Source organism: Streptomyces sp. NPDC055955, from assembly GCF_042270245.1.
Classification (GTDB): domain Bacteria; phylum Actinomycetota; class Actinomycetes; order Streptomycetales; family Streptomycetaceae; genus Streptomyces.
In genome coordinates, this window is record NZ_JBHJYS010000015.1 from 1 (window position 1) to 115343 (window position 115343).

The 115343-nt window shown below is 71.4% G+C and carries 95 protein-coding genes, 1 rRNA gene and 3 pseudogenes (1 of these 99 running past the window's edge); 67 read left to right on the plus strand and 32 right to left on the minus strand.

Going from position 1 to position 115343, the window contains the following annotated elements:
* Positions 1 to 212 precede the first annotated feature (212 nt).
* From rrf to ACFC96_RS27545, 3 genes are all read left to right on the plus strand, one after another.
* Positions 213 to 329 (plus strand): 5S ribosomal RNA (gene rrf, locus ACFC96_RS27535).
* A 143-nt stretch (positions 330 to 472) separates the two neighbouring features.
* Positions 473 to 1744 (plus strand): hypothetical protein, encoded by a 1272-nt coding sequence (locus tag ACFC96_RS27540; protein WP_376614818.1) that lies wholly within the window; start codon positions 473 to 475, stop codon positions 1742 to 1744.
* Positions 1636 to 2463 (plus strand): hypothetical protein, encoded by an 828-nt coding sequence (locus ACFC96_RS27545; RefSeq protein WP_376614813.1) that lies wholly within the window; start codon positions 1636 to 1638, stop codon positions 2461 to 2463. The genes ACFC96_RS27540 and ACFC96_RS27545 overlap by 109 nt, the downstream gene beginning before the upstream one ends.
* Positions 2464 to 2573: 110 nt before the next feature.
* On the opposite strand, the gene ACFC96_RS27550 is transcribed toward ACFC96_RS27545, so the two are convergent.
* A complete protein-coding gene (locus ACFC96_RS27550; RefSeq protein WP_376614628.1) occupies positions 2574 to 3863 on the minus strand; it encodes a DUF1015 family protein in 1290 nt (429 codons plus the stop codon).
* Positions 3864 to 3935: 72 nt separating this feature from the next.
* On the opposite strand from ACFC96_RS27550, the gene ACFC96_RS27555 reads away from it, so the two are divergent.
* The 4 genes from ACFC96_RS27555 to ACFC96_RS27570 all read left to right on the plus strand — a co-directional run bounded on the left by ACFC96_RS27555 (position 3936) and on the right by ACFC96_RS27570 (position 8076).
* Positions 3936 to 4964 (plus strand): HAD hydrolase-like protein, encoded by a 1029-nt coding sequence (locus ACFC96_RS27555; protein WP_376614630.1) that lies wholly within the window; start codon positions 3936 to 3938, stop codon positions 4962 to 4964.
* A gap of 153 nt (positions 4965 to 5117) precedes the next feature.
* Positions 5118 to 6161 (plus strand): FecCD family ABC transporter permease, encoded by a 1044-nt coding sequence (locus ACFC96_RS27560; RefSeq protein WP_376256875.1) that lies wholly within the window; start codon positions 5118 to 5120, stop codon positions 6159 to 6161.
* A complete protein-coding gene (locus ACFC96_RS27565) occupies positions 6158 to 7186 on the plus strand; it encodes a FecCD family ABC transporter permease (protein WP_376614632.1) in 1029 nt (342 codons plus the stop codon). Before ACFC96_RS27560 ends, ACFC96_RS27565 begins: the two co-directional genes overlap by 4 nt.
* On the plus strand, positions 7183 to 8076 hold the full coding sequence (locus ACFC96_RS27570; protein WP_376256879.1) for an ABC transporter ATP-binding protein: 894 nt from the start codon (positions 7183 to 7185) through the stop codon (positions 8074 to 8076). Before ACFC96_RS27565 ends, ACFC96_RS27570 begins: the two co-directional genes overlap by 4 nt.
* Here ACFC96_RS27570 and ACFC96_RS27575 read toward each other — a convergent pair.
* Positions 8060 to 8407 (minus strand): SCP2 sterol-binding domain-containing protein, encoded by a 348-nt coding sequence (locus ACFC96_RS27575; protein ID WP_376256881.1) that lies wholly within the window; start codon positions 8405 to 8407, stop codon positions 8060 to 8062. The genes ACFC96_RS27570 and ACFC96_RS27575 overlap by 17 nt on opposite strands.
* Before the next feature lie 42 nt (positions 8408 to 8449).
* On the opposite strand from ACFC96_RS27575, the gene ACFC96_RS27580 reads away from it, so the two are divergent.
* The 3 genes from ACFC96_RS27580 to ACFC96_RS27590 are packed head-to-tail and all read left to right on the plus strand — an operon-like array spanning position 8450 to position 10468.
* Positions 8450 to 8743, plus strand: coding sequence for a hypothetical protein (locus tag ACFC96_RS27580; RefSeq protein WP_376224915.1), 294 nt, complete (start codon positions 8450 to 8452; stop codon positions 8741 to 8743).
* A 7-nt stretch (positions 8744 to 8750) separates the two neighbouring features.
* On the plus strand, positions 8751 to 9566 hold the full coding sequence (locus tag ACFC96_RS27585; RefSeq protein WP_376256883.1) for a TlyA family RNA methyltransferase: 816 nt from the start codon (positions 8751 to 8753) through the stop codon (positions 9564 to 9566).
* Positions 9563 to 10468 carry an NAD kinase gene (locus tag ACFC96_RS27590; protein WP_376256885.1) on the plus strand — a complete coding sequence of 302 codons (906 nt, stop codon included), beginning with the start codon at positions 9563 to 9565 and terminating at the stop codon, positions 10466 to 10468. Before ACFC96_RS27585 ends, ACFC96_RS27590 begins: the two co-directional genes overlap by 4 nt.
* 16 nt (positions 10469 to 10484) lie before the next feature.
* On the opposite strand, the gene ACFC96_RS27595 is transcribed toward ACFC96_RS27590, so the two are convergent.
* On the minus strand, positions 10485 to 10913 hold the full coding sequence (locus tag ACFC96_RS27595) for a hypothetical protein (RefSeq protein ID WP_376614634.1): 429 nt from the start codon (positions 10911 to 10913) through the stop codon (positions 10485 to 10487).
* A gap of 431 nt (positions 10914 to 11344) precedes the next feature.
* Here ACFC96_RS27595 and recN point away from each other — a divergent pair, with 431 nt between their 5' ends.
* The 3 genes from recN to ACFC96_RS27610 all read left to right on the plus strand — a co-directional run bounded on the left by recN (position 11345) and on the right by ACFC96_RS27610 (position 15184).
* Positions 11345 to 13063, plus strand: a complete 1719-nt coding sequence (recN, locus tag ACFC96_RS27600) for a DNA repair protein RecN (protein ID WP_376257595.1) — start codon at positions 11345 to 11347, stop codon at positions 13061 to 13063.
* A 21-nt stretch (positions 13064 to 13084) separates the two neighbouring features.
* A complete protein-coding gene (locus ACFC96_RS27605; protein ID WP_376614636.1) occupies positions 13085 to 13849 on the plus strand; it encodes a hypothetical protein in 765 nt (254 codons plus the stop codon).
* Positions 13850 to 14014: 165 nt separating this feature from the next.
* Complete coding sequence (locus tag ACFC96_RS27610) at positions 14015 to 15184, plus strand: glycosyltransferase family 4 protein (protein WP_376614638.1); 1170 nt, start codon at positions 14015 to 14017, stop codon at positions 15182 to 15184.
* 24 nt (positions 15185 to 15208) lie between these two features.
* On the opposite strand, the gene ACFC96_RS27615 is transcribed toward ACFC96_RS27610, so the two are convergent.
* On the minus strand, positions 15209 to 16879 hold the full coding sequence (locus ACFC96_RS27615) for a PucR family transcriptional regulator (RefSeq protein ID WP_376614639.1): 1671 nt from the start codon (positions 16877 to 16879) through the stop codon (positions 15209 to 15211).
* A gap of 127 nt (positions 16880 to 17006) precedes the next feature.
* Complete coding sequence (locus ACFC96_RS27620; protein WP_326716150.1) at positions 17007 to 18815, minus strand: glycoside hydrolase family 15 protein; 1809 nt, start codon at positions 18813 to 18815, stop codon at positions 17007 to 17009.
* A 458-nt stretch (positions 18816 to 19273) separates the two neighbouring features.
* On the opposite strand from ACFC96_RS27620, the gene ACFC96_RS27625 reads away from it, so the two are divergent.
* The 11 genes from ACFC96_RS27625 (at position 19274) to ACFC96_RS27675 (ending at position 32113) form a co-directional block, all read left to right on the plus strand.
* Positions 19274 to 20947, plus strand: coding sequence for a CTP synthase (locus ACFC96_RS27625; RefSeq protein ID WP_376256897.1), 1674 nt, complete (start codon positions 19274 to 19276; stop codon positions 20945 to 20947).
* Between the two features lie 95 nt (positions 20948 to 21042).
* Positions 21043 to 21672 (plus strand): NUDIX hydrolase, encoded by a 630-nt coding sequence (locus tag ACFC96_RS27630; protein ID WP_340460642.1) that lies wholly within the window; start codon positions 21043 to 21045, stop codon positions 21670 to 21672.
* A 180-nt stretch (positions 21673 to 21852) separates the two neighbouring features.
* Positions 21853 to 23892, plus strand: a complete 2040-nt coding sequence (locus ACFC96_RS27635; RefSeq protein WP_376256899.1) for a tetratricopeptide repeat protein — start codon at positions 21853 to 21855, stop codon at positions 23890 to 23892.
* A gap of 144 nt (positions 23893 to 24036) precedes the next feature.
* The gene (ald, locus tag ACFC96_RS27640) at positions 24037 to 25152 is read left to right on the plus strand and encodes an alanine dehydrogenase (protein WP_376256901.1); all 1116 of its coding nucleotides are present in this window, start codon (positions 24037 to 24039) and stop codon (positions 25150 to 25152) included.
* A gap of 346 nt (positions 25153 to 25498) precedes the next feature.
* On the plus strand, positions 25499 to 26668 hold the full coding sequence (locus ACFC96_RS27645) for a ParA family protein (RefSeq protein WP_116502892.1): 1170 nt from the start codon (positions 25499 to 25501) through the stop codon (positions 26666 to 26668).
* Complete coding sequence (locus ACFC96_RS27650) at positions 26653 to 27204, plus strand: hypothetical protein (protein WP_376256903.1); 552 nt, start codon at positions 26653 to 26655, stop codon at positions 27202 to 27204. Before ACFC96_RS27645 ends, ACFC96_RS27650 begins: the two co-directional genes overlap by 16 nt.
* 16 nt (positions 27205 to 27220) lie before the next feature.
* Positions 27221 to 28444: a segregation and condensation protein A gene (locus tag ACFC96_RS27655; RefSeq protein ID WP_376614641.1), complete on the plus strand. Its 1224-nt coding sequence runs from the start codon at positions 27221 to 27223 to the stop codon at positions 28442 to 28444.
* Positions 28441 to 29094, plus strand: coding sequence for an SMC-Scp complex subunit ScpB (scpB, locus tag ACFC96_RS27660; RefSeq protein ID WP_376256907.1), 654 nt, complete (start codon positions 28441 to 28443; stop codon positions 29092 to 29094). The genes ACFC96_RS27655 and scpB overlap by 4 nt, the downstream gene beginning before the upstream one ends.
* Positions 29095 to 29106: 12 nt before the next feature.
* Complete coding sequence (locus ACFC96_RS27665; protein WP_376614643.1) at positions 29107 to 30285, plus strand: pseudouridine synthase; 1179 nt, start codon at positions 29107 to 29109, stop codon at positions 30283 to 30285.
* 101 nt (positions 30286 to 30386) lie between these two features.
* Positions 30387 to 31112, plus strand: coding sequence for an NUDIX domain-containing protein (locus ACFC96_RS27670; protein ID WP_376256911.1), 726 nt, complete (start codon positions 30387 to 30389; stop codon positions 31110 to 31112).
* Entirely contained in the window at positions 31109 to 32113 is a 1005-nt protein-coding gene (locus tag ACFC96_RS27675; RefSeq protein ID WP_376614645.1) for an ADP-ribosylglycohydrolase family protein, read from the plus strand. Before ACFC96_RS27670 ends, ACFC96_RS27675 begins: the two co-directional genes overlap by 4 nt.
* Before the next feature lie 122 nt (positions 32114 to 32235).
* On the opposite strand, the gene ACFC96_RS27680 is transcribed toward ACFC96_RS27675, so the two are convergent.
* Positions 32236 to 32946 (minus strand): DNA polymerase beta superfamily protein, encoded by a 711-nt coding sequence (locus ACFC96_RS27680; RefSeq protein WP_376614647.1) that lies wholly within the window; start codon positions 32944 to 32946, stop codon positions 32236 to 32238.
* 245 nt (positions 32947 to 33191) lie between these two features.
* Between ACFC96_RS27680 and ACFC96_RS27685 the strand changes: the two genes are divergently transcribed.
* The 6 genes from ACFC96_RS27685 (at position 33192) to der (ending at position 38215) form a co-directional block, all read left to right on the plus strand.
* Complete coding sequence (locus ACFC96_RS27685) at positions 33192 to 33608, plus strand: YidB family protein (RefSeq protein ID WP_376256917.1); 417 nt, start codon at positions 33192 to 33194, stop codon at positions 33606 to 33608.
* 145 nt (positions 33609 to 33753) lie between these two features.
* On the plus strand, positions 33754 to 34116 hold the full coding sequence (aroH, locus tag ACFC96_RS27690; protein WP_116502899.1) for a chorismate mutase: 363 nt from the start codon (positions 33754 to 33756) through the stop codon (positions 34114 to 34116).
* Positions 34113 to 35198 carry a prephenate dehydrogenase gene (locus ACFC96_RS27695; protein ID WP_376256919.1) on the plus strand — a complete coding sequence of 362 codons (1086 nt, stop codon included), beginning with the start codon at positions 34113 to 34115 and terminating at the stop codon, positions 35196 to 35198. The genes aroH and ACFC96_RS27695 overlap by 4 nt, the downstream gene beginning before the upstream one ends.
* Before the next feature lie 112 nt (positions 35199 to 35310).
* Positions 35311 to 36015 carry a (d)CMP kinase gene (cmk, locus tag ACFC96_RS27700; RefSeq protein ID WP_376614649.1) on the plus strand — a complete coding sequence of 235 codons (705 nt, stop codon included), beginning with the start codon at positions 35311 to 35313 and terminating at the stop codon, positions 36013 to 36015.
* Between the two features lie 59 nt (positions 36016 to 36074).
* Complete coding sequence (locus ACFC96_RS27705) at positions 36075 to 36662, plus strand: lysophospholipid acyltransferase family protein (protein WP_376614815.1); 588 nt, start codon at positions 36075 to 36077, stop codon at positions 36660 to 36662.
* Between the two features lie 80 nt (positions 36663 to 36742).
* On the plus strand, positions 36743 to 38215 hold the full coding sequence (gene der, locus ACFC96_RS27710; RefSeq protein WP_376614651.1) for a ribosome biogenesis GTPase Der: 1473 nt from the start codon (positions 36743 to 36745) through the stop codon (positions 38213 to 38215).
* 87 nt (positions 38216 to 38302) lie between these two features.
* On the opposite strand, the gene ACFC96_RS27715 is transcribed toward der, so the two are convergent.
* Complete coding sequence (locus ACFC96_RS27715; protein ID WP_376614653.1) at positions 38303 to 38620, minus strand: hypothetical protein; 318 nt, start codon at positions 38618 to 38620, stop codon at positions 38303 to 38305.
* A 229-nt stretch (positions 38621 to 38849) separates the two neighbouring features.
* Entirely contained in the window at positions 38850 to 39683 is an 834-nt protein-coding gene (locus ACFC96_RS27720) for a hypothetical protein (RefSeq protein ID WP_376614655.1), read from the minus strand.
* 394 nt (positions 39684 to 40077) lie between these two features.
* Here ACFC96_RS27720 and ACFC96_RS27725 point away from each other — a divergent pair, with 394 nt between their 5' ends.
* The 4 genes and pseudogenes from ACFC96_RS27725 to ACFC96_RS27740 form a co-directional block, all read left to right on the plus strand.
* A complete protein-coding gene (locus ACFC96_RS27725) occupies positions 40078 to 40683 on the plus strand; it encodes a transglycosylase family protein (protein ID WP_376614657.1) in 606 nt (201 codons plus the stop codon).
* A gap of 408 nt (positions 40684 to 41091) precedes the next feature.
* The gene (locus ACFC96_RS27730; protein ID WP_376256931.1) at positions 41092 to 42360 is read left to right on the plus strand and encodes a glycosyltransferase family 4 protein; all 1269 of its coding nucleotides are present in this window, start codon (positions 41092 to 41094) and stop codon (positions 42358 to 42360) included.
* Complete coding sequence (locus ACFC96_RS27735) at positions 42357 to 43205, plus strand: hypothetical protein (protein ID WP_376256933.1); 849 nt, start codon at positions 42357 to 42359, stop codon at positions 43203 to 43205. Before ACFC96_RS27730 ends, ACFC96_RS27735 begins: the two co-directional genes overlap by 4 nt.
* Positions 43195 to 43551: pseudogene (locus ACFC96_RS27740) on the plus strand (DNA-binding transcriptional regulator); the annotation flags it as partial. The gene ACFC96_RS27735 and the pseudogene ACFC96_RS27740, both read left to right, overlap by 11 nt.
* On the opposite strand, the gene ctaD reads toward ACFC96_RS27740, so the two are convergent.
* Complete coding sequence (ctaD, locus tag ACFC96_RS27745) at positions 43433 to 45139, minus strand: cytochrome c oxidase subunit I (RefSeq protein WP_376256935.1); 1707 nt, start codon at positions 45137 to 45139, stop codon at positions 43433 to 43435. The pseudogene ACFC96_RS27740 and the gene ctaD sit on opposite strands and share 119 nt — an antisense overlap.
* 412 nt (positions 45140 to 45551) lie before the next feature.
* Here ctaD and ACFC96_RS27750 point away from each other — a divergent pair, with 412 nt between their 5' ends.
* Positions 45552 to 45767 carry an I78 family peptidase inhibitor gene (locus ACFC96_RS27750; protein ID WP_376256937.1) on the plus strand — a complete coding sequence of 72 codons (216 nt, stop codon included), beginning with the start codon at positions 45552 to 45554 and terminating at the stop codon, positions 45765 to 45767.
* Positions 45768 to 45879: 112 nt separating this feature from the next.
* Here the strand turns inward: ACFC96_RS27750 and ACFC96_RS27755 are convergent, their stop codons facing one another.
* The gene (locus ACFC96_RS27755) at positions 45880 to 46905 is read right to left on the minus strand and encodes a phosphatase PAP2 family protein (RefSeq protein WP_376614659.1); all 1026 of its coding nucleotides are present in this window, start codon (positions 46903 to 46905) and stop codon (positions 45880 to 45882) included.
* Positions 46906 to 47165: 260 nt separating this feature from the next.
* The gene (locus ACFC96_RS27760) at positions 47166 to 48323 is read right to left on the minus strand and encodes a hypothetical protein (protein WP_376614661.1); all 1158 of its coding nucleotides are present in this window, start codon (positions 48321 to 48323) and stop codon (positions 47166 to 47168) included.
* Positions 48324 to 48582: 259 nt separating this feature from the next.
* Between ACFC96_RS27760 and ACFC96_RS27765 the strand changes: the two genes are divergently transcribed.
* Entirely contained in the window at positions 48583 to 50214 is a 1632-nt protein-coding gene (locus ACFC96_RS27765) for an MFS transporter (protein ID WP_376256943.1), read from the plus strand.
* 56 nt (positions 50215 to 50270) lie between these two features.
* Here the strand turns inward: ACFC96_RS27765 and ACFC96_RS27770 are convergent, their stop codons facing one another.
* The gene (locus ACFC96_RS27770) at positions 50271 to 50714 is read right to left on the minus strand and encodes a cell division protein SepF (RefSeq protein ID WP_376256945.1); all 444 of its coding nucleotides are present in this window, start codon (positions 50712 to 50714) and stop codon (positions 50271 to 50273) included.
* Between the two features lie 290 nt (positions 50715 to 51004).
* Between ACFC96_RS27770 and ACFC96_RS27775 the strand changes: the two are divergent.
* Positions 51005 to 52344: pseudogene (locus tag ACFC96_RS27775) on the plus strand (DUF5685 family protein).
* Positions 52345 to 52587: 243 nt separating this feature from the next.
* On the opposite strand, the gene ACFC96_RS27780 reads toward ACFC96_RS27775, so the two are convergent.
* Positions 52588 to 53550: an ABC transporter substrate-binding protein gene (locus tag ACFC96_RS27780; RefSeq protein WP_376256949.1), complete on the minus strand. Its 963-nt coding sequence runs from the start codon at positions 53548 to 53550 to the stop codon at positions 52588 to 52590.
* A 521-nt stretch (positions 53551 to 54071) separates the two neighbouring features.
* Between ACFC96_RS27780 and ACFC96_RS27785 the strand changes: the two genes are divergently transcribed.
* The 11 genes from ACFC96_RS27785 to ACFC96_RS27835 all read left to right on the plus strand — a co-directional run bounded on the left by ACFC96_RS27785 (position 54072) and on the right by ACFC96_RS27835 (position 66255).
* Positions 54072 to 54938 (plus strand): amino acid ABC transporter permease, encoded by an 867-nt coding sequence (locus ACFC96_RS27785; protein ID WP_376614663.1) that lies wholly within the window; start codon positions 54072 to 54074, stop codon positions 54936 to 54938.
* Positions 54935 to 56692: an FAD/NAD(P)-binding protein gene (locus ACFC96_RS27790; protein WP_376614665.1), complete on the plus strand. Its 1758-nt coding sequence runs from the start codon at positions 54935 to 54937 to the stop codon at positions 56690 to 56692. The genes ACFC96_RS27785 and ACFC96_RS27790 overlap by 4 nt, the downstream gene beginning before the upstream one ends.
* 46 nt (positions 56693 to 56738) lie before the next feature.
* Positions 56739 to 57635, plus strand: a complete 897-nt coding sequence (locus ACFC96_RS27795) for an amino acid ABC transporter permease (protein WP_376614667.1) — start codon at positions 56739 to 56741, stop codon at positions 57633 to 57635.
* Positions 57632 to 58465 (plus strand): amino acid ABC transporter ATP-binding protein, encoded by an 834-nt coding sequence (locus ACFC96_RS27800; protein ID WP_376256956.1) that lies wholly within the window; start codon positions 57632 to 57634, stop codon positions 58463 to 58465. The genes ACFC96_RS27795 and ACFC96_RS27800 overlap by 4 nt, the downstream gene beginning before the upstream one ends.
* Before the next feature lie 58 nt (positions 58466 to 58523).
* Positions 58524 to 59495 carry an ABC transporter substrate-binding protein gene (locus ACFC96_RS27805; RefSeq protein WP_376256958.1) on the plus strand — a complete coding sequence of 324 codons (972 nt, stop codon included), beginning with the start codon at positions 58524 to 58526 and terminating at the stop codon, positions 59493 to 59495.
* A 44-nt stretch (positions 59496 to 59539) separates the two neighbouring features.
* The gene (locus ACFC96_RS27810) at positions 59540 to 60622 is read left to right on the plus strand and encodes an LLM class flavin-dependent oxidoreductase (RefSeq protein WP_376614669.1); all 1083 of its coding nucleotides are present in this window, start codon (positions 59540 to 59542) and stop codon (positions 60620 to 60622) included.
* A complete protein-coding gene (locus ACFC96_RS27815; protein WP_376614671.1) occupies positions 60619 to 61950 on the plus strand; it encodes an LLM class flavin-dependent oxidoreductase in 1332 nt (443 codons plus the stop codon). Before ACFC96_RS27810 ends, ACFC96_RS27815 begins: the two co-directional genes overlap by 4 nt.
* The gene (locus tag ACFC96_RS27820) at positions 61947 to 62735 is read left to right on the plus strand and encodes a DUF1684 domain-containing protein (RefSeq protein ID WP_376614673.1); all 789 of its coding nucleotides are present in this window, start codon (positions 61947 to 61949) and stop codon (positions 62733 to 62735) included. The genes ACFC96_RS27815 and ACFC96_RS27820 overlap by 4 nt, the downstream gene beginning before the upstream one ends.
* A gap of 256 nt (positions 62736 to 62991) precedes the next feature.
* On the plus strand, positions 62992 to 63897 hold the full coding sequence (locus tag ACFC96_RS27825; RefSeq protein ID WP_376256964.1) for a S1 family peptidase: 906 nt from the start codon (positions 62992 to 62994) through the stop codon (positions 63895 to 63897).
* 202 nt (positions 63898 to 64099) lie between these two features.
* The gene (locus ACFC96_RS27830) at positions 64100 to 64936 is read left to right on the plus strand and encodes a slipin family protein (RefSeq protein WP_340460483.1); all 837 of its coding nucleotides are present in this window, start codon (positions 64100 to 64102) and stop codon (positions 64934 to 64936) included.
* 236 nt (positions 64937 to 65172) lie between these two features.
* Positions 65173 to 66255, plus strand: coding sequence for a S1 family peptidase (locus ACFC96_RS27835; RefSeq protein WP_376256968.1), 1083 nt, complete (start codon positions 65173 to 65175; stop codon positions 66253 to 66255).
* A 68-nt stretch (positions 66256 to 66323) separates the two neighbouring features.
* Here the strand turns inward: ACFC96_RS27835 and ACFC96_RS27840 are convergent.
* Positions 66324 to 66856: pseudogene (locus ACFC96_RS27840) on the minus strand (DUF3533 domain-containing protein); the annotation flags it as partial.
* A gap of 294 nt (positions 66857 to 67150) precedes the next feature.
* Here ACFC96_RS27840 and ACFC96_RS27845 point away from each other — a divergent pair.
* Complete coding sequence (locus ACFC96_RS27845; RefSeq protein WP_376614675.1) at positions 67151 to 70684, plus strand: DNA polymerase III subunit alpha; 3534 nt, start codon at positions 67151 to 67153, stop codon at positions 70682 to 70684.
* Entirely contained in the window at positions 70681 to 71655 is a 975-nt protein-coding gene (locus ACFC96_RS27850) for a hypothetical protein (protein WP_376614677.1), read from the plus strand. Before ACFC96_RS27845 ends, ACFC96_RS27850 begins: the two co-directional genes overlap by 4 nt.
* A 4-nt stretch (positions 71656 to 71659) precedes the next feature.
* Here the strand turns inward: ACFC96_RS27850 and ACFC96_RS27855 are convergent, their stop codons facing one another.
* Positions 71660 to 72034 carry a cupin domain-containing protein gene (locus tag ACFC96_RS27855; RefSeq protein ID WP_376614679.1) on the minus strand — a complete coding sequence of 125 codons (375 nt, stop codon included), beginning with the start codon at positions 72032 to 72034 and terminating at the stop codon, positions 71660 to 71662.
* A 105-nt stretch (positions 72035 to 72139) separates the two neighbouring features.
* On the opposite strand from ACFC96_RS27855, the gene ACFC96_RS27860 reads away from it, so the two are divergent.
* On the plus strand, positions 72140 to 72586 hold the full coding sequence (locus ACFC96_RS27860) for a MarR family winged helix-turn-helix transcriptional regulator (protein WP_376256974.1): 447 nt from the start codon (positions 72140 to 72142) through the stop codon (positions 72584 to 72586).
* Positions 72587 to 72759: 173 nt separating this feature from the next.
* Positions 72760 to 73626, plus strand: coding sequence for an esterase/lipase family protein (locus ACFC96_RS27865; RefSeq protein WP_376614681.1), 867 nt, complete (start codon positions 72760 to 72762; stop codon positions 73624 to 73626).
* Between the two features lie 75 nt (positions 73627 to 73701).
* Here ACFC96_RS27865 and ACFC96_RS27870 read toward each other — a convergent pair whose 3' ends face one another.
* Positions 73702 to 74691: a lytic polysaccharide monooxygenase gene (locus ACFC96_RS27870; protein WP_376256978.1), complete on the minus strand. Its 990-nt coding sequence runs from the start codon at positions 74689 to 74691 to the stop codon at positions 73702 to 73704.
* 729 nt (positions 74692 to 75420) lie between these two features.
* Here ACFC96_RS27870 and ACFC96_RS27875 point away from each other — a divergent pair.
* The 3 genes from ACFC96_RS27875 (at position 75421) to ACFC96_RS27885 (ending at position 77486) form a co-directional block, all read left to right on the plus strand.
* Entirely contained in the window at positions 75421 to 75627 is a 207-nt protein-coding gene (locus tag ACFC96_RS27875; RefSeq protein WP_376256980.1) for a hypothetical protein, read from the plus strand.
* A gap of 368 nt (positions 75628 to 75995) precedes the next feature.
* Complete coding sequence (locus ACFC96_RS27880; protein ID WP_376614683.1) at positions 75996 to 76565, plus strand: hypothetical protein; 570 nt, start codon at positions 75996 to 75998, stop codon at positions 76563 to 76565.
* Between the two features lie 345 nt (positions 76566 to 76910).
* A complete protein-coding gene (locus ACFC96_RS27885) occupies positions 76911 to 77486 on the plus strand; it encodes a GNAT family N-acetyltransferase (RefSeq protein WP_376614685.1) in 576 nt (191 codons plus the stop codon).
* A gap of 87 nt (positions 77487 to 77573) precedes the next feature.
* Here the strand turns inward: ACFC96_RS27885 and ACFC96_RS27890 are convergent, their stop codons facing one another.
* Positions 77574 to 77714: a hypothetical protein gene (locus ACFC96_RS27890; RefSeq protein WP_326713761.1), complete on the minus strand. Its 141-nt coding sequence runs from the start codon at positions 77712 to 77714 to the stop codon at positions 77574 to 77576.
* A gap of 110 nt (positions 77715 to 77824) precedes the next feature.
* On the opposite strand from ACFC96_RS27890, the gene ACFC96_RS27895 reads away from it, so the two are divergent.
* Complete coding sequence (locus ACFC96_RS27895; RefSeq protein WP_376614687.1) at positions 77825 to 78460, plus strand: class I SAM-dependent methyltransferase; 636 nt, start codon at positions 77825 to 77827, stop codon at positions 78458 to 78460.
* Between the two features lie 157 nt (positions 78461 to 78617).
* Here ACFC96_RS27895 and ACFC96_RS27900 read toward each other — a convergent pair whose 3' ends face one another.
* Together ACFC96_RS27900 and ACFC96_RS27905 are read right to left on the minus strand one after the other, a co-directional pair.
* Positions 78618 to 79118, minus strand: coding sequence for a DUF402 domain-containing protein (locus ACFC96_RS27900; RefSeq protein WP_376256986.1), 501 nt, complete (start codon positions 79116 to 79118; stop codon positions 78618 to 78620).
* Complete coding sequence (locus ACFC96_RS27905) at positions 79099 to 80019, minus strand: GNAT family N-acetyltransferase (protein WP_376614689.1); 921 nt, start codon at positions 80017 to 80019, stop codon at positions 79099 to 79101. The genes ACFC96_RS27900 and ACFC96_RS27905 overlap by 20 nt, the downstream gene beginning before the upstream one ends.
* A 70-nt stretch (positions 80020 to 80089) precedes the next feature.
* On the opposite strand from ACFC96_RS27905, the gene ACFC96_RS27910 reads away from it, so the two are divergent.
* Entirely contained in the window at positions 80090 to 80470 is a 381-nt protein-coding gene (locus ACFC96_RS27910) for a GntR family transcriptional regulator (RefSeq protein WP_376256990.1), read from the plus strand.
* Between the two features lie 36 nt (positions 80471 to 80506).
* Here the strand turns inward: ACFC96_RS27910 and ACFC96_RS27915 are convergent, their stop codons facing one another.
* Positions 80507 to 81601, minus strand: a complete 1095-nt coding sequence (locus ACFC96_RS27915) for a DUF5925 domain-containing protein (protein WP_376614691.1) — start codon at positions 81599 to 81601, stop codon at positions 80507 to 80509.
* Positions 81602 to 82040: 439 nt separating this feature from the next.
* On the opposite strand from ACFC96_RS27915, the gene ACFC96_RS27920 reads away from it, so the two are divergent.
* Positions 82041 to 82850: an SGNH/GDSL hydrolase family protein gene (locus tag ACFC96_RS27920; RefSeq protein WP_376256993.1), complete on the plus strand. Its 810-nt coding sequence runs from the start codon at positions 82041 to 82043 to the stop codon at positions 82848 to 82850.
* 32 nt (positions 82851 to 82882) lie between these two features.
* On the opposite strand, the gene ACFC96_RS27925 is transcribed toward ACFC96_RS27920, so the two are convergent.
* Positions 82883 to 84478: a protein kinase gene (locus ACFC96_RS27925; RefSeq protein ID WP_376614693.1), complete on the minus strand. Its 1596-nt coding sequence runs from the start codon at positions 84476 to 84478 to the stop codon at positions 82883 to 82885.
* A gap of 293 nt (positions 84479 to 84771) precedes the next feature.
* Between ACFC96_RS27925 and ACFC96_RS27930 the strand changes: the two genes are divergently transcribed.
* Entirely contained in the window at positions 84772 to 85044 is a 273-nt protein-coding gene (locus ACFC96_RS27930) for a hypothetical protein (RefSeq protein WP_376256997.1), read from the plus strand.
* 569 nt (positions 85045 to 85613) lie between these two features.
* The gene (locus ACFC96_RS27935; RefSeq protein ID WP_376614695.1) at positions 85614 to 87365 is read left to right on the plus strand and encodes an amidohydrolase; all 1752 of its coding nucleotides are present in this window, start codon (positions 85614 to 85616) and stop codon (positions 87363 to 87365) included.
* A 16-nt stretch (positions 87366 to 87381) separates the two neighbouring features.
* Here the strand turns inward: ACFC96_RS27935 and ACFC96_RS27940 are convergent, their stop codons facing one another.
* Together ACFC96_RS27940 and ACFC96_RS27945 are read right to left on the minus strand one after the other, a co-directional pair.
* The gene (locus ACFC96_RS27940) at positions 87382 to 88167 is read right to left on the minus strand and encodes an ABC transporter permease (protein ID WP_376257000.1); all 786 of its coding nucleotides are present in this window, start codon (positions 88165 to 88167) and stop codon (positions 87382 to 87384) included.
* Positions 88168 to 88210: 43 nt separating this feature from the next.
* Complete coding sequence (locus ACFC96_RS27945) at positions 88211 to 89161, minus strand: ATP-binding cassette domain-containing protein (protein ID WP_376614697.1); 951 nt, start codon at positions 89159 to 89161, stop codon at positions 88211 to 88213.
* A 63-nt stretch (positions 89162 to 89224) separates the two neighbouring features.
* Between ACFC96_RS27945 and ACFC96_RS27950 the strand changes: the two genes are divergently transcribed.
* The gene (locus tag ACFC96_RS27950; RefSeq protein WP_376257004.1) at positions 89225 to 89935 is read left to right on the plus strand and encodes a TetR/AcrR family transcriptional regulator; all 711 of its coding nucleotides are present in this window, start codon (positions 89225 to 89227) and stop codon (positions 89933 to 89935) included.
* 43 nt (positions 89936 to 89978) lie between these two features.
* On the opposite strand, the gene ACFC96_RS27955 is transcribed toward ACFC96_RS27950, so the two are convergent.
* From ACFC96_RS27955 to hmgA, 3 genes are read right to left on the minus strand one after another with little or no spacing between them, the layout of a single operon-like run.
* Entirely contained in the window at positions 89979 to 91199 is a 1221-nt protein-coding gene (locus ACFC96_RS27955; RefSeq protein ID WP_376614699.1) for a type ISP restriction/modification enzyme, read from the minus strand.
* 12 nt (positions 91200 to 91211) lie between these two features.
* Positions 91212 to 91961, minus strand: a complete 750-nt coding sequence (locus tag ACFC96_RS27960) for a GntR family transcriptional regulator (RefSeq protein WP_340460845.1) — start codon at positions 91959 to 91961, stop codon at positions 91212 to 91214.
* Between the two features lie 53 nt (positions 91962 to 92014).
* Positions 92015 to 93331, minus strand: a complete 1317-nt coding sequence (gene hmgA / locus ACFC96_RS27965) for a homogentisate 1,2-dioxygenase (RefSeq protein WP_376614700.1) — start codon at positions 93329 to 93331, stop codon at positions 92015 to 92017.
* A 101-nt stretch (positions 93332 to 93432) separates the two neighbouring features.
* On the opposite strand from hmgA, the gene ACFC96_RS27970 reads away from it, so the two are divergent.
* From ACFC96_RS27970 to ACFC96_RS27980, 3 genes are all read left to right on the plus strand, one after another.
* The gene (locus ACFC96_RS27970) at positions 93433 to 94065 is read left to right on the plus strand and encodes a TetR family transcriptional regulator (RefSeq protein ID WP_376257010.1); all 633 of its coding nucleotides are present in this window, start codon (positions 93433 to 93435) and stop codon (positions 94063 to 94065) included.
* Between the two features lie 207 nt (positions 94066 to 94272).
* Positions 94273 to 95709: a CitMHS family transporter gene (locus tag ACFC96_RS27975; protein WP_376614702.1), complete on the plus strand. Its 1437-nt coding sequence runs from the start codon at positions 94273 to 94275 to the stop codon at positions 95707 to 95709.
* A gap of 5 nt (positions 95710 to 95714) precedes the next feature.
* Positions 95715 to 96962, plus strand: a complete 1248-nt coding sequence (locus ACFC96_RS27980) for an MFS transporter (RefSeq protein ID WP_376614704.1) — start codon at positions 95715 to 95717, stop codon at positions 96960 to 96962.
* Between the two features lie 8 nt (positions 96963 to 96970).
* Here ACFC96_RS27980 and ACFC96_RS27985 read toward each other — a convergent pair whose 3' ends face one another.
* The 6 genes from ACFC96_RS27985 to ACFC96_RS28010 all read right to left on the minus strand — a co-directional run bounded on the left by ACFC96_RS27985 (position 96971) and on the right by ACFC96_RS28010 (position 112152).
* Entirely contained in the window at positions 96971 to 100267 is a 3297-nt protein-coding gene (locus ACFC96_RS27985; protein ID WP_376614706.1) for an AAA family ATPase, read from the minus strand.
* Positions 100268 to 100378: 111 nt separating this feature from the next.
* Positions 100379 to 103318 carry an FG-GAP repeat domain-containing protein gene (locus ACFC96_RS27990; protein WP_376614708.1) on the minus strand — a complete coding sequence of 980 codons (2940 nt, stop codon included), beginning with the start codon at positions 103316 to 103318 and terminating at the stop codon, positions 100379 to 100381.
* A complete protein-coding gene (locus ACFC96_RS27995) occupies positions 103318 to 105924 on the minus strand; it encodes a S8 family serine peptidase (protein WP_376614710.1) in 2607 nt (868 codons plus the stop codon). Before ACFC96_RS27995 ends, ACFC96_RS27990 begins: the two co-directional genes overlap by 1 nt.
* Positions 105925 to 106088: 164 nt before the next feature.
* Entirely contained in the window at positions 106089 to 108974 is a 2886-nt protein-coding gene (locus ACFC96_RS28000) for an FG-GAP repeat domain-containing protein (protein ID WP_376614711.1), read from the minus strand.
* A gap of 11 nt (positions 108975 to 108985) precedes the next feature.
* Complete coding sequence (locus ACFC96_RS28005) at positions 108986 to 111574, minus strand: S8 family serine peptidase (protein WP_376614712.1); 2589 nt, start codon at positions 111572 to 111574, stop codon at positions 108986 to 108988.
* Positions 111575 to 111789: 215 nt separating this feature from the next.
* The gene (locus ACFC96_RS28010; protein WP_376228332.1) at positions 111790 to 112152 is read right to left on the minus strand and encodes a hypothetical protein; all 363 of its coding nucleotides are present in this window, start codon (positions 112150 to 112152) and stop codon (positions 111790 to 111792) included.
* 261 nt (positions 112153 to 112413) lie between these two features.
* Here ACFC96_RS28010 and ACFC96_RS28015 point away from each other — a divergent pair, with 261 nt between their 5' ends.
* The 3 genes from ACFC96_RS28015 to ACFC96_RS28025 all read left to right on the plus strand — a co-directional run.
* Positions 112414 to 113802 (plus strand): aldehyde dehydrogenase family protein, encoded by a 1389-nt coding sequence (locus tag ACFC96_RS28015; protein ID WP_376614713.1) that lies wholly within the window; start codon positions 112414 to 112416, stop codon positions 113800 to 113802.
* Positions 113803 to 113816: 14 nt separating this feature from the next.
* Positions 113817 to 114899 (plus strand): Zn-dependent alcohol dehydrogenase, encoded by a 1083-nt coding sequence (locus ACFC96_RS28020; RefSeq protein ID WP_376614715.1) that lies wholly within the window; start codon positions 113817 to 113819, stop codon positions 114897 to 114899.
* Between the two features lie 206 nt (positions 114900 to 115105).
* Positions 115106 to 115343: the beginning of an MFS transporter gene (locus ACFC96_RS28025; protein WP_376614717.1), read on the plus strand. 1091 nt of this gene lie beyond the right edge of the window; the window shows 238 of its 1329 coding nt (coding positions 1–238); the start codon lies at positions 115106 to 115108; its stop codon lies off the right edge, out of view.

Sequence of the window (115343 nt, forward strand, 5' to 3'; positions counted from 1 at the left end):
GTTGATAGGCCAGATCTGGAAGCCCGGTAACGGGTGGAGGTGACTGGTACTAATAGGCCGAGGGCTTGTCCTCAGTTGCTCGCGTCCACTGTGTTTGTTCTCAGATAACGAACAATTGTGTCGGCTGAACGGCTGCACTACTTAATTGAAGAGTGTGCTTGTTCGCTGCCTTGTTCGGGACCCGTTTCCTTGAAACGGGACACTGATAGGGTTTCGGTGGTCATAGCGTGAGGGAAACGCCCGGTTACATTCCGAACCCGGAAGCTAAGCCTCAAAGCGCCGATGGTACTGCAGGGGGGACCCTGTGGGAGAGTAGGACGCCGCCGAACAATTTTTAGAGGACCCTTGGTCCCAGCACACACGCTGGGACCAAGGGTCCTTTTTGTTTTGTCGAAGCGCGCCGGCTACCCGGCTGCGCGAGAATGACTGCGGTACCGAAGACAGGAGTCACCCATGTCCACCAACTCTCCCGATGAGCGACCGGATCGCGACCAGCGACGCCGGGACAGTGGTGACCGGGACCGGGGCGGGTACCGAGGCGGACCGCGACGCGACAACGACCGCGGTGGCCAGGCGCCTCGCCGGGACGACCGCGACCGTGGCGGCGACCGCGACCGTGGCCCCCGTCGCGACGGCGACCGCCCCGCCTTCCGTCGTGATGATCGCGGCGGCGACGACCGCCGTGGCGCCTTCCGCCGTGACGACCGGGGTGGCGACAGCCGTGGTGGTGGCGGTTACCGCCCCCGTGACGACCGTGACCGTGGTCCCCGTCGTGACGGCGACCGTCCTCCCTTCCGACGCGACGACCGCCGTGACGACAACCGGCGCGACGACCGTCGTGACAGCGACCGGGGTGGCTACCGTCCCCGCGACGACCGTCGTGATGACCGGCGGGACGACCGCCGCGATGACAACCGTGGCGGCGGCTTCCGGCGCGACGACAACCGCGGTGTGGACCACCGTGGCGGTGGTTTCCGCCGTGACGACCGTGGTGGCGACCGCCCGGCCTTCCGGCGTGACGACCGGGGTGGCGACAGCCGTGGTGGTGGCGGTTACCGTCCCCGTGACGACCGTGACCGTGGTCCCCGTCGTGACGGTGACCGTCCCGGGTTCCGTCGTGAGGGTGACCGTCCCCCGTTCCGGCGTGACGACCGTGGTGGCGACAGCCGTGGCGGTGGCTTCCGGCGCGACGACCGGGGTGGCGACAGCCGCGGTGGTGGCGGTTACCGTCCCCGTGACGACCGTGACCGTGGTCCCCGTCGTGACGGCGACCGTCCCGGTGGCGACCGCCCGGCCTTCCGCCGTGACGAGCGCCGCGACAGCGACCGCGGTGGTTACCGTCCCCGCGACGAGCGTCGTGATGACCGCCGTGACGAGCGCCGCGACAGCGACCGCGGTGGCTACCGTCCCCGCGACGACCGTCGTGACGACAGCCGCGGTGGTGGCTTCCGGCGCGACGACAGTCGTGGTGGTGGGTACCGGCCGCGTGACGACCGCGACCGTGGTCCGCGCCGCGACGACCGTGGTGGGCGGCCCGGCGGTTTCCGCGGGCGTGACGACCGTGGGCGCGACGACCGCCGTGGCGGAGGCCGCTACCGCGACGAGCGTGACCGCGACCGCGAGCCCATCCGCCGGCTGCCGATCCCCGAGGATGTCACCGGCGACGAGATCGACAAGGACGTACGGCAGGAGCTTCAGAGCCTGCCGAAGGGCCTGGCCGAGGACGTCGCCAAGAACCTGGTGATGGTCGCCAAGCTGATCGACGAGGACCCCGAGCAGGCCTACGAGTACTCGAAGATCGCGCTGCGGCTCGCCTCGCGGGTCGCCGCCGTGCGCGAGGCCGCCGGCTTCGCCGCGTACGCGAACCAGAAGTTCAGCGAGGCGCTGGCCGAGTTCCGCGCCGCCCGGCGCATGACCGGCAACGTCGAGCTGTGGCCCGTCATGGCGGACTGCGAGCGTGGTCTCGGGCGGCCCGAGAAGGCACTCGACATGGCCGGTGCGCCCGAGGTGGCCAAGCTGGACAAGGCCGGACAGGTCGAGATGCGGCTCGTGGCGGCCGGTGCCCGGCGTGACATGGACCAGCTCGACGCCGCCATCGTCACGCTGCAGGGCCCTGAGCTCGCCTCGAACTCCGTACAGCCGTGGACCGCGCGTCTGCGGTACGCGTACGCCGACGCGCTGCTTGCCGCCGGACGTGAGGGCGAGGCGCGCGAGTGGTTCGCGAAGGCCGTCGAGTCCGACCGGGACGGCAGCACCGACGCGTCCGACCGGCTCGCCGAGATGGACGGGGTCGAGTTCGTCGACGCCTTCGAGGGCGAGTCCGACGAGGCCCCCGGCGCTGTCGCGGGGCCGAAGGCCGCCGCGGGTGACGACGACGAGCCCTGGGTCGAGGACGACGAGGACGTCGAAGAGTTCTACGACGAGGACGACGAGGAGTTCGAGTCCGGGAACGACAAGGGCTGAGCCCAGCGGCTGCCTGCGGCCGCGCAGGACGAAGCACGACGAACGGGCGGGATCCCAGCGATGGGGTCCCGCCCGTTCGTCGTATGCGACCGAGCGCGCGTGGCGCGCGCTCAGTCGGCGAGCGTACGCAGCACCAGACCCGTCGCCGGCTTGGGGCCGAACGACGTCGATTTGCGGGGCATCGTCACCCCCTGCCGTGCTAGGTCGCGGACCACTTCCTCGCGGACCGGGTGCATGAGGACCGCCGTGCCGCCGTCACGTTCCGCCTTCGCGACCGTGGCGGCCGCGTCATGGATGTACGCGATGTGTTCCGGAGAGTCCTCGGGGATGCGCCAGACATGGTCGAGGAGCGTGGAGTGCAGGACCGTCGCGTCGAGGGTGCGCCAGGCCTCCGGGCGGCCGGCGGGGATCGTACGGGCCAGGAGGTCCGGGGACGGGGAGTCCGCGAGGTGGAAGGAGCCGGCGCCGGCGAGGAGGAACGCGTTGCCGTGGGCGGCCGCGTCGGCGAGGGCGTCCAGGGCGTGTGGCAGCGGGCCGGGGACGTTGCGCAGGCGGAAGGAGCCCTCCAGCGCGGCCAGGGCGTCCGGGACCGGGAGGCGGTGCAGGAGGCGATGGATGGCGCGCACGCGCAGCGGATAGCGGGCCGTGTCCACGAGGAGGACGAGTCCGAAGTCCCATGGGGTGGGGGACGGCTTCTCGGAGCGCAGGCGCAGATACGTCGCCCAGCGGTGGTGGCCGTCCGCGATCAGGGCCTGGTGGTGGGCGAGGTCCGCGCGGATCTCGGCCAGCTCGGCCGGGTCGGTGACCGACCACAGGCGGTGGGCGAAGCCGTCCTCCGTGGTCGTCGCGAGGAGCGGGGGACGCTCGACCGTGCGCTCGATGACCGAGGTCGTGCCCGTCGCGTTGCCCTCGCTGCGGTAGGTGAGGAGCAGGGGCTCGAGGTTGGCGGCCGTGGCGCGCATCAGGCCCGCGCGGTCGGCGACCACGTGCGGCATGACGTCCTCGTGGGGCAGGACGACCCCTTCGGACGGTTCGGACAGCCGCAGGGCACCGATGACGCCGCGCTGGAGGTGGTCGCCGCCGCGCTGCTCGTAGACGTACAGCGCGGGGCTCTCGTCGGGGGCCAGGATGCCCTCGGACAGCCAGCGGCGCAGGGTGTCGGCCGCGAGGGCGTTGCGGGTGTCCGGCGAGACGGCCTGCGGGAGGATCAGGCGGACGATGTTGTGCGGGTCCGCGGACTCCAGGTGGTGCAGACCGTCGGGGCGGACGACCACGTCGTACGGCGGTGACGTCACGGCGGCGAGGCTGCCCACGAGTTCGGGGACGTAACGCACACCCCTGAACGGGATCAGGTCGAGGCCGTCACTGTCCGTCGGACCTGGGGGACCTGCAGTGTTCATTGCTGCATCGTATGTGTGTCAGTGGCATGAGCGATGATCGGGGGAGTGGGACCGAACGAGGAGCGATGTGTAATGAGCCAGACCGTCAGGACGCGGCCCGAAGGCAGTCGGCGGGCGCTGAACGAGGCGTACGACACGGCGCTGCTCGACCTGGACGGGGTGGTGTACGCGGGCGGTGACGCCATCGCGCACGCCCCCGAGTCGCTCGCCGTGGCGCGCGGGGCGGGCATGGGGCTCGCCTACGTCACGAACAACGCGCTGCGTACGCCGGACGCCGTGGCCGAGCATCTGACGGAGCTGGGGATTCCGACGGACGCGCCGGACGTCATCACGTCGGCGCAGGCCGTGGCGCGTCTGATCAGTGAGCAAGTGCCGGACGGGTCGCGGGTGTTGGTGATCGGCGGGGAGGGGCTGCGGGTCGCGCTGAGAGAGCGCGGGCTCGAGCCGGTGGACTCCGCCGACGACGAACCGGTTGCGGTGGTGCAGGGGTACGGCGGGCCCGACCTGGCCTGGGGGCGGTTCGCGGAGGCCTGTTACGCGATCGCGCGCGGTGTGCCGTGGTTCGCCTCCAATACGGACCTGACCATTCCGAGCGCGCGCGGCATCGCTCCGGGCAACGGCGCGGCGGTCGAGGTCGTCCGAATCGCGACGGGTGCGCAGCCCCAGGTGGCCGGCAAGCCGCTGCCTCCGATGCACCGCGAGACGATCCTGCGCACCGGCGCGAAGCGGCCGTTGGTGATCGGTGACCGCCTCGACACGGACATCGAGGGCGCGTTCAACGGGGAGGTGGACTCGCTGCTCGTCCTGACCGGCGTCACCGACGGCGCGCAGTTGCTCGCCGCGCCGCCCCAGCACCGGCCCACGTATGTCGACGTCGACCTGCGGGGGCTGCTCACCGGGCAGCCGGAAGTCATGGCACGGGGGGACGGGTTCACGTGCGGGGGCTGGGTCGCGAGCGCGGGCGACGAGCGCCTTGAGCTGGAGGGGGACGGCGAGGCGATCGACGGACTGCGGGCGCTGTGCGCGGCGGCCTGGACGGCGGCCGGGGACGGGACCTGTGGGCTCGACGGTGCGAAGGCGCTGGCGCGGCTGGGGGTTTGAGGCGGCACGGGCGGGGAGGCGCGTACCGGCGCGTGGGGTTCCCCGCGCTTCCCCGCGCTCCTCGGTGCTTCCGTGTGTTCCCCGGAGGTTCCCCGCGCCTCTCTGCCGATAGCGACCTCGAAGACAGCAAGGAGGGTAGGCTAACCTAACCACGTGTTGGTCGACAGTCCCCCCGAACAGCGCGCGGACACAGCCGCCGCGCCCCCGAACCGCCGGGCGATACGTACGGTCGGGCTCCTCGGAGCCGTCGTCGTACTGGTCGCGCTCCTGGTCGTGAGCATCGCGATCGGGGCGAAACCCCTGTCTGTGGACCAGGTGTGGCACGGCCTGTTCGACGACACCGGGACGTTCAGCGACGTCGTGGTCGGCGAGCGGCTCGCGCGCACGCTGCTCGGGCTGCTCGCCGGTGTCGCGCTCGGGCTCTCCGGCGCGGTCCTCCAGGCGCTGACCCGTAACCCGCTGGCCGACCCCGGACTCCTCGGCATCAACATGGGCGCCTCGGCGGCCGTCGTCACCGCCGTCAGCTTCCTCGGCGTCACCTCGCTGACGGGCTATGTGTGGTTCGCCTTCCTCGGCGCCGCGGCCGTGGGCGTTCTCGTCTACGTCCTCGGCGGGACCCGGAGCGCGACGCCGGTGCGGCTCGCCCTCGCCGGGACCGCCGTCAGCGCCGCCCTCTACGGCTATCTCCAGGCCGTGATGATCATGGACAACGCGGCGCTCGGCAAAATGCGCTTCTGGACGGTGGGTTCGCTCGTCTCCGCCGACATGTCGACGATCCGGCAGGTGCTGCCGTTCATCGCCGTCGGTTCGGTGCTCGCCCTCGCGCTCGCGCGGCCGCTCAACGCCATGGCGATGGGCGACGACACGGCCCGCGCCCTCGGCGCGAACCTGAACAGGACGCGTGCGCTGTCCATGGCGGCTGCGACGCTGTTGTGCGGCGCCGCGACCGCCGCCTGCGGGCCCATCGTGTTCGTCGGTCTGATGGTGCCGCACGTCGTCCGCTCCTTCACGGGCCCGGACCTGCGCTGGATCCTGCCGTTCTCCGCCGTCCTGTCGCCCGTGCTGCTGCTCGGCGCGGACGTCGTCGGCCGGCTCGTGGCACGGCCCGCCGAGATCCAGGTCGGCATCGTCACCGCGATCATCGGCGGCCCGGTCTTCATCTACCTCGTGCGCCGGCGGAAGGTCACCCAGCTGTGAAGGCGATCCGTACCCGGGGCGGGATCTCGCTGCGCCTCGACATCCGCGCGCTCGTGATCGTCCTCGTGCTGCTGTGCGTCGCGCTCGCCGCGAGCGTCGCGCTGATCGGCACCGGCGACTTCCCCATCTCCGCCACCGACGTGATCCGCACGCTGCTCGGCAACGGTGACGCGGGGCAGGAGTTCATCGTCAACGAGCTGCGACTGCCCAGGGTCCTCGTGGGCCTCCTCGTGGGCGCGGCGCTCGCGCTCGGCGGCGCGCTCTTCCAGGCCATCTCCCGCAATCCGCTGGGCAGTCCGGACATCCTGGGCCTCGGCCAGGGCTCCACAGCCGGTGCTCTCGTCGTGATCGTGCTCTTCTCGGGGGGCGCCGCCCAGGTCGCGCTCGGGGCGCTCGTCGGCGGCCTGATGACCGGGTTCGCCATCTATCTGCTCGCCTGGAAGCGTGGCGTGCACGGATACCGGCTCGTCCTGGTCGGCATCGGAATGTCCGCCGTCATGACCGCGGTCAACGGCTATCTGCTGACCAAGGCGGACATCGTCGACGCCGCCCGCGCGACGGTCTGGATGACGGGATCGCTCGACGGCCGCGACTGGAACCAGGTCTGGCCCCTGCTCGCCCTGTGCGCCGTCCTCGTACCCGTCGTCCTCACGTACGCGCGGCCGCTGCGCATGCTGGAGATGGGCGACGACGTGGCGAACGCGCTCGGGGTGCGTGTCGAGCGGGCGCGGCTCGTCCTGCTCGTGGCCGCGGTCCTGCTCACCGCCGGCGCCACCGCCGCCGCGGGACCCGTCGGATTCGTCGCACTGACCGCCCCTCAACTGGCCCGGCGGCTGACCCGCTCGCCCGGTCCGAACATCGCGGCGTCCATGTGCATGGGCGCCGCCCTGCTCGTCACCGCCGACTGGATCTCGCAGCGCGCCTTCGGCGCCGACCAGCTGCCCGTCGGAGTGGTCACCGGAGTCGTCGGCGGTGTCTATCTGCTGTGGCTCCTGGTCTCCGAGCGGAAGGCCGGCCGGATATGAGCGACAGGAACCCCAGCCAGAGCAACAACCGGAGGAGCGCCACCGTGAACCGACTGTCCGCCGAGAACGTCACCCTGGGCTACGACCAGCGTGTGATCGCGTCGGAGCTCTCGGTAGAGATCCCCGACAACTCCTTCACGGTGATCGTCGGCCCGAACGCCTGCGGCAAGTCCACGCTGCTGCGCGCGCTGTCGCGGATGCTGAAGCCCTCGACGGGCCGGGTGCTTCTCGACGGGCAGGCCATCCAGTCGATGCCGGCCAAGAAGGTGGCGCGCACGCTCGGGCTCCTGCCCCAGTCGTCGATCGCGCCGGACGGCATCACCGTCGGCGACCTCGTCTCGCGCGGCCGCTACCCTCACCAGGGCCTGCTGCGCCAGTGGTCCGCCGACGACGAGCGGATCGTGCAGGAGTCGATGGCCGCCACCGGAGTGGCCGAACTCGCCGATCGCTTTGTCGACGAACTGTCCGGCGGCCAGCGCCAGCGTGTGTGGATCGCCATGGCGCTCGCCCAGCAGACCCCGTTGCTCCTGCTCGACGAGCCGACCACGTACCTCGACATCCAGCATCAGATCGACGTCCTGGACCTCTGCGCGGAGCTGCACGAGGAGCAGGGGCGCACGCTCGTCGCGGTCCTGCACGACCTCAACCACGCGGCCCGCTACGCCACCCACCTGATCGCCCTGCGCGGCGGTGAGGTCATCGCCGAGGGAGCGCCCGGCGACATCGTCACCGCGGACCTCGTCGAGCGGCTCTTCGGGATGAAGTGCCAGGTCATCGACGATCCGGAGACCGGTACTCCGCTGGTGGTGCCGGCCGCGCGCAAGGCCAGGAAGACGCCGTCCGGGGACGGTCGGGCGCCCGCGAAGACGGTGGCTAGAGCAGCGTCCTGAGCCGCAGCAGATCGCGGAAGCCGGCCTCCAGCCTGATCCTGCCGGAGGCCCAGGCCTTCGCGAAGTTCAGCTTGCCGTCGACCATCGCGACCAGGTCGTCGCCGGTCATCGCGAGCCGGATCTGCGCCCGGTCGGGCGGCGGCCCGTCGACCGTGTCGAGCACCTCGATCCGGCCGTTCTCGAGCCGGCCGGTGAACGTGATCCCGAGGTCCGTGACATGGCAGCTCAGCGAGCGGTCGAGCGCTGCCGCGCTGCGTACACCGCCGTCCGCGCCCGCCAGATTGTCCGAGAGTGTGTCGAGTGCGGCACGGCACTCCTGCGTCGTCGCCATCGCGGTCGACCGTACCCCAGTGCTACGCGGTAGCGTCGTGGCATGAACGACTCTCATCCGGACCCCGACCAGGTGCCGGACCAGGCGGCCGGGGCCCCGGAGGTCCGGGACGAACCGTCGTACGAGCCCGCGGCCCCGGCCCCCCTCGGCGTTCCGCGCACCCCCACCGGCAACGCGGACGTGGACGCCGGGCTCGACCGGCTCGCCGATGTCGACCACCTCACTGCCGACGGACACATCGAGGTGTACGAGGATGTACACCGAGGCCTGCGTGACGCGCTGACCGCGCTGGACGCACGCCCCGAGCCCTCACCCTCGAACCGACACAGGAGCTGAACCGAACGTGGCAGGAGTGGCACGACGCCGCCTCGACGCCGAGCTCGTCCGCCGGAAGCTCGCCCGCTCGCGCGAGCACGCGAGCCAGCTGATCGCCGCGGGGCGCGTCACGGTCGGCAGGACCACCGCGACCAAGCCCGCCACGCAGGTGGAGACCGCCGCCGCGATCGTGGTCACGCAGGACGACAGCGACCCCGACTACGTCTCGCGCGGCGGCCACAAGCTCGCCGGGGCCCTCGCGGCCTTCGTGCCGCAGGGGCTCGCCGTCGAGGGGCGCCGCGCGCTCGACGCGGGGGCCTCCACGGGTGGGTTCACCGACGTACTGCTGAGGGCCGGCGTCGCGCATGTGGTCGCCGTCGACGTCGGGTACGGGCAACTCGCCTGGTCACTGCAGAGCGATGAACGCGTCACCGTCAAGGATCGTACGAACGTACGCGAGTTGACGCTGGAGGCGATCGATGGAAAACCCGTGGACCTGGTCGTCGGAGACCTGTCTTTCATCCCGCTCGGCCTGGTGCTCCCCGCCCTCGCGCGGTGCGCGGCGCCCGACGCGGACCTGGTGCTCATGGTGAAGCCGCAGTTCGAGATCGGCAAGGACCGCCTCGGCAGCGGCGGCGTCGTGCGCAGCCCGGAACTGCGGGCCGAGACGGTGCGCACGGTGGCCCGGCAGGCGTGGGAACTCGGCCTCGGCGTACGGGGCGTGACGGCGAGCCCGCTGCCCGGGCCGTCCGGGAACGTCGAGTACTTTCTGTGGCTCCGCGCCGGTGCGCCCGAACTCGACCCGGCGGATGTTGACCGTGCAGTGGCGGAGGGGCCGCGTTGACACAGACTCGAGCTCGAACTGTTTTCCTGCTCGCGCACACCGGGCGGCCCGCCGCCATCCGGAGTGCCGAACTCGTCGTCCAGGGGCTGCTGCGCTCCGGCATCGGCGTACGGGTTCTGGAGTCGGAGGCGGCGGACCTGCCGCTCCCGGCGTCGGTGGAGCTCGTGAAGGAAGCGACTCCGGAGTGCCTCGACGCCTGTGAGCTGCTGGTCGTCCTCGGTGGTGACGGGACGCTGCTGCGCGGCGCCGAGTTCGCCCGCGCCTCCGGAGTCCCGATGCTCGGCGTGAACCTCGGCCGCGTCGGCTTCCTCGCGGAGGCCGAGCGCGACGACCTCGACAGGGTGGTCGACCGGGTCGTCACCAAGGCGTACGAGGTCGAGGAGCGCATGACGATCGATGTCGTCGTGCACAGCAACGGCGATGTGGTGCACCGCGACTGGGCGCTCAACGAGGCCGCCGTGCAGAAGATGTCGGCCGAGCGGATGCTCGAGGTCGTGCTCGAGATCGACGGGCGTCCCGTCACCGGGTTCGGCTGCGACGGCATCGTGTGCGCGACGCCCACCGGCTCCACGGCCTACGCGTTCTCGGCCGGCGGTCCCGTCGTGTGGCCCGAGGTCGAGGCGCTCCTCATGGTGCCGATCAGCGCGCACGCCCTGTTCGCCAAGCCGCTGGTCACCTCGCCGGACTCGGTGCTCGCCGTCGAGGTGCAGCAGCACACTCCGCACGGCGTGCTGTGGTGCGACGGACGGCGGACCGTGGAACTGCCCGCAGGCGCGCGCGTCGAGGTGCGGCGCGGGGCGGTGCCGGTGCGGCTCGCGCGGCTGCATCACGCCTCGTTCACCGATCGGCTCGTCGCCAAGTTCGCGCTGCCCGTCTCCGGCTGGCGCGGGAAGCCCCACTAGGACCTCCCGCGGGCGATCACGCCCGTACGACGGTGATCGCGCGGTGGCGCGTCACCGACCGCACCGGGACGCCGGTCGCGAGCAGCATCGGCAGAAGCGGGCTCGCGACCGTCCGGGGGCCGGGGGCCGGGGGCCACGGGACGTACGGCGGCGGCGGGCCGAACGCCGTGGCGAGGACCGGCGCGAGCGTGGCGAGCGCGATCAGGGCACCGAGCAGCAGCGCCGTACCGGCGGTGAGGACGGCCTCCCCGGCGGCCCTGGAGCGCACCTGGCCGAGCAGTCCGCTCGCCGGGAAGAATCCTGCGAGCACCGCGGGGACGGACGCGGCGAGGGCCTGTTGTGCCGCCGTGCGGCGCACCTGGCGGGGGCGGGCCCCGACGGCGCGTACGAGGGCGTGCTCGCGGTGCTGCCGCGTGATGGCCGCCCGTCGTCGAGGCGCCCACAAAAATCGATATGTAGACCGAACCGATGAGGGGGCGGCCGCGATGTCGCCGACGCCGTTCTCCGAGACGGGTGGCGGTCACCGGCCGGCAGTCCGTCGGTACCCGTGGCGAGCAGCACTGTCGTCGACGCGAACAGTGCCGCGATCGCCGTCCGGCCGACGCGGGCAGGTGCGCGCGCAGGGCCGCCCCGGCCGGTCCGGTACGCAGGGGATCAAACGTGCGGGCGCGGGGCGCGGGCACCGTGCGGCGGGCAGGCCGCCCCGGCCGGGAGCCGTCCCCACCCTCACGGGTGACAACCGGTGACGACGCGCGACGGGAGGGCCGGACAGAGCCACCCACGACCTGCGATTTCGGCACGCCGGGAGGGAAGCGGGGCAGGGCCCGTCGCACACAGGGCTCCGGACCTCGTAAGGTCGTGTCCGTGTTGGAGGAGATGCGGATACGGTCGCTCGGAGTCATCGACGACGCGGTGGTCGAGCTGTCGCCGGGATTCACCGCCGTGACCGGTGAGACCGGTGCGGGCAAGACGATGGTGGTCACCAGCCTCGGCCTGCTGCTCGGCGGGCGCGCGGACCCCGCCCTCGTACGGATCGGCGCGAAGGCGGCGGTCGTCGAGGGCCGGATCACCGTGCCCGAGGGCACCGCGGCCGTCGTGCGCGCCCAGGAGGCGGGTGCCGAACTCGACGACGGGGCGCTGCTCATCAGCCGGACCGTCTCGGCGGAGGGGCGCTCACGGGCGCATCTCGGCGGACGTTCGGTGCCGGTGGGCATGCTGACCGAGCTCGCCGACGAGCTCGTCGCCGTGCACGGCCAGACCGATCAGCAGGGGCTGCTCAAGCTGTCCCGGCAACGCGGTGCCCTCGACCGGTACGCGGGCGACGCGGTCGCCGTGCCGCTCACCAAGTACCAGGCCGCGTACCGCCGGCTGCGGGCCGTCAGCGCCGAGCTCGACACCATCGTCACGCGCGCGCGTGAACGCGCCCAGGAAGCAGATCTGCTGCGCTTCGGACTCGACGAGATCGCGGCCGTCGAGCCGCGCGCCGGCGAGGACGTCGAGCTGTCGGCGGAGGCCGAGCGGCTCGGTCACGCGGAGGCCCTCGCCTCGGCCGCCTCCGCCGCGCACGCCGCGCTCGCGGGCAACCCCGAGGACCCCGAGGGCGTCGACGCCACCACGCTCGTGGGCGGCGCGAACCGCGCACTCGACGCCGTGCGGTCGCACGACCCGGCCCTGTCCGCGCTCGCCGACCGGATCGGCGAGATCGGCATCCTCCTGTCCGACGTGGCGGGGGAGCTGGCCGGATACGCCGACGACCTGGACGCCGACCCGCTGCGGCTCGCGGCGGTCGAGGAGCGGCGGGCCGCGCTGACGCAGCTCACGCGCAAGTACGGGGAGTCCATCGACGAGGTGCTCGCCTGGGCCGAGCAGGGTTCGGCGCGGCTGCTCGAACTCGACGGAGACGACGACCGGATCGGTGAGCTGACCGCCGAGCGGGACGGCCTCCGCAGCGAACTGGGCGCCCTGGCACAGGCGTTGACGGACTCCCGCACGGAGGCCGCGTCACGCTTCGCGGAAGCCGTCACGCAGGAGCTGGCCTCGCTCGCCATGCCCCACGCGCGGGTGTCCTTCGACATCCGGCGCACCGACGATCCGGACGGCGTCGAGCTCGACGGGCGCACGGTCGCGTACGGCCCCTCCGGTGTGGACGAGGTCGAGCTGCTGCTCGCCCCGCACCCCGGTGCGCCGCCGCGGCCGATCGCCAAGGGGGCCTCGGGCGGTGAGCTGTCCCGCGTGATGCTCGCCGTGGAGGTCGTGTTCGCCGGGACCGATCCCGTGCCCACGTATCTGTTCGACGAGGTCGACGCGGGCGTCGGCGGCAAGGCGGCCGTGGAGATCGGCCGGCGCCTCGCCAAGCTCGCCAGGTCGGCGCAGGTCGTGGTCGTCACGCACCTTCCGCAGGTGGCGGCGTTCGCCGACCGGCAGCTCCTCGTGGAGAAGACGAACGACGGGACGGTCACCCGTTCCGGTGTCACCGTCCTCGAGGGCGAGGACCGGGTCCGCGAGCTGTCCCGGATGCTGGCGGGCCAGGAGGACTCCGAGACGGCGCGCGCGCACGCGGAGGAGCTGCTCGCCACCGCCCGCGCGGACGCGTAACGGCCCGTGGCGAAGCGTGGGGTGGGCCGTCTCGCTGCTCTCGCGGCGGGTGCCGTCGTGGCCCGGGCCGGGTATGCGGCGCTGCGGCGGGCCGAACCGGGTGGGTCTGCTGTGTGGGAGCGGACGAACTTCGCGGGCCGGGCGGTCGACCTGTACGCCGGGCCGGCCGTCGTGGCCGGGGCCGTCGCCGGTGCCGCCGCCGTCACCTCGGGGCCCGAGCGCCGGGCCGCCGTCCTGGCCGTGCTCGCCGCGGGGGCGTGCGGCGCGTACGACGACGTGGCGGGAGCAGGTGATCCGCGCAGCGGGTTCCGGGCCCATCTGTCGGCGCTGCGCGACGGAGAACTGACCAGCGGGGCCGTGAAGTTGATCGGTATCTCCGCCGCGGGGCTCGTCGCCGGCGCGCTGCTCGAGGAACGGGCCGTGGACAAGGCGCTCGCCGGAGTCGTGATCGCCGGCGCGGCGCACCTCGTGAACCTGGTGGACGTACGGCCCGGGCGGGCTGCCGCGGCCGTGCTCGCGCTCGGGGCGCCCGGACTGCTGGCGGGGGCCCTCGCCGCGGCCCCCATGGGCGCGGTGGCGGCGGTCCTGCCGGAGGATCTCGACGGGCGCACCATGATCGGCGACACCGGGGCGCACGCCCTGGGCGCGGCGCTCGGCGTCGCCGTCGTCGCGGGCAACGGGCGCGCCGGACTCCTCGTACACGCGGCCGGACTGGTCCTCGCCGCGGCATACGGGGACAAAGTGACCGCACTGGCCCGTGGGGTGAAGTCAGCCCGGCACGCCTGAATTCACGCGTGTGGGTGATCCCGTGCGACGTGTTGCCCACTCCGACACGGTCGGGGCTCCGGCTCGGTGCCGGAACGCCCGTACGGGCTGGCATCCTTGGCCCATACCGTTACGGCGCGACATCCCCGAGCGTCCCGCACCGACCGACCCAGGAGCCCCGGCCACGTGAGTCACGTGAGCAGCCAGCCAGCGCACGGCCAGTCGCCGCTGCGCACCGTGCAAGTGCTGGGAGGCGGCAGCGCCGGAAGCAGCACGCACGTGAGGTCGCTGGCCGCCGGGCTCGTCGCCAGGGGAGTACGCGTCACCGTCTGTGCCCCCACGGAGGTCGCGCACGTCTACGGCTTCGCGGACGTCGGCGCCCAGCACGTCGCCGTGCCCCGCAGCAGCGACCCCGGATCCGTCGCGGCGCTCCGGCTCGCCTGCGCGGACGCCGACCTCGTCCACGCGCACGGGCTGCACGCCGGGCTCCGCGCGTCCCTCGCGCTCAGCGGCAAGGCCACGCCCCTCGTCGTCACCTGGCACACCCGCTCCCACGCCGAGGGCGCCCGCGCCCACCTGCTGCGGCTGCTCGAACGGCGCGTGGCGAGGGCCGCGTCCGTGGTCCTCGGCACCTCCTCGGACCTCGTCGAGCGAGCGCGTGTCCGTGGCGCCCGTGACGCCCGGCTGGCCGCGGTCGCCTTCCCGGCGCCGCGCCGCCCCGACTCGTCGGAAGCCGCGCCGCTGCCCGGGCCCGAGGGACCCGAGGACCCGGAGCGCCTGCAGCACAAGGCGCGGGCCGAACTCGGTGCCGTGGAGAGGCCGTTGCTGATGGCCGTCGGCAGCCTCGTGAAGCACCGCGGCTACGGGACACTGCTGGACGCCGCGCGCACCTGGCGCCACCTCGATCCCGTGCCGCTTCTCGTCATCGCGGGCGAGGGGCCGGAGCGGGGCGCGCTCCAGCGCCGGATCGAGAGCGAGCAGCTGCCCGTACGGCTCGTGGGGCGCCGGGACGACGTCTCCGAGCTGCTCGCAGCCGCCGATGTGGCTCTGCTGGGCAGTAGTTGGGAGTCCCGCTCGGTCCTCGCGCAGGAGGCACTCCACGCGCGCGTACCGCTCGTCGCCACCGACGTCGGAGGCATCCCCGAACTCGTGGGCGACGCGGCGGAACTCGTCCCCTACGGCGACGCGCGCGCCCTCGCCGACACCGTCATCCGCCTCCTGTCCGACCCCGAGCGCCGCGACCAGCTCAAGGAGCGCGGCACGCTGCAGGCGGCGTCGTGGCCGACGGAGGACGAGACGGTGGCCCAAGTGCTCAGCGTCTACGACGAGTTGACGGGAGCCCGGCTGCCGGGCTGACCCGGCCGGGGCCTGGCGGCACGCTCACCCCACATGCCTGCGCGCCCGCAGCGCCAGACTCAACGCGAGTACCGTCTGCGGGTCGTCCAGGTCCGTGCCGAGCAACTCCCCTATGCGGGCGAGGCGGTTGTAGAGCGTCTGACGGTTCAGGTGGAGCTCTCGGGCCGTCTCCGCCTTGCGGCCCGCGTGCGCCAGGTACGTCTGGAGCGTGGGAAGGAGCGGGGGCTTGGCGCGGCGGTCGTGCGCCTGGAGAGGGCCGATCGCCCGCTCCACGAACGCCGCCAGGTCCGGATGGTCCCGCAGCCGCCACAGCAGCAGGTCGATGTCGAGGCGCCGCGCGTCGTACCAGGGCCGGTCCGACAGACCCTGCGCCGCCGTGGCCGTCTCGGCCGCGTGCCGCAGGCCGGCCGCGGCCGCGGCCCAGCCGCCCGCGCCGCCGACCACGACGACCGGCGGCTGCGTCCCGGCCCGCCGCATGCCCGCCCGCTCGACGCCCGCCCGCAGCGCCGCCGCCACCCGGTCCGCGACCGCCGTGCGCTCCGAGTCCGACCGCAGCCCGAGCAGCAGGGGGACGCGCCCCTCGACGGGCCGTACGCCGAGCAGGACCGGAACCCCGACCACGGCCAGCTCCTCGGCGACCGCCCGGGCGAGCACCGCCCAGCCGCCGCCGGGGGAGAGGCCCACCGCGCCCACCGAGGCCTCGGGCAGCCGCATCACGACCGGCAGCAGCGGCCCTTGGCCGCCCGGCCTGAACCCGAGGACGCGCGCCTGCGCCGGGGCGTCGTCGGGCGTGATCCGGCCCTCCGCGAGATCCGTGAGGAAGTCGCCACGGCCGCGCGCCGCCAGCTCCTCCTCCTGGCGGGCCTGCATCAGGACGACGGCGAGGCTGCTCGCCGCCCGTTCCGCCGCGATGCGGTGCACGGGCGCCGGCGGGGCCGCGACCGGCAGCAGGACGAGGCGCGCCCGCACGGACCCGGTGCCGGGCCCGCCGCCCGGCACGTCGACGAGTACGGCCCCGGCCGGCGGCTCGTCCCGGTCGGCGGGCTTGCCGCGCATCCCCTCCCACACCTGGAGCGGGTCGGCGACCTCGGGCTCGCCCCCGGCCGCGTACAGGAGCTGCCCGTCGGCCGTCTCCAGGAACACCGGGTTGCCGCTGAACTCCGCGAGAATGCGCAGGACTTGGGGCACTCCGCCGCCGCCGAGCAGAGCCTCGGTGCAGCGCCGGTGCACTTCCTCGGCGCGCTGGAGCAGCGCGTAGTGCCCGTTGACGATCTCGGTGTGGACCTCCTCGGTGACCGTCACGAACGGCACCTCACGGTGCAGCTGCACCAGCGGGAGGCCGGCCGCGCGCGCGGTCTCCACCAGCGCGGCGGGAAGGCGCGCGAAGCGCTGGCCCAGCTCGATGACGAGCGCGGAGATGCCGCGGTCGGCGAGCTTGCGGACGAAGGCCCGCTGCTCGGCGGGGCGCGTACCGATGCCGAACCCGGTGGTCAGGAGAAGTTCGCCGCCCTTGAGGAGCGAGGCGATGTTGGGCACCTCGCCCGCGTGCACCCAGCGCACGGTGCGCTGCAGCCGGTCCCCGCCCGCCACGACTTCCGGGAGTCCGCTGCGCAGACCTGGCAGTTCCAGGGCCCGCTGCACGGTGATGCCGCCCTGGGTGCCGGGCGTGCTGTTGTGGGGGGCCTGAGTGTCCATGGTGCGGACGCTACCTGCGCGCACGTTCCGGGAAAACCTCCGGCCGCCGGGCAGAACGTGGACCGACGTCGCCGGCGGCGCGTCCCGCAGGGGAACGCGCCGCCGGAAAGGTGATCAGGGAGCCGCTCTAGCCGCCGTACGCCCCCGAGGCCGTCAGCCGCAGGGCCGTGTCGATCAGCGGGACGTGACTGAACGCCTGCGGGAAGTTGCCGACCTGGCGCTGCAGACGCGAGTCCCACTCCTCCGCGAGCAGCCCAAGGTCGTTGCGCAGCGACAGGAGCTTCTCGAAGAGCGTGCGGGCCTCGTCCACGCGACCGATCATGGCGAGGTCGTCGGCCATCCAGAACGAGCAGGCGAGGAAAGCGCCCTCGTCGCCCTCCAGCCCGTCGACGCCCGCGTCCTCGCCCGTCGTCGGGTAACGCAGAATGAACCCGTCCGGCGTCGAGAGCTCCCGCTGGATCGCCTCGATCGTGCCGATGACGCGCTTGTCGTCGGGCGGCAGGAAGCCCATCTGCGGGATCAGGAGCAGCGAGGCGTCCAGCTCCTTCGAGCCGTACGACTGCGTGAAGGTGTTGCGTTCCTTGTCGTAGCCCCGCTCGCACACGTCCCGGTGGATGTCGTCGCGCAGTTCGCGCCACTTCTCCAGCGGCCCGTCCGCGTCGCCCGACTCGATGAGCTTGATGGTGCGGTCCACGGCGACCCACGCCATCACCTTCGAGTGAACGAAGTGCCGGCGCGGCCCGCGCACCTCCCAGATGCCCTCGTCCGGTTCGTCCCAGTGCTTCTCCAGGTAGCGGATCAGCTTGAGCTGGAGCAGGGACGCGTAGTCGTTGCGGGTCAGGCCCGTCATGTGCGCCAGGTGCAGCGCCTCGGTGACCTCGCCGTACACGTCGAGCTGGAGCTGGTGCGCCGCGCCGTTGCCGACCCGCACCGGGGCCGAGTTCTCGTAGCCGGGCAGCCAGTCGAGCTCCGCCTCGCCGAGCTCACGCTCGCCCGCGATCCCGTACATGATCTGCAGGTTCTCGGGGTCGCCGGCGACCGCGCGAAGCAGCCAGTCCCGCCAGGCACGGGCCTCCTCGCGGTAGCCGGTGCGCAGCATCGACGACAGGGTGATCGCCGCGTCGCGCAGCCAGGTGTAGCGGTAGTCCCAGTTGCGGACACCGCCGATCTCCTCGGGCAGCGACGTCGTCGGCGCGGCGACGATGCCGCCGGTCGGCGCGTACGTCAGGGCCTTGAGCGTGATCAGCGAACGGACCACGGCCTCGCGGTAGGGCCCGTGGTACGTACAGTGCTCGACCCACTCGCCCCAGAACTCCTCCGTCGCCTCCAAAGACCCCTCCGGGTCGGGAAGGGCCGGCGGCTTCAGGTGTGAGGGCTGCCACGAGAGGGTGAACGCGATCCGGTCGCCCGGCGCCACCGTGAAGTCCGAGTAGGTCGTCAGGTCCTTGCCGTACGTCTCCGCGGTCGAGTCGAGCCACACCGAGTCGGGGCCCGCGACCGCGACCGTACGGCTGTCGACCTTGTGCACCCACGGCACGATCCGGCCGTAGGAGAAACGCATGCGCAGCGCCGAGCGCATCGGGACGCGGCCGCTGATGCCCTCCACGATCCGGATCAGCTGCGGCGCGCCGTCACGCGGCGGCATGAAATCGGTCACGCGGACCGTGCCGCGGGGGGTGTCCCACTCGGATTCGAGGATCAGGGAATCGCCGCGGTACGTCCGGCGCGCCGCGGTCGGTGGCTCGGCCTCCGGCGCGTGCGCCGGTCCCAGCCGCCAGAAGCCGTGTTCCTCGGTGCCGAGCAGGCCGGCGAAAATGGCATGCGAGTCGAAGCGTGGGAGGCACAGCCAGTCGACTGTTCCGTCCCGGCAGACCAGGGCAGCGGTCTGCATGTCTCCGATGAGTGCGTAGTCCTCGATGCGCCCGGCCACGTGCATCTCCAGTCGAACGGCCACGTACGCCCCCGGAAGGGCGATCGCTCTGCGGTCTCTGCGGTCAAGGGTTCGTATTGGTGCGTCGTCATGAGAAACGAACTGACGAGCTCTTGTTCCGGGAGTAACGGGCGGGGGTAGTGCCGTTTGCCGGCCTGGCTCGGCAGCGAGTGTCCGAGCAGGATACGACGCAGCGCAGTGATCCGCGCGCCGCTCCCGGCAACGAAGGTGCGCCGAAAGAGTGAGCGGCGGGTGAGGTTTCGGTGATGCCGTGGTGAGGCATGTGCGGAGCGTGGCCGGAAGCAGCCTCGCCCACTCGCTGTTACCCTGGTAGCCCGTGGACCGGTGCGCTTCTGCAAGCAGTCGAAGCCCCCGAACCCGCAGCGACGGCACCCCCGGAAATCTCCGGACCAGGCAAGCCGGTACGCATTCCAGACCGCGACCACGGGAGCCCCCTCTTGGCCATGACGCCCAAATCCACGACGACCAAGCACATCTTCGTCACCGGGGGTGTCGCCTCCTCCCTCGGCAAGGGGCTGACGGCCTCCAGCCTGGGTGCGCTCCTCAAGGCGCGTGGTCTGCGGGTCACGATGCAGAAGCTCGACCCGTACCTGAACGTCGACCCCGGCACGATGAACCCGTTCCAGCACGGTGAGGTGTTCGTCACCAACGACGGCGCCGAGACCGACCTGGACATCGGCCACTACGAGCGCTTCCTCGACGTGGATCTGGACGGCACGGCCAACGTCACCACCGGCCAGGTCTACTCCCAGGTCATCGCCAAGGAGCGGCGCGGCGAGTACCTCGGCGACACCGTCCAGGTCATCCCGCACATCACGAACGAGATCAAGCACCGCATCCGCCGCATGGCCACGGACGACGTCGACGTCGTCATCACCGAGGTCGGCGGCACGGTCGGCGACATCGAGTCCCTGCCGTTCCTGGAGACCGTCCGCCAGGTCCGCCACGAGGTCGGCCGCGACAACGTCTTCGTCGTGCACATCTCGCTGCTGCCCTACATCGGCCCCTCCGGTGAGCTGAAGACCAAGCCGACCCAGCACTCGGTCGCCGCCCTGCGCAACATCGGTATCCAGCCGGACGCGATCGTCCTGCGCGCCGACCGCGAGGTGCCCACCGCGATCAAGCGCAAGATCTCCCTGATGTGCGACGTCGACGAGGCGGCCGTCGTCGCGGCCATCGACGCCCCGTCGATCTACGACATCCCGAAGGTCCTGCACACCGAGGGCCTGGACGCCTACGTGGTCCGCAAGCTGGACCTGCCGTTCCGTGACGTGGACTGGACGACCTGGGACGACCTGCTCGACCGCGTCCACAACCCCGACCACGAGATCGTCATGGCGCTCGTCGGCAAGTACATCGACCTGCCCGACGCCTACCTATCGGTGACCGAGGCGCTGCGCGCCGGCGGCTTCGCCAACAAGGCCCGCGTCAAGATCAAGTGGGTCACGTCCGACGACTGCAAGACCGCGGCGGGCGCCAAGAAGCAGCTCGGCGACGTGGACGCGATCTGCATTCCCGGCGGCTTCGGCGACCGCGGCGTGTCCGGCAAGGTCGGCGCGATCCAGTTCGCCCGCGAGAACAAGATCCCGCTGCTCGGCCTCTGCCTCGGCCTGCAGTGCATCGTGATCGAGGCCGCGCGGAACCTGGCCGACATCCCCGACGCGAACTCCACCGAGTTCGACGCCGCCACCGCGCACCCGGTCATCTCCACGATGGCCGAGCAGCTCGACATCGTCGCCGGTGAGGGCGACATGGGCGGCACCATGCGGCTGGGCATGTACCCGGCGAAGCTCGCCGAGGGCTCCATCGCGCGCGAGGTGTACGACGGCAAGGAGTACGTCGAGGAGCGCCACCGTCACCGCTACGAGGTGAACAACTCCTACCGCGCCGAGCTGGAGAAGAAGGCCGGTCTGCAGTTCTCCGGCACGTCGCCGGACGGCAAGCTCGTGGAGTACGTGGAGTACCCGCGCGACGTGCACCCTTACCTGGTCGCGACCCAGGCGCACCCCGAGCTCCGCTCCCGCCCGACCCGCCCGCACCCGCTCTTCGCGGGCCTGGTGAAGGCGGCCGTCGAGCGCAAGACCGGCGCCGCCGCGAACGGCAAGAAGGCCAAGTAAGCCGTGTAGGACATGGGTTGTACGGTTGCCGGGGTGCGTGCCTTTTGGGGTGCGTGCCCCGGTTTCTGTTTACGTGCGTAGGAGGACGTGTCGACATGACGACGATCAAGGACACCGCCGAGGAGTGGGAGGTCCGGGCGACCGAGACACCCTTCGTCGGGAACAAGACCTCTGTGCGCACCGATGATGTGGTCATGCCCGGCGGCTCGGTCGTCCGCCGCGACTACCAGGTCCATCCCGGCTCCGTCGCCGTCCTCGCCCTCGACGACCAGGGCCGCGTCCTGATCCTCAAGCAGTACCGCCACCCCGTGCGGCACAAGCTCTGGGAGATCCCGGCCGGACTCCTCGACATCCCCGGCGAGAACCCGCTGCACGCGGCCCAGCGCGAGCTCTACGAGGAGGCGCACGTCAAGGCGGAGGACTGGCGCGTCCTCACCGACGTCTACACGACGCCCGGCGGCTGCTCCGAGGCCGTCCGCATCTTCCTGGCCCGCGACCTGTCCGAGGCGGAGGGCGAGCGCTTCGAGGTGGAGGACGAGGAGGCCGACATGGAGCTGGCCCGCGTCCCCCTGGGGGAGCTCGTACGCGGTGTGCTGGCCGGCGAGCTGCACAACAACTGCCTGGTGGTGGGGGCGCTCGCGCTGACCGCCGTGCAGGCCGGCGACGGCGTGGAGTCGCTGCGGCCGGCCGAGGCGCCCTGGCCCGCCCGGCCGTTCGAGGCGTAGGCAGCGGCTGTGCGCCGGAGGGGTTGATCCCATCGGCCCTTCCGGTCACACCATCCGCTGATCCGATCGAGGGACACCGTCGCGCCGCCCGCCAGGGAACGCCGTTCCGCCTGAACTAGGCTCTCAAAGCGTCCCGCCCGAACCCCGGCGGGTTCGGCGCAGGTGGACGGAGCGTGGCCCGTGACGGATCAGGCGGTCGAACCGAAGGACGGACTGAAGGGCAGTCAGTTCCTCGGCCGCAGCCGTGAGTTGAAGGAACTTCGCGCCGACATCGAGCGCGCGGGACTCGACACGATCGCCGGGCGCAAGGCGCCACGCGCCCGCGTCCTGCTCATCGCGGGCCGCCCGGGATCCGGTCGCACCGCGCTCGCCGAGGAGCTCCTGGGCCAGGTCGCCGCCGATTACCCGGACGGCATCCTGCGGACCCGCCTCACCGCCCCGGACGGCACCCGCGTCCCCACCGAACGCACCGCACGCGAACTCCTCGACACCCTCGATCTGCCGGCGCCTCCCGGCGAAGGCGAGGACGACCTCGCCGAGCGGCTGCGCGAAGGGCTCTCCGTCCGCAGGGTCGTGCTGTTCCTCGACGACGCGGCGGACGCCGAACAGGTCGATCCGCTGCTCCCCGAAACCCCCGACTGTCTGGTCGTCGCCGTGTCCGAGGGGCCACTGACCGGAATCTCCGACGTGCGCCCCTGCACACTCGGCGGCCTCGACACGAAATCCGCCCTGGAGCTGCTCGGCCGGCACACCGGATCGGTCCGCATCACCGTCGACCCGCGCTCCGCGGAATCCCTCGTCGAGGAGTGCGGGGCACAGCCCGCGGCGCTGATGCTGGCCGGCGGCTGGCTCGCCGTACGCCCCAAGGAGGCCGTGGCGGACCTGGCCAAGCAGCTGCACGCCCAGGCGGACGAAGGGTCGGCGCTCGCCCGTGTCTTCCAGCACGCCTACGCGTCCCTGCCGGTGCCCGCCGCGCGGATACTGCGCTACCTGTCCCTCGCCCCCGAGGGTCATGTCGACCCGCACACCGCGTCCGCGCTGGCCGGCTGTTCCGTCTCCGCCGCGCAGACCACCCTCGACGACTTCACGGTGCTCGGCCTGGTCCGGCGGATCGACTCCGAGCTGCCGCAGTACGAGGTGCCCGGCTGCCTGATGCCGCTCCTGCGCGGCCTGACCGAGACCCACGACCGGCCGGGCGAGGTGCAGCTCGCCCGCGCCCGCATGCTGGAGCGCACGGTCCGGCTGCTCCAGTCCTGCCGTGCGGTCACCGAACCGGACGGCTCGCCCGCCCGCAAGAAGCTCGCGGGGCTGCCCCGCGCCCTGCGCTTCCCGAGCCCCGCGGCGGGCGCCGAGTGGCTGCGGGCCCGCCGCCCCGCGCTTCTGGCCGCCGCCCGCCTCGCCGTCGCCGACGGGGAGCTCGACACCCTGGCCAGGCGCCTGATGGCGGCCCTGGCGCGGGCCCTCGCCGCACATGTCGGCGCCGAGGCCGCCGCCCCCGACCTCTACGGCATCCACCGCCTCGTCCTCGACGTCGCCGAGCGCAGGAACCTCCCCCGTGAGAAGGCCGCGGCCCTCCTGAACCTCGCCGACCTCGACGCGCGGACCGGCCGCACCCAGGCGGCGCTCACCCGCTACCGGGCCGCTCTGGACGCCGGACGTGAGGCCAGGGACCCGTACGCGACCGGCCGCGCGATGGAATCCGTAGGCGGCACGTACCAGGAGCTGGGGGACTGGTACCGGGCCGCCGACTGGTACGGGCGCGCCCTCGCCCAGCGGCTCACCCGCGGCGAGCGCGCCGACGCCGCGCGGCTGCACGGCCGCATCGGCACGGTGAGCACCTACGCGGGCCGCTACGGCGACGCGCTGCGCAACTGGCGCTCGGCCGCCGCCGGGTACCGCAAGGAGGGTGATGTCGCGGCGCAGGCGCGGGCGTTGAGCGAGATGGCGCGTGTCCAGGAGTACGCGGGGCGGCCCGAGGAGTCGCTGCACACCTGCCAGGAAGCGGTCGAGTGGGCACGCCGGGCCAAGGACGTGCGACTGCAGGCCGCGCTGCAGCTCCGCCTGGCCGACACGCTCGACCGGCTCGGCGACCCCGCGGCCGCGAAGCTGCACCGTGGTGCGGCCGAGCGCATGCTGGGAGAGGAGCTGCCGGTCGAAGGAGAGACCCCAGAGCAGAGCGCTGAGACCTACGAAATCCGCAGTGCATCCGAAGAAGATTGATGCTTTGAAAGGCTAGACAGCTAGAAATCCTTCATTAGACTGGCTCCGCCGCGTACTTCCGTGGTGTCTCCCGGTGCGCCCCCTGACGCACAGGTATGTAGTGCATTGCCCGAGAAATCCCTGAGCCAAGGACCGTGATCGACGATGAAGGTCGGCATCCCCCGCGAGGTCAAGAACAACGAGTTCCGGGTGGCCATCACCCCCGCCGGTGTGCACGAGCTCGTGCGCAACGGCCACCAGGTCTTCGTCGAGCAGAACGCCGGTGTCGGCTCCTCGATCCCGGACGAGGAGTACGTCTCGGCCGGTGCGCAGATCCTCGGCACCGCCGACGAGGTCTGGGCCATCGCCGACCTGCTCCTGAAGGTCAAGGAGCCGATCGCGGAGGAGTACCACCGCCTCCGCAAGGACCAGACGCTCTTCACCTACCTGCACCTCGCCGCCTCCAGGGAGTGCACGGACGCGCTCCTGGAGTCCGGCACCACCGCCATCGCCTACGAGACGGTCGAGACCGCCAACCGCGCGCTCCCGCTGCTCGCCCCGATGTCCGAGGTCGCGGGCCGCCTGGCCCCGCAGGTCGGCGCCTACCAGCTGATGGCCGCCAACGGTGGCCGCGGTGTCCTGCCGGGCGGTGTCCCGGGCGTGCTCGCCGCCAGGGCCGTCGTCATCGGCGGTGGCGTCTCCGGCTGGAACGCCGCGCAGATCGCCATCGGCATGGGCTTCCACGTGACCCTGCTCGACCGCGACATCAACAAGCTCAAGGAAGCCGACAAGATCTTCGGTACGAAGATCCAGACCGTCGTCTCCAACGCCTTCGAGCTCGAGAAGGCGTGCCTCGAGGCCGACCTCGTCATCGGTGCCGTCCTCATCCCGGGCGCCAAGGCCCCGAAGCTGGTCACCAACGAGCTCGTCTCCCGCATGAAGCCGGGAAGTGTCCTTGTCGACATCGCGATCGACCAGGGCGGCTGCTTCGAGGACTCGCACCCGACCACGCACGCCGAGCCGACCTTCCCGGTCCACAACTCGGTCTTCTACTGCGTCGCCAACATGCCCGGCGCCGTGCCCAACACGTCGACGTACGCGCTGACGAACGCCACGCTGCCGTACATCGTCGAGCTGGCGAACCGCGGCTGGGTCGAGGCGCTGCGCCGTGACCCGGCGCTCGCCCTGGGCCTCAACACCCATGACGGCAAGGTCGTTTACCGCGAGGTCGCCGAGTCCCACGGCCTCGAGTACACCGAGCTGGAGTCCCTGCTCGGCTGACGCCGACGACTCTTCGACCACTTCCGTCAACGGGAGTCGTCAATCTCACGCCTGCGGCCGGACCTTGTGAGGGGTCCGGCCGTATGCGTATCACTTGGGCATCAATACGGACTTGGTCAACTCGCCTCGAACGTAACCCTTTAACCGATTCGCGCACCCGCGAAACGCTTCGAACCGACGCCGTGCACCCTTGACACAAGGGTGTTCCGTTGCCGACACATCGGGCCGGGTCCGGCGGATTGTGTTGCTGCGGAGTGGTGACACGCCATAGAGTCGCCAACCGTCGGCATGGTGCCACGCTGACCTATCTAGAAGTTTCCTGGTCACCAAGGAGGTAAGACGACTTGTGAATGAGTCGACATTTACTCCCGGGGGTGGTCAACCAGGAACGGTTGCGAGGGAGCAAGGTCCCGCGGGGCTCGAGGCTGTCGGCTCCGTCGCGGTCCGTACCTTTGCCGCCCGTCAGAGCAGCCCCCTGCAGACGCAGACAGCACCCCAGAGCATGGATGGCCATCACGTGAACGCCATGGCCGGCGACCGAAGTGGCGAACGCTCCCACTTCGCCGACTACGACGAACTGCCCGAGGGGCACTTCTACGACCCCGACGCCGAGTACGAGCCGGACCCCGAGTACGCGGCCACGCTCGCGCCCGACGCTGCCCGTCAGCGCCGTGAGCGCGTCGGCCCGACCGGGCGCCCGCTCCCGTACTTCCCGATCCCAGGCCCGCTGACCGACCACGGCCCCGCGAAGATCATCGCGATGTGCAACCAGAAGGGCGGCGTCGGCAAGACCACGTCGACCATCAACCTGGGTGCCGCGCTCGCGGAGTACGGACGCCGGGTCCTGCTCGTCGACTTCGACCCGCAGGGCGCGCTCTCGGTCGGTCTCGGCGTGAACCCGATGGAACTCGACCTGACGGTCTACAACCTGCTCATGGAGCGGGGCATGGCCGCGGACGAGGTCCTCCTGAAGACCGCGGTCCCGAACATGGACCTGCTGCCGAGCAACATCGACCTGTCCGCCGCCGAGGTGCAGTTGGTGAGCGAGGTCGCGCGCGAGTCCACCCTCCAGCGGGCGCTGAAGCCGCTGATGGCCGACTACGACTACATCGTGATCGACTGTCAGCCCTCGCTCGGCCTGCTCACCGTGAACGCCCTGACGGCGGCTCACAAGGTGATCGTGCCCCTCGAGTGCGAGTTCTTCGCGCTGCGCGGTGTCGCGCTCCTCACGGAGACGATCGAGAAGGTCCAGGAGCGGCTCAACCCCGACCTGGAGCTCGACGGCATCCTCGCCACGATGTACGACTCCCGCACGGTGCACAGCCGTGAGGTGCTCGCGCGCGTGGTCGAGGCGTTCGACGATCACGTCTACCACACCGTGATCGGCCGGACCGTGCGCTTCCCGGAGACCACGGTCGCCGGTGAGCCGATCACGACGTACGCCTCCAACTCGGTCGGCGCGGCCGCCTATCGCCAGCTCGCCAGGGAGGTGCTCGCCCGGTGTCACGCCGAGTGAGTCTGCCGGGGGCCGACGAACTGTTCCGTACGACCGGAGGGATGGGGCTCCAGGCCTCCCCTCCGAGGCGCCCGGTCAACGGCGAGGCACGGGTGCCCGCACCGGCGGGTGAGAGCGACGCCGTCGCCGCCGAGGAGAAGCAGCGCGGCGAGGGCGGCGAGAGCGCCGAACACGCGGCGGCGGACGACGAGTCGGGCGAGTCCCGCAGCCGCGCCACCGAGGGCGACAAGCCCGCGGGGCGCCGCCCGCCGCAGGCGCAGGAAGGTTCTGCCCCCGCGGGGTCGTCGCGCAAGCGCTCCCGGGCGGCCGCCAACCGGCGGCCCAGCGGGCGTGAGCGCCACGACGAGAAGATCACGGTGTACGTCTCCGCCGAGGAGCTGATGGACCTCGAGCACGCGCGTCTCGTGCTCCGCGGGGAGCACGGGCTCGCCGTGGACCGCGGCCGCATCGTCCGCGAAGCGGTCGCCGTGGTGCTCGCCGACCTGGAGTCGCGCGGAGACGCGAGCATTCTCGTACGCCGACTGCGCGGGCGGTAGCGGTAACGTCCGCCTGATGCCCGCGAACGACGACGACTCCTCCACGCCCGGCCGGGGCGCGCGGCGACGCGCGCTGGGCCGGGGCCCGGGGACGACGCGCCTGCCGGCGCCGGAACCGGGGCTGGTTCCCGAGCCGGAGCTCGTTCCCGAGGCGGGGGTGGTTCCTGAACCCGAGGCCGTGCCTGAACCGGAGGCCGTTCCTGAGGCGGCGTTCGTTCCCGAGCCGGAGGCCCTCCCCGAGCCGGAACCCGGAGCGTCGGCGGAGACCGAGGCCGAGCCGGAACCCGCAGCATCGGCGGAGCCCGAGGCCGAGCCGGAACCGGCGGCTCAGGAGTCGGTGGGCGCCGAACCGGAACGCACCGGACCCGAACCGGAACAGCCTGTGCCCGACGACGGGCGGTTCAAGGTGCGGTTGGCCAACTTCGAGGGGCCCTTCGATCTGCTCCTCCAGCTGATCTCCCGGCACAAGATGGACGTCACCGAGGTCGCGCTCTCCAAAGTGACCGACGAGTTCATGGTGCACATCCGCGCCATGGGGCCCGAGTGGGATCTCGACCAGACCACCGAGTTCCTCGTCGTCGCCGCCACGCTGCTCGACCTCAAGGCCGCCCGGCTGCTGCCGACCGCCGAGGTCGAGGACGAGGCCGACCTCGCGCTCCTCGAAGCGCGTGACCTCCTGTTCGCCCGGCTGCTCCAGTACCGCGCGTACAAGAAGATCGCCGACATCTTCAGCGAGCGGCTCGACGAAGAGGCGCGGCGCTACCCGCGGACCGTCGGTCTGGAGCCGCACCACGCCGAACTGCTGCCGGAAGTCGTCATCAGCATCGGGGCGGAAGGGTTCGCCCGGCTCGCCGTGAAGGCGATGCAGCCCAGACCGAAGCCCCAGGTGTACGTCGACCACATCCACGCCCCGCTGGTCAGCGTGCGCGAGCAGGCCGGGCTCGTCGTGGCGCGGCTGCGGGAGCTGGGCGAGGCGAGTTTCCGGGTGCTGGTGGAGGACACCGACGACACCCTGACCGTCGTGGCCCGCTTCCTGGCGCTCCTCGAGCTGTACCGCGAGAAGGCCGTCAGCCTGGAGCAGGAAGAAGCTCTCGGGGAGCTTCTCGTGCGCTGGACCGGTGAGGAGGGCGACGGGGAGCCGACCGTCACGGACGAGTTCGACAGGCCTCCCGAGACGGCCGACAAAGACGGTGAAGAGAAAGAGGCCGGGCGGGGCGGGGTGGAGGAGAAGCAGTCATGACGGGCACGAGCGGGCAGGAAGCCGTCTCCGGGGCCGACCGGGTGGCCGAGCTGGATCTCGGGCCGGCCCTGGAGGCCGTACTGATGGTCGTCGACGAGCCCGCGACCGAGGAGCACCTCGCGAAGATCCTGGACCGGCCGCGCAGGGCCGTGGCGGACGCCCTGCGGGCCCTGGCGGACGAGTACACCGTCCAGGGCCGCGGATTCGAGCTGAGGCTCGTGGCGGGCGGCTGGCGGTTCTACACCCGGCCGCAGTACGCGGCGGCGGTCGAGCGCTTCGTGCTCGACGGGCAGCAGGCCCGGCTCACCCAGGCCGCTCTGGAGACCCTCGCGGTCGTCGCGTACCGCCAGCCGGTGAGCCGATCGCGGGTCTCCGCCGTGCGCGGAGTGAACTGTGACGGCGTGATGCGGACCCTCCTCCAGAGGGGCCTCGTCGAGGAGGCGGGCGCGGAACCCGAAACAAGTGCGATCCTGTACAGGACGACGAACTACTTTCTGGAGCGGATGGGCCTGCGCGGCCTGGACGAGCTCCCGGAACTCGCGCCCTTCCTTCCGGAGGCGGACGCGATCGAGGCCGAGACGCAGGAAGGGGTCCCGTCGTTCGACCCGGACGCACCCGATGCGCCGGGTTACGAGGACGCAGACGACTAGACGGAACTTTTGATGCGAAGCAGCAGCAGCGGCAGGAACAGCAGCGGAAACAACGGCGGGAGCCGTGGTGGCAACAGCGGCGGCCGCGGCAGCAGCGGTGGCGGTCGCGGCGGCAGCGGTGGTGGCCGCGGCGGCAGCGGAGGCGGCGGTCGCGGGAACTACCGTGGCGCCGGCAACGACCGTGACGACAAGCAGGGCCGGCCGAGCAAGCCGCGTCCCGAGGAGCGGCGCTACGACGTGAGCCCCGCCGACGGCGGCGGCACGCCGAGGAGGGGCCGGGGCGCGGCAGCGCGCGGCGGCGCCAAGGGCGGCCCCCGCACCTCCCAGGGCACCGGCGCCCGCGGTGGCGGTCGCAGCGGAGCCCCGGGGACCTCGCGGGAGTACGACGCCCGGCAGGAGGAGCGCAACCGCGACCGGTACGCGGGCAGGCCGGCCGTCAAGACCCCCAAGACCTTCCCGGGCGCCGAGCAGGAGGGCGAGCGGCTCCAGAAGGTGCTCGCACGGGCCGGTTACGGCTCCCGGCGTGCCTGTGAGGAGCTCGTCGAGCAGGCACGGGTCGAGGTCAACGGCCAGATCGTGCTCGAGCAGGGGCTGCGCGTCGACCCCGAGAAGGACGAGATCAAGGTCGACGGTCTGACCGTGGCGACCCAGTCGTACCAGTTCTTCGCGCTGAACAAGCCGGCCGGTGTCGTCTCCACCATGGAGGACCCCGACGGCCGCCAGTGCCTGGGGGACTACACGAACAACCGCGAGACGCGGCTGTTCCACGTCGGGCGTCTCGACACCGAGACCGAGGGCATCATCCTGCTCACCAACCACGGAGAGCTGGCCCACCGCCTCACCCACCCCAAGTACGGCGTGAAGAAGACCTACCTCGCGCACATCGTGGGCCCGATCCCGCGCGACCTGGGCAAGCAGCTCAAGGACGGCATCCAGCTCGAGGACGGGTACGCGAAGGCGGACCACTTCCGCGTCGTCGAGCAGACCGGCAAGAACTACCTCGTCGAGGTCACCCTGCACGAGGGCCGCAAGCACATCGTGCGGCGCATGCTCGCGGAGGCCGGGTTCCCGGTCGACAAGCTGGTGCGGGTGTCCTTCGGGCCGATCGCGCTGGGCGACCAGAAGTCCGGCTGGCTGCGGCGCCTGTCCAACACCGAGGTCGGCATGCTGATGCAGGAGGTCGACCTCTAGAAGCACCGGGGCACCCCGCCCCGGCGGGGACCGGACTCTTGCCCGTGCCACCCCCCTCTCTTTATAGTCGGTAAGACCATAAAGAGAGGGGGGTGGTCTGCGTGCAGGGCTATGACAAGTACGCCTTCGAGCCCTTCGCCGTCACCGTCGATCTGGCCGTCTTCACGATCCGGGACGGCGCGCTGAGGGTGCTGCTCGTCGAGCGGGGGCAGGACCCTTACGCGGGACGCCTCGCGCTGCCAGGCGGCTTCGTCCTGCCCGACGAGTCCGCGGAGACGGCGGCGGCGCGCGAACTGGCCGAGGAGACCGGCCTGTCCGATGTCACCGGGCTGCACCTGGAACAGCTGCGTACCTACAGCGACCCGGACCGCGACCCCCGGATGCGGGTCGTCTCCGTCGCGTTCGCGGCCCTCGTACCCGATCCGCCCGAGGTGCGCGGGGGCGGTGACGCGGCCCGCGCGGACTGGCTGCCGTACGGCACGGGCGCCTACGGCCCGCTCGCCTTCGACCACGACCGGATCCTCGCCGACGCGCACGAACGCGTCGGCGCCGGCATCGAGAACACCTGCCTGGCCACGGCCTTCTGCCCGCCCGAGTTCACACTCGGCGAGCTGCGGGGGGTCTACGAAGCGGTGTGGGGCGCCGGGCTCGACCCCGCGAACTTCCGGCGCAAGGTCCTCGCCACCCCCGGCTTCGTCGAACCGGTGCACGGCGCCGCCCGGCTGACCGGCGGCCGCGGCAAGCCCGCCGCGCTCTACAAGGCAGGGCCGGCCACCGCCCTGCACCCGCCCCTGCTCAGGCCCCCCGCGGAAGGACGACCCTCATGAAGAAGCGTGCGGCGACCGGCTCCCTCGTCGGGCTCGCCCTGGGGGACGCGCTCGGCTTCCCGACCGAGTTCGACGATGTGCCGTCGATTCTCGCAAAGTGCGGGCCCTGGCGGCAGATGGCCCTGCCCAGGCCCGCGATCGTCACCGACGACACCCAGATGACGCTGGCTCTGGGGCGCGGCCTGCGTACCGCGATGGACCGTGGCACGCTCGCGCCCCTGCGCATGACGCGGCCCGTGCGCGAGGAGTTCATCGACTGGTACCAGTCGCCGGAGAACAACCGTGCCCCCGGCAGGACCTGTCTCCAGGCCTGCGACCTCCTCACGCGCGGCAAGCGCTGGCGGGAGGCCAGCCGTATCGGATCCAAGGGCTGCGGCGCCAACATGCGCGTCGCGCCGGTCGGTCTCGCCCCCGGCCTCGGTGCCGGACAGCGGGCGGGCGCCGCCCAGTTGCAGTCCGGCCTCACCCACGGCCATCCCACGGCCCTCGCCGCGTCCGATCTCACCGCGCACGCCGTCCACCTCCTCGCCCAGGGCGCCGAGCCGACCGGACTCGTCGGGATGCTGCGTTCGTACGCCTACGAGAACCGGCGGACCTATCACGAGGCCTGGTTGGGCGACCTGTGGACCCACGCGCAGGACCCCGGTCCCGAGCACTTCATCGCACGCGGCTGGGACGACTGCCTGGCCGCGCTCGAACGGCTCCAGGAGGCGCTGCGCTCACCGTCGCCCGAGACCGACCCGTGCCTGGCGACCGGGGCGGGCTGGACAGCCGAGGAGGCGCTCGCCACGGGCCTCCTCTGCTTCCTGCTCTTCGTCGACGAACCCGTCACCGCACTGCGCCGCGCCGCGTGCACCTCGGGCGACTCGGACTCGATCGCCTGCCTCACGGGGGCGTTCGCCGGGGCGTACCTGGGTGACGAGGTCTGGCCGGCGGACTGGTCGGAGCGGATCGAGTACCGCAGCGACCTGCTGTCGCTCGGGGCGCTCTGGGACGCGTGATCGACGACGGCGTGCCGGACGGGGGCTCGCGCCCGTCCGTGCGTCGTCGTCGATGAACCAGGGCGAGGGGCTCAGCGCTTGCAGGGCTGCGGGCTCCGGCTGACGGGCTGGTGCCCGGCGCCTCAGCGCCCGCAAGGCTGCGGCTCCGACCGAAGGGCTGACGCCCGGCGCACCCCGAACAGGAAGTCCGCCACCCGGGCCCGGTCCGGCTCGGCCGGCAGCGGGGTGCGGGCGGCGGCTTCCTCCGCCTCGCCGCCCAGGCGCGCCATCCGGTCCAACACCTCGTCCCAGGGCACCTCGCCCCGCTTCACCGCGAGCAGCGCCTCACGGTCCTCGCCGACGTCGAGAGTCAGCCGGCCGGTGCGCAGCAGATCGCGGCAGGAGGCGAGGAGGCGCAGCAGATGCATCGCGTGCTTCCAGCGCGGGACGCCGTACCGGTGGACGTCCGCGTCGAGCTTCTTGCGCTGGCTCATCGCGTAGCCGGTGAACGTGGCGTGGACCTGCCGGGACAGGAACGCCTCGCGCAGGGCGAGCAGTTCGCGGCCCGTGTCGGTGACGTGCTCGACGAGCGGCGTGTGCAGGCACTCCAGGATGTTCGGATTGGCCTTCAGGGCGAGCTCGCAGAAGCGCTCCAGCTCCCAGGAGAACTGCTCGTCCGCCGGACCGTCCACATGCGTCGGCGGCTTCTCGAACCGCCAGAACGTCGGCGTCGGTGCCAGGAACACGCCCCGGCGGTCGGTGTCGCTGCCGTCCGTGGCCAGGCCGAACGCCCGCGACCCCATCACGCAGGAGTAGATCGTGTGGTCGCGCACCAGGTCCAGGGCCTCTGTCATGAACGGAGCGTACGGTCCGCGCCCGGCCGGAGCGGAGCGAATTTCCGCCCGCCCGTGCTCTTCCCCGGGGCGGGCCGACCTGGGCCGCCCGAGTGGCGACAGGGTGTGGTTCGGGTCACATTGGCAGGGGCTGCGGACTCCGGAGGCGAGCCCACGAAGGACCCCGGAAGCGAGTCCGGGAAGAACCCCGGAAGTGAGTCCATGAGGACCACGAGGACTCCGAGAACGACCTGAAAGGCGTGACCATGGCGGGTGACAACGATCTGGGAAGCCTGCTCGGCGGCCTTCTCGGCGACAAGGCGGGCGGCTCGGCCGGCGGGGTCCTCACCTCGCTCCTCGCGGCGTTCACCCAGGGCCAGGGCGGCTCCGCGGGCGGCAATCCGCTGGGCGGCCTCCTGGAGGCACTCGCCAAGTCGGGCCTCGGCGGGCAGGCCCAGTCCTGGGTCGGCACCGGCTCGAACGAGCAGCTGACCCCGGACCAGGTCAAGGAGGCCCTGCCGGACGCCACGCTGCAGAAGGTCGCGGCGGAGTCGGGCGTCAGCCCCGACCAGGCGGCGAACGACATCGCGAGCACCCTGCCCACGGCCGTCGACAGGCTGACCCCGGAGGGCGAGGTGCCGGGCCTCTCGCTCGACGAGCTGGTCAAGCAGCAGAAGTTCTGACCGGCCGGTCACCGACCGCGAGCTCCGATGTACCGCACCGCGCGCGGCGCCCATCTCGGCAGGCGGGCGCCGCGCGCCGGTGCCCGCGGGCCTGATTAGGCTTGGCACCTCATCAGCTGTACGTACGCGAGCAAGGAGCGACACCGTGGCGGTACGAGCGGTCCGTGGCGCCGTCCAACTGGAACGGGACGAAGCCGGACACATGGACGAGCAGGTCAGCGAGCTGCTCACCGCCATCCTCGAGCGGAACGGGCTGACCTCCGACGACCTGATCTCGATCTGGTTCACGGCCACCCCCGATCTGCACTCCGACTTCCCGGCCGCCGCCGCCCGCAAGCTGGGCATCGTCGACGTGCCGCTGATCTGCGCGCAGGAACTCGACATCGAGGGTGCGCTGCCGCGCGTCGTCCGCGTCCTCGCCCATATCGAGTCCGAGCTGCCGAAGTCCGGGGTCGCGCACGTGTACCTCGGCGCCGCGGCCGCCCTGCGCAAGGACATCGCCCAGTGAGAACCGCCCTCGTCATCGGCACCGGCCTCATCGGCACGTCCGCGGCCCAGGCGCTCGCCTCGCGCGGTGTGCACGTGCACCTCGCCGACCACGACCCGGCGCAGGCCCGCACCGCCGCCGCGCTCGGCGCGGGCACCGACGAGGCGCCCGAGGGACCCGTGGACCTCTGTGTGGTGGCCGTGCCGCCCGCGCACGTCGCGACGACCCTGGCCGACGCGATGCGGCGCGGGGTGGCCCGCGGTTACCTCGACGTCGCCAGCGTCAAGGGCGGACCGCGCCGCGAGCTGGAGGCGCTCGGTCTCGACCTCAGCCCCTACATCGGTACGCACCCCATGTCGGGCCGCGAGCGCAGCGGGCCCCTCGCGGCCACCGCGGACCTCTTCGAGGGCCGCCCCTGGGTGCTGACGCCCACCCGCGACACGGACACCGAGGTCCTGAACCTCGCGCTGGAACTGGTCGCGCTGTGCCGGGCCGTCCCCGTCGTCATGGACGCGGACGCCCACGACCGCGCCGTCGCCCTCGTCTCCCACATGCCGCACCTGGTCTCGAGCATGGTCGCGGCCCGCCTGGAGCACGCCGAGGAGTCGGCCGTACGGCTGTGCGGCCAGGGCATCCGGGACGTGACGCGCATCGCGGGCTCCGACCCCGGGATGTGGATCGACATCCTCTCCGCGAACCCCGGCCCGGTCGCCGACCTGCTCTCCGCGGTCTCCGCCGACCTCGACGAGACGGTGAGCGCCCTGCGCTCCCTCCAGTCCTCGGACGAGGCGAAGCGCGGCGAGGGCGCCACCGGCATCGAGGCAGTCCTGCGCCGCGGGAACGCGGGCCAGGTCCGTGTCCCCGGAAAGCACGGCGCGGCCCCGGCGGCGTACGACACCGTGGCGGTCCTCATCTCCGACCAGCCCGGCGAGCTGGCCCGGATCTTCGCCGACGCGGGCGCCGCGGGCGTCAACGTGGAGGACGTCCGCATCGAGCACGCCACCGGCCAGCAGGCGGGCTTCGTCCAGCTGCTGGTCCAGCCGGCGGCGGCCCCGAAGCTGACGGCGGCACTGCGTGACCGCGGCTGGGCGATGCGCCAGTAGGGCCTGTCTTCAGGGGCTGCAAGGGCAGGGTGCTTGAGCCAGTAACCTTGTGCGGGGCGCCTTTGCGCCCCGCCTCCCTGTCCCGTGCACTGAGAAAGGTGTCCGCAGCCCCGTGGAAACCGCCGCAACCGCCGCAAGCGCCGCCCCGGCAGCAGTGATCGTCGCCATCGACGGCCCCTCCGGCACGGGCAAGTCGAGCACCTCCAAGGCCGTCGCCGCCCAGCTCGGCCTCAGCTACCTGGACACCGGCGCCCAGTACCGGGCGATCACCTGGTGGATGGTGAACAACGGCATAGACCTGACCGACCCGACGGCCGTCGCCGCCGTGGTCGGCAAGGCCGAGATCGTCTCCGGCACGGACCCGTCCGACCCGACGATCACGGTCGACGGCGTCGACGTCGCCGGTCCCATCCGCACCACCGAGGTCACCTCGAAGGTCAGCGCCGTCAGCGCCGTCCCCGAGGTGCGTGCCCGCATCACCGAGCTGCAGCGCACCATCGCCGCCTCGGCCGGGGAGGGCATCGTCGTCGAGGGCCGTGACATCGGTACGACCGTCCTGCCCGACGCCGACCTGAAGATCTTCCTCACCGCGTCGCCGGAGGCCCGCGCGGCCCGCCGCAGCGGTGAGCTCAAGGGCGCCGACGTGAAGGCGACCCAGGAGGCCCTGATCAAGCGGGACACCGCGGACTCCAGCCGCAAGACCTCCCCGCTGGCCAAGGCCGACGACGCCGTCGAGGTGGACACGTCCGAGCTCACGCTCCAGCAGGTCATCGAGTGCGTGGTCACCCTCATCGGGGAGAAGCGGGCGGCGAAGTGACCGCGGCTTCCCCCTCGGAAAGAGGCGCGGAGGTCGGCCGCCGCATCGGGGTCGGCCTCATGTACGGGCTGTGGAAGCCCCGCGTCCTCGGCGCCTGGAGGGTCCCCGCGACCGGCCCGGTGATCCTGGCCGTCAACCACGCGCACAACGTCGACGGGCCGATGGTCATGGGCGTCGCGCCCAGGCCGACGCACTTCCTGATCAAGAAGGAAGCCTTTGTCGGACCTCTCGGCACGTTCCTGGGCGCGATCGGCCAGGTCGAGGTGGACCGCTCGGCGGCGGACCGTACGGCGATCACGCGTGCGCTCAGCGTGCTCGACGAGGGGGGAGTCCTCGGGATCTTCCCGGAGGGCACCCGAGGGGGCGGCGACTTCGCCTCCCTGCGGGCCGGCCTCGCGTACTTCGCGGTGCGCAGCGGGGCGCCGATCGTGCCGGTCGCGGTCCTGGGAAGCACGAACAGGCGCAGCCGGCTGATAAAGGCGCTGCCGCCGCTGCGCAGCCGCGTCGACGTCGTCTTCGGGGACCCGTTCCCGGCGGGCGACGGCAGCGGGCGGCGTACGCGCAAGGCGCTGGACGAGGCGACCGTGCGCATCCAGGAGCGGCTCACCGCCCACCTGGAAAACGCCAGGCGCCTCACCGGGCACTGAGCGAGACTTTCAGTAGTGGACCGCCGTAAGTGATCAGACGGTCCACCGATCACCACGATGAACGACGAGGTACGGACTTCATGAACGACCAGATCCAGCCGGAGGGCTCGGCCGAGCACGAGCACGGGGCCCTTGGCGACGCGGAGTACGCGGAGTTCATGGAGCTCGCCGCGGTAGAGGGCTTCGACATCGAGGACGTCGAGGGCGCGATCGAGGAGGCCGGCCACGGCCCGCTGCCCGCACTCGCCGTCGTCGGCCGCCCCAATGTCGGCAAGTCGACCCTGGTGAACCGCATCATCGGCCGCCGCGAGGCCGTCGTCGAGGACAAGCCGGGCGTCACCCGCGACCGCGTCTCGTACGAGGCCGAGTGGGCGGGCCGCCGCTTCCGGCTCGTCGACACGGGCGGCTGGGAGCAGGACGTCCTCGGCATCGACGCGTCCGTGGCCGCGCAGGCCGAGTACGCGATCGAGACCGCCGACGCCGTCGTCTTCGTGGTCGACGCCACGGTCGGCCCCACCGACACCGACCTGGCGGTCGTACGGCTGCTGCGCAAGGCCGGCAAGCCGGTCGTGCTGTGCGCCAACAAGGTGGACGGTCCGAGCGGCGAGGCGGACGCCACGGCTCTGTGGTCCCTCGGTCTCGGCGAGCCGTACCCGGTGTCGGCCCTGCACGGCCGCGGCACCGGCGACATGCTGGACGCCGTCATCGAGGCGCTGCCCGACGCTCCGGCGCAGACCTTCGGCGCCGCGATCGGCGGCCCCCGCCGCGTCGCCCTCATCGGCCGCCCGAACGTCGGCAAGTCCTCCCTCCTGAACAAGGTGGCGAACGAGGACCGCGTCGTCGTGAACGAGCTGGCGGGCACCACCCGTGACCCGGTCGACGAGCTCATCGAGCTCGGCGGCAAGACCTGGAAGTTCGTCGACACCGCGGGCATCCGCAAGCGGGTCCACCTCCAGCAGGGCGCCGACTACTACGCGTCCCTGCGCACCGCCGCCGCCGTCGAGAAGGCGGAGGTCGCGGTCATCCTGATCGACGCGTCCGAGTCGATCTCGATCCAGGACCAGCGCATCGTGACGATGGCCGTCGAGGCGGGCCGCGCGATCGTCGTCGCCTACAACAAGTGGGACACGCTCGACGAGGAGCGGCGCTACTACCTGGAGCGCGAGATCGAGACGGAGCTCGCGCAGGTCGCGTGGGCGCCCCGGGTGAACGTGTCGGCGACGACCGGCCGCCACATGGAGAAGCTCGTCCCCGCGATCGAGACGGCCCTCGACGGCTGGGCGACGCGCGTTCCGACGGGGCGGCTCAACGCGTTCCTGGGTGAGCTGGTGGCCTCGCACCCGCACCCGATCCGCGGCGGCAAGCAGCCCCGCATCCTCTTCGGTACGCAGGCCGGCACGAAGCCGCCGAGGTTCGTGCTCTTCGCCTCGGGCTTCATCGAGCACGGCTACCGCCGGTTCGTGGAGCGACGCCTCCGCGAGGAGTTCGGCTTCGAGGGGACGCCGATCCACATTTCGGTCCGGGTGCGCGAGAAGCGCGGCCGCAAGAAGTGAACTAGCGCCGGGCGCCCAGGACTTGGCGCCCGGGGCGTCTCGTCTGGATCGTGCCGGGCTCAGGGGGCCTGATCCGGACGAAGAGCCCTAGCGCTCGCGGCGTGGAGCGGGCGGCAGTACGGCAGGGAGGTTGCTCCCTGTGCTGTGCTGCCGCCCGTTCGTCTGCCAGGAGCCGGTCGACGGCGAGCCGTGGACCGGCTGAGGCTCGTGGTAGGACGCGCTGTGCCGGCCGCTGCCGCTGTGGTGCACGGCGTAGGAGACCGAGCCGAACGCGGAGAACGAGAGGTTCTCTTCGCCGCTGCGGTCGCCCGGCAGGGCCCGGAAGGACCTGCGGTACTCCGAGTACAGGGCGTCGTAGATCGGCGTGGCCGAGCGGCCACCCGGCGATTCATGCGTCCCGCGCATGGCGGGGATCGGGGTCGGATACTGCGGGCGGCGAGGGGGGTCGTATGCGTGCACGTAGGTGCCAACGACCCGCACACCCTCGCGGATGCGGTCCGGTCCGCGCTTTCGCGGGCCGACGGGGGCGCGGGTGGCGCACGCGGAGGTGCACGGGCCGACGTCCGGGGCCGGGTACGACTGTGGGCCGGGCGCGCACGCCCGGCCCACGGTCACCGCGGTTCGTGGCGGGGGGTCACGTACCTGCCAGGGGCATCGCCGCGCCGACGAGCAGCCCGTTCACCGCGGCCTTGTCGAGGGCGTCGCGGAGCAGGTCCTCGCGGGGCTGGCGGCCGATCGTGCCGGCCGGGGCGGCGAAGACGAGGACGGAGTTCGTCTTGTTCGCCGCCGCGCGCCAGCTGTCGGTGACGTGCAGCGGCTGGTGCGCCTGCCACCACGCGACCTGACCCGCACCGACGTAGCCGGGCTGCAGGACGGCGTGCAGCTGGCCCATGGCGAGCAGCACGGACCAGCCGTGCAGCACCGGCGGCACCTCGCCGACCTGGGCGGTCGGCGTGAAGCCCTGCTCCACGAGGAGGGTCAGGAACTCGTCGATACCGCTGGTCGAGCCGGGGCGGCCGATCGGCCCGGTCGGCTCGACGACGAGCGCGGGGTGCAGCTCGCCGGAGATCAGGACGAGCCCGCTGGTCACGCCGAGCACGGCCTGCTCCGCAGCGGCCTGACCGGGCATGGCCTGCCCGGGGACGGACTGCGCCTCGGGGGAGTGGGCAGGGGCCACGGCGGGGGCGCCGCCGTCGCCGGTGATGGAACGTACGGCTCCCTGCAGCTGTTCCTCGGACACCTGGACGACCTGTGAGGGCAGGCAGGTGGAGTGGGCGAAGGCCAGGACAGCGGTCTCGTCGCCGATGAACAGGACGGTGCTGGTGCGCTCCTGTTCCGAATCGCCCGGAGTACGGCAGGAGGTGCAGTCGTACGTGCCCGGGGCGTTCTCTCCGGCGAGCAGCCGGTCGGCTTCTGCGTCGCCGATCTCGGCGCGTACGTCGTCGCTGACGTCGAGCATGCGCGGCACGGGTGGCTCCTCGGATTCGGTGTGTTGCTGCGTCGAATGCGGCCGGGCGGTTCCCGGCTCATAAAGAAGACAACGGATGATCCGTGCCGGGGGTCACGCCCGGAAGGGGACGGAATCGACCCACCCGACGCGCAACGCGGGCCGTCGGCCGGAATCGATCGCTTCCTGTCAACTCCCTTTGTGCGTAAGGAGATTGATCCGGAGAGGTGAGCGGGAGATCGCCATGCCCACAGGTCGACAAATCCTGAAATCACGTAATGAAGCAGGTGGCTGAAAACAGTCGTTGGCGAAAGTGTGCCGGTGGCGGGGTCGGGAGGCGGCCGACCGGGTGGGGCCGGGCCCGCGCAGGGCGCGGCTCGGCGCGGGCGCGGGCGGGCGTGCCTAGCGTGACGCGATGCGCCCCATGCCCGTGAACCGCACGCGCCCCGCACGCCGCTTCCGTCTCGCGGCCCTGCCGGCCGCCCTGTTCGCCGCCCTGCTCGCCCCCGCGGCCGCGGCCGCGGCCGCCGTCCCGCCCCCACCGGCCCCCGGCCCCGGGAGTCTTGTCTTCAGCCTGGACGACTGCGCCAAGGACCAGTGGCCGTGGGGCTGCCTCGCCGAGTGCGAGAGCAGCGGGCGCTGGCACATCAACAGCGGCAACGCCTACTACGGCGGGCTGCAGTTCCGGCAGTCCACCTGGAGGGAGAATGGCGGCCTCGGGTACGCCCCGCGCGCGGACCTCGCGACGCGCGCCGAACAGATCGCGGTCGCCGAGAAGGTGCTGCGCACCCAGGGCTGGCGTGCCTGGCCGATCTGCTCCAAGGTGCTCAGGCTCGACGGCCGCGTCCATGTGGTCAAGCCGGGCGAGACGCTCAGCTCGATCGCCGCGCGGTACCACCTCAAGGGCGGCTGGCGGGCGCTCTACAAGGCCAACAAGCGGATGGTGGGGGTCCATCCCGACCGCCTCAACAAGGGCACCGTGCTGCTCGTCCCGAAGGCGTCGGCCAAGAGCCTCGACTGAACTCGGCTCCCTCGACGGCGAACGCGACGCCACCCGCCGCAGTCGTACATCACCACGTCCGCGCGCGTGCACCGCGCGCGGACGGTTGCTGCCCCGGCACCTGCGAGCGGCCGCCGGAGCCCCCGGAGGCGCGTCGCGCCCGCCTGCCGGTGGCGCGCCGAGAGGACGGCTCGGAGTGGGTCACTCAAGCGGGTGACACGACCACGAACTGCTTCGAGGTACCTCAGCTCTCCTACCTGCCTTGATGGCTGAAAACGTCAAAAGGTTCCACGAACCGTCTCTCAATCACGCATCTGTTCTGGAACAAGATGATGATGACGCCCAACCTCCGCCTCCGCACTCCTGTCTAACCCTGCGGTAGGTGGACGAGCCGGACTGTCCGCGAGGAACAGTGGAATACGGGGACGCATGCAGATTTCTTTCCTGATTCACAACGCGTACGGAATCGGGGGGACGATTCGGACGACGTACAACCTCGCGAACACGCTTGCCGAACAGCACGACGTCGAGGTGGTCTCCGTCCTGCGCCACCGTGACGAGCCGGTTTTCAGAGCCGACCCGAGGATCCGGGTCCGTCACCTCATCGACATCCGCAAGGGCACACCGGGCTACGAGGGCGACAACCCCGAATACGGCACCCCCGCCACGACGTTCCCGCGCGCCGAGGGCCGTTACGACCAGTACAACGCGCTCACCGACCGGCGGATCGCCGAGCACCTGCGCGCGGTCGACGCCGACGTCGTCGTCGGCACCCGCCCGGGACTCAATGTGCACCTGGCCCGCCAGACCCGGCGCGGCCCCCTGCGCGTCGGCCAGGAACACCTCACGCTCGACAGCCACCCCACCGCGCTGCGGCACCAGTTGCGCACGGTCTACCCGCGGCTCGACGCGCTCACCACGACCACGGAGGCCGACGCCCGGTCGTACCGCGCGAAGATGCGGCTGCCCGGCGTGCGGATCGAGGCCGTGCCGAACCCCGTGCCCGCGCCCGGTGTCGAGCCGGCGGACGGTTCGGGCAAGTGGGTCGTCGCGGCCGGCCGGCTCGCGCCCGTGAAGCGGTACGACCTGCTGGTCAGGGCCTTCGACCGGGTCCGCGCCGAGCGGCCCGACTGGCGCCTGCGGATCTACGGCAGCGGCAAGCAGAAGGACAAGCTCCGTGCCCTGATCGACGACCTCGGTCTCTACAACCACGTGTTCCTCATGGGCCCCGCCCACCCCATCGAACCGGAGTGGGCGAAAGGTTCCATCGCCGCTGTCACCTCCAGCCTGGAGTCGTTCGGCATGACGATCGTCGAGGCGATGCGCTGCGGCCTCCCGGTGGTCGCCACCGACTGTCCGCACGGCCCCGGCGAAATCATCGACAACGGTGTCGACGGGCGCCTGGTCGAGGTGGGCAACGTCGAGGCGATCTCCGGCGGGCTCCTCGAACTGATCAACAACGACGCGCTGCGCGCCCGGATGGCGAGCGCCGCGCTCAAGGACTCCGAGCGATTCGACCCGGCGCACATCGCCGAGCGCTACGAATCGCTGTTCGGCTCGCTGACGGCCCGCCGTGGCGGAGGCCTTCTGCACCGCACCCGCGGCGCGCTGCTCGGGGGCGCGTACGCGGTGCGGGACGCGGGGCATTCCGCGTTCACGGCCCAGGGAACGTCACAGAGAAAGGGGCGCACGGCATGACGCCGCCGACCGCTTCGGCCGATTTCCCGGCCTCGTCCGAGCCGTCCGAGCCGTCAGTGGGGGACGGGGCCGCGGCGCCCCGTGCCGACTGCATCGCCGACTCGGCGGGCGGTCTCACCTTCGACGTCACCGACCACGGCGGGCCCGACCCGGCCCATCTGGTCCTCACCGACCGCGACAGCGGCGAGGAGGTGCGCCTGCCGCTGACCCCGGCGGGCGACGGCAGCCTCCGGGCGGCGCTGCCCAGCAGCGTCCGGCTGCCCGAGGGACGCTGGGACGTCTTCGCGCAGGTGGCCGGCGAGGAACCGCGGCGCCTCGTCCCCGGCCTCAACGACCTGCGGTCCCTCGTCGACCGGGTGCCCAGCGGCTCCCGCGGCTTCGTCGCCGTCCGCATCCCCTACGCGACCAAGCACGGCAACCTCACCGTGCGCAGCTGGCTGCGCGCCCCGCACGCCGAGGCCGGCGAACTGCTCGTCACGGACGGCGAGATGACGGTCAGCGGCCGGGTGTACGGCACCGCGATCACCTCCAAGGCGTACGCGGAGATACGTTCCCGAGCGGACGGTGGACCGGCGCTCCGCAGCGAACTCGCCCCGAGTGGAGACGAGTTCACCTTCCGCGTCGGGTACGAGGAGCTGGAAGCGGGACGCTGGGACCTGTGGGTGCGCCCGGAGGGCGAGGACGGACTCGCGGTACGCGTCGCCCGGCTCCTGGACGACATCGCCGACAAGAAGCCGATCTTCACCTACCCGACCGCACGCCTGGACACCGGGCGCGGCCGGATCGAGGTCGAGCCGTACTACACGAGGGACAACGACCTGGCGGTCCTCGTGACCGCCGAGTAGCCCGCGCGGCGCCCTGCGGACTCCAGCCGTCCGCGACGGCCGGCAGACTCGGGCCCGTGCTGAGGCGGCACAGCGGATCAGCCCGTCGGCGGGCACGCTCGAGGCCGACGGCGACGACAGGTGTGTGCCGCGCAGCGGGGCGGCGAGCCTCGACGCGATGGTGATCCAGGTGCTCCTGATGGGCTTCGCGTTCGAGGTGCTCGAACCCGACGGGCTCACGGACGTGATCAGGACGGCTCGGGACCGTCTGTCCCGGGCACGGGAACGGGCCGGCTCAGCGGACGGGACGACGCGAAGCCGGGATGGTGCAGATCGAACGCCGGGGACTCGGAGCGGACCCGGGGCAGCGTGACGAAGTTGTGCCGCGGCACCGGGCACGGTGTCGCCCACTCCAGCGAACGCCCGTAGCCCCAGGGGTCGTCCACGTGGACCTGCTCGCCGTACCTGGCCGTCTTCCAGACGTTGTAGAGGAACGGCAGCGTGGACAGGCCGAGCAGGAACGAGCCGATGGTCGACAGCGTGTTGAGCGCCGTGAACCCGTCGGCCGCCAGATAGTCGGCGTACCGCCGTGGCATGCCCTCCGCGCCGAGCCAGTGCTGCACGAGGAACGTGGTGTGGAAGCCGACGAACAGCGTCCAGAAGTGGATCTTCCCGAGCCGCTCGTCGAGCATCTTCCCGGTGAACTTGGGCCACCAGAAGTAGAAGCCCGCGAACGTCGCGAAGGCGACCGTGCCGAACACGACGTAGTGGAAGTGCGCGACCACGAAGTACGAGTCCGTCACATGGAAGTCCAGCGGCGGCGCGGCGAGGATGACGCCCGTCAGGCCGCCGAACAGGAACGTCACCAGGAAGCCGACGGACCACAGCATCGGGGTCTCGAAGGACAGGGACCCGTTGATCATCGTCCCGATCCAGTTGAAGAACTTCACGCCCGTGGGCACCGCGATCAGGAACGTCATGAACGAGAAGAACGGCAGCAGCACCCCGCCCGTCACGAACATGTGGTGCGCCCACACGACGATCGACAGCCCCGTGATGGCCATCGTGGCGCCGACCAGCATCGTGTAGCCCCAGATCGGCTTGCGGCTGAAGACCGGGAAGATCTCGGAGACGATGCCGAAGAACGGCAGCGCGATGATGTAGACCTCGGGATGGCCGAAGAACCAGAAGAGGTGCTGCCACAGCAGCGCACCCCCGAACTGGGCCTCGAAGACCACGGCCCCGAAGCGCCGGTCCGCCTCCAGGACGAGCAGCGCCGCGGCGAGCACCGGGAAGGCCATCAGCACGAGGATCGACGTGAACAGCGTGTTCCAGGTGAAGATCGGCATCCGGAACATCGTCATGCCGGGCGCCCGCATCCCGATGATGGTCGTCAGGAAGTTCACCGCGCCGAGGATCGTGCCGAAGCCCGCGAGCGCCAGACCCATGATCCACATGTCGGCGCCCACGCCCGGCGAGCGCGTCAGGCTGTTGAGCGGGGCGTACGCGAACCAGCCGAAGTCCGCGGCCCCGCCGGGGACCATCAGAGAGCTGATCACGATCAGCCCGCCGAACAGGAACAGCCAGTACGAGAACATGTTGAGCCGGGGGAAGGCCACGTCGGGGGCGCCGATCTGCAGAGGCATGATCTCGTTGGCGAAGCCCGCGAAGGTCGGGGTCGCGAAGAGCAGCAGCATGATCGTGCCGTGCATCGTGAAGAGCTGGTTGTACTCCTCGTTGGACAGTATCTGAAGGCCGGGCCGTGCCAGCTCCGCCCGCATCAGGAGCGCCATGATCCCGCCGGCGAGGAAGAACGCGAACGACGTGATCAGGTAGAGGTGGCCGATCTTCTTGTGGTCCGTGGTGGTCAGCCACTCCACGACGATCCGGCCCGGCGTCCTCGTCCGCGCCGCTCCTGCCGCCGGCTGCACGGGCTGCACGTCCGTCGTACCCATCGCTTGCCCCCTCGCTTCTCGCGCCCCGGGCCTGCCTCGAGCACACGCCATGATGCTCGCGTCCCCACCGACTCCGACAGGGGGCGTACGGGAGCTCTGTGTCGCGTTCATGCAATTCCGATGGGGCGTCAACTGATGAAGAGCGCCCGGGAATCCGAATTGGGCGGGTCCCGGGCGCAGGCGTGACGCTATTTTCGGGAACGTTATCCGGGAGCTTTCGAAGAAGTCGCGGAATTATGCCGTGGCGCGCGCAGAACATGCGCGGAAGGAGCATCGAATCGCTCGTACGTGTGACAGGGTTCGAGTGAAACGCGTGTCGTGGACCTGTGACAGAAGTGTGACCGGAGGGGGACCGGTGACAGGGTGCGGTCCGCCCTGGTGCCAGGCGGCCCGGCCGCCTAACGTGGCGGTCATGGCACCCATCCCGACCCCTCCCGCAGAACCCCAGGACACCCTCGACACGTACGTCGGCCTCGATGCGCCGGGCGCCGAACGGCGGGCCCGTGAGCGCGGCTGGTCCACGGTCAGGTCGCTGCCCCCGGGCGCGATCATCACCATGGAGTACCGCGCGGGACGCCTGAACTTCGAGGTGTCCGAAGGCACCGTGACCCGCTGCTGGAAGGGCTGACGGGACAACGCGAAGGCCCCCGGTTCCGTGACGGAACCGGGGGCCTTCGGCGTGCGGGGGCAGGCGGTGCGTACCGGCCCCGCGGCCTTCGACGCTCTCGCGCCGGGGGCCGTCAGCCGCCGGCGACCGGGCGGGCGGAGGTGGTGCCGCGCGGCACCCGGTCCGCGTGCGGCGGTCTGCGGCTGCCGGCCGGGGTGACCGGGGTGCGCTCGGAGCGTGTCGTGTGCGGACCCGGGGCGAGCAGCCCCGGAGGCCGCACGGCCCGCGCGGCGCCGACCGGTTCGCGTACCGGCGACTCCTCCGAGGCGGGCGGGGAGACGCGCTGCGCAACCATCGCGGCGGTGGCGGCGGCCGGGGCGGGCGCCGGGAGCGCACCGGAACGACGGGTGCGCCACAGCTCGCGGAGCGAGAAGATCCAGGCCTCGACCTGCGTGATCAGCGGTTCCACCCAGGGCAGCGCGAGCAGGATGAGCAGTCCGGCGGCCCAGCCGAGGAAGACATCGCTGAGCCAGTGCGTACCGAGGTAGACGGTCGTCAGGCCGACGCTCAGCGAGATCACGGCGGAGGCGGCCGACAGCCAGCGCCTGGCGCGCGGCGTCGAGGCCAGATAGGCGAGGATTCCCCAGGTCACCACGGCGTTGGCGGTGTGGCCGGAAGGAAATATATCGCCGCCCTGCCACATCTCGTTCGAGCCGATGGTGGTCGCGTAGTGCGGGCCGAGGCGGCCCATGCCGAGCTTGGCGGCGCCCACGGTGACGTTCAGGAGCAGCAGCGCGGCACCGAACGTGAGCAGGGGCCGCAGCGTGTGCTGGCGCCATGAGCGCCAGCCGAGCCAGGCCATGACCATCACCGCGGTCGGCCCGCGCTGGCCGAGCACGACCCAGTAGTCCAGGAACGCGTGGATCTCGGGCCACTGCTGGTACGGCCGGAAGAACATGACCTGCCAGTCGAAGGTGACCAGCCAGGACGTGGTCAACACCGCCACCACGATGGCGAGGTAGAAGGACAGGGTGGCCCCGAAGAGCACGACCCTGTGCCGGCTCATCCTGGGCACATCCAGGTTGACCGGTCGTTCCGGCTCACGGTCGAGGCGGGCGAAGAGCCGCTCCAGACGGGTGAGGTTTCGTTCGGTACGCACCCAATCGACGCTACAGCGAGTGAGTGCCGAACCCGGCCGAATCACTCGGTTTGTGATGACGATGTGATGTGGGATTGCTCTCAGCGGGGCCTTTATTCCTGCGGATATCACTATCCGACCGGGGTGCCGCCTTCAATTTCATTGATCATTTCTTGTATTCGTTTTTCGCCGCGCCCGAATTCGTTCACCGGTGGCTTCCTCGGAATTTCCCGTCCGATCACCCGGGGCGATCGGACGGCCTCCCGGGGCCACCGAGTCGATCAAGGAGGACCCGACCCGTTCAGCCAGAAGGCCCCGTACACGGCCGACGCCACGGCCACGCCGCCGAGCACCGCCGCCGACCTGCTCGTACGCACCCGGGCGAGCGCCACCGCGACCGGCAGCAGGAGCGGGAAAGCGGGCAGGAGCAGTCGCGGCTTCGAGCCGAAGTACCCCGACGCGCACAGGGCGAGCGCGACGACGATCCCGCAGTAGACGAGCAGCGCGAGCGGCTGACCTCGCCGTACGCACAGCACGTAGAGCCAGATCACGAGCGCGACCCCGACGACCAGGCCGAGGCCCGCGAGCGCCGAGGGGAACGACGTGAACTTGTCGCCGACGAAGCGCGCGAAGGCGAGACCGCCGTCGAAGCCGTTGCCCCACTGGCCCTGCACGTCGAGGTATCCGAAGAGGCCGCCCCCGGTGCGGTGGCCCACCCACAGGACGTACGCGGCGGCGCCCAGCGGGGCGAGCAGCACGCCGACGGCCATGCGCCAGGAGATCTTCCCGTCGCGCACGACCCGGACCGCGGCCGTCGCCCAGAGCGCGGCGACCACCGCCGCCCCCACCGGCCGGGTCAGCCCCGCGAGTGAGGCGAGCAGACCCGCACTCACCCACCGCCCGGTCAGGACCGCGTACAGCGACCAGGCCGCGAGCGCGGTGAACAAGGACTCGCTGTACGCCATCGACTGCACGATCCCGACCGGGAGCACCGCCCACAGCACGACCGCGCAGACGCCGGCCCGCCGCCCGTAGAGCAGCTCGGCCACCAGGAAGATCCCCCAGGCCGCGCAGAGCGACGCGAGCCAGCTCACCAGCAGGCCCGCGTCCGCGTACGACAGGGGGCTCACCGCCGACACCAGCCGCTCCAGCCACGGCAGCAGCGGGAAGAACGCGAGGTTCGAGTGCACGGTGCCGTCCGGCAGGCGCACCTGCCAGCCATAGCCGAAATCCGCGACGCGGGTGTACCAGAGCGAGTCCCAGCGGGCGGTCAGCAGGGTGTGCGGGCTCTTCCCCTTCGCCGCGCTCCACCCGGCGAGCATGAGCAGGCCGAGGGCGCGCACCCCGGCATAGGCAAGGAGCGCGGGCGCCGCGCGGCGCAGCGCACCCGCCGCCCGGGCCGGCGCGCTGCGCGGTTCCTGCAGGTCGACTTCGGTCACGGCGTCGATTATCGGCGCCCGGCGCAACCGGACCGCACGCACGGTGCGTGGTCGGAGGGTGGAGCGTGGCGTACACCACACTCCACGGTCAGGCACATGAGAGGTCCGCCACGTGTCACCACAATGGACTCGCGTACTCTGGCGGCTCACTCGCCGATCGTTGCGTGGGCACGGGAGTCCGCTCCTTCCGGCCGCAACCGCGGGGAAGTCCCCACCCCGCGGATCCGCCGAGCGCGAGGGACCACTGGGAGGTACGCACATGTCAGGGACGACCACGGCCGCCGTGCCCTCTCGTCTGCGGACCGCAGGGCCAGGCGCCAACCGCTGGGTCGTCCTCGTCGTCCTGTGCACCAGCCTGCTGCTCGTCGCCCTCGACGCGACCGTGCTGCACGTCGCCGTCCCCGCCGTCACCCAGGACCTGCGCCCCTCGGCGGTCCAGCTGCTGTGGATCGTCGACGCCTATCCGCTGATGTGCGCGGCGCTCCTGATCCTCTTCGGCACACTCGGCGACCGCGTCGGACGCCGACGCGTCCTGCTCCTCGGGTACGGCCTCTTCGGCGCGGCCTCCGCGCTCGCCGTGTTCGCCACGACACCACACGTCCTGATCCTGGCCCGCGCGCTGCTGGGCGTCGGCGGCGCGATGATCATGCCCGCGACCCTGTCGATCCTGCGCGCGGTCTTCCCCGACCGGCGCGAGCGGGCCGTGGCCATCGGCGTCTGGTCCGCGGTCGCGGCGATAGGCGCCGCCACCGGCCCGGTGCTCGGCGGCTTCATGGTCGAGCACTTCTGGTGGGGCTCGGTCTTCCTCATCAACATTCCGCTGATGGCCGTCATGCTGCCCCTCGGCCGTCTCATACTTCCCGAGTCCAAGGGCCGTTCCGACGGGCCCTGGGACGTGGTCGGCGCACTCATGGCGGCCGTCGGAATGCTCGGTGTCGTCTACGGCGTGAAGCGGCTCGGTGTCGACCGTGACCTGCTCGACCCGTCCGCCGTCGGCCCCCTCCTCGTCGGCGCGGCCGTGCTGATCGTGTTCGTGCGGCGGCAGAAGCGCCGCGAGCATCCGCTCGTCGACATGAAGATGTTCGCCAGGCCCGCCTTCTCCACCGCGGTCGGCTGCATCGTCCTGGCCATGCTCGCCCTGGTCGGCCTGGAGCTGATCGCCGTCCAGTACCTCCAGCTGGTACTCGGCCTGAGCCCCCTGGAGACGGGGGTGCGGCTGCTTCCCTTGACCTTCGCGGCGATGGCCGCGGGTGTCCTCGGCTCGTCGCAGCTGCGCCGTTTCGGGCCGCGCCGCATGGTCTCGGCCGGCTTCGTCCTCACCGCGGCCGCGGTGCTCATGCTCACACTGATGGGACAGCACGACCGGCCGTCGCTGCTCACCTTCGGCTTCGTCCTGCTCGGCTTCGGCCTGCAGACCACCCTCTTCGGGGCGTACGAGTCGATGCTCAGCGAGGCCTCGGCGCAGGACGCGGGCGGCGCCGCGGCGATAGGGGAGACCTCCTACCAGCTGGGCGCGGGCATGGGCATCGCCCTGCTCGGCTCGGTGATGAACGCCGCATACGCACCCGGGATCGCCCGGGTCACCGGAGTGCCCGGATCCGCGAGCGCCCACGCGGGAAACTCGCTCGGCGAGGCGTACCAGATCGCGACACGGCTCGGCGGCACCGCCGGTGAGGCGCTGCGCAGCGCCGCCCGGGTCGCCTTCGTCCACGGGCTGCACGTGACGCTGTTCGTCAGCGCCGGGCTTCTGCTGCTCGGCGCGGTGGCCGCGCTGCGGCTGCCCCGGCGGATGGAGTGTGAGGACGCTGCTCCACAGGACGCGGAAGGCACGGCGAAGATCGGGCCCCAGCGCGGTCCCGAGCGGGTCGGCGTGGAGTCCACCGTCGCATGACGGCTGTCGCGGGCGGTGACCCGGCCGAGGGGCCGGGCCCTACCCACCCGTGACGCTCAGCTCTGGTTGAAGAAACCGTCCGTCGGGCGGCTCTCCGCCTCGCCGTTGACCACCTGCGTGTCGGCAGGGCTCAGCAGGAACACCCGGTTCGCCACCCGCTCGATGGAACCCCGCAGCCCGAACGTGAGCCCGGCCGCGAAGTCGACGACGCGCTTGGCGTCCCCGGGCTCCATGGCCGTGAGGTTGATGATGACCGGGACACCTTCCCGGAACATCTCGCCGATGCCACGGGCGTCCCGGAATCCGTCCGGGGTGACCGTGCCGATCCGGCGGCCCCGCTCCTCGGCGGCGTCGGCCGCCACCTTCACGCGCGGGTCCGTGACCCAGGCGGCACCGGTGTGGGGCTCGGACCCCTCGGCGTAGTCGTCGTCGTAGTAACGCTCGTCATCGTTGTCGTCGACGAGGCCAAGCCAGGCACTCGCCTTGCGCACCGATCCCATGGACGCCTCCTCTCACAGCGGTTCCTCTGCGTTCTGTATCCCTATGGTCGTCCATGATGCGGATGGTGCGCCAAGTGGATAGTCGCCGCGCGGGGTTTTCGTGACGCTACTGGTGCAGAGTCAACACAGCGCTGTCCCGTGAATCCCAAGGGTCGTACCCCGTACGGCTGCTGACAGTGAGTGAAATATGATTCTTCGCGGCGTATGGGTGACGACCGGGGCGTACGGGTGAACGGCACCCTCGATACGATGCCGCAGCTTACGTCTTCGAGACCCTCGGGGGAGTCGTCTTGTTCGGAATAGTCCGGCCTTGCAGCCATCGTCTCGGTGAGGGGCTCAAGGCGCAATGGATGGCTCATCTGTGCGGACTCTGCCTGGCACTTCGCGGTGACCACGGGCAGTTCGCCCGGGTTGTCACGAACTATGACGGTTTGCTGATCTCGGTTCTGACGGAGGCTCAGGCCGAGGACGCCGCCGGGGGGGGCGGCGCACGGCGGGGCCCTGTCCGCTGCGCGGGATGCGCACCGCGTCCGTCGCGCAGGGCGAGGGCGCCCGGCTCGCCGCGGCCGTCTCCCTGGTCCTCGCCTCGGCGAAGGTCCGCGACCACGTCGCCGACGGCGACGGCCTTCTGGCCCGCAGGCCGGTGGCCGCGGCGGCCCGCCGGGTCGCCACTCGGTGGGGAAAGGCCGGTTCACGTACGGGTTCTGACGTGGGGTTCGATACGGCGGTCCTGGTCGACGCGGTGGAGCGCCAGATCGGGATCGAGGCGCTCGCCGGCCCCGGCACCCCGGTGCTCACGGTCACCGAACCGACCGAGACGGCCACCACCGCCGCGTTCGCGCACACCGCGGTCCTCGCCGGACGCCCCGGCAACGCGGCGCCGCTGGCCGAGGCGGGCCGGCTCTTCGGGCGGCTCGCGCACCTCCTGGACGCCGTGGAGGACAGGGAAGCTGACGCCGCGTCGGGTGCCTGGAACCCGCTCACGGCGACCGGCACGGATCTCGCCGAGGCACGCCGCCTCGCCGACGACGCGCTGCGCGGCATCCGTCTCGCCCTGCGCGAGGCCGAATTCGTCGACGGCACGCTCGCGCACCTGCTGCTCGTCCACGAACTGCGCCGCTCGGTCGACCGTGCCTTCGGTGCTTCGGGCTGTGCGCACGGCCCGGACGCGTCCCATGGGTCCGACGCCTCGCGCGGCACCGGCCCCACGCGTGGCGCGCACGCGGCCGCCGCGTCCACGCCGCAACAGGGCCCCGGCGCGCCCGGCCCCTGGGTGCCCACCGGATCGGGCCCGTACGTGCCGGCCGGGTCCTCGGGCCCGTACGGCTCGCAGAATCCGTACGGGGGCGGGCAGGGCGGTCCCGGTGGTCCGGGCGGGCCCGGTGGCTTCGGCGGCGGGCCGTCCTTCCAGCCGCCGAAGCCCGGCAAGCGCGGCTTCTTCGCCGGGTGCGCCGCGGCGATCGGGCTCTGCTGCACCTGCAAGGTGTGCTGTGCCGACGAGTTCGAGGGGCCGTGGTCCCGCAAGAGGCGCGACGGCTGGTGCAGCGAATGCTGCTCCACCGACTGCAGCTGCTGCGAGGCGTGCTCCATCTGCGAATGCTGTGAGTGCTGCTCCTGCTGCGACTGCTGAACCCGGGGCCCGGCCGGTGCTGTGCGGGGTGATGTCCTGTGAGGCGTCGGAGACCGGCGAGGCGGTGGCGGTCCTGGAGTGCGACGCCCGCAGCCGGGGGTCTGCGCGGGATGTGCCGGCCGCGCTGATGGACCAGGTCATCGGTGCCGAAAAGCGGCCGCGCGGCGTGGTGTCCGCGGCTCGCTGAGCTCCCGGGTTCCGTCCCGTCCCCCTTCTTCGGGACGGAACCCCGGGCCGGGCGGGTCAGTCCTTGATCTCGGGCGGCGAGATCTGCGACTTCTCGATCGCGGACTCGCTCGTGCCCCACTTCTTGAGGATCTTGTCGTACGTCCCGTCGGCGATCAGCCTGTTCACCGCCGCCCGGAACGCCGGCGCCAGCTTCGTGCCCTTCTTGAAGGCGAAGCCGACGTCGAGGCGGTGGTACTCGTTGAGGAACTTCAGCCCCTCCTGGTGCGCGACGGCGTACCGCAGCCCGTTGATGGTGCTCATCACCACGTCGGACCGGCCCTGCTGGAGGGACGACCAGATCGCGCTCTGGTCGGCGTACGTCTTCACGCTGTACGCCTTCTTCCCGGCGTCCGTGCAGAGGTGCTTGTTCTCCTCCAGGGTCGCCTCGAAGGTGGTGCCCGCGCCGGTCGCCACGTTCAGGCCGCACAGCTGCCTGAGGTCGGTGACCTTCTTCAGGTCGCTGTCCTCGCGCACGGCGAAGCCCTGGCCGTCATTGATGTACGTGACGAAGTCGATCGTCTTGCGCCGCTCGTCGGTGACACCGAAGTTGCCTGTTCCCAGGTCGTACTTGCCGCTGCCGAGCGCGGGCAGGATCGCCTCGAAACCGGCCGCCTCCCGCTTCAGCTTCAGCCCGAGGACCTTGGCGACGGCGTCGGCGAAGTCGATGTCCTGGCCGGCGGCGGTCCTGCCGTCCTCCAGGTAGAAGGCGCCGGGCGGGGTGCCGCCGATGGAGGCGCCGACGGTCAGCCTGCCGCTCGACCGGACGTCGGCGGGCAGCAGCTCGGCCGCCGCCTCGTCCTTCTTGACGGCCTTCACCACGTCGGTCGTGGGGATCTTGTCGCTCTTGCCCGCGGGTGCGGCGCCGACGGCGGAGGTTCCGGGGTCGCCGGAGCCGCAGGCGGTCAGTGTCAGGGTGGCCGCGGTGATCAGCGCGAACGCGGCGGATAGACGCTGATGGGTCGTCAAAGTCGTACGCATGGCGTGGAGTTCTGCCCTTCGAAGACAACAGGCACGCAGGGGTGAGGAGACAGCTGAGGGGAGGGGTACGCGAGGACGCGTGGGTGTGTGAAGGCGCGGACGAGTGCGCGCACTTGGGCGCACCGGGAAACGCGGGTTACGTAGAAGACGCGGTGACGCAGAAGGCGCAGAAGCGTTCAGAACGCGACATGCGTCCAAAAGCGCCGGAAGGCGTCGAGAAGAGAGAGAAGCAGACGCGCAGCGGGCGTCAGAAGGGCATCAACAGGACGCCGACCACACTCGACCGAAGTCGATGTGGGAGCGCGTGACCAGCCACTGCTGCGGATGCATGGGGCAAGTGGAACAGGCATCCGTTTCCGCGTCAACTCACATGAGACGTACGGCTCACACTGTGGACAGCCTTGACAGCGAGCGGAGCGAGCCCCGTACTCTCGGTGAGCGGACCGCTGCTGAGGGGCTCGGCCCGCAAGTTCCGTGTGAAGGCAAGACCGTGCTGGATTCAGTGCCCACGGAGCCTTCGCATGTCCTCGAACACACTCGCAAAGACCGCGCCTGCCGCGGCCGGACCGCCCGCCCACGCCGGTGAGGATCGGCCCCGCATCGTCGGCCGGCCCCGCATCGGCCAGTGGCTCGCCGTCGCTGTCGTCCTCGTGCTTCTCGCGCTCGCCGCCCGATCGGTGGTCCGTAACGACGCGTTCCAGTGGGACGTCGTCGCCGACTACTTCACATCGGCGTCGGTCCTGCGCGGACTCGGTCTCACCCTCTGGCTGACCGCTCTCGTCATGGCGCTCGGCTTCGCCCTCGGCACCCTGCTCGCCGTCATGCGCCTGTCCGCCAACCCAGTTCTGCGCGCCGTGAGTTGGGGTTACGTCTGGCTGTTCAGGTCGATGCCGATCCTCGTGCAGCTGCTGTTCTGGTTCAACATCGGTGCGCTGTACCCGCACATCCTCGGCATCAGGACCGTCGACCTGTTCGGGCCGATCACCGTCGCCATCATCGGCCTCACCCTGCACGAGGCCGCTTACGCCGCCGAGGTGGTGCGCGGCGGCATCCTCTCCGTCGACCGAGGGCAGATCGAGGCCGCGCAGGCGCTCGGGCTGAGCCGGTTCAGGCGCTGGCGGCGGATCATCCTGCCGCAGGCCATGCGCTCCATCGTGCCACCGGCCGGGAACATGCTGATCGGCACCCTCAAGGGCACCTCCATCGTCAGTGTCATCGCCGTCCAGGACCTGCTCTACTCGGTGCAGCTCGTCTACCACCGCACCTACCAGGTCATCCCGATGCTCCTGGTCGCCACCCTCTGGTACGTCGTGGTCACCTCCCTCCTGAGCGCCGGCCAGTTCTACGTCGAGCGGCACTACGCGCGCGGTTCGGAGCGCACCCGATGAGGCCCTCACTGGTGATCGTGGGGGCCGGTCCGCGGGGGACCGGCATCCTGGAGCGGATCGCCGCCAACGCGTCCGCGTACGCCGGGCTCGAACTCGACATCCATCTCGTCGACCCCTTCCCGCCGGGCGGCGGACGGGTCTGGCGGCAGGCGCAGTCCCCGCTGCTCTGGATGAACTCGCAGTCCCAGGACGTCACGATGTTCACCGACGACACGGTCGAACTCGACGGTCCGGTGCTCCCCGGACCCGCCCTGCACGAGTGGGCGGACCTCGACGGCCGCGTCTTCGCCGACCGGCAGCTCCAGGGCGCCTATCTGCGCTGGGTGTACGAGCGGTCCGTGGCCGCGCTCCCGCCGGGCGTCACCGTCCAGCACCACCCACGCCGCGCCCTGCGCGTCAGCGGCCCTCGCGAGGGCCGCCAGCAGGTGTGGCTCGACGGGCGCGCCCGCCCCCTCCTCGCCGACACCGTCATCCTCGCCCAGGGTCATCTGGACGCCGAACTCGACGCAGAACAACGGGAGTTGAGCGCGTACGCGCGCGAGCACGGACTCGTGCACCTGCCGCCCGACTTCACGGTCGACAGCGACCTGTCCGCGCTCGCCCCCGGCGAGGACGTCCTCGTCCGGGGCTTCGGCCTGGCCTTCGTCGACCTGATGGTGCTCCTGACGGAGGGCCGCGGAGGACGGTACGAGGGGGACACATACATCCCGTCGGGGCGTGAGCCCGTCCTGCACGTCGGGTCCCGGCGCGGCGTTCCCTACCACTCCAAGATCGGCTACGACTGGACCGGTGAGCGTCCGCCGCTGCCCCGCTTCCTCGGCCCCGCCGAGATCGACGGACTCCTCGCCCGCCCCGACGGCTACGACTTCCGCCGCGACGTGTGGCCCCTCATCGACAAGGAACTCGGCTTCGCCCACTACCACCGCCTGTTCACCGCCCACCCCGAGCGCACCGCCGTCGCCTGGGCCGACTTCGAGGAGAAGTACGCCGCCGCCGAACCGCTGAGCGCCGAACTCCAGGCCCTCGTGGTCTCCGCCGTACCCGACCCGGCGGACCGCCTCGACCTCACGGCCCTCGACCACCCGCTGGACGGCGTACGCCACACCTCGTACGAGGAGCTCCAGGACGGGCTGCGCGGCTACATCACCGCGGACCTCGAACGCCGCCACGACCCCGCGCACAGCCCCGACCTCGCCGTGTTCCTCGGTCTGCTCTCCGTGTACGGGCAGGTCGTGCGGCTCGGCGACATCGGGTCCTGGTGGCACGGCTTCTTCAGCTATCTCGCCTCCGGGCCGCCCGGGCCGCGGCTGCGGCAACTGCTCGCGCTCTCCCGGGCCGGCGTCGTGAAGTTCGCCGGCGCGGACATGCGGGTCACCGCCGAGGACGGCGTCTTCCGCGCCACGAGCGCCACCGTGGCCGGCGCCGTCATCGAGGCCCGCGCCCTCGTCGAGGCCCGCCTGCCGCACCCCACGCTCGCCCGCACCCGCGACCAGCTCCTGCGCGAGCTGTACGAGCAGGGGGCACAGGCGACCCCGGTCGGGCTCCTCGCGGTCGATCCCGAGGACGGGCGCGTCCTGCACCGCGACGGCACTGCGCACCCGCGCCTCTTCGCACTCGGCCCGCACACGAACGCGCGCGGCGCCGGGGCGTTCACCCGGCCGCGCACGAACAGCCCCTCGTTCCGGCAGAACGACGCCACCGCCCGCGCGGTCCTGTCGTTCCTGCGCGACCTCTCCTGTCGCGCCGCAGCCTGAACCCCTGCTCGCCCCCTTCGCTCTCCCCTGCTCCAGAGGAACCGTCATGTCCCTGACCAGTGATCCACCCCTCGGCAGAACGACACCGGCTACGACCGCCGGCGGCGCCGAAGACCACTCCGCGCTGAAAGTGGTGCCCGTCCGCCACCCCTGGCGCTGGGCCGCCATCGTCGCGACCGCCGTGCTGCTCGCCCAGTTCGCGCACGGACTCATCACCAACAGCGGCTGGGAATGGGAGGTGTTCGCCGACTACTTCACCGCCGACGTGGTCCTCAAGGCGGTGTGGGTCACCCTCCAGCTGACGTTCTACGGAACGGCGCTCGGGTTCGCGCTCGGCATCGTCCTGGCCTTCATGCGCCTGTCCGCCAGCCGGTTCCTCCAGGCCGTCGCCTTCGGCTACATCTGGGCGTTCCGCTCGATCCCACTGATCGTGCAGCTGCTGTTCTGGTTCAACCTGGCCTATCTGTACAAGGAGTTGCAGTTCGGCATCCCCTTCGGGCCCGGCTTCTTCTCCTTCGACACGATGGGCCTGGTCGGCGCGATGAGCGCCGCCGTCCTCGGGCTCGCGCTCCACCAGGCCGCGTACGCCGCCGAGATCGTGCGCGGCGGTGTACTGGCCGTCGACAGCGGTCAGTTGGAGGCCGCGGCCGCGCTCGGCATCCCCCGGCTGCGGCAGATCCGCCGCATCGTCCTGCCGCAGGCCATGCGCTCCATCCTGCCCAACGCGGCCAACGAGGTGATCTCCCTCTTCAAGGGCACCTCGATCGTCTCCGTCATGGCGATCGGCGAGCTCTTCTACCAGGTCCAGGTCATCTACGGCCGCAACGGGCGCGTGGTCCCGCTCCTGATGGTCGCCACCGTCTGGTACGTGCTCCTGACCAGCGCGCTCTCCGCCCTCCAGCACTACGTAGAACGACACTTCTCGAAGGGAACCACCCGATGAGCGACGCGGACACCGGACGGACCATGGTCGACGTCAAGGCCGTCCACAAGAGCTTCGGCACGCTGGAAGTGCTGCGCGGCATCGACCTGGAGGTGCGCACCGGCGAGGTCACCGTCGTCCTGGGCCCGTCGGGCTCCGGCAAGTCCACGCTCCTGCGCACCATCAACCACCTGGAGAAGGTCGACAGCGGCTGGATCAGCGTCGACGGCTCCCTGGTCGGCTACCGGCGCGAGAGGAAGACTGCGGCCCGAAGGGCTTCCGGCAAGGGCGGTGGTGGGCGACGGGCGGGAGACAAGCTCTACGAGCTGCGTGAGCGCGAGGTGCTCAAGCAGCGCACCCAGATCGGCTTCGTCTTCCAGAACTTCAACCTGTTCCCGCACCTCACCGTCCTGGAGAACATCGCCGAGGCCCCGGTCTCCGCCCTCAAGCGCCCCCGCAAGGACGCGCTCGACAGCGCGCGCAGGCTGCTCGAGCGCGTCGGGCTCGCCGACAAGGCCGGCGCCTACCCGAAGCAGCTCTCCGGCGGGCAGCAGCAGCGCGTCGCCATCGCCCGCGCGCTGGCCCTCGAACCGAAGGTGCTGCTCTTCGACGAGCCGACGTCGGCGCTCGACCCCGAACTCGTCGGCGAGGTCCTCGACGTCATCAAGGACCTGGCACTCCAGGGCACCACGATGATCGTCGTCACCCACGAGATCGGCTTCGCCCGCGAGGTCGCCGACACCGTCGTCTTCATGGACGAGGGCCGCATCGTCGAACAGGGCGCCCCCGGCGACGTACTGGACGCACCGCGCCACGACCGCACGAAGGCGTTCCTCTCCAAGGTCCTCTGACCTTCGCGCCCCTCCCTTCAGTTCTTTCAACCCACCTTTCTCGCCCAGGAGTTCGCACATGCTGTCCCGCCGCACCCTCGCCCTGTCCGTCGCCGCGCTCGTGGCCGCCCCCCTGCTCACCGCCTGCGGGGGTGACAGCGATGCCGCGACCGGCACCGGCAAGGGCGGTTCCGAGAAGGTGGGCGGCATCAACATCGGGCCCGACCAGCACCGCATCCGCGCCAGGAAGGTCGACGCGATCGCGGCCAAGCTGCCGGCCGCTGTGCGCGAGCGCGGCACGCTCAGGCTCGGCGGCAGCGCCGACGCCTCGCCGCCACTCGGCTTCTACGCCACCGACGACAAGACCCGCATCGGCTCCGAGATCGACCTCGCGACCCTCGTCGCCGACACACTCGGCCTGAAGATCGAGTTCTCCCCGGTGTCCTGGGAGAACCTCTTCGTCGGCCTCGACAGCGGCAAGTTCGACGCCGTCTTCTCGAACGTCACCGTCACGGAGGAGCGCAAGGAGAAGTACGACTTCGCGACCTACCGGCTCGACAACATCGCGTTCGAGGCGAAGAAGGGCACGAGCTGGCGGGTCGAGGAACCCAAGGACGTGGCCGGGAAGACCATCGCCGTCTCCTCCGGGACCAACCAGGAGAAGATCCTCGTCGACTGGAGCAAGCAGGACGAGAAGGCGGGCCTGAAGCCGGTCACCATCAAGTACTTCCAGAAGGACACCGACTACTACCTGGCTCTCCAGTCGGGCCGCATCGACGCCTACCTCGGCCCGAGCCCCAGCGCCGCCTACCACGTGGAGTCCGCCGGCCAGTCGCAGATCATCGGCACGCTCTCCGGCGCCGGGGACAAGATCCAGGGCAAGATCGCCGCCACGACGAAGAAGGACAGCGGACTCGTCGACGCGTACGCCGCCGCCCTCGACCACGTGATCGAGGACGGGTCGTACGGGCGCGTCCTGAAGCGCTGGGGTCTGTCGACCGAGGCGGTCGAGAAGTCGGAGATCAACCCGCCCGGTCTGCCCAAGCCGTAGCCCGCCCGCCCCCGTTCTTCCGCTCCTCGTCCAAGGACCTGCTCATGACTACGTCAACCGGGCGCGGCCTGCTGCATCTCGCGGCGGCCGTCGACCAGCCCGACGCCTACGACGCCGATCCGTATCTCACGCTCACGCGCCTCGCGGAACGCGGCGCCCTGGACTTCGTCACCCTCGGGGACTCCTTCGGCCGGCCCGGGCCCGACGCGCTCGCCGTGCTGTCCCGGGTCGCTCCGGCGACCGCCCGTATCGGCCTCGTCCCCACCGTCACGACCACGCACACCGAGCCCTTCCATGTGCAGGCCGCCGTCGCCACCCTCGACTGGGTGAGCCGGGGCCGCGCCGGCTGGCGGCCCGAGGTGTCCGCCACCGAGGAAGAGGCCCGCCTCTTCGGCCGCAGGCCCGCCGCGCCCGCCGCGGAGCTGTGGGGAGAGGCCGGTGAGGTCGCCGACGTGGCCACCCGCTTGTGGGACAGCTGGGAGGACGACGCGGAGATCCGCGACGTGGCGACCGGACGCTTCATCGACCGGGAGAAGCTCCACCACGTCGACTTCCAGGGCGCCACGTTCTCCGTACGCGGCCCCTCCATCGTGCCGCGGCCGCCGCAGGGCCACCCCGTCACGGTCGTCGACATCACGCAGCCGCACGCGTACGACGTCGCCGCCCGCCACGCCGACGTCGCCCTGGTGAACGCGGCGGGCCCGGCGCAGGCCGCCGCCGTCCGCGCCGCACTGCGCCGCCGCGCCGCCGAGTACGGCCGCGACCCCGACGCCCTGCGCGTCCTGGCCGCGCTGCGCATCGACCTCGGCGGCGGGGAGCACGCGGCCGTGCCCGGTCACGGCGGGGGAGGGCCGCTGCCGAGCGACCTCGGCCCGCTCTACCGGGGCGGCCCGGTCGACCTCGCCGACCTCGTCACCGCCTGGCACCGCGCCGGCGCCGTGGACGGCTTCCACCTCACGCCGGTCGAGCCGCGCCGTGACCTGGAGCGGCTCGTCAACGGCACGGTGCCGCTGCTCCAGCACCGCGGCCTGTTCCGCACGTTCTATCCGGGCAGCACCTTCAGGGAGCATCTGGGGCTCGCCCGGCCCGCCAACCAGTACGCCGCGCTCGCGGGGGACCCTTCATGACGTCAACTACCGCATCACGCAAGCAAGTTCACCTGGCCGCCCACTTCCCGGGGGTCAACAACACCACCGTCTGGACCGATCCGCGCTCCCGTTCCCAGATCGACTTCGCGTCGTTCGAGCACCTCGCCCGCACCGCCGAGCGCGGCCTGTTCGACTTCTTCTTCCTCGCGGAAGGGCTGCGGCTGCGCGAGCACAAGGGGCGCGTCCACGACCTCGACGTCGTCGGGCGGCCGGAGTCCCTCACCGTCCTGAACGCCCTCGCGGCCGTCACCGAGCGCCTCGGCCTCGCCGCGACCGTCAACGCGACGTTCAACGAGCCCTACGAGACCGCCCGCAGGTTCGCCACGCTCGACCACCTCAGCGCAGGCCGCGCCGCCTGGAACGTCGTCACCTCCTCCGACGCCTTCACCGGCGAGAACTTCCGCCGCGGCGGCTACCTCGACCGGGCGGACCGGTACACGCGCGCCGCCGAGTTCGTCGCCACGGCCCGCGAACTGTGGGACTCCTGGACGCCCGGGGGGCGGCCGCTCCCCTTCGCGCACACCGGTCGACACTTCGACATCGAGGGCGAGTTCACCCTGCCGCGCTCCCCGCAGGGGCACCCGGTCGTCATCCAGGCCGGGGACTCGCCCGAGGGGCGCGAGTTCGCGGCGTCGGCGGCCGACGTGATCTTCACCCGGCACGGCACGCTGGAGGCGGGCCGCGCGTTCTACGCCGATGTGAAGGGCCGGCTCGCGAAGTACGGGCGCACCGCCGAGGACCTGAAGATCATGCCGGGGGTCACCGTCGTCCTCGGCGACACCGCCGCCGAGGCCCAGGAGCGGGCCGCCGGGATCCGGCGCCGGCAGGTGTCCCCGCAGAACGCGCTCCTCACCCTGGAACAGATCTGGGGCGTCGACCTCTCCTCGTACGACCCCGACGGGCCGCTGCCCGACATCGATCCGGTCGTCGACTCCGGGCTCTCGCAGGGCCGCACCAAGCGCGGCGACCCCCGTGCCGTCGCCGAGGAGTGGCGCGCCCTGTCCCGCGCCAAGGGCCTGTCCATCCGGCAGACCGTCATCGAGACCACCGCACGCCAGTCGTTCATCGGCACCCCGCAGGCCGTCGCCGCCGAACTCGACGCGTTCGTGCAGAGCGACGCGGCCGACGGCTTCATCCTCGTACCGCACCTGACCCCGGGCGGCCTGGACGAATTCGTCGACCAGGTGGTGCCCCTGCTCCAGGAACGCGGGGCGTACCGCACGGAATACACCGGTACGACGCTGCGCTCCCATCTGGGGCTGAAAGAACCCGTACACCCCGCACGTGAGGAAGGCCTGACCGCATGACCGAGGACGTGACCGGCGCAGCCGGCGCCTGGCAGCAGTGGCACGAGCAGCGGACCGCATCCGTCTCCGAGCCCTACGGACCGCTCGCCCTCACCGGCACCTACTGGCTCGACGAGTATCCGGAAGGCAAACTTCCGGCCATTCCCGGGCAATGGCGGGCCGACGGCGACCGGCTCGTCCTGACCGCCGCACCCGAGGACGGACTCACCCGCGACGGACAGCCGCTCACCGGTGAGGTGCGGCTCACGGCCGACGCCCAGGTCGGCCTCGGCGAGCGCCGCCTCGTCGCGATCGTGCGCGAAGGCCTGTGGGCCGTACGCGACTTCGACCCGCAGTCGGGGCCACGGCGCGCCTTCCGCGGCATCGAGGCCACCGCCCACGATCCCCGCTGGACCGTCGAGGGCCGCTTCACGCCGTACGGGACCAGCCGCACGGTCCGCGTCGAGAACGCCGACGGCAAGGAGCGTGGCCTCGACCTCGGCGGTGAACTGGCCTTCACGCTCGAAGGACAGGACCTCACCCTCCAGGTCGCCGTGCAGGCGGACGGCTCGCTGTGGGCCGTGTTCGCCGACGCGACCAGCGGCGACGGCACCTTCCGATTCCGCTTCCTGCGGCCCGCCGCGCCCGACGCCGAGGGCCGTACGAGCGTGGACTTCAACCGCGCGGTGCTGCCGCCCTGCGCCTTCGCGGACCACTTCGTCTGCCCCTTCCCGCCGCCCGGCAACACCCTGCCGGTCACGATCGGGGCCGGCGAACGGAACCTCGTCACCCGTACCTCCGTCTGACAGGGGAGCCGAGCCCCGGCGGCCTGCGCACCGGCGCAGCGGCCGCCGGGGCATGCGGACGTGTACCGGCCGGACGGCCGAAAGGCGCCCTTGTGCCAGTCAGTTGAAACGCCGAATACTCCCGAGCAGCGCTTGTCAGGGGCACCGCATCTTCGGAACATTCCGGAATCCGGAATCCGAACGGCGGGCCGCTGGCTGCGCCTCACGGGCCCCGACCCCACGCGGGCCCCCGACTTCCCTCGGGAGGGAACGACCAGTGAGGATCAAGCGCACCACCCCCCGCAGTGGCATATCGAGACGCGCCCGGATGATCTCCGTGGCCTCCGGACTCGTCGCCATCGGCGCACTCGCCGTCCCCACGGCCAGCGCGTCGGACGCGCCCGTCGCGCACACCTTCAGCGCGACCCAGCTCACCCAGGCCGGCACGTCCGTCCTGAAGTCCGATGTACCCGGCACCGCCTGGGCGGTCGACCAGAAGACCAAGCAGGTCGTCGTCACCGCCGACAGCACGGTCTCCCAGGCCGAGATCGCCAAGATCCAGAAGGCGGCCGGCAGCAACGCGGGCGCCCTGAAGATCGAGCGCACCCCCGGCACGTTCAAGAAGCTGGTCTCCGGCGGCGACGCCATCTATGCGAGTAGCTGGCGCTGCTCGCTCGGCTTCAACGTCCGCTCGGGCAGCACCTACTACTTCCTGACCGCCGGCCACTGCACCGACGGCGCCGGCACCTGGTGGTCGAACTCGTCCCACTCGACGGTGATCGGGTCGACCGCGGGATCCAGCTTCCCGGGCAACGACTACGGCATCGTCAGGTACAGCACCACGGGGACCCCGCCCGGAACGGTCGGCAGCCAGGACATCACCGGTGCGGCCACGCCGTCCGTGGGGACCACGGTCACCCGGCGCGGCTCGACCACCGGTATCCACAGCGGCCGTGTCACCGCGCTCAACGCCACCGTGAACTACGGCGGCGGCGACATCGTCTCCGGCCTCATCCAGACCACGGTCTGCGCCGAGCCCGGCGACTCCGGCGGCCCGCTCTACGGCGGTTCCACCGCGTACGGCCTGACCTCGGGCGGCAGCGGCGACTGCACCTCCGGCGGTACGACCTTCTTCCAGCCGGTCACCGAGGCGCTGAGTGCGTACGGAGTGAGCGTCTACTGATCCGCGTCCGTCGGCTGACGGACACAGTCCGACCTGCGGCCAGCAGCAGGGAGCCCCCGCACGGCAACTGCCGTGCGGGGGCTCGCCCTTGTGCGCGTCGCGGAGTTACCTTCGGAAAGAAACCGTCGAAAGCGTCACGCTCACAAGGCGTCGCTTCCGAAGAGCCTGCCTGAGTGCCTGGGTCCGAACCCTGGAGGCCTCCGTGGTCGAGGAACTGCTGGCGGGAGCGGCCGCCGCCGTGTCCGCCCTGGTGATCTACGCGACGGCGGCGGGGCGCGTCGTCAAACAGTACGAGCGGGGAGTGGTCTTCCGGCTCGGGCGGCTGCGACCGGATGTGCGCGGTCCGGGGTTCACGATGATCGTGCCCTTCGTGGACCGGCTCCGTAAGGTCAACATGCAGATCGTCACGATGCCGGTGCCCGCACAGGACGGCATCACCCGCGACAACGTCACGGTGCGGGTCGACGCCGTCATCTACTTCAAGGTGATCGACGCGTCCGAGGCCGTTGTACAGGTGGAGGACTATCGGTTCGCCGTCTCCCAGATGGCTCAGACCTCGCTGCGGTCCATCATCGGTAAGAGCGACCTCGACGACCTCCTCTCCAACCGGGAACAGCTCAACCAGGGGCTCGAGTTGATGATCGACAGCCCGGCCGTCGGCTGGGGCGTGCAGATCGACCGCGTCGAGATCAAGGACGTGTCGCTGCCCGAGACCATGAAGCGCTCGATGTCGCGGCAGGCCGAGGCCGAGCGCGAGCGGCGCGCCCGGATCATCAACGCCGACGCCGAACTCCAGGCCTCCAGGAAGCTCGCCGAGGCCGCCGCCGAGATGTCCGAGCAGCCCGCGGCGCTCCAGCTGCGGCTCCTGCAGACCGTGGTGGCCGTCGCCGCCGAGAAGAACTCCACCCTCGTACTGCCCTTCCCTGTCGAGCTCCTGCGCTTCCTGGAGCGGGCGACCCCGGGGGACGCGGTGCGTCGGCCGGACGCCGAACAGCCGCCGATTCCCGGCCCGGTGGCATCGGAATCAGGACAGGACTAGACCTCACCCTTTGCGGATCGCTCCTTTGCGCGGAGTGTTTGCAGTGGAACCGACGTGGTGCGACAGGCGTATGACGGGGGTGCACGCGGCCGGGGGAGCGCATAGCGTCAGTCGCATGCGCGTCCTGAAGTCGACCTTGTGTGTCCCCTGTGGCCGTCGGGATAGTGGGCGCGTCAACCTACGGGACCGGCTCACCCCACAGCGGTCGGTTCCGACCCCCCACAGGAGGACGAGAGTTGAAGCACCGACGCATACCCAAGCGGCGTGCCGCCGCGGTAGGAGCGGGCATCGCCGCCCTGGTCGCCGCGGGAGTCACCTTCCAGACTGCGAACGCGAGCACGGACACCCCTGATGCGGCCCCGCAGACCCTGTCGATCGCGAAGGCCGGAAATCTCGCCTCGTCCCTGACCAAGGACCTCGGCGCGGACTCGGCGGGCACGTACTACGACGCGAAGGCCAAGCACCTCGTCGTGAACGTCCTGACCGAGGACGCGGCGGGCATCGCGCGGGCGGCCGGAGCCAAGGCCAGAGTCGTCGAGAACTCCCTGGCCGAACTCAGGAGCGCCCGCGCCACCCTGAAGCAGGACGCGACGATCCCCGGCACCTCGTGGGCGGTCGACCCGGCCACCAACAAGGTCGTCGTCACCGCCGACCGCACGGTCGGCACCGCCGCGTGGAACAAGCTCGGCAAGGTCGTCGACGGCCTCGGTTCCAAGGCCGAACTCCAGCGCACCAAGGGGGAGTTCAAGCCCCTCATCGCGGGCGGTGACGCCATCACCGGCAGTGGCGGCCGGTGCTCCCTCGGCTTCAACGTGGTCAAGGGCGGCCAGCCGTACTTCATCACGGCCGGCCACTGCACCGAGGCGATCTCGAGCTGGTCGGACTCCAACGGCCAGGAGATCGGCAAGAACGAGCAGTCCAGCTTCCCGGACAACGACTTCGGCCTGGTCAAGTACACCGCCGACGTCGAGCACCCGAGCGAGGTCGACCTCTACAACGGCTCCACGCAGCCGATCACCAAGGCGGGCGACGCGACCGTCGGCATGAAGGTGACCCGCAGCGGCTCCACGACCCAGATCCACGACGGCACCGTCACCGGACTGGACGCCACCGTGAACTACGGCAACGGCGACGTCGTCAACGGACTCATCCAGACCGACGTCTGCGCCGAGCCCGGCGACAGCGGCGGCTCGCTCTTCTCGGGCGACACCGCGATCGGCCTCACCTCGGGCGGCAGCGGCGACTGCACCTCCGGCGGGGAGACCTTCTTCCAGCCGGTGACGGAGGCGCTGTCCACGTTCGGCGCCGAGATCGGCTGACCTGACGACAGCGAGTCAGCGCGACAGTGTGACGCAGGGGGCCGGCCCGTCATCGACGGGCCGGCCCCTCACGGTATGAGCGTCCGGGGCGCCCCGGGTCCGGGCTTCCGCCTGCCGCGGAACACGGAGGTGGCCATCGTGATCACGAGGCCGGCGACCGCCCACGCGGCCGGCACCAGAAGCGGTCCGGCGACCGCGTTGCCCTTGGAGGAGGCGAGGGAGCGGACCGCCCGGGTTCCCGCCCCCGGTGGCAGGGCCGGGCCGATCGCGTTCCAGAAGGGCGGCAGCATCGGCGGCGGGAAGGCGCCGCCCGCGCTCGGGTTGCCCGCGATCACGATGACCAGGATCGCCAGGCCGATGCCCACGATGCCCACGATGCCCACGATGCCGAAGAGGCACTGAAGGGCGAGCGTCGCGGCGCCGACCGCGAAGATGATCAGTGCGTGCCCAGCCCCCACAGCGCCATGACGCTGCCGGGCGGCGCGCCGAGGACCGGCCCGACGATCACGGCACCGCCGAGCCCGCCGACGGCCGGCACGAGCGCCATGGTGATCAGCCGGATGAGCGCGCGCCGCGGGTCGGCGGGTCTGGCGCCCGTGCTCGATGAAGAGCGGCTGGAGGGCGATCACGCCGATGACGAGCGGCGCGGCCCGCGGTGTGACGGCGCTCTTCACCTCGTCGAGGAAGGGCTCGCGCGGGTGCCCGGGCGGGGTGTCGGCTGTCTGGGTCATCCCCTCACGGTCCGGGGAGCCCGGTCCCTGCGCAGGCGGGGTGGGGCTGAACGGGTGCCCGGGGCAGCGGCCTCACTCGGGGATCGTACGCATGTTCGATACTTGGTCTATGGTGGTGGTGGGGAGGCGAGAGCAGGTCGGTTCGAGGTGTGCAGGAGGTGCGTGTGCCAGGGTTCACGCATTTGCACACCGCTTCCGGGTTCTCCCTCAGGTACGGGGCCTCGCACCCGGAGCGGCTGGCCGGGCGTGCCTCCGAGCGGGGCATGGACGCGCTCGCCCTCACCGACCGGGACACCCTCGCGGGCTCGGTCAGGTTCGCCAAGGCCTGCGTCAAGGCAGGGGTGCGGCCGCTGTTCGGGACGGACCTCGCGGTGAGCGGCCCCTCGCCGGCCGGATCGGCCGCACCGGGCCGCGCCCCGGCCGAGCGGCGCAGGCAGCCCGTGCGCGGTGGTGCCTTCATCGACGAGTCGACCCCGCGCGTGACCTTCCTCGCCCGCGACGGAGCGAGGGGCTGGGCCTCCCTGTGCCGTCTGGTCACCGCCGCCCACGCCACCGGCGAGACCCGGCTGACCTGGGAGGACAACCACGGCGACGGCCTGACCGTGCTGCTCGGACCCGCGTCCGACGTCGGACGCGCGCTCGCCGCGGGCCGCCCCGACCGGGCCGCGCGTCTCCTCGCCCCCTGGCGCGAGATCTACGGCGACGCCCTGCGCCTCGAGGCCGTCCACCACGGCCGCGAGGGCACGGGCCCCGGATCCCTGCGCCTGGCCGCCCGCACCGTCGGCTTCGCCGCCGAACAGGGCATCCGCCCCGTCCTCACCAACGACGTCCGGTACGCCGACCAGGGCCTCGGTCCGGTCGCCGACGTCCTCGACGCCGCACGCCGCCTCGTCCCGGTCGACCCCCGGAAGGAACTCGACAGCGGAGAGCGCTGGCTGAAGGACGCCGACGCCATGCTGATGACGGCCGAACGGGTGGTGGAGGCGGCGGGCTTCCGCCGCGACGCCGCGTACCGGCTGCTCGAACAGACCGACACCGCGGCTGCGGAATGCCGCGTCGATCCCGAGGACGACCTCGGCATCGGCTCCGTGCACTTCCCCGAACCGCGGCTCGTCGGCGCCGGCCGCCGCACCGCACAGCGGGTCCTCGCCTCGCGGGCGGCGGCGGGGATGCTGCGCCTCGGGTACGACCGGAAACGGGAGTACTGGGAGCGGATGCACCGCGAGTTGGACATCATCGCCCACCACGACTTCGCCACGTACTTCCTGACGGTGTCCCAAGTCGTCGACGACGTACGGGGCATGGGCATCCGGGTCGCCGCGCGCGGCTCCGGCGCCGGGTCCCTGGTCAACCATCTGCTCGGCATCGCGCACGCGGACCCGGTCGAACACGGCCTGCTCATGGAGCGGTTCCTGTCCAAGCGCCGCTCCGTCCTGCCCGACATCGACATCGACGTGGAGTCGGCCCGGCGCCTGGAGGTCTACCGGGCGATCATCGACCGGTTCGGCGCCGAGCGCGTCGCGACCGTCTCGATGCCGGAGACGTACCGCGTCCGCCATGCCGTACGCGATGTGGGCGCCGCCCTGTCCATGGACCCGGCCGACATCGACCGGATCGCCAAGTCCTTCCCGCACATCAGGGCCCGCGACGCGCGGGCCGCGCTGGAGGAACTGCCCGAACTGCGGGAACTGGCAGGGGAGTCCAGGCGGGCCGGGGACAGGTACGGACGCATGTGGGAGCTGGTCGAGGCGCTCGACGCGCTGCCGCGCGGTATCGCCATGCACCCGTGCGGGGTGCTGCTCTCGGACGCCTCGCTGCTCGCCCGCACACCCGTCGTGCCGACCAGCGGCGAGGGCTTCCCCATGTCGCAGTTCGACAAGGAGGACGTCGAGGACCTCGGCCTGCTCAAGCTCGACGTCCTCGGGGTGCGGATGCAGTCGGCGATGGCACACGCGGTCGCGGAGACCGAGCGGGCGACCGGCTCCACGGTGGACCTGGACGCCGTGGCGCCCGGTGACCCGGAGACGTACCGGCTCATCAAGTCCACCGAGACGCTGGGCTGTTTCCAGATCGAGTCGCCGGGCCAGCGGGACCTGGTGGGACGGCTCCAGCCGGCCACCTTCCACGACCTCGTGGTGGACATCTCGCTGTTCCGCCCGGGTCCCGTCGCCGCCGACATGGTGCGGCCGTTCATCGAGGCGCGGCACGGGCGCGCCCCGGTCCGCTATCCGCACCGCGACCTGGAGGGGCCCCTGAAGGAGACGTACGGGGTCGTCGTCTTCCATGAGCAGATCATCGAGATCGTGAACATCATGACGGGATGCGGCCGCGACGAGGCGGACCGGGTCAGGCGGGGACTGTCCGACCCCGATGCGCAGGGGCGCATCCGGTTCTGGTTCGCACAGCAGGCGGCGGCGCACGGATACGACGCCGAGACCATCGCCCGCACCTGGGAGATCGTCGAGGCCTTCGGGTCGTACGGGTTCTGCAAGGCGCACGCCGTCGCCTTCGCGGTGCCGACCTACCAGTCGGCGTGGCTGAAGGCCCATCACCCGGCGGCTTTCTACGCGGGGTTGCTCACGCACGACCCCGGGATGTATCCGAAGCGGCTGATCCTCGCGGACGCGCGGCGCCGCGGGGTGCCGGTCCTTCCGCTGGACGTGAACAAGTCCGCGGTCGCCCACCGTATCGAACTGGTGTCTGATAAAGGGGGCGGTGGCCACAAGGCCGGCGGTCACAAGAGCGGCGGTCACCAGGATGACGCTCGCGAAAAGGAGGAGAAGTGGGGCGTGCGGCTCGCGCTCTCCGACGTGCACGGCATCAGCGAGGCCGAAGCCGCCCGCATCGAGGAGGGGCAGCCGTACTCCTCGCTGCTCGACTTCTGGGAGCGGGCGAGGCCCAGCCGGCCCCTCGCGCAGCGGCTCGCCCAGGTCGGCGGGCTCGACGCGTTCGGCGCCAACCGGCGTGACCTGCAACTGCACCTGACGGAACTGCACCGGGGAACGCGCGGGTCCCGGGGCGCCCGCGGCGCCCAACTGCCCCTGTCCGGCGGCCACGGGACCGCGCCGGCCGGCCTGCCCGACCTCGGCGACGCCGAGCGGCTCAGTGCCGAACTCGGGGTCCTCGGGATGGACGCCTCCCGCCATCTCATGGGTGACCACGAGAAGTTCCTCGAAGAGCTGGGGGTGCTGACGGCGCGCCGCCTGCGCGAGGCCGAGCACGGCAGGGTCGTACTGGTCGCGGGCGCCAAGGTCGCCACGCAGACCCCGCCGATCCGCTCCGGCAAGCGCGTCATCTTCACGACCCTGGACGACGGCACGGGCCTGGTCGACCTGGCCTTCTTCGACGACGCGCACGCCGCGTGCGCGCACACCGTCTTCCACTCGTGGCTGCTCCTCGTCCGCGGCACGGTCCAGCGGCGCGGCCCGCGCAGCCTCAGCGTGGTGGGCGCGGCAGCGTGGAACCTCGCGGACCTGGTGGAGGTGCGCCGCCAGGGCGGTCTCGACGCGGTGGCGCTGCGTCTGGCGGAGCCGCCCGAACAGCCGCCGTCCGGCGAGGACGACCCGGTCGACGGCCGCCGCATCCACATGGCCACCGGATACGAGATGCACCCCTGGGCGGACCTGCGCCCGGCGGGCGACGGCCGGTCGGGGCCACCGCGCAAACTGTGGCACCAGAGCCCCGGGAGCGCGGGATGACCACTTTGTACGTACGGTTCCTGCTGGCGCCCATGTACGAGGCGGCGCTGCCCCGACTGATCGGTCTGCTGGGCGAGTTCAGCCCGACGGTCGAGGCGCTGCCGCCCGACGCGGCCCTCGTGGACCTGGGCGGGGCGGTGCGCTACTTCGGACGGGACGCCGTCGAACTCGCCGCGGTGATCAGGGTGCGGGCGCTCGCCCTGTACGGGGTGGAGTGCGTGATCGGCGCGGGCCCCGGCCCGATGCTGGCGCGGATGGCGGCGCGGACGGCCTCGCCCGGGGTGACCAGGGTGGTGCCGGGAGACCCCGGCGCCGTGGCGGAGTTCCTCGCCGGGCAGCCGGTCGCCGCGCTGCCCGGCGTCGGCGCCGCCACCGCCCGCACCCTGTGCGAGTACGGGCTCGACACCCTCGACAGGGTGGCGGCCGCCCCACAGGGCACCCTGCAACGGCTCACCACCGCCCGCGTCGGCCGTGAACTGCACGAGAAGGCGCGCGGCGTCGACCGCACCCGTGTCACCCCCAACGCCGCCACACGGTCCACCGCCGCCGAACGCCCCTTCCCGCGCGACGAACTCGACCCGTACCGCCACCGTCGCGCCCTGCTCTCCCTCGCCGACGAGCTGGGCGCCCGGCTCCGCGACGGGAAGCAGGTGTGCCGCTCGCTGACCCTCACCGTCCGCTACGCCGACCGGTCCACGACGACTCGCAGCCGTACGCTCCCCGAGCCCACCGCGCACACGGCCGCGCTGTCCACGGCCGCGTACCGGATGTACGAGGCGCTCGGCCTGCAGCGGGCCAGGGTGCGAGGACTCGGACTGCGGGCGGAGGGGCTCCGCCCGGTGGAGGGTTGTGCCCACCAGCTGACCTTCGACCCCGCGGACGAGAGGGCGCGGGCGCTGGAGGCGGTGGCCGACCGGGCCCGGGCGCGGTTCGGACCCGGGGCGATCGTGCCCGGTCGGCTCGCGGCGTGAGCCTCTACCGAGCCCAGGGCGGAGTGACGCGCGTGCCGTCCACCAGTACGGCCTCCAGGCCCACGGACGTCGTGACCCACATGGTGGCGGGCAGGTCGCCCGGGTTCTCGACGGTGAGGGTCGCGCCGGGGTTGACGATCGCGGTGTCGCCGGCGGCGAGCGTGTCCGTGCGCCCGTCGACCGTGAAACGCAGGCTGCCGCTGAGCACGTGCAGGATCTCCTCGCGGGACACCGTGTGGGCGACGCCCGGGGTGCGCGCCGGGATCTCGGCCCGCCAGGCGCACAGTTCCTTGCTGCCGGTGGCGGGCTTGGCGTACGAGACGAAACGGACACCGTGCATCTCGTGGACGGTGGCCTCGGACGCGCGGACGACTGGCATGCGACTCCTCGGTTGATCGGCCGGCCAAGCGGCTCAAATGGTCAAGTGGATTGACTACATGGTCAGGCTACTTGACCAAATCGTCAAGGGTGTTTGAATGACTCCGTGCAGAACTCCGAGGCCATGGCCCTCTCCGCCGCCCTGCTCTCCGCCGCGGGCGAGCTGACGCAACGCATCCACGAAGGGGTCGTCGCCCGCGGCTTCGAAGGTCTGCGGCCCGCACACGGATTCGCTTTCGCGCGGCTCTCCCGGGACGGCGCGACCGCCACCGACCTCGCCGCGCATCTGGGGGTCACCAAGCAGGCCGCGAGCCAGCTCGTCGACGAGCTGGTGCGCAAGGGCTACGCCGAGCGCCGGCCCCACCCCGACGACGCCCGCGCCCGGCTCGTCGTCATGACCGAACGCGGCTGGGCGTGCGCGCGGGCCGCGGAGGAGTCCGCCGCCGACGCGGTGCGACCGTGGGTCGAGCGGCTCGGTGAGCGCAGGGCCCGCGCGCTGCTCGACCAGCTGGCCGCCGTCGCGCCCGACGGGCCCATCAGGCCCACCTGGTGACATCGCGTCAGTACCGGGAGCGTCCAGGCGACACGGAGAGTTTTTACTGACGCGTAACTTCACTCTTTTACTACTGGCGCGTAATTTAACGGGCAGTACAGCATCCTCGTGATCCGGATCACAGGGCACGCACCCCACATCGCAACTCCCTTGAGCCGCAAGGAGATCACACGATGCTGCCCCGGAACTGGAAACGAGCGGTCAGATCCCTGACCGCGGCCCTGCTGCTCACGGCCGCGGCCACCGCGGTCCCCGCCGCCGCCCACGCCGACACCGCCCCCAGCAGCGGCTGGAACAACTACCACTGCAAGCCGTCCGCCGCCCACCCGCGCCCCGTCGTCCTCGTCCACGGCACCTTCGGGAACTCCGTCGACAACTGGCTGGTCCTCGCCCCCTACCTGGTGGACCGCGGTTACTGCGTCTTCTCGCTCGACTACGGACAGCTGCCCGGCGTCCCGCTGTTCAACGGCCTCGGCCCGATCGACAAGTCGGCGGCCCAGCTCGACACGTTCGTGGACAAGGTGCTCGCCGCCACCGGCGCCCCCAAGGCCGACCTCGTCGGCCACTCGCAGGGCGGCATGATGCCCCGCTACTACCTCAAGTTCCTCGGCGGCGCCGCGAAGGTGAACTCTCTCGTCGGTATCGCACCCGACAACCACGGCACCACCCTGAACGGCCTGACCAATCTCCTGCCGTACTTCCCCGGAGCCGGCGACCTGCTGACCCTCGCCACCCCCGGCCTCGCCGACCAGATGGCGGGCTCCCCGTTCATCACCAAGCTCAACCAGGGCGGCGACACCGTCCCCGGCGTCCACTACACCGTCATCGCGACCAAGTACGACGAGGTCGTCACCCCGTACGGCACCCAGTTCCTGAGCGGCCCCGACGTCCACAACGTCAAACTCCAGGACCTGTGCGCCGTCGACCTGTCCGAGCACGTCGCCATCGGCACCATCGACCGCGTCGCCTTCCACGAGGTCGCGAACGCCCTCGACCCGGCCCACGCCACCCCCACCACCTGTGCCTCGGCGGTGAGTTGAGGCCAAACAGCCACCAGGACAAAGGGCCGCCGTCTCCCGTCATGGGCAGGGAGACGGCGGCCCGGCTGTGAGCGGTCAGCGGCTGTGACGGCCGCCCGCCACGGAGCGGCGCCGCACCGACGCGAACATCGTCGCCGCGCCGACCGCCAGGACCGCGGCGCCGCCCATCGCGATGTACGGGGTGGTGCTGTCGCCGCCGGTCTCGGCGAGGTTCCCGTCGGCGAGAGGCTTCGTGACACCACCCTTCGCCTCGGGACCGTTGTCGCCCGCCGAGGCGTCGGCGGCCGGCGCCGCGGACTCCTCGGCCTGCGGCTCGGCACTGCCCCCGGCGGCATCGTGGTGGTGCTCCACGGACGACTTGCCGGCGCCGTCCGCGATCTCCTGGTCGGAGGGCGCCGAAGCGGTGGGAGCGGCCGCGCCGGCCCCGCTGTCCTTGCCGAACACCACGTCGGAGCAGGTGTAGAAGGCCTCGGGGGAGTCCGAGCGCTGCCAGATCGAGTAGATGAGGTGGCGGCCCGACCGCGCCGGGACGTCACCGTCGAAGACGTAGTCGCCGTTCTCCATCTTCGGGTCGGTGACCTTGACGAAGGGCTGCGCCTCCAGGTCCGACCACTTCAGCGGCTTCGTCGGGTCGTACGAGTCCTTGGTGATGTACAGCTCGAACGACCCCTTGTGCGGGGCCGTTCCCTTGTAGTGGAACGTGTGACTGCCCGCCGACATCGGGCTCGAAGGCCAGTCGGCGCGCGGAAGATCGAGCCCCTTGTACTTGTCGTTGCCCGCGCTGCACAGCTTGCCGTCGGGGATGATCTCCTTCGACTTGCCCGCGGCGTTCGCGATGTTGACCGCGTTCCAGTCGTAGAAGGCCTGCGCTCCACTGGCCGCGACGGCGGCCTTGCACGCCGCGGACTGCGGGCTCTCCGGCCCCTCGGCGTAGCAGGCGGAGACGCGGCTCACCGGATCCGTCATCGAACCGTGCGCCGACGCGGGCGCGGCGGCCAGCGCGGTCAGGGCGAACGGGACGGCACCTGCGACGGCGAACGCGGCGGCCTTGCGGCGAACTGTCATGAGTGGAACTCCTCAACGGCGGTTCAGGGGTGGGGGGACGGGCCGCGACGACGGCCCCGGCGGTGAGAAAGCTAGCCCCTGAAAACCGTGGAATCGCCTGCTGAGGGCGGGTGATGGCGATCTTTATGGTGCGGTTAAGGGAGGGCTAATCGGCGGCTCAGGCTGGGCGTTTGCGCAGAGCCCGGTGACCTGCGTGCTGTGGGTGAACCAGTCCGTCACGGTTCACTGGAATCCAGTAGATGTCGCGGTGTTCGGCTCCCCGTCCGGCTCTCCGGAGACGCTCTACCCATGGCAACCGACGTGGACGGGCCTGCACGAAGTCTCGGGCGTCAAGGGTCGTCTCGCGGGGCACCGCCGGTACGAGATCGCCCGCTCTCAGAAGGCGATCCCACCCCGAGCAGCCTTCGATGGCACAAACGCGCCGCCGCCAAGGTTCGGTGGCACACATTCGACCTTCGCCGTCACTGGACAGGCGCTTCAGATCTTCATGTGAGGGCGCGGTTCGTCGCGGCGAGTACCGACCGCTGGCGCTCCGTGACGTCCCGCCACCGTCGGACGCGGGGCACGGTGCGGGACGGTGAGCAAGCACCAGGACCTGTCCGACGGGTCGCGTCGCCGACCCCGTGCCCGACAGCACCGTCACCCGAATGGCGCAACATGACGGGTCATCCGCATGGCGATTAAGCTGATTAGTGCCCCAACCGGGACAATCCGTGAAAGGGGAATCAAATGCGCATTCGACGAATCCTCCCCGCCGTCATCGCCACGGCAGCCCTCGCCGGACTCGGCCTCACAGGCGCCGCCAGCGCCACCGCGCCTGCACAGGGTGCCCCAACCACCGTCACCCCTTCTCAGTGCAGGGAGGGCGGGGGAATGCCCGATCTGGCGGCCAACGTCTGCAACGGCGGTATGCACAACGGAGAGATGGTCGACTGAACCCCACAAGGCGCCCCGCAGCCACGCGCCGCGGGGCGGTCCCTCGCGAGCGTAGCCGGGAGAGCTGCAGGGGCCGTCACGCTCACCCGCGGGAACGTGCTCGTCCGGGCGCGCACGTGCGAGACGTGCGGCGTCCCTGGCATCCGAGACCTCCTGCGGCTCGTCCTGCAGCGGCAACGGGGTGACAGGTCCGGACAGTTGAGCCCGCGCCGTGACCGGGCGCCGTTCCAAGGGGCGCGTAACCCTTGGGTGTTGGGGGGTGGTCAGGTCCGTAGGCTGGCCACGGCTATGCGGCCCTCTTCGGAAGGGCTGGCTCCTCGGCTATGGAAGAAGAGTGTGCTTCATTGCCTGCTCCTACTGGGGGGAACATGCGCAACCTCGTCACCGCTTCCGCGCTCGCGGCTGCCTGCTGTCTGAGCCTTACGGCCTGCACGGGCAGCGACGACCGGAGTACGCCTCAGCCGAGCCCGCGCACCGCGCTCAAGTTGGGGCAGAGCGCCGATACCGCAGGTGTCGGCGGCCGCGGGCGGGCCCAGATCACCCCGGACACGGTCGTCTACGCCGACGGCACCAGCTTCGGCGCTCCTGAGCACGGCCTCTTCGCCGTAGTCAACTACCTGTCCAGGAATCGGACCAAGTCGCGTGTGACGACAGCAGCCGAACAGGGCGGCTTGCGATGGAAGGCCGCGAGTGGGCACACCGTCACGGCGAGGAACAGCAAGGCCGCGAAAAAGGTCGCTCCCATCGGATTCAGCGAAGGCGGGCCGGTCTTTACCCGCGACGAGATTCACCAGGACGTAGCTGTCTTCGACATTTCCGCAGCCGAGAGGGGTGGCACCCTCATCTATGTCGACGGCGACGGCACCGTTTTCCGTTGGAAGATCCCTGCGAGCAACTCCGGGCACTCGGTTCCCGCGCTGAAATTCGCCTTGAACTAATAAGGCTGATCACCGATCTGTTGCCAGAGGAGGAGCCCCGGTCCTGTTCCGTTTCCGTGAAGCGCGGAACTCCGCGGCCCGCTGCGGGACGCTCGTGATGCGGTCGTGGCTTCGAGGGCCCGCACCCAAGTCCAGCACGCGCGGCCAGTCCGGCCGATGCGGTCGCCGGCTTTCACGGCCACCAGGTCGAACTCCCTCCCGCCGCGCCGGGTCCCTCAACCTCCGGCCGTCGGGGCGCTGTTCGACCTGGCATGGCCTGGTGCCTTGCTGGTCGGCTTGTCGGCGGAACGGGCCCGGACCGAGGCTACGGGGGTGTCAGCTACGTCGCTGACTATGCTGATGGTCATGCATACGGCCATCACCGACAACGGGACCCGAGAGCCCCTCGTTCTCGACATCGCGGCAGTGATGTCGGCCCCGGATCTCGACGCCCGGTTCGAAGAGTCGGCGCACCGGATCCTGGCGGACCTGGTCCGTGAAGGTGCCGCACTCGGGTGGGTCGATCCTCCGTCGCGAGGCGAGGTGGCCGAACTCCTCGACCGTGTCACGTCGGAGGCGCATGCGGGCAACGCCGCGTTGCGCGCCGCGTACATCGGCCGTCAGCTGGTCGGGCTGGGCTACTGGCAGCGCTATGCGAGGCCGACACATCGCCCGCACGCCGACCTGGAGAAGGTCGCGGTGGGCGCCGCCGCCCAAGGCCGCGGTGTCGGACGGGCCCTGGTGACTGCCTTGGTCGCGGACGCCCGGCGGGCAGGGATCGAGGTTCTGACTCTGGACGCACGTGGCGACAACGGCAATGCCCTGCGCCTCTACCGGTCGTTGGGCTTCACCGAATACGGCCGGCTTCCAGATTTCGTCGCCGTCGGTGAACGACGCTACGACAAGGTCTTCTACATGCTGGACTTCCGCAGCGCGGGATGACGCCGGGCGTGAAGCCGAGGGGTTTTCGCGTTCGAGCCTCGCGGGGGCTGCTGGCGCCCTCGGCCGGGCGCCGGCCACCCGGCCCGCTCACTCGTCGGGCCACCACGTGCGCCGGATGTCCTTGCGCACTTCCGGACGGTCGTGGCGGCGCTCGGCGGCGTCTTCCTGCTGCTGCCGGCGGGTGGTGCTGGTCTTCGCCACGGGCTTGTTGATGGTCACACGGCGCATGACTGCCTCCTGTGCCTACCCCGGTTCCACTGCGGTACCGCTGTAGACGTGTTCCCCGGAGGGTGACGCATCGAAGCGTGATTGTCAGTGGCAGGTGTCACGATCTGGGCATGAGGATGAGCGAGGACACCACGAACCGGGACATGGCGCCCCTCGAACGGGTCGACTGGGACGCCGAGGCCGCGGCCTTCGACGACGAACCCGACCACGGTCTGCGTGATCCCGCCGTGCGCGGGGCCTGGGCCGCGCGCCTGCGGGACTGGCTGCCGGACCACCCCTGCGCACTGCTCGACCTGGGCTGCGGTACGGGCAGCCTGTCGCTGCTCGCCACCGACCAGGGACACAGCGTGACCGCGGTCGACCTGTCGCCCGCCATGGTCGACCTCGCGCGCGCCAAGCTCGCCGGCCGCGCCGCCCGGGTGCTCGTCGGGGACGCCGCGGCGCCGCCCGTCGCGGGCGAGACCTTCGACGTCGTCCTGGTGCGGCACGTCGCGTGGACCCTGCCCGACCTCGACGGCGCCCTCGCGCACTGGCTGTCGCTGCTGCGGCCCGGCGGCCGGCTGATCCTGGTGGAGGGCGTGTGGGGAACGCTCAGCCCGGTCGGCATCCCGGCGCCCCGGCTCATCGGCACCCTCGCCCCGCTCGCCGCCCACGTCCGGCACGAACCGCTCTCCGGCGACGCGCTGCTGTGGGGGAGACAGGTCGAGGACGACCGGTACGCGGTGGTCGCGACCGTAGGACCCTAGGACCTGTCGTTTGGATCAGCCGGGCTCACGGGTGCCGGCACCGTGCCTCGCGGCGTTGTCGTCCGTCGTCGACGCTCCGCGTGGGATCTTTCCTCCGCCTTGCGAGACACGGCACCGGCACCCGCTCCCTGGTTCGGCCTGACCCCAACGACAGGCCCTAGGCGAGCAGTCGGCCGAACCCCTCGGAGCGCGCGAGGAGTTCGAGGTCGTCGAGGGCGCGGAGCGCGGCCGCCGCCGCGTGCGGGTCGCTCTCCGCGAGCCCGCTCTCCGCGAACTCGTCCTCGTCGAGCCGCAGTACGTCGCCGCCGTCCGCCGAGACCCACAGGTCGAGGTCGAGATCCTCCACGACGAGTTCGCCGCCCTCGCGGACCGCCGGCCGGGTCACGTCGCAGTACCAGCCCTTGAGCGTGCCGCCGCCGGTGCGCACCTCCTTGACCGCGTACCACCGGTCCCGCCAGTAGTGCTCGGTGAAGACGTCGCCCGGCCCGAAGCGCACGAACCCGAAGTCCCTGACCCCGGGGGAGGCCCAGGCGGCGGTGACGGTCACGCGCGTGCCGTCGTCGCGAACGACGTCCGCGGGGTAACGGATCTTCGTGCGGCCCGCCTTGAGGAGCACGACCTCGAGCGTCTCGGCCGTCTCAGGTGAGGGTGCGGACATGGCGTACCTCCGTGGCACAGATCTCGTAGCCGAACCATTTGTTGATCGCGAGCATCGGGCCGTTCCCCGCGTCGTTGCCCGTGAACGCCTCCGTGATGCCCGCCTCGCGGGCGCGGTGCAGGGAGTCGTTCTTGGCCAGCTTGGCCAGGCCGCGGCCGCGGAACTCCCGCGCGGTGCCGGTCATGCCCGACGTGTAGCGGGTCTCGTCGTCGGTGCGGGCCAGGCTGAACGCCACGGGCCGGCCGTCGGCCACGGCCACCGAGGTCAGTTCGTGGTCGGTCAGCGGATGGTGCCAGGTCTCGTCGAGCCAGTGCTCGTAGTCCGTGAACTCCGTGGCCACGTCGCTCGGTTCGTCGCTCACCGTCTCCGCGTCCAGGTCGAACAGCGGACGCGGGTCGTCCGCGAAGTCCGCGCCGGTCCGCAGCGTCACTCCGGCCGGCGGCGCGGCGAGCGGGGGCAGCGTGCCGTGCGCCAGATCGAGGCGGAGGAAGTGGGCCGGCCGGCTCGCCCGGTAGCCGCGGCGGGCGGCGAACGCCCGGTCCCGCGGGGTGTCGAGCACCCATGAGTACACGGCGACGGCGCCCTCACCGGCGAGATACTCCTCCGCCGCGCGCAGGATGTGGGACCCGGCTCCGAGCCCGGTGTGCCCGGGGTCCACATAGACGTTCACATAGCCCTGGCCCGGGTCCGGGCTGTCGTACGCGATCCCGACCTGCGCGGTGCCGATGACCTCGCCGTCGGTCTCGGCGACCAGCGGCCGGTACCGGGCGTCCGGATGGGCGTGCGCCAGATCGAAGGCGACCGACTCGGCGGTGGCGAGCATGGCGGGCAGTGCGGCGCGGCGCACCCGGGCGAACGCAGCCGCGTCCTCGGGCCGCAGGGCCCGGACGATCACAGTCATACGGCCGCACGCTACGCGCGGGGCGTGCCGAGATGCCTCCCATTTTTCCGGGGTGCGGGACAATCGGCCCGTGACTTTGAAGATCGACATCGATGCGGGCGCGGCGACGGCGCCCTACGAACAGGTGCGGGCCCAGATCGCCGGACAGGCCCTCTCCGGGACCCTGCCCGTCGGCTACAAATTGCCGACGGTGCGCGGGCTCGCCGAGACGCTCGGCCTGGCCGCCAACACGGTGGCCAAGGCGTATCGGGCGCTCGAGTCGGACGGCGTGATCGAGACGCGCGGCCGCAACGGCACATTCGTCGCCGCCGCGGGTGACGCCTCGGCCCGGGAGGCCTCGGCTGCGGCCGGCGTGTTCGCGGAACGGGCCCGCCGCCTCGGCCTGTCCGAGTCGCAGGCGCTCGCCGCGGTACGGGACGCGCTGCGGGCGTCGTACGGGGACAAGGGGTGACCGGACGGCGGCCCCGGGCGTCCAGGGCCTGAGCTCCTAGAGGTACAGCCCCGCGTCCGCCGCGTCGCGCTGGTCCGGGACCGACGCCGGGCTGATGCCGCGGCGCAGCGCGTAGAGCTCGGCGAGCGTCGCGCCTTCGCGGCCCACGCCCTCCTCGCTGCCGAGCCAGTCCACCGACTCGCGGTGGGTGAGGGGGCCGACCTCGATACGGGCCAGGCAGCGGCCGGGGCGTACGACCGCCGGGTGGAGACGTTCCAGGTCCTCGTTCGTCGTGACGCCGACCAGCACGTTCCGTCCCTGCCCGAGCAGGCCGTCCGTCAGGTTGAGCAGGCGTGAGAGTGCCTGCCCCGCCGTGTGCTTGGCCTCGCCGCGGATGAGTTCGTCGCAGTCCTCCAGCAGGAGGAGGCGCCAGCGGCCCTTCGCCGTGCCGTCGTCTTCGCCGATCGCGATGTCCATGAGGTAGCCGACGTCGGAGAACAGCCGCTCCGGGTCCAGTACGCAGTCCACCTGGCACCAGTCCCGCCACGACCGGGCCAGCGTGCGCAGCGCGGACGTCTTGCCCGTGCCGGGCGGCCCGTGCAGCAGGAGCAGCCGGCCCGCGATGTCCTGCGGGGTGGTCTTCATCAGCTGGTCCATGGCCCCGGCCACCGGGGCCGTGTAGTTCTCCCGCACCTCGTCCCACGTGCCGGCCGAGATCTGCCGCGTGGTGCGGTGCGGCCCGCGCCGGGGCGAGACGTACCAGAACCCCATCGTCACGTTCTCCGGCTGGGGTTCGGGCTCGTCGGCGGCGCCGTCCGTGGCCTGGCCGAGCACCTTCTCGGCGAGCTCCGCGGTGGTCGCCGTCACCGTGACGTCGGCGCCTCTGTTCCAGCGGGAGACGAGGACGGTCCAGCCGTCGCCCTCGGCGAGCGTCGCGCTGCGGTCGTCGTCGCGCGCGGAGCGCAGGACCACCGCGTCGGGCGGCAGGAGCGTGGCCCCCGACCGCACTCGGTCGATGTTCGCCGCGTGCGAGTGCGGCTGCTCGCCCGTCGCGAAACGACCGAGGAACAGCGCGTCGACGACGTCGGGCGGAGAGTCGCTGTCGTCGACGTTGAGCCGGATCGGCAGCGCGTCGTGTGGGTTCGCAGACATGCCGCCATGATCTGCCACGCACGGTGCTCCCGCACGGGATTTCCGCAGCGCGTCACACGCTTGCCCGCACGGCGGCCCGCTCCTGTTCCTCGTGACGTCCTTGTGACGGTGGCGTCTTCACCTCCGCGAAGGACCGTGGTTGCCTCTGTCCTTGATGGGACGTCATGGGGGCATTCGGGGGCAGGACGGTGGTGGCTCACCGCCTTGCTCGGCGAGGGCGAGTCGGTGGGCCGGACCGCCGTCCTCCAGTTGAGACGGGTCGGTCTACGGGCGTAGCGCAAGGAAGTTGAGGGTATGTCATAAGCCTGACATGTACCTGCAATCGAACACCGGGCGAACTCTCATGAGGCGTACGGGAAAAGATTGACATGAACACTTCCCGTGAACTGTGGGGCGTGCTACCACAGTTGTGGCAGAGATCCTGCTAAAGGAGGTTTTCATGAGACGTTCCCGAATTACGGCGTACGTGACCTCAATCCTCTTCGCGGCCGGCGTGGCCCTCACCGGAGCGACAGCGGCCCAGGCATCCGAACAGGCAGCGGCCACGGGCTATGTGGCTCTCGGCGACTCGTACTCGTCCGGCGTGGGTTCCGGCAGCTACGACAGCTCCAGCGGCTCCTGCAAGCGCAGCACGAAGGCCTATCCCGCACTCTGGGCGGCGGCCCACTCGCCGTCGAGCTTCAGCTTCACCGCCTGCTCGGGCGCTCGCACAGGTGACGTTCTCGCCGGACAGCTGGGCCCGCTCGGCCCCGGCACCGGCCTCGTCTCGCTGTCGATCGGCGGCAACGACGCGGGCTTCTCGGACGTCATGACCACCTGCGTCCTGCAGTCCGAGTCGAGCTGTGTCGCCCGCGTCAACCAGGCCAAGGCGTACGTCCAGAACACCCTGCCCGCCCAGCTCGACTCGGTGTACTCCGCGATCACCGCGAGGGCACCGGCCGCCCATGTCGTCGTCCTGGGTTACCCGCGTTTCTACCAGCTCAACGGCAGCTGCGTCGCGGGCCTGACCGAGACCGAGCGCGCCGCGATCAACGGTGCGGCCGACCTGATCAACTCCACCACCGCCAAGCGGGCCGCCGACCACGGCTTCACGTTCGGCAACGTGACCTCGACCTTCACCGGTCACGAGATCTGCTCGGGCAGCGCCTGGCTGCACAGCGTCAACTGGCTGGACCCCGGCGAGTCCTACCACCCCACCGCGGCCGGCCAGTCCGGCGGCTACCTCCCCGTGTTCAGCGCGGCCGCCTAGAACTTCCAGTACCGCCCTGTACGTCCGCTCACCTAGGGCGACGATGACGGCGAGGGGGAGGTCCCGCTCGTAGGGGACTCCGTCGTGCACGTCACCGAGTAGGCCACCGAGTCGGACGTGGCACGGACGGGGTCGCGCACCTCCACACTCACCCGGTTGTGGAGCGTGGCCCCGTCCGTGTAGCCCGTCTCGACGTGGTCGACCGACCTGGCCCTCGGGCCGCCGGACGTGAAGCTGAGCGTCTTCCACCCCGGGTCGCTCGACTCGCCGCTCTCCGTCACCCAGCGGTACTGGACGTCGACCGGCGCGCGGCCCACCGTGAAGGTCGCCCGAAAGGCCGGAGCCTCCCCTCCCGGTGGCGGGCAGGTGCCGCTGTAACTCCCGCGCACCGCCGAGACGCTGACGCGCACGGACTGCTGCGGCGGCGTCGAGTGCTCTGCGCCGGTGCCCTTGCCGCCGGCGTCGTCCCCGCTGGGCGATCCCGCTCCGCCACCCTTCGAATCATCGTCCGACGGGCTGCGCGGGGCGCTGGAGGTGCTTCCGCCGGAACGTGCGCTGTCGGTCCCGGAGTTGTCGCCCCCGCCGTCCCTGTTCATCAGCGCGTACGTGAGGACCCCGAGCACCAGGAGCAGTGCCACGACACCGGCCAGCAGGATGGAGACGGAGCGGCGGGGGCGTTCCGGATGCGGCGTGGCCGGATCCGGGGAGGGGGCCGCGCCTTGCCCCGAGGTGAATCCCGCAGGGACGGGGGTCGGCGGCGTTCCCTGCCACGACGTCTGCGTCGGCGCCGACTCCGGGGACGCAAGGACCGTACCCGCGCGAGGTGTCCCGCCCGCGCCCACCAGCCGCAGATCGCGCTCGGCGTCGGCCGCCGGCGTCCGCTCGGCCGGATCCTTGCGCAACAGCCCCTCGATGACGGGCGCCAGCGGTCCCGCGTGGCGGGCGGGCGGCAGTTCCTCGTCCACGACCGCCCGCAGCGTGTTCAGCGGCGTCTCCTGGCGGAACGGCGACTGCCCCTCGACGGCCGCGTACAGCAGGACCCCGAGCGACCACAGGTCGGACTCGGGGCCCGGGACGCGCCCCAACGCCCGCTCCGGAGCGAGGAATTCGGGCGATCCGATCACCTCGCCCGTCATCGTGATCGCCGAAGTGCCCTCGACCGTGGCGATGCCGAAGTCGGTCAGGACGATGCGTCCGTCGTTCGCGATCAGTACGTTGCCCGGCTTCACGTCCCGGTGCAGGACGCCGGCCTCGTGCGCGGCGCGCAGCGCGGAGACCACCTCGGCCCCGATATGCGCCGCGCGCCGCGGGGGCAGCGGCCCCTCGGCGTCCAGGAGGTCGGACAGGGAGAGCCCGCGCACCAGTTCCATCACGATCCAGGGGCGGCCCTCCTCGGTCGCCACGTCGTACACGGTGACCACGTTCCGGTGCGAGATGCGGGCCGCCGCCCAGGCCTCACGCTCCAGGCGCGCGTACATCCGGTCGACCTCGCTCGTCGGGAGCCCGGCCGGGGCGCGCACCTCCTTGACGGCGACCTCGCGGCCCAGGACCTCGTCCCGGGCGCGCCAGACGGTGCCCATCCCGCCCTCGCCCAAGGGGCTCAGCAGCCGGTAGCGTCCCGCGATCACACGCGCTCCACCGGTCTCTCGACGGCCCGGACTCTCGCTCACGGGCGACCCCCCATCCGTAGCGGTGCGATTCTCCACAAAGCTAGCCCAGGTCCGTGAGATCGCCCACGTTCCGGACGTGCCCGTTCCTGACCGCCATGTCCAACTCGCCCTGGATTAAGTTAAATTCGGTGAGTAATCGTCAACCTCCTTATAGGGGAGGTGAATCCTGCGACCGGGATACACGAGTGTCACGGCGGGGCGATAGGGTTAACCTGCCCGGGCCGGGTGCCCTCGTACGGGTGGGGAGTGACATGGAACAGATAACAGTGCGCAGCAGGCCACGTGTGCCTGCGATCACCTGCGGGAGCAGCGCGACCAGCTCGCGCCTCGACCGTCATCTCTCGGTGCTGGGCGGTCCCGCCGTCCCGCAGCGCGAGACGGCCGAGGCGACGTCGCTGATGCGTGAGCTCACCTCGCGTGACGTCGCGCACGAGCGCAGCGGCAGGGGCGCGCGAGTGAGCCGGGTCTCGCTCTTCGCACCACTGCGGCGACTGCGCCGCTCGCTGTTCGGCGGCCGCCGCTGACAGGCGGTCATCACCGGCACAGCCCGGTCCCGCGCTCAGGCGGCCATGCCGTACCGGCACGGCGCCGCGATCTCCGCGACCGTCATCCCCACGGCACGCGGCGTCATCCAGGTGTGTTCGCCTGACGCGGGACAGATATCTCCTGCCGCCCCGGCACCGCTCTCCCCATCGGATCGCCCGGCACTGAACGGCACTGACACGCGCCGACATCGGCACGGCATGTGAGGCCGCACCCCTCCTGCTCCTGGCGCGTCGCCGTACATCTCCGTCACTCTCGCGCCGCCGCACCCTCCCCGCCCCGGTGCGCCGCCGCGCAGCGCGCCGTCACCCATGCGCCGCCGTACATCTCCCCGCACCTGCGACGCGTGCCCTGCGCGCGGTTCGGTTTTCCGTCGTTCCGGGGCCTGTTGACGCCCCTCGCGGGCATCGCCGCGCGCAGTCGTCCATGTCCGGTGCGTAACAGCTTTGTCATGCACGGATGTTGACGGGGCAATGTTCCGGGGTCAATGTTGCGCCTGATCCTGATCGTTTGGCCTGTACACGGAAACCTCACCCCCGGAGGTACGCGCGTGTGTGACCTGCATGACCAGCACGAGCATGAGCATGAGCACGGGACGACTCAGACCGCCGCCGCCCCGCAGCTCAGCAGGCGCCGCATCATGCAACTGCTCGGCGCGGCCGGAGTGACCGCCGCCGCCATGACCGCCGAGGCCGACCCGGCGATGGCCGCGGCCGCGGACTCCATCGTCGAGGAGGCCGGTGCGTACAAGGCGCCCGAGGGCCTCGCCGAGGACAGCCCGGCCAAGTCCTCGGCCCTCGGCTGGATCACCTCCAACTCCTCCCGCATCACGGGCCTGAACGAGGAGATCTGGGAGCACGCGGAGCTGTCGCTGCGCGAGTGGAACTCCTCCGTCGCCGAGGCCGGTTTCCTCGAAAAGGCGGGATTCGACGTCACGTTCGGCACGGCCGGCTTCCCGACGGCGTTCACGGCGACCTTCTCGTACGGCAGCGGCGGCCCGGTCCTCGGCTTCAGCGGCGAGTACGACGCGCTGCCCGGACTCTCCCAGAACAAGGGCGTCGGCCACCACGACCCGCGCGAGTACATCCACGACCCGTTCTCCCCGAGCTACGGGCCCGGCCACGGCTGCGGGCACAGCGCCCTCGGTACCGCAGCGGCGGCAGCGGCGGCCGCCGTCGCGCAGGCCGCGAAGAAGCACAAGCTGCCGGTCACGGTGAAGTTCTTCGGCTCCACGGCCGAGGAGGCGCTGATCGGGAAGACGTACGCCGTCAGCAAGGGCGTGTACGACGGGCTCGACGCGTTCCTCGACTGGCACCCCTCCACCGCCAACGCCACCGGCTGGGGCACCAGCAACGCCATGACCGCGGTCACCTTCACCTTCCTCGGCGTCGCGGGCCACGGCGGCACCCCGCTCGGCAACAAGTCGGCGCTCGACGCCGCCGTGATGATGGCGACGATGTCGGAGTTCCTGCGCGAGGAGAACATGGCTCCGGCCGCGCGCCTGCACTGGGTCATCAACAACGGCGGCGACATCCCGAACGTGACACCGGAGATCGCCGAGATCTCCTACTACGTGCGCGAGGGCAGCACGGCCCGCGTCCAGGTGCTGCTCGACAAGGTGATCGCGATATCTGAAGCCGCGGCCAAGGCCTCGCAGACGAAGGTGCAGCACCGCATCACCTCCGCCTGCTGGAACCAGCTGCCCAACAAGGCGGCCGCGGAACTGCTGTACGACAACATGCGGCAGATCGGCCCGCCCGCGTTCACCGCCGAGGCGCATCAGCTGGCGAAGGACCTGCAGAAGTCCCTGGGGCTGCCCGAGGTCGGTATGCACGACAAGGTCGCCGAACTGACCCCGCCCAACCCCGTTTTCCTGGGTGGCGGTTCGACGGATGTCGCCGACATCAGCTGGAACGTGCCGACCGTGTCGATGGGCGCCGCGCTCGCCCCGATCGGCGGCAAGTTCCACACCTGGTCCACCGCGGCGTGCGCCGCCGCGGCCCCCGGTCAGGCCGCGGTGATCGCCGCCGCGAAGTACCTGGCGGCGACGGCGGTCGACCTGATCACGCAGCCCGAGCGGCTCAAGGCCCTCAAGGACGAGTTCAAGCAGCGCACCAAGGACGTCGAGTGGAAGACGGCGCTGCCGGACGGCTATGAGCCGCCCATGTACGAGCCGCCGGCCTGGTTCCTGAAGAAGACCGGGCAGAAGTGGCCGCCGAACAACATCACCTGGCCGCCCCGGCGGGTCGTCTCGAACGAGAAGTTCTCCTCCCTGGGGCCCGAGCTGGCCCCGCAGAAGTAGACCGGCCGCAGGTCGCTCAGCGTCCGCCGGTCGTGTACCGGCGGACGGCGAGCGGCACGCACACCGCGAGCAGCACCGCGCACCAGGCGAGCGAGCCGGCCACCGGGTGCGCCACCGGCCACGAGGAGCCGCCGGGCACGGGGGCGTTGCCGAACAGATCGCGTACGGCCGTGGCGACCGCGCTGATCGGGTTCCACTCGGCGAGCACGCGTACCCAGCCGGGGAAGCCCGCCGTCGGAATGTACGCGTTCGACAACAGCGGGAGCATGAAGGTCGCGCCGCCGAGCTGGCCCGCCGCCTCCTCGCTGCGTGAGACGAGCCCGAGCAGGATGCCGACCCACGTCGTGGCGAAGCGGAACAGCAGCAACAGACCGAAGGCGCCCGCCGCTTCGAGCGCGCCGCCCTCGATCCGCCAGCCCATCGCGAGCCCCACGAGGAGCAGCGGCACGAGACCGGCCGCCGTCGTCACGATGTCGGCCGCCGCCTGCCCGAGGGGGACGGCCGCACGGGTCATCGGCAGCGTACGGAAGCGGTCCATGACGCCCCGGTGCGAGTCCTGGGCCGCCGTGAACATCCCGGTCATGATCCCGTTCGCCGCGGTCGCGACGAGCATGCCCGGCACCAGGAAGGCGCGGTAGTCCGCGCCGGGCATCGCCAGGGCGCTGCCGAAGACGTATCCGAAGAAGAGCAGGAAGACGATCGGCATCGTCTGCGTCATCACGAGGATCGCGGGCGCGTGCCGGATTCGCTGGAGGTGCCGGCCGAGCATCGCCGTGCCGTCGTACAGGAGCGCGGTGGTCATCAGGGGTCCTCCGAAGGGGAGTCGGGGTCGGTGGGCCGTGCGGTCACGCGACGAGTTCCCGGCCGCCGGTGAGGCGCAGGAAGGCCTCGTCCAGGGTCGGCGGGCGCAGGGTCGCGTCGACGACGGGGACGCCCGACGCGTCCAGTTCGCGGACGATGCGGGGGAGGGTGAGGGCCTGGTCGAGGGTGACGACGCCGACCGCCCTGCGGTCCGGGTCGAGGGTCGGCTCGGCGCCGGTGAGCTGGTCGAGGACGACGGCGGCGGCGTGCAGGGCCGCGTCCTCGGCGACCACCACCTCGGCGTAACTGCCGGTCTGCGCCTTGAGTTCGGCGGGGGTTCCGCGGTGGGCGGCGCGTCCCCCGTCGATCAGGACCACGGAGTCGGCGAGCTGGTCGGCCTCCTCCAGGTACTGCGTGGTGAGCAGCACGGTCGTGCCCTGGCCGGTCAGCTCGCGGACCGCGTCCCAGATGGCGCTCCTGCTGTGCGGGTCGAGGCCCGTCGTCGGCTCGTCGAGGAACAGTACGGCGGGCCGCGTGAGCAGGCTCGCCGCGAGGTCGAGGCGGCGGCGCATGCCGCCGGAGTACGTGCGGGCCGTGCGGTCGGCCGCCGCGGTGAGGCCGAAGCGGTCGAGCAGTTCGTCGGCGCGGGTGCGCGGCAGGCGCAGGAGGCGCGCGAACAGACGCAGGTTCTCGCGCCCGGTGAGGTCGCCGTCGACCGACGCGTACTGCCCGGTGACCCCGATGCGGCGGCGTACGGCCGGTGCCTCGGTCAGGACGTCGTGGCCCGCGACGCGCGCGGACCCCGCGTCGGGCCGCAGCAGGGTGGTGAGCACCCGGACGGCTGTCGTCTTGCCCGCGCCGTTCGGCCCGAGCAGCCCGCAGACCGTGCCCTCCTCGACGGCGAGATCCAGGCCCCGCAGGGCGTGGACCACCTGCTCCCCGGAGCCGTAACGCTTCTCCAGACCTTCACTAAGTACGGCGTACGTAGAAGTCATGGGACCACCGTAGCGCACTACGTACGGTGTACGTAACTACGATGGTGGGCGAGGTGATGATCGATGACGGGCCGAGCGGCCGAACCCGAAGTGATCTGGACGCGCCCCGAGCGCGCGGGACGTGGCCCGAAACCCGCCTACAGCAGGGGCGACATCGCGGCCGCCGCCGTGCGCGTCGCGGACGCGGACGGGATCGACGCCGTCTCGATGCGCCGGATCGCCGGGGAGCTGGGCCTCGGCACCATGTCGCTCTACAACTACGTGCCGAGGAAGGACGACCTGTACGAGCTGATGGTCGACGCGGTGAGCGCCGAGTACGACCTGTCCGAGCCGACCGGCGACTGGCGCGCCGACCTGCTCGCCCTCGCCCGGCAGGCCCGCGCCCTGATGATCCGGCACCCGTGGATGCCCCGGCTCATGTCACCCGTCTACGGCTTCAGCCCGAACGCGCTGCGGTACCTGGAGTACTGCATGACCTGCCTCGAACCGGTCGACCTGCCGGCCGGGACGAAGATGGAACTCGTCGCGTCCCTCACCGGCGTCGTGACGTTCTACGTCGCCAACGAGATCGCCTCCGCCGAGCGGACCCGTTCGCTGCCCTGGTCCGAGGAGCAGGAGTTCGCCGCGCGGACCGCCTACCTGGTCGGCCGGATCTCGACCGGCGACTATCCGCACCTGGCCGCCGCGTTCGCCCAGAGCACCGGACCCGTCGACATGGAAGCGGCCTTCGAGCGGGCCCTCGGGCGCACCCTCGACGGGTTCGTGCCGTCCTGATCCCGGCACGTGCTCTCGTGGGTCCGGCCGGAGCGCCGGGCTTTCAGAGCAGCGCGAACTGGCCGCCCGGGCCCTCCTCGTGATGGTCGAGGACCGAGGCCGGCCTGCGCGTGGCCGGCGCCGGGGGCAGGACACGCGCCCCGAGCAGGTCCTTCGCCGTGACGAATGACGCGGCGTCCGTCAGCAACTCCTCCTGCTGCGCGCCCAGTTCGGTCAGCAGTGCCAGTACCGTGACGATCTCCAGCAGCTCCGACGTCCACGACTGCGGCCAGGTGCCGGGGCGGATCCCGGCCAGCGTCCCCGGCTCGGCGGCCGCGGTCCTGCGCGCGAACCACTGCTCGATCACCCGCACCCCGCTCACCTGGAAGTCCCAGGCCTCGGCGGGGACCGGCGAGATGCGGCCGTCGCCGACGAGCAGGGCCTCCTCCTCGCGGTCGTAGAGCAGCTCGGTGGGGCGGTCCGGGAGCGGGGCGCGCACGTACGGGCGGCGGCCCCCAGGGAGCTTGGGGCGGTCGCCCTCACCGCCGCGGCGCAGCAGCCACAGGATCCGCTCGCCCAGCGCTGTGCCACGGGCCCAGACGCCGGCGTCGTCCGTGAGCGGGACCCGCGGGCCCTGCGGGGAGGGTCGCGCCGCGGCGAGGATCCAGGCGAGCAGGTCGCGCGCCCCGACCTCGCGTCCCAGCCGGCCCGAGAGCTCGGTGAGCAGACCGGGCGTCACATTCGGTTCGCGGCCTCCCGGGCGCCGGTACAGAGGGCGGATGCGGCCGGGGCGTCCCGCGGGGGAGCGGCCCTCGGGCAGGATCGCGCAGGCGAGCACCGCGGGTCCGCCCGCCCCGGGCACGAACCCCTGCTCGACGAGGAACAGCTGGCTCTCGTCGGCCACCCGCCACAGCTCGGGGCGGGCCGCGTCGATCAGCCGGTGGTCCGGTATCAGCCACTGCTCGTCGAAGGGGGCGTGCAGCACCCGGACGGGTTCGGGGCAGGGGCCCTCGGCGTGGGTCAGGTCGTCCGTCGGGGTGCCCCGGCCGGGGAGCTGGGCGACGGCCGTACGCAGGGTGCGCGCCCGGCTCGGTTCGAGCAGCGACTCGCGCTCCGCCGCCTCGGCCTTCACGAACGCGGACCAACGGGCCTTCAGGGAAGCCGGGTCCGGCGCCAGCGGCCAGGCGCGGCCCAGGCGCAGGGGCGCGACGGACCACGGCACGAGGTCCGCGAGCAGCGGCGCGTCAACAAGGCTTTCGAGGCTGTCGGGCGTCACGCCCGGCATCGTACGACGCGGTCAGTGCGCGTCGAGAGTGACCGTGAACGAGAACCGGTCGCCGCGGTAGTGGATGACGGCGACGTCCAGCGGCCGGCCGTCCTCGTCGTAGGTGATGCCCGTGTAGTGCAGGATCGGACTGAGCAGCGGCACTTGGAGCAGGCGGGCCGTCTCCGGGTCCGCGAGCCGGGCCTCGACGGTGTCGGTGATCCGGCTGATGCGCACGCCGACGATGTCGCGCAGGACCTTCGTCATCGGCCAGCGCACCAGGTCGTCCAGAGCGACACGGTCGGCGAGGTCGGCCCTGATGTAGTTGCGCGCGTGGTTCGTCGGCTCACCGGTCTTCTCGTCGCAGCGCAGCCGGTGGTACGTGGCCACGGTCTCGGCCTCCGGGAAGTACTCGGCGATCGTGCCGGGAACCGCAACCGTGCCGTGGTCCAGCAGTTCGGTCGTCATGCCGGACTGCTGGGCCACGATGGCGTCGACCGAGCCGAGCAGGCGCACGGGCGCCCCCCGCCGCGCGGCCGGCTCGATGAAGGTGCCGCGCCTGCGGTGCCGCGTGATGAGCCCCTCGTCCTCCAGCTCCTTGAGCGCCTGCCGCATGGTCAGGACGCTCACCCCGTAGTGCCCCGCGAGCTGTTCCTCGGTGGGCAGACGCAGCGGGTCGTCGGGGGAGCGCCCCAGTATGGAGGCGCGCAGGGACTGCGACACCTGATACCAGAGCGGCAGCTTGCGGTTCAGGACGATCGAGTCCGGAGCGAAAGAGGTCACGGGCCTATCCGTATCGGTCGGGCGCGTTCAGTGCAACGGCTCAGTGCGACGGGTCAGTGCGACGGCCCGAAGTGCCGTTCGAGGCCGCTCCACACATCGTCGTAGCCGCGCTGGAGGTGGTCGGCCTGCGCCGCCTGGGCCGTCGCGGTCACCGGCCACCGCGTCTCGAACATGAAGGCGAGCCCGTCGTCGACCTTCTGCGGCCGGAGCTCGGCCGCCGACGCCTTGTCGAACGTCTCACGGTCAGGACCGTGCGCCGACATCATGTTGTGCAGCGATCCACCGCCCGGAACGAAGCCTTCCGCCTTGGCGTCGTACGCGCCCTCGATCAGGCCCATGTACTCGCTCATCACGTTCCGGTGGAAGTACGGCGGCCGGAACGTGTCCTCGCCGACCAGCCAGCGCGGCGCGAACACGACGAAGTCCACGCCCGCGAGCCCGGGAGTGTCGCTCGGTGACGTGAGGACCGTGAAGATCGACGGATCCGGGTGGTCGTAGCTGACCGACCCGATGACATTGAAACGGCGCAGGTCGTAGACGTACGGGACATGGTTCCCGTGCCAGGCGACGACATCGAGCGGCGAGTGGTCGTACGGGGCGCGCCAGAGGTTTCCGCAGAACTTGTTCACCACCTCCACCGGCCCGTCGGTGTCCTCGTACGCGGCGACGGGGACCATGAAGTCCCGGGCGTTCGCCAGGCCGTTGGCGCCGATCGGGCCCAGGTCGGGCAACCGGAAGGGGGAGCCGTAGTTCTCGCAGACATAGCCGCGGGCGTCGCCGTCGAGGAGTTCGACGCGGAAACGGACCCCGCGCGGGATCAGCGCGACGTGGCCCGGATCCACGTGCAGCAGCCCGAACTCGGTGCGCAGCAGCAGGCCGCCGCGCTCGGGGACGATCAGGAGCTCACCGTCCGCGTCGCTGAACACCCGGTCGGTCATGGAGGAGTTGGCGTGGTAGAGGTGCACGGCCATACCGGTGCGCTGGGTCGCGTCGCCGTTCCCACCGAGGGTCCACAGGCCCGCCAGGAAGTCCGTGCCGGGGGCCGGCGCGGGCAGCGGGTTCCAGCGCAGCCGGTTGGGGTCGGGGACGGACTCGGTGAAGGGGGCGGTGCGCAGCGCGCCGTTGTCCGCCCGCACGAACGCCGGGTGCGCCGCCGAGGGGCGGATCCGGTACAGCCACGAACGCCGGTTGTGCGACCTCGGCTCGGTGAACGCGGCGCCGCTCAACTGCTCCGCGTACAGGCCGAGCGGGGCGCGCTGCGGCGAGTTGCGTCCGTGGGGCAGAGCGCCGGGCACCGCCTCCGAGCTGTGCTCGTTGCCGAAGCCCGAGAGGTAGGCGAGCCCCTCGGCGGTCTTCCTCGCGTCACGCATGTCGCTCCCTCGTCCACGATTCCTATGCTCCACCGTAGGATTCCGCCTCACCTTGCGCAAGAGCACCCCGCGAAGCTGAACGGTCCTCTACTCTCCGGGGCATGCCGAGGACGCCGCCCGTGGAACCCGTGACCAACTCCACGTCCCTGCGCCGCGCCCCCGTCCAGCAGCGCAGCGCCGAACGCCTGAGCCGGATACTCGACGCCTGCGCGCAACTGCTCGACGAAGGCGGCTACGAGGAACTCAGCACCCGGGACGTCGCCGTCCGCGCCGGGGTGCCCATCGGCTCCGTCTACCGCTTCTTCGGCAACAAGCGCGCCCTCGTCGACGCCCTCGCCGAACGCAATCTGCAGCGCTACACAGAACGGATCACCGGCCGCCTCGCGGCCGTCCCTGCCCCCGACTGGCGCGGCGCGATGGACGCCCTCCTCGACGAGTACCTCGCCATGAAGCGCACCGCTCCCGGCTTCTCCCTCGTCGACTTCGGCAACCAGATCCCCGTCGGCGCCGACGCCGGCCCCAACCACCGCCTCACCGACCGCCTCACCGAACTGCTCGCCGCCCACCTCGACCGCACGCCCGACGACACCCTGCGAGGCGCGTTCCTGGTCGCCGTCGAAGCGGCGGACGCCCTGGTCCGGCTCGCGTTCCGCCTCGCCCCGACGGGCGACGAGAAAGTCATCGCGGAGACGCGGGAACTGCTGCGGGTGTATTTGGCGCGGGTGCTGGACTGACCCGGGCTCCGAGAGGCCGCCCGGGGCAGGTGCGCGGAGTCCTGAACGTCCTCACTCTCGGCCCCGATCGGCGCCCAACCCCGTGACCTGGAGTTTTGCGCTTATTGCTCGCACGTCAACATCTTGTTAACGCTGTTGCGCGCGCCCTAACGTCTCGCTGACCGCAAGGCCCCGGTGGAAGTTCAAGGGCGAACGTTAGGTATCCACATGTTGACCATCCTCGGCTTCGTCATGATCGCCACCTTCCTGGTGCTGATCATGATGAAGAAGGTGTCGCCGATCGCGGCGCTCGTGCTCATCCCCGCTCTCTTCTGTGTCTTCGTGGGCAAGGGAGCCAAGCTCGGCGACTACGTCGTCGCGGGCATCGGTGACCTCGCGCCCACGGCGGCGATGCTGATGTTCGCCATCGTCTACTTCGGGCTGATGATCGACGTCGGCCTCTTCGATCCGGTCGTGCGCGGCATCCTGAAGTTCGCGAAGGCCGACCCGGTCCGCATCGTCGTCGGCACCGCGGTGCTCGCGGCGATCGTCTCCCTCGACGGCGACGGCTCCACCACCTTCATGATCACCGTCTCGGCGATGTACCCGCTGTACAAGCGCCTCAAGATGAGCCTGATCGTGATGACCGGTGTCGCGGCGACCGCGAACGGCGTCATGAACACGCTGCCCTGGGGCGGCCCCACCGCCCGCGCCGCGACCGCGCTCAAGCTCGACGCCAGCGACATCTTCGTGCCGATGATCCCGGCGCTCGCCGTCGGTCTGCTCTTCGTCTTCGCCCTCGCCTACGTGCTGGGCCGCCGCGAGCGCAAGCGCCTCGGCTACCTGTCCCTCGACGAGGTCACCGAGACCGTCACCGAGGCGTCCGAGGAGAGGGTGCTCGTGGGTGCGGGTGCCTCCGGCGGGACGGGTTCCGGGTCCGGTACCGGTTCCGGCAAGAAGGCCTCCGGCGGCTCGGGTTCCGGCTCCGCCGCGCCCTCGTACGAGAACGAGGACGGCGAGACCTTCGCGGCCCTCGACCCGAACCGCGCCACCCTGCGCCCCAAGCTCTACTGGTTCAACGCCCTCATGACGGTGACGCTGCTCACCGCGATGATCATGGAGTGGCTGCCGATCCCGGTGCTGTTCATCCTCGGCGCCGCGCTCGCCCTCACGGTGAACTTCCCGCACATGCCCGACCAGAAGGCCCGCATCGCCGCCCACGCCGAGAACGTCCTGAACGTCTCCGGCATGGTCTTCGCCGCCGCCGTCTTCACCGGCGTCCTCCAGGGCACCGGCATGGTCGACCACATGGCCAAGTGGGTCGTCGGCGGGATCCCCGACTGGATGGGCCCGCACATGGCCCTCGTCACCGGCGTCCTGTCGATCCCGTTCACGTACTTCATGTCGAACGACGGCTTCTACTTCGGCATCCTGCCCGTCCTCGCCGAGGCCGGTAACGCGCACGGCGTCTCCACCCTCGAGATCGCCCGCGCCTCCCTCATCGGCCAGCCGCTGCACATGTCGAGCCCGCTCGTCCCGGCCGTCTTCGTCCTCGTGGGCATGGCCAAGGTCGAGTTCGGCGACCACACGAAATTCACGGTCAAGTGGGCCGCGCTCACCGCAGTGGTGATCCTCGGCGCCGGATTCCTCTTCGGGATCCTCTGACCCCGATGAGTCTTCCTACAGAGCCCGGCAGGAGAAGCTGGCTGCTCCGTCTCGTCATCGCCTTCAGCTTCGCGCAGGGGGCGGTGTCGATGGCGCGGCCCGCCGTCTCCTACCGGGCTCTCGCGCTCGGCGCGGACGAACGTGCGATCGGTGTGATCGCGGGCGTGTACGCGCTCCTTCCGCTGTTCGCGGCCGTACCGCTCGGCCGCCGTACCGACCACGGCCGGTGCGCGCCCCTGCTGCCCGCCGGCGTCGTCCTGATCGCCGGCGGCTGCGCGCTCAGCGGCACCGCCGACTCCCTCGCCGCGATGGCCGCCTGGAGCGGGGTGATGGGGCTCGGCCATCTGTCGTTCGTGATCGGCGCGCAGTCGATCGTCGCCCGGCAGTCCGCTCCGGCCGAACAGGACCGCAACTTCGGGCACTTCACGATCGGCGCGTCCCTCGGCCAGCTCATCGGGCCGATCGTCGCGGGCGCGCTCATCGGCGGGCCCGATCTGGGGGCCACGAGCGCGCTCGCGCTGCTCGTCGCGGCCGCCGTCGCCGCGGTCTCCTTCATCTCGCTGTGGCGCATCGAGCACCCCCGTGCGACGACGGGTACGGCCGCGCCCGCCGGGCCGCGCGTGCCGGTCGGCCGGATCCTGCGCACCCGGGGTGTGCCCGGCGGCATCTTCATCTCGCTGGCCGTGCTGTCCGCGACGGACATCCTCACGGCGTATCTGCCGGTCGTCGGCGAGCACCGGGGGATCGCGCCGTCCGTCGTCGGGGTTCTGCTCAGCCTGCGTGCCGGGGCGACGATCGCCTGTCGCCTGGTGATGACCCCGCTCATCAACTGGCTCGGCCGTGCCCTCCTGATCACGACGACGTGTCTGCTGGCCGCCGTGCTCTGCGCGGGCATCGCGCTCCCTGTCCCCGTATGGGCCCTCGGCGTGATGCTGATCCTGCTCGGTTTCTGCCTGGGCGTGGGCCAGCCCCTGTCGATGACCACAGTGGTTCAGGCGGCCCCGCCCGACGCCCGCTCCACGGCTCTGGCTCTCCGCCTCACCGGCAACCGCCTGGGGCAGGTCGCGGCGCCCGCGTCGGCGGGTCTGGTGGCGGGGGTGGCGGGGACGGCGGCGCCGTTCGTGATGCTGGGCGGGCTGCTGCTGGTGGCGGCGGGGCTGGGGTTTCGCGCCTCGAAGAAGCGCGAGGAACGGCGCGCGCAACCCGAGGCCACCCGCACCCGCGTGAGCGGGACCGATTCGCGAGGGAGCTGACGTGCCCCTCAGGACGGGGCCAGCAGCCTCCGAGCGGCGACGGCCCGGCCGAGCCCCGCAGGGTACGGAAGGGAACGCGCCGTCGCCTCCACCGCGCGCAGCGCCCGCACCCCGGCTGCCCCGCCGAGCGCCACGGCGTGCACGACCCCCGCGTCCACCTCGGCGAGCCGCTCCCCGGTGGCGCGGGCCCGCTCGATCTCCGCGGCGGCGACCCATCGTGCCGACTCCGGTTGCCCGGCGAGGAGATGGGCCCACGCCGTGAGGACCGGGGCCTCGCCCTCGGGCAGCAACTCGGCGACGCGCTCGGGGCACTCCTGGACCAGGGCGAGTTCGGCGCGGGCCGTGCGCACTTCGAAGCTGGCCTGCCGGTCGCGCCCCATGCCGACACTCCGCTCCGCGCGGTCCAGCATGTCGGCCGCCCGTTCGGGTTCCTCGGCCGGCATGAGCACCCGCGCCAGCGCGGCCAGCGCATACGGCAGCGACCACGCGTCGTCGGTGTCGGCGCCCGCCACCGCCGCCTCGGCCAGCTCCCGCGCCGCTTCGAACTCTTCCAGCAGGAGCCGCAGTTCGGCCAGGTTGGCCCGCTCGAACGCGGCCGCAGTCGGATCGCCCGACTCCTCGGCGAGCGCCAGCGCCCGCTGGCCGGTGGAGACCGCCTCGCGCAGCCGGCCGCTGCGCCGCGCGTTCTCCCGCAGCACGGACAGCACGGAGCCGAGCAGCGCGGAGTCCCCGTACGCCTGCGCGGGCGCGAGCGCCAGATCGGCGGCCTCGCGCGCCTCGTTGAACCGGCCCGCGAGCGCCAGGTTGGTGGCCTGCCCGGTGTAGCAGCGCGCCAGGAGCCCTTGACCGGTCACCCCGGGCACCAGCAGGGTGGGCGTGAGTGCCTGCCGGGCTGCCGCGTAGCCGTCCGCGTACTGTCCCTGAACCCCCAGCACGACCGCCCGAGCGAGGTGATGGGACGCCGTCGGTTCGGGCGCGGTGTCCTCGGTGGGCGGGTGCGCGGCCAGGACCCGATGTGCGGCCTCCGCGTCCTCGGACTTGACGAGGGTCTCCGCGAGCCGGCCCGCGGTGAGCACGGTGTCGTCGTGGTCGCCGCGCCGCACGAACTCGGCGAGCGCGAGCCGCAGCACGGCGGTGGCCTCCGCGAAATGGCCCATGCGGCGCAGCACTTGGGCGTGCGCGAGCCGGGCCCGGGCGGCGTCCACGTCGAGCCGGGCCACGAGGTCGCGGTAGTAGCGGTCGGCGGTGTCGTTGGCGTAGACGGCCGCGGCCCGTTCGGCGGCGCGGCGCAGGTACTCGGCGGCACGCGGGTCGTCCGCCCGCGCGAAGTGCGAGGCGAGCGTGTCGACGGCGTCGGGCCGGCGGCGCAGCACGGTCTGTGCGAACGCGGCGTGCAGTTGGCGGCGGCGGACCGAACTCAGTCCCTCGTAACACGTCAGCCTGACGAGCGGATGCCGGAAGGCCAGGCCCGCCTCGGCCCGCCCGGCCACCACGACTTTGCGTTCCTCGACGAGCGCGGCGCCGATGGCGTCCTCGATGGCGTCGGCGGCGCTCGCCGCGTCGACGGCGGGCCGCAGCCCGTGCGCGGCGACGTCGAGCAGTTCGGTGAGCGCGGCCTCGCCGCCCCCGACGGCCAGCGCCTGCACGACGCGGCGGGTGTCCCGGCCGAGCCGACCGAGTCGCTCGCCCACCAACTCCCGTACTCCGTCGGGCGCTTCGTCGCCGACGGGACCTCTGGCGAGTTCGAGGGCGAACAGCGGGTTGCCCAGGGAGAGTTCCCACACCCGGCCGTACCGGTCGTCGGGCCCGGGCGCGGCGTCGCGCACCACGGCCAGGCACGCCTCCCGGTCCAGCCGCTCCAACTCCTCGCGTGCGAGGAGCCGTTGACGGGTCAGCTGGGCGAGGGCGAGACGCCGCGCGTCGCCCTCGGGGACCTCCTCCTCGCGGTACGTCACCAGGAACCGCAGCGGCGTCCCCGTGGTGGCGGCCCGCCGTGCGAGATGGCTCAGCAGCTGGTACGAGCCCTCGTCGGCGGCGTGCAGATCGTCCAGGACCACCAGGAGGGGCCGGGCCGCGGCGAGTTCGCCGAGGAGCCCCGACGTGGCCCGGAACAGCCGGTCGCGCTCCTCCTCCGGACTGCGCCGCTCGCCGTCCCGCACGCGCCCCAACGACGGCAGGAACGCGGCCAGTTCGGGATACTCGGCGCCGACCCGGGCCCGCTCTCCGGCGTCCCGGTCGGCGAGCCAGCCGTCGAGGGCCTCGGCGAACGCCCCGTAGGGTGTCTGGCCTTCGGCGTCGTGTCCGCCGCCCCACAGCACCGCGGCCCCGGCCTCCGCGGCGCGCCGCGCGATCTCACCCGCGAGCCGGGTCTTGCCGACGCCCGCCTCCCCGCCCAGCAGAGTCACCGGCGGTCCGCCCGCGGTGAGCAGCCGGGTCAGGTGCTCGTCGCGGCCGCGCAGCGGCGTCCCTGCCGGGGCCCGCAGGGGTGCGGGCAAGGTCGGTCCGGTGGGCGCGGCGGCGGGCCCGGCGGCCAGCGCTTCCTGGTGCAGCCGCTCGGTCTCCGGCCCGGGCCGCACCCCGAGTTCGGCGTCGAGAGCGGCCCGGCACACGTGGTACTGGTGCACGGCCCGGCGGCGCAGCCCCTGGCGCAGACAGGCGTCGATGACGATGCGGTGGGCGAGTTCCTCGGCGGGGCTGGCGGCGAGCACCTGCTCGGCCACGGCGACCGCCTCGGCGTGGGACCCCTGCGCCATGTGCGCGGCGGCGAGTGCGAGTTGCACCTCCTCGCGGAGGGCGACGAGGTGGTCGCGGCGGTCCTGCGCCCAGCTCGCGTAGCGGTCCTCGGGCAGCAGCTCGCCGGTGAACATCGTCAGGGCGGCGGCGAGGTCCCCGGCGTCCCCGGAGGTGAGTGCGGCCCGCGCCGCGGTCTCGGCCTCGTCGGCGTCGATGCGGACGGTGGCCGGATCGAGACGCACCAGGGCGCCGTCGGATATCAGGTACGAGGAGCTGGCGCGCGGCGCGAGTTCGGGCTCCAGGGCGCGGCGCGCGGCGTGCAGGGCGACCCGCAGCGAACCGGTCGCCGACTGCTGGTCGGCGTCCGGCCAGCAGATGTCCATGGCCTGCTCGCGGTGGAGCTGGTGGTCGGGCACGACGGCGAGCAGCTTGACCAGGGTCTGGGCGCTGGGCCGGGTCCAGCGTTCGGCGGGCGCGGTGCCGCCGTCGCGAGTCGCTACGAAGCCGCCGAAAAGGTGCAAGCGCAGCAGTGGGGTGGCTGGAATAGTGCGGTCCGTCTGCTGCGCGTTCATGAGGGCGCAACTGTAACCGAGCAGTCTGAGAACCCCCTGGGCGAGGCCCAGGGGGTCCGTGAGAGAAGGTCGGGTCCGGCTCCCGCGAGGACGTCCGGTCCCGTCCGGCCGTCAGGACACGGTGAACACCGTGAGCTGGCGGACCGCGGTGTACGGCGAGGAGTAGCCGCCCTCTTCGAGCTCCGCCATCCGGTAGATGCCGACGTCGTCGAAGTTGAGCGAGACGATCTCGTCCGTGCCGTCGCCGTTGAGGTCGCCGGAGACGTACTCGCGGCCGCCGTAGATGTTGCCGGACGCGAGCCGGGAGAGGGTGCCCGTCTTCACCCCGGCCGGGTCCAGCAGGTCGAAGCCGGTCTGACCGGCACCGACCAGGTAGCGCACGCCGTTCGGGCCGGTGAGGAAGCCGCCGGTCTGGAAGACGCCGCTGCCGCTCACACGGTGGTCCTCACCATCGGCACCGAACAGGATGATCTGGTTGGTGCCCACCATGTAGAGGCCGTCGGGACCGGTGAACCAGTTGCCCAGGGTCCAGGGGCCGCCGGTGTCGGCGGAGTGCAGCACCTTGCCGGTACGGCCGTCACGGATCTCGGTGACCGCGGTCAGACCGCCCTTGCTGTCCCGGATGTACCAGGTGTCGGCGACCGCGTGGCCGTCCGCGTAGGGGATCTCCTTCGACGCGAAGGCGGCGCCCCGCAGCGCGGTGGCGCAGAGCACCACCGTGCCCACGGGCTTCGGGTCCGTGTCCTCCCAGACGGCCTTGCCGTCGCTGCCGTGCACGGCGACGGCTCCGGCCGGCCGGCCGCAGGGGGAGCTGGCGTTCGGGTCCGAGTGGTCGTACGCGAACGCGTCGCGGCTGCCGTACTGGCCGTAGACCTGACCGTCGACGACGCTGACGTCACCGAAGACGGTGTTCGCCGCCGGGGCGGTGTACGCCCACTTCTGGCGGCCGCGGCCGTCGTAGGCGCGGATCTTGTCCGTGGGGACGAGGATCTCGTCCTTGCCGTCGTGGTTGAGGTCACCGGTGGCGAGCGACCACACGAACTGGCCCTTGCCGTCGATCGTCGTGCGGACCTTGCCGGTGGTGGCGTCGACGACGGCCGTCGCGTTGTCGGCAGCGACGACGAGCTCGTCGGTGCCCTTGCCGTCGAGGTCGGCCTTGACGATCTTGTGGATCTGGCCGGGGACGGTGGTCTTCCAGAGCAGCTTCGTCCTGCCGGCCGTCATCGACGGTCCGTCGAAGGCGAAGAGGCCCTGGGACTGGCCGCCGGCCACGATGTCCTTCTTGCCGTCGCCGTTGACGTCCATCAGGACGGCCGACCACAGCTGGGACTGGATGGGCGTGAGCGAGTCCTGCTTGCCGCTGCCGAGGTCGTAGACGTGGATGTTCTGGTCCGTGTCCACGGTGCGCAGGAGCCGGCTCCTGCCCTGGGTGAACGGCTGGGACCAGGCCTGCGAGGCGACCATGCCGCGCTTCTCCCACTTCACCGTGCCGTCGGAGCCCTTGAGCACGGAGATCCGGGCGAATCGGCCCGCGTGGCTGTTCACCGCGTAGTTGAAGTCCTGGTCGTCCTTGTAGTTGGCGACCAGGGCTCCGTCGACCGCCGACAGGTTCCAGGCGGTGGCCCCGTCCTGGCTGTTGTCGGCGTCGCGCTTGACGGTGCGCTGCCACAGCACGGAGGCGTCGGAGCCGTTGAGCGCCCGGACCGTGTTGGCGTTCACCCACATGTTCTCGTCGAGCGTGTCCTCGCTGACCGCGTACTCCGGCTTCGCGTCGCCCTGGATGTCGCCGACCTCCAGGTCCATGGCGAAGACGTTGGTCCGCTGGTCCAGGGTGGTGCGCTTGCCGTCGGCGAGGTCGTAGGCGACGACCGCGTACCCGACGGCGTCGTTCACGTCGGACATCTCCAGCGTGACCAGGCGCTTGCGGGAGGCGTCCAGGTGGAGCTGGCGCGAGTAGAGCGGGTTCGTCGACTGCCACTTGACGCTGCCGTCGGCCGTGTCCAGGACCAGGGTGTGACCGGCCGTGGTGTCGGTGGCGGAGGTCTTGCGCTTGTTCCAGGAGGCCGCGACCAGGCCGCCGCCCAGGGGCTCAAGGCTCGACCAGGCGGCGCCCTTGAACAGGCCCGTGTCGTACGTCCACGAGCTCGCCTCGGTGAGCTTGCCGTCGGCGTGGTCGAAGCGGATGCCGGTCAGCGTGGAGGTCGAACTGCTGGACGCGGAGGTGTTGTAGTACGGCGTGTTCGCGACCAGCAGCGTCTTGCCGACGAGCTTGATCTGATAGGCGCCCTCGTACAGCTTGGTCCACAGCGTCTTGCCCGACGCGCCGTCGAGGACGGTCACGAACGTGCCGGTGTGCAGGCTGCTGTCGCCGTGCTGGAAGGGCCGGTAGGGGTAGGTGCCCACGTCGGCGGTGAACACCAGGTCCGGTACACCGTCACCCGTCAGGTCACCGGTGTCGTAGCCCTCGTCGGACGTCGGCGAGAAGGGGGTGACCGCGTTGAAACCCATGACGACCTTGGCCGGGTACGGGTCCTTGTTGTAACGCGGGGTGAGGACGGGGATGTCCCACTCCTTGAAGTAGGAGGTGTTGTCCCGCTTCCACGTCTCCTTGCCGTCCGCGGAGCGCCGGGAGATGTTCCCGCCGGCGTGCACGGTGAAGTAGTCGCCCTTGGTGCCCGCGACGGGAGTAGTGGCGGCCATACCGGTCGCGCCCTCGGAGGAGCCCGTGGCGGTGACCGTCGGGGCCGGGAGCGCGGCGGTGGCCGCGGTCGTGGCCTCGGTACCCATGAGGCCCGAACCCGAGCCTGTGACCGAGTCGGTGACCGTGCCCGTGCCGGCTGCGGAACCGGATGAGTCGTCCGCCGTGGCGGCGTCGCCGTACACGTCGGGCTGGAGGCGCTCGCTGAGCTTCTTGGCCTGGGCGTCCGTGAGGGAGAGCACGCCGCTGTCGTGGTCGGCGGCGACAGCGACAGCCGGGGCCGCGCTGAGCGCGAGGCCCGCCGCCGCCAGAGCGGATGCGAGGCGCAGGCCTCTCCGGGAAGTCTTGTTCATCACGCGCCCTTAGGGGAGAAGCGGATGGCGGAGGAGTTCTGGAGCACGTTCTGGTTGTACGCGTACTGGAGGGCGTCGGTGCCCGCCTGGTTCTCGATGCCGACCGTGGCGCCCGCGCCCTTGTCGGCGACCGTCTGGTACTGGAAGGTGACCGACCCGGTGGCCTCGTCGAAGACGGCCTCGAAGGTGGAGCGGCCCGAAGTGCCGTTCGCGTAGGCGGCGTTGTTCCACACGATGGCGAACTTGCGGCTGCCGGCCTTGCCGGTGGTGGCGGTCTGCACGGAGGACTTGCCGTCCAGCGTCAGGTCGTCCCACAGCGGGGCGACGAAGCCCTTCGCACTGTTGTAACCGGTCGTCGGCAGCGCGCTGTTGTTGTAGTCGCCGACGCGCGGGGACAGGAAGTTGACCAGACCGTTGGTGTTGACGGAGGCGGAGGTGTACGAGACGCCGTACAGGCTCACCGAGAAGGGCAGCGCGACGGTGGCGGCGTCCTCGTCACCGGACAGGGCGATCTTCTTGGAACCCGTGATCCATGAATAGGCGGCCGGGGCGCAGGAGTTGCCCGAGGCATCGGTGCGGTTCGGGACCTGGACGGTCTTGGCCAGATCGGCGGAGCCGACGGTGGCGGTGCCGTTGTACACGCCGTTGCACAGAACCGGGGAGGCCGGCTTGACGTTCAGGCTGTAGGAGCCCTCGGCGACCTTGGCGAAGGAGTACTGGCCCTTGGCGTCGGTGGTGACGGCGTCCAGCGGCGTCCCGGTCAGTTCGACCTTCGCACCCGCGAGGGCCTTGCCGGTGACGTCGAGGACGGTGCCGGAGACCTTGTGGGAGGCCGTCGCGGCCAGCGTCATGTCCTGCGTGAAGGCCTGGCTCGCGGCGAGGGTGACAGCGTTCGCCGAGCCGTTCGCGTAGCCGTAGCCGCTGAACGTGAAGCCGTAGGTGCCGGCGACCAGCGTCAGACGGTAGCTGCCGTCGGCGCCGGTGGTGACGGTGCGGACCGTGCCGGCGCCGTCGGTGGCCGTCACGGTGATGCCGGACAGCGCGGCTCCGGTCGCCTTGTCGGTGACCTTGCCGGTGACGTCGGCCGCGGTGTGCGGGGCCTTGTCGACGGAGGCGAGGATGTCGAGCTTGCCGTTGCCCCAGACGTTGTTGGCGTCGGCGGTGCCACCGCAGTGGGTGTCGTCGACGTCACGGGCACCCTCGTCGAGGAGCTTCTGGGTCTCGGCGATGTTGCCGATGAGCGAGGGGGCCGCCGACCAGAGCAGGGCCACGGCGCCCGCGACGTGCGGGGTCGCCATCGAGGTGCCCTGGATGGTGTTGTACGACGAACCCGGCCATGCCGACTTGATGGCGACGCCCGGTGCCGTGATCTGCGGCTTCATCGAGCCGTCGATCGGGGAGGGGCCGAAGCTGGAGAAGTTGGCGATCTTGCCGGTGGAGTCGTAGGCGCCGACACCGTAGGCATCGGCCTGCGAGCCGGGCGGGTGGGTCGTCGAGCAGGTCGAGCCGTTGCCCTCGTTGCCGGCCGCGAACGCCTCGAAGATGCCCGCCGCGTTCCAGGCCGCGAGGATGTCCTGGTAGAACGGCTCGGTCCCGTACTTGTCGCCCCACGAGTTGTTGACGATGTTCGGGGCGAGGTCCGGGCGCGGGTTCTGCCCGTTGTGGTCGGTCGGCGCGAGGATCCACTGACCGGCGGCGAGCAGGTCGTCGTTGTAACAGGTGTCGCTGGCACAGCCCTTGGCGGCGATCCACTTGGCGTTCGGCGCGACGCCGATGCCGTTCTTGCCGACCATCGTGCCCATGGTGTGGGTGCCGTGGCCGGCGTTGTCGCACGGGGTGCTGCTGGTGGCGCAGGTGCCCGTCGGGTCGTAGAAGTTGTAGTCGTTCGTGAAGGTGCCGTCGCCGTTGTTGCCGCGGTAGTTGGCGACGAGGTCCGGGTGGTCGTACTGCACACCGGAGTCGACGCTGGCGACGACGATGCCCTCGCCGCGGTCCTTGTACTGGTCCCAGACCTGGTCGGCCTTGACGTCGGAGATGCCCCACTCGGGCGTCGCGTCACTGTCGGTCGTCGCGTCGGTCGACGCGTCGCTCTTCGCTGACGTGGTACGGGATTTGGTGACCTTCTTGTCGGAGGTCTCCATGTCGTCGAGCTTGAACGAACGCCGCTTGACGATCGACTTCACGTCCGAGCGCTCGGCGAGTTCGTCGACGAGGGCCTTGTCGCCGGTGACCTGGATCGTGTTGGCGATCCAGTAGTCCGTGTGACCGACCTTCTTCTTGTCCAGGAAGGACCGCAGCGAGGCCTGACTGTCGTCGGCGTGCTCGCGCAGCTCCTTGTAAGCGGCCGCGGCCTTCTTCGCGTGCGTCTTCTGCTTCTTGGCGCCGGACAGATCGGCCTCGTCCTTCAGGGTGATGAAGAACGTCGCGTCACCGCCCTTCGCGACGGCGCTGCTCAGCGAAGAGTCGATCTTCGCGGCGGCGGTGTCGACTGCGGACGGGGTGTCGGCGGCGACGGCCGGCATCACGCCGGCGGCCAGTGCAGTCGCGGTGAACGCGGCCGCCGCCCATACGGCGGTTCTGCGCCGTGGCGGTCGGGGCAGATGCATCAGGGGTGTGCTCCTCCGGATCGGGACGAGATCGCGTGAACGCTAGGGAGCCGCCGTTACTGGGGAATTACTGGCAGTTGGGGACGGGTGGCGGGGCGGTCGCGAGCACGAGAAACCCCCTGGGCGAGGCCCAGGGGGTTGTGTCGACTACCGTGGTGCGGCGGTCAGGAGAGCTTGAACGTCGACATCTGGTGGATGCCGTTGTCCAGGGAGAGAACGCCGCCGCCCAGCTGCTCCGCCATCCGGTTGATGCCGAAGTGGTCGAAGTTGAGCGAGACCATCTCGTCGCTGCCGTCGCCGTCGAGGTCGGCGGCGATGTAATCGCGACCGCCCATGAGCGAGGCCGATCCGGTGCTGGACTGGAACGCCGCGTCGTTGCTTAGAAGCGACGGGTCGTAGGCGGACAGGCCGCCCTCCACACCGCCGGCCACGAGCCTGCGGCCGCCGGGCCCGGTGATGAACTGAGCGTTCCGCAGGGGCGCGAGCACCGAGCTGTAGGTCTCGTTGTCGCCACCGGTGAAGCCGTTGAACGTACCGAAGCTGAGCTGGTACAGCACGTTGTTCTGGTCGTCGGCGAAGTAGTTGCCGTGCGAGAAGGGGCTGCCGCCGATGAACGTGTGCAGCACCTCGCCGGTGCGCCCGTCCCGGATCTCCGACACGACCCTCGCGCTGGCGGTGGAGAGGTCACCGTCCGTGGTCGGGTCGGCCATGATGACCCAGGTGTAGACCACCGCGTGCCCGTCCGCGTACGGGATGTTCGGCGAGGCGAAGACGCCGTTGACCAGTTCCGCGCCGTGCAGCTTGCCGTCGGCAGCCCGGGACGGGGCCTTCGGGTCGGCCGTCCACTGCACCTTGCCCCTGCCGTCGAGGGCGACGCCGTTGACGACGGCGTCGGACTCGTCCATCGCGTTCGGGGTGGTGTATTGCGTGTAGATCTGACCGCCGGAGACCACCGTGTCGGAGAAGATCACGTCACCGGCGCTCGACGGCGCCGAGTACGACCACAGCTTCTTGCCCTTCGCGTTGTACACGCGCAGGGCGTCGGTCGGGACGAGGACCTCGGCCTTGCCGTCGCCGTTCACGTCGGCGACGGTCACCGAGCGGACGTACGCACCGTTGCCGTCGATCGTCGCGAGCGTCTTGCCGGTCTTGCCGTCGAGGACGCTGGTCGCCGTGTCCGCGGCCACGACGACATCGGGCGTGCCGTCGCCGTTCACGTCACCGGTGGCGATGTTGTGCACCTCGCCGGCGGCGGTGGCCTGCCACAGCTTCTTCGGCTCGCCGTTCACCAGCGACGTACCGGAGTACGCCCACACGCCCTGCGAGGAGCCGCCGACGACGACGTCCTTCTTGCCGTCGCCGTCGAAGTCGGCGGCCTTGCCGGTGTACAGGTCGCCCTGCAGCGGCGTCAGCCTCTGCTGGCTGCCCTTGCTCAGGCTGTAGTCATGGATGTTCTGTTGCTGGTCGACGACGCGCACGTTGTCGCTGTTGCCCGAGGAGTACACCTGCTGGTACATCGGCGAGGCGTTCACGCCGTGCTGGCGCCACTTGACCGTGCCCCCGCTGGTGAACGCGGTCAGCGAGCCGTAGCGCAGACCGCCGGGGTTGAGCGAGTTGGACTCGCCCGCGTCGTCCTGCGCGGCGGCGGTGAGCGCACCGTTCTTGGCGACGAGGCTCCAGGTGCTCGCGCCGTCCTCGGTGTTGTCGGCGGAGCGCTTGGTGGTGTTCGTCCACTTGACCGTCGAGCCGTCCGAGCCGTCCAGGACCCGGATCGTGCTGGAGGTGATGAAGAGCGACGAGTTGTACGCCGACTCGCTGACGGAGATCTCGTCGCCGCCGCCCGACGCCGCGTCACCGACCGTCAGCGCGGTGGGCTGGACGTTGACCCGGGTGTCGAGCGTGGTGCGCTTGCCGTCCTTCAGGTCGTAGGCGGCGAGCTCGTACATCACCGCGTCGGAGTTGTCCGCCTGCTCCAGGGCGACGATCCGCTTGCGGGCGGCGTCCAGGCGCAGCTGGCGGCCGTAAAGGGCGCTGTCCGTCTGCCACTTGACCGAGCCATCGGCGGTGTCCAGGACCAGGGTGCGGCCACGGGAGGCGTTCGAGTCGGTCTTGCGCAGGTCCCAGACCGCGGCGACCTTCCCGTCGCCGACGGCCTCCAGGGCGCCCCACGTCGCGGCCGCCGACGTCCCGGTGTCGTACGTCCACGTCGACGACGGGGTCAACTTGTCGTCGGCGTAGGAGAAGCGGATACCGGTGAGGGAGGCCGTCTCCGTCGAGGGCGCGGCCGAGTTCTGGCGCGGCGAGTTGGCGATGAGCAGCGTGCCGTCGACGACCTTGATGTTGCTGGCGTACGAGTACAGCTTCGACCAGACCGTCTTACCGGTCTTGCCGTCGAGGACCGTGACGAAGGTGCCGTAGTACAGCGAGGAGCCCGGCGAAGAGAACGCCCGGGGGTTGCCGACGTACGACGAGAGGACGATGTCCTTCGTGCCGTCACCGGTCAGGTCGGCGGTGTCGAACCCCTGGTCCGAGTAGGGCGCCCACGGGGCGACGGCGTTGTAGCCCATCACGATGTGCGCCGGGTACGGCTCGGTCCGGAAGGCCTGCGTGGGCTTGACCTGCCAGTCCGAGTAGAACGAGGCGTTGGTGCGCGCCCAGGCGGTGGAGCCGTCGGCCTTGTGCAGCTGGACGTTGCCCAGGCTGTGCACGGTGAAGTAGCTGCCGTCGGAGCCGGCCGGGACGGTCGCGGCGACACCGCGCACGCCCTCCAGCGTGGACTTGTTGGTGAAGGTGACCTTGGTGGCCGCGTCCGTGGCCGTGTCCGTGGAGGCGTCGGCGGAGGCGTCGTCCTTCGCCGCGTACTCGCTGTCGTCCCCGTACACGTCGACGTTCATGTGGTCGGCGAGGGTCTTGGCCTCGGCGCTGCTGAGCGTCGTCGCATCGTTCGTCGCGGTGTCGGCCACGGCGAGCTGCGCCGAGGTCAGCGTCAGTCCCGCCGCGACCAGGGTGGAGGCGAGCGCCAGGGCCCGCCGGGAAGTGGTGGCTCTCATGCTGTGGCTGTTCAAGACGTGGCTCCCTGCGCGATACGGATCGCCGAACCGTTCGTCAGAACGGCCTGGTCGTACGAGTACTGGAGGGCGTCGGTGCCGGCCTGGTTCTCGATGCCGACGGTGGCCGAGGCACCCTTGCCCGCGACGGACTGGTACTGGAAGGTGATCGCGCCGGTGGCCTCGTCGAAGACGGCCTCGAAGGTGGCGCGGTTGCTGCCGCCGTCGGCGAACAGGACGTTGTTCCAGACGACAGCGAACTTACGGCTGCCGGTCTTGCCGGTGGTGGCCGTCTGCACGCTGGACTTCTTGTCGAGGGTCAGGTCGTCCCAGAACGGGGCGACGATGCCGTTCGGCTGGGTCTCCGTCGGCAGGGCCTCGTTCTCGTAGTCGCCGATGCGCGGCGACAGGAAGTTGATCAGGCCGTCGGTGGTGACCGCGGCGCTGGAGTACTTCACGCCGTAGAAGGAGACCGGGAACGGCAGCGAGACGGTCTTGGCGTCCTCGTCACCGCTCAGGGAGACCTTGCTGGAACCGGAGATCCAGGAGTACGCGGCCGGGGCGCAGGAGTTGCCCGAGTCGTCGGTGCGGTTCGGGAGCTGGACGGTACGGGTCTCGTCGCCGTCGACCTTCAGCTCGGCGGTGTACTCGCCGTTGCAAAGGACGGGAGAGGCGGGCGTCACCTTCAGCGTGTACGTGCCCTCGGCTACCTTCGGCAGCTTGAACGTGCCGTCGGAACCGGAGGTGACGGCGTCGACCGGGGTGCCGGGGACCGCGACCGTGGCCTTGGCCAGCGGCTTGCCGGTGACGTCGAGGACGGTGCCGGTGACAGCGTGCTGCGCCAGGGCGGTGACCGCGATGTCCTGGGCCAGCGGATTGTCGGCGGTCACCTCGACGCCGGAGATCGTCTTGGTCGCGTAGCCGTACTCGCTGACCGTGAAGTCGTACGCGCCCGGGACCAGCGCCATCTTGTACGTGCCCTGGGGCCCGGTGGTCACCATGTGGTCGCCGTCGGCACCGGTGGCCTTGACGGTGACGCCGGAGACGGCCGCGCCGGTGTCCTTGTCGGTGATCTTGCCGGTGACGTCGACGGCGGTGTGCGGGGCCTTGTCGATGGAGGAGAGGATGTCGAGCTTGCCCTCGCCCCACACGTTGTTGGCGCCGGCGGTGCCGCCGCAGTGGGTGTCGTCGACGTCGGTCGCGCCCTCGTCGAGGAGCTTGCGGGTCTCGTCGATGTTGCCGATCAGCGAGGGAGCCGCCGACCACAGCAGGGCCACGGCACCCGCGAGGTGCGGGGTCGCCATCGACGTACCGTCCATGGACGCGTACTTCGAACCCGGGTACGTCGACGTGATGTCCGCACCGGGAGCCGCGATGTTCGGCTTGGCGGAGCCGTCGACCGGCGAGGGGCCGAAGCCGGAGAAGTCGGTGATCTTGCCGGCCGCGTTGTAGGCGCCGACGGCGTAGGTCGCGACCTGCGCGCCCGGCGGGTGAGCCGTCGAGCAGGTCACGCCGTCGCCGTCGTTGCCGGCCGCGAACGCCTCGAAGATGCCCGCGGAGTTCCAGGCGTCGATGATGTCTTCGTAGAAGGGGATGGTGCTTTCCTTCTGGCCCCAGGAGTTGTTGACGATGTTCGGGGCGAGGTCCGGGCGCGGGTTCTGACCGTTGTGGTCGGTCGGCGCGAGGATCCACTGACCGGCCGCGAGCAGGTCCTCTTCCGAGCAGCTGTCGCTCGCGCAGCCCTTGGCGGCGATCCACTTCGCGTTCGGCGCGACACCGATGCCGTTGGCGCCGACCATGGTGCCCATGGTGTGGGTGCCGTGGCCCTGGTTGTCGCACGGGGAGCCGTCGGAGGGGCAGTTCCCGGACGGGTCGTAGAAGTTGTAGTCGTTCGTAAAGGTGCCGTCGCCGTTGTTGCCGCGGTAGCTGCCGACGAGGTCCGGGTGGTCGTACTGCACACCGGTGTCGACGTTGGCGATGACGATGCCCTCGCCGCGGTCCGTGTACTTGTCCCAGACCTGGTCGGCCTTGATGTCGGCGACGCCCCACTCGGGGGTGTCGTCGCCTTCGGCGGACGAGTCGGTCTTCTCCGACGTGGTGCGCGACGTGGAGACCTTCGTGTGGGCGGCCACGTCGTCGTCGACCTTGAACGTACGCGCCTTGACGATCGACGCCACGTCCGAGCGCTTCGCGAGCTCGTCGACGAGGGCCTGGTCGCCGGTGACCTGGATCGTGTTGGCGATCCAGTAGTCCTTGTGGCCGACCTTCTTCTTGTCGAGGAAGGACCGCAGCGACGCCTGGCTGTCGTCGGCGTTCTTGCGCAGCTCCTTGTAGGCGGCCGTGGCCTTCTTCGCGTGCGTCTTCTGCTTCTTGGCGCCGGACAGGTCGGCCTCGCTCTTCAGGGTGATGAAGAACGTCGCGTCACCGCCCTTGGCGACGGCGCTGCTCAGCGACGAGTCGATCTTCGCGGCAGCGGCGGTGTCGGCCGCGGACGGGGTGTCGGCGGCGACGGCCGGCATGACGCCGGCGGCCAGAGCGGTCGCGGTGAACGCGGCCGCCGCCCATGAGGCGGATCTCCGCCGGGGCGGTCGGGGCAGGTGCATCGGGGGCACTCCTCCGGGAACGGTACGGGGGAGTTCGCACGCTAGAAAGCTGCCGTTACTGAGGAATTACTGGCTCCGTTCAGTCCTTGTGGCGGCAGTGCCCCCTCGTGCCCCTTTCGTGCCCGCGCCCCCGTCGAACGCGACGGCGGGCGCCGCCGATCGTGCATCGACGACGCCCGCCCACGGTCAGGTCCCGACGGACCGCATGCTCCGGGTCAGGAGAGGCAGCCACTGCCGCCGAAGTTCGGCCCGAAGCCGGTGAGGTTGTACTCGACGTCGCGCTCCGCGGACGGGGCGAGCCCGAAGTTGTAGTCCCCGCTGACACAGATGGTGTATGCGGTGTCGTTGGAGATGCTCAGGATGTCGACACCCGGGGAAACGGTGTACGACTGGCCTTCGGGGATCAGCAGGCCCTCGTCCGGGCTGCTCGCCGGGACGATGCACACATATCCGGCGACGTGGCAGGAGGTCGCGTCCACCGTCGTGGTGGCGGCGCTCGCCGTACCCGTGCCGAACGCGGCCACGGCGGTCAGGGAGGCGCCGACCAGGGCCATGCGCAGTGCGTTGTGTCGCAACATGTGGGACTCCTTGGTAGTGGGGCACGGCTTGTGGCCGTACGGTCCGAACTGCGCCCGCGCGACGGGTGGTTGCTCGTCGGTCGAAGGCGCGAACGGACGTTAGGAGGCAGCCATTACTGAGGCGTTACCGGACGGCCCGGCCGGGCCCTGGTCGGAGGTGGTCGGCAGCGTGACGGGGGTCTCCGGCCGGTCTCTGGCGCCGGAAAACTATCACCGCTAGTTTGGTTGTCGGACGACCAGGCATTACTCGGGAGGAGAGCCATGAAGGCCCACGAGGGGATGTACATCGGCGGCGAGTGGCGCGCCGCCGCGGGCGGCGACACCATCGCCGTCGTCAACCCGGCCGACGAGCAGGTGATCGGCCATGTCCCCGCGGGCATCCCCGAGGACGTCGACGCCGCCGTGTTCGCGGCCCACGAGGCGTTCCCCGCCTGGGCCGCGACCCCGCCCGCCGAACGCGCCGCGAAGATCGCCGCACTGCGCGACGTCCTCGTCGCCCGTAAGGACGAGATCGCCGAGACCGTCACCGCCGAACTCGGCGCGCCCCTGCCGTTCTCGCAGATGGTGCACGCGGGCGTACCGATCCTGGTGGCCGGCTCGTACGCCGAACTCGCCGCCTCGTACGCCTTCGAGGAGAAGGTCGGCAACTCCACCGTCTACGCCGAGCCGGTCGGCGTCGTCGGCGCGATCACACCCTGGAACTACCCGCTCCACCAGATCGTCGCGAAGGTCGCCCCCGCGCTCGCGGCGGGCTGCACCGTCGTGCTCAAGCCCGCCGAGGACACCCCGCTGACCGCCCAGCTCTTCGCCGAGGCCGTCCACGAAGCGGGCATCCCCGCAGGTGTGTTCAACCTCGTCACCGGCCTCGGCCCCGTCGCGGGCCAGGCGCTCGCCGAGCACCCGGGCGTCGACCTGGTCTCCTTCACCGGCTCCACCGCCGTCGGCAAGCAGATCGGTGCCACCGCCGGCGCGGCCGTCAAGCGCGTCGCCCTGGAACTGGGCGGCAAGTCCGCCAACGTCATCCTGCCGAGCGCCGACCTCGCCAAGGCCGTCGGCGTCGGCATCGCCAACGTCATGGGCAACTCCGGCCAGACGTGCAGCGCCTGGACCCGCATGCTCGTCCACACGACCCAGTACGACGAGGCGGTCGCGCTCGCCGCGGAGGCCGCCGCCAAGTACGGCGACCGCATCGGCCCGCTCGTGAACGCCAAGCAGCACGCGCGGGTGCGCGGCTACATCGACAAGGGCGTCGCCGAGGGTGCCCGTCTCGTCGCCGGCGGCTCCGAAGCGCCGCGTGAGCAGGGCTACTTCGTCAGCCCGACCGTCTTCGCCGACGTCACCCCCGAGATGACCATCGCCCAGGAGGAGATCTTCGGCCCCGTCGTCTCGATCATCCGCTACGAGGACGAGGACGAAGCCCTGCGCATCGCCAACGGCACGGTGTACGGCCTCGCGGGCGCCGTCTGGGCGGCGGACGACGCCGAGGCGGTCGCGTTCGCGCGCCGGATGGACACCGGCCAGGTCGACATCAACGGCGGCCGCTTCAACCCCCTCGCCCCGTTCGGCGGTTACAAGCAGTCCGGCGTCGGCCGCGAGCTGGGCGCGCACGGCCTGTCCGAGTACCTCCAGACCAAGTCCCTCCAGTTCTAGGAGCTCCGCGCATCATGGTCCGTGCCGCTGTACTTCCCGCCGTCGGCTCTCCCCTGGAGATCGCGGAGATCGACCTGCCCGAGCCCGGCCCCGGCCAGGTGCGCGTCAGGCTCGCCGCCGCCGGGGTCTGCCACTCCGACCTGTCCCTGACCAACGGCACGATGCGCGTGCCGGTCCCCGCCGTGCTCGGCCACGAGGGCGCCGGCACGGTCGTCTCCGTCGGCGAGGGCGTCACCCATGTCGCGCCCGGCGACGGAGTTGTCCTCAACTGGGCGCCTTCCTGTGGAAGTTGTCACGCGTGCGCGCTCGGCGAAGTGTGGCTGTGCGCGAACGCGCTGACCGGCGCGGGCAACGTGTACGCGCGCCGGACGTCCGACGGCTGCGACCTGCACCCCGGTCTCAACGTCGCCGCGTTCGCCGAGGAGACGGTCGTCGCCGCGAACTGCGTACTGCCCGTCCCGGACGGCGTCCCCCTCACGGACGCGGCCCTGCTGGGGTGCGCGGTGCTCACCGGCTACGGCGCGATCCACCACTGTGCGCAGGTCAAGACGGGTGAGACGGTCGCGGTGTTCGGTGTCGGCGGCGTCGGCCTGGCCACCCTCCAGGCGGCGCGCATCGCGGGTGCCTCGAAGATCATCGCGGTCGATGTCTCCCCGGAGAAGGAGGCCCTGGCGCGGGGCGCCGGCGCCACCGACTACGTCGTCGCCTCCGAGAACACGGCCCGCGAGATCCGGGGCCTGACCGGCAAGCAGGGTGTCGACGTGGCCGTGGAGTGCGTCGGTCGCGCGGTGACGATCCGCGCGGCCTGGGAGTCGACGCGCCGGGGCGGCCGCACCACGGTCGTCGGCATCGGCGGCAAGGACCAGCAGGTCACGTTCAACGCCCTGGAGATCTTCCACTGGGGCCGCACCCTGTCCGGATGCGTGTACGGCAACTCCGACCCGGCGAAGGACCTCCCGGTCCTGGCCGAGCACATCCGCGCGGGCCGCCTCGACCTGGGCGCGCTGGTCACCGAGCACATCGCCCTGGAAGGGATCCCGGCCGCGTTCGACAACATGGTCGCGGGCAAGGGCGGACGGGCGCTGGTCGTCTTCTAGACCCGGGTGGACCCGTGCCCCACGACCCCGGCCGCCCCCGCGCGGCCGGGGCCACAGGGCTGCCCGCGCACGGCCCGCGCTTTCCCATGTCCAGGCAAAAACTCCTGCTGCGCAACCCGTTGACCCGCGTACCGTCCGGTCAGTATGTTCCCGGGACCGCGGCGCCGCGGACCGTCCCCTCCCCGCAGTCACCGGAGTGTGCACGCATGGACACGGCACCATCCGCTCGCCCCGCAGCCACCACGTCGTCCGAAGCCGAGACCCGAGCCCGGCGAAAGGTCGCCACCGCCGCCGCGCTCGCCTCGGCCGTCGAGTGGTACGACTACTTCGTCTTCGGCATCGCGGCCGCCCTCGTGCTCGGCGACCTCTACTTCCCCTCGGGCAGCTCGTCGGCGGGCGTGCTCGCCGCCTTCGCGACCTTCGCCGTCGGCTTCCTGGCCCGCC

Excerpts from the sequence above, each read along its gene's own strand:
- ACFC96_RS27540 (WP_376614818.1), top strand. The coding sequence starts at position 473 with ATGAGCGACCGGATCGCGACCAGCGACGCCGGGACAGTGGTGACCGGG.
- ACFC96_RS27550 (WP_376614628.1), bottom strand. The coding sequence starts at position 3,863 with ATGAACACTGCAGGTCCCCCAGGTCCGACGGACAGTGACGGCCTCGAC.
- ACFC96_RS27555 (WP_376614630.1), top strand. The coding sequence starts at position 3,936 with ATGAGCCAGACCGTCAGGACGCGGCCCGAAGGCAGTCGGCGGGCGCTG.
- ACFC96_RS27570 (WP_376256879.1), top strand. The coding sequence starts at position 7,183 with ATGAGCGACAGGAACCCCAGCCAGAGCAACAACCGGAGGAGCGCCACC.
- ACFC96_RS27575 (WP_376256881.1), bottom strand. The coding sequence starts at position 8,407 with ATGGCGACGACGCAGGAGTGCCGTGCCGCACTCGACACACTCTCGGAC.
- ACFC96_RS27580 (WP_376224915.1), top strand. The coding sequence starts at position 8,450 with ATGAACGACTCTCATCCGGACCCCGACCAGGTGCCGGACCAGGCGGCC.
- recN (WP_376257595.1), top strand. The coding sequence starts at position 11,345 with ATGCGGATACGGTCGCTCGGAGTCATCGACGACGCGGTGGTCGAGCTG.
- ACFC96_RS27615 (WP_376614639.1), bottom strand. The coding sequence starts at position 16,879 with ATGGACACTCAGGCCCCCCACAACAGCACGCCCGGCACCCAGGGCGGC.
- ACFC96_RS27620 (WP_326716150.1), bottom strand. The coding sequence starts at position 18,815 with ATGCACGTGGCCGGGCGCATCGAGGACTACGCACTCATCGGAGACATG.
- ACFC96_RS27625 (WP_376256897.1), top strand. The coding sequence starts at position 19,274 with ATGACGCCCAAATCCACGACGACCAAGCACATCTTCGTCACCGGGGGT.
- ACFC96_RS27630 (WP_340460642.1), top strand. The coding sequence starts at position 21,043 with ATGACGACGATCAAGGACACCGCCGAGGAGTGGGAGGTCCGGGCGACC.
- ald (WP_376256901.1), top strand. The coding sequence starts at position 24,037 with ATGAAGGTCGGCATCCCCCGCGAGGTCAAGAACAACGAGTTCCGGGTG.
- ACFC96_RS27655 (WP_376614641.1), top strand. The coding sequence starts at position 27,221 with ATGCCCGCGAACGACGACGACTCCTCCACGCCCGGCCGGGGCGCGCGG.
- scpB (WP_376256907.1), top strand. The coding sequence starts at position 28,441 with ATGACGGGCACGAGCGGGCAGGAAGCCGTCTCCGGGGCCGACCGGGTG.
- ACFC96_RS27665 (WP_376614643.1), top strand. The coding sequence starts at position 29,107 with ATGCGAAGCAGCAGCAGCGGCAGGAACAGCAGCGGAAACAACGGCGGG.
- ACFC96_RS27675 (WP_376614645.1), top strand. The coding sequence starts at position 31,109 with ATGAAGAAGCGTGCGGCGACCGGCTCCCTCGTCGGGCTCGCCCTGGGG.
- ACFC96_RS27680 (WP_376614647.1), bottom strand. The coding sequence starts at position 32,946 with ATGACAGAGGCCCTGGACCTGGTGCGCGACCACACGATCTACTCCTGC.
- ACFC96_RS27685 (WP_376256917.1), top strand. The coding sequence starts at position 33,192 with ATGGCGGGTGACAACGATCTGGGAAGCCTGCTCGGCGGCCTTCTCGGC.
- ACFC96_RS27705 (WP_376614815.1), top strand. The coding sequence starts at position 36,075 with ATGTACGGGCTGTGGAAGCCCCGCGTCCTCGGCGCCTGGAGGGTCCCC.
- der (WP_376614651.1), top strand. The coding sequence starts at position 36,743 with ATGAACGACCAGATCCAGCCGGAGGGCTCGGCCGAGCACGAGCACGGG.
- ACFC96_RS27715 (WP_376614653.1), bottom strand. The coding sequence starts at position 38,620 with ATGCGCGGGACGCATGAATCGCCGGGTGGCCGCTCGGCCACGCCGATC.
- ACFC96_RS27725 (WP_376614657.1), top strand. The coding sequence starts at position 40,078 with ATGCGCCCCATGCCCGTGAACCGCACGCGCCCCGCACGCCGCTTCCGT.
- ACFC96_RS27730 (WP_376256931.1), top strand. The coding sequence starts at position 41,092 with ATGCAGATTTCTTTCCTGATTCACAACGCGTACGGAATCGGGGGGACG.
- ACFC96_RS27735 (WP_376256933.1), top strand. The coding sequence starts at position 42,357 with ATGACGCCGCCGACCGCTTCGGCCGATTTCCCGGCCTCGTCCGAGCCG.
- ctaD (WP_376256935.1), bottom strand. The coding sequence starts at position 45,139 with ATGGGTACGACGGACGTGCAGCCCGTGCAGCCGGCGGCAGGAGCGGCG.
- ACFC96_RS27750 (WP_376256937.1), top strand. The coding sequence starts at position 45,552 with ATGGCACCCATCCCGACCCCTCCCGCAGAACCCCAGGACACCCTCGAC.
- ACFC96_RS27765 (WP_376256943.1), top strand. The coding sequence starts at position 48,583 with ATGTCAGGGACGACCACGGCCGCCGTGCCCTCTCGTCTGCGGACCGCA.
- ACFC96_RS27770 (WP_376256945.1), bottom strand. The coding sequence starts at position 50,714 with ATGGGATCGGTGCGCAAGGCGAGTGCCTGGCTTGGCCTCGTCGACGAC.
- ACFC96_RS27780 (WP_376256949.1), bottom strand. The coding sequence starts at position 53,550 with ATGCGTACGACTTTGACGACCCATCAGCGTCTATCCGCCGCGTTCGCG.
- ACFC96_RS27785 (WP_376614663.1), top strand. The coding sequence starts at position 54,072 with ATGTCCTCGAACACACTCGCAAAGACCGCGCCTGCCGCGGCCGGACCG.
- ACFC96_RS27790 (WP_376614665.1), top strand. The coding sequence starts at position 54,935 with ATGAGGCCCTCACTGGTGATCGTGGGGGCCGGTCCGCGGGGGACCGGC.
- ACFC96_RS27795 (WP_376614667.1), top strand. The coding sequence starts at position 56,739 with ATGTCCCTGACCAGTGATCCACCCCTCGGCAGAACGACACCGGCTACG.
- ACFC96_RS27800 (WP_376256956.1), top strand. The coding sequence starts at position 57,632 with ATGAGCGACGCGGACACCGGACGGACCATGGTCGACGTCAAGGCCGTC.
- ACFC96_RS27805 (WP_376256958.1), top strand. The coding sequence starts at position 58,524 with ATGCTGTCCCGCCGCACCCTCGCCCTGTCCGTCGCCGCGCTCGTGGCC.
- ACFC96_RS27810 (WP_376614669.1), top strand. The coding sequence starts at position 59,540 with ATGACTACGTCAACCGGGCGCGGCCTGCTGCATCTCGCGGCGGCCGTC.
- ACFC96_RS27815 (WP_376614671.1), top strand. The coding sequence starts at position 60,619 with ATGACGTCAACTACCGCATCACGCAAGCAAGTTCACCTGGCCGCCCAC.
- ACFC96_RS27820 (WP_376614673.1), top strand. The coding sequence starts at position 61,947 with ATGACCGAGGACGTGACCGGCGCAGCCGGCGCCTGGCAGCAGTGGCAC.
- ACFC96_RS27850 (WP_376614677.1), top strand. The coding sequence starts at position 70,681 with ATGACCACTTTGTACGTACGGTTCCTGCTGGCGCCCATGTACGAGGCG.
- ACFC96_RS27855 (WP_376614679.1), bottom strand. The coding sequence starts at position 72,034 with ATGCCAGTCGTCCGCGCGTCCGAGGCCACCGTCCACGAGATGCACGGT.
- ACFC96_RS27865 (WP_376614681.1), top strand. The coding sequence starts at position 72,760 with ATGCTGCCCCGGAACTGGAAACGAGCGGTCAGATCCCTGACCGCGGCC.
- ACFC96_RS27870 (WP_376256978.1), bottom strand. The coding sequence starts at position 74,691 with ATGACAGTTCGCCGCAAGGCCGCCGCGTTCGCCGTCGCAGGTGCCGTC.
- ACFC96_RS27875 (WP_376256980.1), top strand. The coding sequence starts at position 75,421 with ATGCGCATTCGACGAATCCTCCCCGCCGTCATCGCCACGGCAGCCCTC.
- ACFC96_RS27880 (WP_376614683.1), top strand. The coding sequence starts at position 75,996 with ATGCGCAACCTCGTCACCGCTTCCGCGCTCGCGGCTGCCTGCTGTCTG.
- ACFC96_RS27885 (WP_376614685.1), top strand. The coding sequence starts at position 76,911 with ATGCATACGGCCATCACCGACAACGGGACCCGAGAGCCCCTCGTTCTC.
- ACFC96_RS27890 (WP_326713761.1), bottom strand. The coding sequence starts at position 77,714 with ATGCGCCGTGTGACCATCAACAAGCCCGTGGCGAAGACCAGCACCACC.
- ACFC96_RS27895 (WP_376614687.1), top strand. The coding sequence starts at position 77,825 with ATGAGGATGAGCGAGGACACCACGAACCGGGACATGGCGCCCCTCGAA.
- ACFC96_RS27900 (WP_376256986.1), bottom strand. The coding sequence starts at position 79,118 with ATGTCCGCACCCTCACCTGAGACGGCCGAGACGCTCGAGGTCGTGCTC.
- ACFC96_RS27905 (WP_376614689.1), bottom strand. The coding sequence starts at position 80,019 with ATGACTGTGATCGTCCGGGCCCTGCGGCCCGAGGACGCGGCTGCGTTC.
- ACFC96_RS27915 (WP_376614691.1), bottom strand. The coding sequence starts at position 81,601 with ATGTCTGCGAACCCACACGACGCGCTGCCGATCCGGCTCAACGTCGAC.
- ACFC96_RS27920 (WP_376256993.1), top strand. The coding sequence starts at position 82,041 with ATGAGACGTTCCCGAATTACGGCGTACGTGACCTCAATCCTCTTCGCG.
- ACFC96_RS27930 (WP_376256997.1), top strand. The coding sequence starts at position 84,772 with ATGGAACAGATAACAGTGCGCAGCAGGCCACGTGTGCCTGCGATCACC.
- ACFC96_RS27940 (WP_376257000.1), bottom strand. The coding sequence starts at position 88,167 with ATGACCACCGCGCTCCTGTACGACGGCACGGCGATGCTCGGCCGGCAC.
- ACFC96_RS27945 (WP_376614697.1), bottom strand. The coding sequence starts at position 89,161 with ATGACTTCTACGTACGCCGTACTTAGTGAAGGTCTGGAGAAGCGTTAC.
- ACFC96_RS27950 (WP_376257004.1), top strand. The coding sequence starts at position 89,225 with ATGACGGGCCGAGCGGCCGAACCCGAAGTGATCTGGACGCGCCCCGAG.
- ACFC96_RS27955 (WP_376614699.1), bottom strand. The coding sequence starts at position 91,199 with ATGCCGGGCGTGACGCCCGACAGCCTCGAAAGCCTTGTTGACGCGCCG.
- hmgA (WP_376614700.1), bottom strand. The coding sequence starts at position 93,331 with ATGCGTGACGCGAGGAAGACCGCCGAGGGGCTCGCCTACCTCTCGGGC.
- ACFC96_RS27970 (WP_376257010.1), top strand. The coding sequence starts at position 93,433 with ATGCCGAGGACGCCGCCCGTGGAACCCGTGACCAACTCCACGTCCCTG.
- ACFC96_RS27975 (WP_376614702.1), top strand. The coding sequence starts at position 94,273 with ATGTTGACCATCCTCGGCTTCGTCATGATCGCCACCTTCCTGGTGCTG.
- ACFC96_RS27980 (WP_376614704.1), top strand. The coding sequence starts at position 95,715 with ATGAGTCTTCCTACAGAGCCCGGCAGGAGAAGCTGGCTGCTCCGTCTC.
- ACFC96_RS27985 (WP_376614706.1), bottom strand. The coding sequence starts at position 100,267 with ATGAACGCGCAGCAGACGGACCGCACTATTCCAGCCACCCCACTGCTG.
- ACFC96_RS27990 (WP_376614708.1), bottom strand. The coding sequence starts at position 103,318 with ATGAACAAGACTTCCCGGAGAGGCCTGCGCCTCGCATCCGCTCTGGCG.
- ACFC96_RS27995 (WP_376614710.1), bottom strand. The coding sequence starts at position 105,924 with ATGCATCTGCCCCGACCGCCACGGCGCAGAACCGCCGTATGGGCGGCG.
- ACFC96_RS28000 (WP_376614711.1), bottom strand. The coding sequence starts at position 108,974 with ATGAGAGCCACCACTTCCCGGCGGGCCCTGGCGCTCGCCTCCACCCTG.
- ACFC96_RS28005 (WP_376614712.1), bottom strand. The coding sequence starts at position 111,574 with ATGCACCTGCCCCGACCGCCCCGGCGGAGATCCGCCTCATGGGCGGCG.
- ACFC96_RS28010 (WP_376228332.1), bottom strand. The coding sequence starts at position 112,152 with ATGTTGCGACACAACGCACTGCGCATGGCCCTGGTCGGCGCCTCCCTG.
- ACFC96_RS28015 (WP_376614713.1), top strand. The coding sequence starts at position 112,414 with ATGAAGGCCCACGAGGGGATGTACATCGGCGGCGAGTGGCGCGCCGCC.
- ACFC96_RS28020 (WP_376614715.1), top strand. The coding sequence starts at position 113,817 with ATGGTCCGTGCCGCTGTACTTCCCGCCGTCGGCTCTCCCCTGGAGATC.